We start from the raw sequence: 113645 nt of genomic DNA, 5'->3' as shown, positions 1-113645 counted from the left end.
CAGGGGACGAAAACGTTGGGCGGGCCGGAGCGCTGGACGACCTGCCGTTCGAAAGCAGTGTCGGCTACCAGCTGCGGATGGCGAACCGCGCAACACAGCGCTACCTGCAGAGTAAGATCGAGCCGCACGGCGTCACTACGGGCATGTGGTATTTCCTGCGGGCCCTCTGGCAGGAGGACGGATTGACGCAGCGCGAGCTGTCCCGCCGCATCGGCACGATGGAGCCGACGACGCTCGCTGCACTCACCGCCATGGAGAAGGCCGGGCTGATCAGCCGCGAACGCGACCTGCATGACAGGCGAAAGTTGCACGTGCTGCTGACGCCGAAGGGCCACGCTCTCAGGGCCGAACTCTTGCCGATGGCGCAGGAAGTGGTCCAGCAGGCGACCGCCGGTTTCACGCCAGAGGATCAGGCCCGTTTTCTCGGCTATCTCGCCGCAGTCCAGCGCAATCTCGCCGATGTGCCGGACGTCGCTGACCCTGCCGGAGCCGCCTGAACAGCCCTGGCGCTCAGTCCTTCGGCGTTTGCCCGGCATGGCGCGTCATGCCGGCCGCCATCGCCGGATTATAGCCGGGCAGGACGCGGGCATCGATCAGTACCGACGCGCCGGCCTTGGCTGCCTTCACGGCGTCGGCCACCGCGTCGCGAAGGGCAGCGACTGTCCGGACCGGGCCGAAGCCTAGCAGCCCCTGCGCCCTGGCGATGGCGGCGATATCGATATCGGGCTCGTCGATGCGCTGGCCGATCCACTTGTTCTCGACCGGACGCTGGCGCTGCTTTGCGACGCGCTCCTGATGGATCTCGTCATTGTAGAAGGAGCGGTTGTTCGAGACGATCGCGACGAAGGGCAGCTTGTAATGCGCCGCCGTCCATAGAGCGGAGGCCGCCATCATGGTGTCGCCATCTCCCAGAACCGCCACCGGGAGCCGGCTCGAGCCCTTGAGCGCCAGCGCCGCGCCGATCAGCATGCCCGGCCCCGAGCCGATGCCGGCGCCACCGTCGATGCCAAGATAGTCGAGCGGATGCCGGAAATGCCAGGCCTCGGTGGCCCAGCCGAGCGGCAGGCGAACCAGGCTGATCACCTCATCCTGCAAGGCCTCGCCCATAGCCGCGGCGAGCGAAACAACGTCCAGCGGGCGCTCGCCATCGAAGGCCAGCGCCGGCAAGGTCGGGCGGACGGCCGGGGCCGTGCCGGGGCCGGCCCCCAATGCGTCGGCGATCAGGTGCATGGCCGCATCGGGATCGGCGGCGAGATGCAGATCGGCCGGCGCGAGGGCCTGATGGTCCATGCTCCAGCCATTGTGCAGATGGTGATCCAGCGAGACGCTGATCACGCGGGCCGATGAGGCGCTATCGGCCTGGCGCAAGGTACCGCCGAGATCGACCCAGTCGAAGGCGAGGATGACGTCGGCGCCGCGGATGGCATCGACCGCCTGGGCATCGAGGAAGAAGGACGGCTTGGCTGCGTGCAGAGGATGGTCCGTCGGGAAGACGGCCGCGGTCTTGATGTCGGTGAGCACGGAAGCGCCGAGATGCTCGGCCAGCGCAACACGGCGGGCCCAATCGCCCTCCGAGCGCGACATCCGGCCGAACAGGATGAGCGGTGCCTTCGCGTCCCGCAGCAGCTCCGCCACTCGGCTGATCTCGGCGGCTGCCGGAACGCTCGGCGAAGCGACGGCGAAGCGTTTCGGGTCAGGGAGAGGCGGCATCTCCTCGAGCCGCTTCTCCTGCATCGAGACATCGAGGCAGACATAGGTCGGGGCCTGCGGCGCACTGCGCGTGAGGTTTGTCGCGCGGATCAGCGCGTCGACCGTGGCCGCCACCGAGACGGGCTGGTCGTCCCATTTCACATAAGGCCGGATCAGGGCGCCCTGGTCCTTGGCGGTGTGCAGCCAGTCGATCCACGGCCTGCGCTCGGCTGCGTCGACGGGGCCGGTCGCGCCGAGGATCAGCATCGGAACGCGATCGCACCAGGCATTGTAGATCGCCATCACACCGTGCATCAGGCCGACATTGCTGTGCAGGATCACGCCCATCGGCTTGCCCGTCACCTTGGCGTAGCCATGGGCGACCGCGACGGCGTGCTCCTCATGCAGGCACAGCAGCATCTGTGGCTGCTGGTTGCCGAGATGATTGACGAGGCTGTCGTGCAGGCCGCGGAAGCTGGAGCCGGGGTTCAGCGCGAGATAGGGGATGTCGAGCGCGCGCAGCATCTGCGCGACGACGTCGCTCCCCCAGATGCCATTGTCGCTCGACGCAACGGGCACATCGATACCGGACAGCGTCAGGTCGTTCATGGCGTTTCCCCGGTCGGTTTAAGAGCGACGATGCGACCGACTGCCTGGAAGCAGCGGTCCCGGCCGTCCCTGAAGCGTCAGCTCGGTAGTTTCAGGCTGACATGGATGTTCTTTTCCTGAGTGAAGGCGATGAGCTCGCCGAGGCACTCCTCGCGGCCGATGCCGGACTGCTTCCAGCCTCCGAAGGGCGTGCCCAGGAAATGTTTCGCGACTTCGTTGATCCAGACGAAGCCGGCCTCCGCCGCCAGCGCGGTGCGGTGCGCCTTGACGAGATCATTGGTCCAGATCGAGCAAGTCAGCCCGTATTCGACGCTGTTGACCGTCTCCAGCATCTGCGCCTCGTCGCTCCAGGGCATGACCGAGAGGACCGGGCCGAAGATCTCCTCGCGCGCGATCCGCATCTGCGGCGTCACATCGGCGAAGATCGTCGGCTCGATGTAGAAACCCCCGGCGAGTCTGGGATCGTCCGGCACGCGACCTCCGCAGACCAGCCTGGCGCCCTCGGCCTTGGCCGAGGCGATGAAATCGAGGATGCGGGCGTGCTGCGTCCCACTGACGATCGCGCCCATGGTCGTCGCCTCGTCCGTGGGAATGCCGGGCACGAAGCCGGACAGCTTCGCCGGCAGCCGGGCGAGAACCGCTTCATAGATGTCGCGGTGGATGAACGCCCGACTGGTCGAGCCGCAGGACTGGCCGCACCAGGTGAAGTTCATGCCGCCGACGACCGCGGCGGCGACGCGCTCTGGATCGGCGTCGGCGAAGGCGATCAGCGCGTTCTTGCCGCCGAGCTCCAGCAGCACGGGCTTGATCGTGTCGCTCGCCGCCTTCATCACGGCGCGGCCGGCCTGGACGCTGCCGATCAGCGCGACCTTGTCGATGCCGGGATGAGAGGCAAGCGCCGCTCCCGCCTCGCGCCCGCCGGGCACGACGCTGAGAACGCCCTCCGGCAGCAGGCCGCCGATGAGTTCGGCCAATCTGAGCGATGACAGCGGCGCCTGCTCCGGCGGCTTGATGATGACGGCGTTGCCGGCCGCCAGCGGCGCCGCCATCTTGCCGGCGCAGAACATGAACGGGTGGTTGAAGGCGAGGATGCGGGCGACCACCCCGAGCGGCTGGCGCACCGTCAGGTTGATCGCATCAGGCCCTATCGGAATGGTATCGCCCTTCATCTCGGTGACGAGGCCGCCGAAGAAGTCGAGCTGTGCCGCCGCTATACCGGCGTCGCCGATCATCTCGCGCACCGGATTGCCGCAATTGGCGGCGTCGAGTGCGGCGAGTTCGCGAGCATTCTCGCGTACGACCACGGCGATCGCCTTCAGGATGCGCCCGCGCTCGAGCGGCGGCACCTGGCGCCAGATCCTGAAACCCGCTCGCGCCGCTGCGACCGCAGCATCGACATCGGCTGCGGACGCCTCGGCGACATCGCAGATGGGCTCGTTCGTGCCGGGGTTCAGCGTCGCGGCATAGCGTCCGGACAGCGGATGACGCCAGCTTCCGCCGATATAGAGGCTGCGGCCGGTCGGCGCGGGCTTGTCGAGCATGGCTGGTCTCACGGCAGGGTGTGCACGTCGGCGCGAACACTCGCGCACGCACAGCCCGCGTTCAAAGACTTTCCCGCTTTGGCCGCGATGCCGAAAAACTACTTCGCAGTTGCGAGAGGTGCGGTGCCCCGGCGGGTCAGCCCCGTGCAGCCGCCATCTCGGCTTCGGTCTCGTCCTGCTCCATCCCGTCGAGCACCGCGACCTCCTCGCTCGACGCTCCGAGCTTGCGCCAGTCCTCGCTCTTGGGGACGATGCCCTGATAGGAGCGCAGCTTGGCCTGCGGGATATGCGGCTCGATCAGGCCGATGGCTTCGCTGCCGGCGGCGTGCTTGCGCGCCGCATCGATCATCACGCGGCGGAACTGGACGATGGCGATGTCGCTGGCGCCGAGGCGCTCGCTGGTGCGATCGGCGATCGGTCCCATCGATTCCCACATCATGATGTCCTGGTTCGGGATCCCCGGCACGCCGGTGAAATCCCCCAGCTTCATCGCTTTGCGGTCCTGCAGATAGTTGTTCGCCTTGTTGCGCAGCATCGGCTTGTAGGTCTTGTCGAGATCGATGCCGACCTGCGCCACGCAGAACTTGCGCCAGCTCTCCTGGTCGATGCAGTCGTCATTGCCCCAGGCGATGAAGTGGAAATAGCTGGATACGTCGTCCTTGGGCACGATCACCGTGGCGACGTTGTAGGAGGCATTGGGCGGGATCAATGCCGCGAAGGGCGCAACGAAGACCGTCAGCCGGATGTAGTCATGTGTCTGCGCGTTGACGATCGGCCGCCGGATCGCGGCGTAGCGGAAGCCGTAATTCGTCAGTTGAACCTGGATGCGCGGATTCTTGTCTGTCGACGGCCGCGTCCAGTGCGTCGCCGTCGTGCCCGCGGTGGTCACGCGGGCGGGCTTCATGTCCGATGAGTGCAGGCTGGAGGAATGGGCGGAATCGATCTGCCCTTCCATGATCTGCGCCCAGTTGCACGGCAGGTCGATCTTGACGATCGAGACCTTGGCCTCCGGCGTCGGGGCCCAGGGCGGTGCCTCGAATTCCGGCATCAGCTCCTTCGGCCCCATATAGACCCAGATGAAGCCGCCGGCTTCTTCAGTCGGATAGGCCTTGTGCTGGACCTTCTCGGCGAAGCCGCTTTCGGCCGGCTCGGAGACCATCTCCAGCACCTTGCCATCCACGTCGAACTTCCAGCCATGATAGAGGCAGCGCAAACCGCATTCCTCGTTGCGTCCGAAGAACAGCGAGGCCTTGCGATGCGGGCAGAACTCGCCGAGCACGCCGATGCGCCCGTCGGTGTCGCGGAAGGCGACCAGGTCCTCGCCGAAGAGCCGGACGCGAACCGGCGCGCCGTCGCTCTCGACGAGTTGCTCGGAGAGTAGCGCCGGCACCCAGTGCCGCCGCATCAGCCCACCCATCGGAGTGTCGCCTTCGACGCGACAGAGCAGTTCGTTCTCTTCACGGGTGAGCATGCGGACCCCTCCCAAAGTGCGGCACGGACTAGCCAACGGCAAATTACTTAGATATCTAAGTGTAAGATTAGTCCGGTTCGAAACGCTTGTCGAGAGCGGCTCGCGGAGGGGAACATGAGCGAGGAAGCAGCGACCATCCGGGTCACGATCGCGGACAAGCAGATGGTCGCCCAGGACATCTGCCTGTTCGAGTTGAGGTCGTCGGACGGGGAGCCGTTGGCGCCGTTCACGCCCGGCGCCCATCTCGGCGTCAGGGTCCCCACCGGCGAAATGCGGAAGTACTCGCTTTGCAACGATCCGGACGAGGCCAGTCACTACGTCATTGCCGTCAAGAAGGAGCTCGGCGGGCGTGGCGGCTCGATCAGCCTGATCGACAGGACCCATGTCGGCGACGAGATCGCGATCACGGCGCCCCGCAACGATTTCGCGCTGAAGCCCGGTCCATCCAGCTACATCTTCATCGCCGGCGGCATCGGCATCACGCCGATCCGGGCCATGATCAAGCATCTGTTGGCGACACGGGCGAAGCCGTTCAAGCTCTACTATTTCACGCGCAGCCCGGAGATGATGGCCTTCCGGGACGAGTTCCTGACGCCGGAGTTCCGCGGCAAGGTGGTGATCCACCATGACGGCGGCGACCCGGACAAGGCCTATGATCTCTGGCCGATCCTGGAGGAGCCGAAAGGGGCTCATCTCTATTGCTGCGGGCCGCGCGGATTGATGGAGGCGGTGCGCGACATGACCGGGCACTGGTCGTCGGCCGCCGTGCATTTCGAGGATTTCGGCGCGGCCCGGGTCCGGCCGGAAGACGATACGCCATTCACCGTCGTGCTGGCGAAAAGCGGAGAGCGCTTCGAAGTGCCGGCCGACAGGTCGATCCTGGAGCGGCTGCGGGAGGCCGGCAAGGTGCTGCCCTCCTCCTGCGAAAGCGGCACCTGCGGCACCTGCAGGACGCGGCTCGTATCAGGTGAGCCTGACCATCGCGATCTGGCGCTGGCCGAGCACGAGCGCGCCCGCAACATCATGATTTGCGTGTCGCGGGCAAAATCCGCCGAACTCGTGCTTGACCTTTAAGGTGCCTGCGATGACTGAGCCGCTACGTCTGGGCGTCGTCGGGTTGGGACGCGCCTTCATGCTGATGCTGCCGACCCTGGCGCATCACCCGCTCGTGCGGCTTGTCGCCGCCGCCGATCCGCGTGAGGAAGCGCGGCGGCAATTCGAGAGCGACTTTTCCCGGCCGGGTGCGCCGGCCCGCAGCTATGACAGTGTCGAGAGGCTGTGCGCCGACGACGCGGTCGAGGCGCTCTACATCGCTTCGCCGCATCAGTTCCACGTCGCCCATGTCCGTCTCGCGGCCGCCCATGGCAAGCATGTCCTCGTCGAGAAGCCGATGGCGCTGACCATCGCCGACTGCCAGGCGATGATCGAAGCGGCCGATGCCGCCGGAGTACATCTCCTCGTCGGGCACAGCCATTCCTACGATGCGCCGTATCTCAAGGCGGCAGAGCTGATCCGCTCGGGCCGCTTCGGCCGGGCCCGGATGATCACGGCCTCGAACCACACCGATTTCCTCTACCGGCCGCGCCGGCCGGAAGAGCTCGACACCGCGCAGGGCGGCGGTGTCGTCTTCAGCCAGGGCGCTCATCAGGTCGACATCGCCCGGCTGCTCGGTGGCGGGCTGGTCTCGACCGTGCGGGCCACGACCGGTCGGTTCGACCCGGCGCGCCCGACGGAAGGCGCTTATCAGGCCCTCCTCGTTTTCGCGGACGGAGCCAGCGCGACGCTGACCTATAGCGGCTATGGTCGTTATGACAGCGATGAGCAGCTCGGCTGGATCGGCGAGATGGGCCAGCGGCGCGATCCCGAGAGCTATGGCACGGCGCGTCGCGGGTTGGCGGAGGTTTCGACGCCGGAGGAGGAGGCCGCGCTCAAGAACACCCGCACCTATGGCGTGGCCAAGAGCTCGGTCGCGCCACTGTCGGCTGCCCTCGGGCACAATCATTTCGGGCCGATCACGGTCTGCTGCGAGCAGGCCGACCTTCGTCCACTGGCCGAGGGCGTGATGATCTACGTCGACGACCGCCGCTGGCTGGAGGCGCTGCCGGCGCCGACCGTGCCGCGTGCCGAGGTCGTCGACGAGCTTTATGCCGCCGTCCGGTCCGGCATTGCGCCCTTGCACACCGGCGCATGGGGCATGGCGACTCTCGAAATCTGTCTCGCGATCCTGGAATCGGCGCGAGCCGGCCGCGAGATCGCGCTCCAGCATCAGGTCGCGCCAGGCTGAGCCGGCGCGATAAGCCCGCTATCGCCGGTTGGCCGGCTCCTCCGGAGCGGGATTGTTGGCGTTCGAGGCCAGGATCGCGATCGTGTCCTGCTCGGCGGCCGCTGCGCTCTTGTAGCGGGGCGCGGTGGTGACGAGCGGGCGCTCGGCATCGGCCGGGTAATAGATCGCGATCGCGAAGCGGCCCGTAACCTGATCCTCGACAGGCTCGATGCGAATGAGCGGCATGGCGAATTCTCCGGCGGCACTGGCGGACATGTCTCTTGTCGAACTAGACCGCGCGGCGCCTATCCGGTCCAAGACAAAAAGACTTCTCCTGCCAAGCATTTTCATGCCGACACCATGCGAGCATGGGGGCTCCAGGCGAATTCTCACGACATTTGCAATGCCAGAAAGGGCAGGGGCCTCGTTGTGCCGAGGGCTTCAGCGATTTCAAGGGGATGGGCTGGTGCTGCGAGAGAGGATTGAACTCTCGACCTCTCCATTACCAATGGAGTGCTCTACCACTGAGCTACCGCAGCAGGACCGTGCTTATGCTGGCGTTTCGGGTCGATCGAAGACCCGGAGGACGCCGCGCCGTTCCGAAGCGGCGTCCTGATGCCACAAGCCCTGCGCCGACGCAACCTGTTACGCACATATCCCCGCATCTGAAAATGAAGGGCGCTGGAGCACTCCCTTCACACGGGAGGGGTCGCAGGTTCGATCCCCGTGCGCCGTCAGTCCGGAAGCAGCAGGCGCTGGTCGATGCGGAAGAGCCGGCCGTCGCCGAGGAGATGGGCGGAAAAGCCCAGGCCGAAGAGCGGCCGGAAGGCGGCATCGCGGACATTGAGCCCGCCGGCATAGGCGCCCATCGCCGGCATGACGCAGCGGCTCGCCGAGAGCGCAAAGCAGCGCCGGCGCAGCGCCCGGCCGCGCATGCGGACCTTGGCGGCGGGGTGCAGATGGCCGGCTATCTCGGGCAGCGCACCGGCAGGGCTCGGCTCATGCCGCAGCCTGGCGCCACGGATGTCGAGCTCATCGGCTACCGTGCCGCCCATCGCAGCCGAGATCGCGGGGTCGTGGTTGCCGTTGATCCAGAGCCAGTCGCGGCCGGCCTGGTAGGCGCGTAAGGTCACAAGGCAGCTCTCGTCGATCCGCGCCTCGGCGCCGCGATCATGGAAGGAATCGCCGAGCGCGATCACGCGCGCCGGCTGGTAGCGCAGGATCGCGGCGCCGAGCAGCTGCAGCGTAGCAGTGGAATCATAGGGCGGTAGCAGCACGCCGCGCGCCGCATAGGCCGAGCCCTTCTCCAGATGCAGGTCGGCGACGACGAGCGTGCGCTCATCCGGCAGATAGAGCGCGCCGGAAAGATCGGGCACAACCGCCAGCCGGCCGAGCATGAACGCCTCGACCGCCACCTCTCCCGTTTCCTTCGCCGCCAGATTCACGCCATCGCCTCTTCGAGCATCTGGGCTTCCGCCTCGGCCAGGATCTCGTCGGCCGCTTCGCCATGAACCGCCTCGCGCCCGATCTCGAGCATGACCGAGACCGAGAGCGGCGAGACGTGATCGAGCGGCTGATGCACGATTCGTCCGCTGATCCGTGTCAGCATCTGACCCAGGCGACCGATATCGAGCAAGCCGGTTGCTGCGTCGGCACGTGCGGCACGCAAGAGCACATGGTCGGGCTGGTGCCGGCGCAGCACATCGTAGACGAGGTCGGTCGAGATCGTCACCTGCCGGCCGCTCTTCTCCTGGCCGGGAAAACGGCGCTCGATCAGCCCGCCGATCACGGCGCAGGAGCGGAAGGTCCGCTTCATCAGCGCCGATTCGGCCAGCCACTCCTCGAGATCATCGCCGAGCATGTCCTGCGCGAAGAGCTCGTCGAGCGAGAGCGCTTCGCGCGCGATCGCCGCCGCCATGTCGCCGAGCGTCCAGACGCCAAGGCCATAATCATTGCAGACGAAGCCGAGTGGTTTCAGGCGCGCCCGCTCCAGCCGGCGTGTCAGCAGCATGCCGAGCGTCTGGTGGGCGAGGCGGCCTTCGAACGGGTAGGCGACGAGGAAGAAGCGGCCGGCCCGCGGAAAGGTCTCGACCAGGAGCTCGCCCGGCTTGGGCAGGCGCGATTTCAGGCGTTGCGCATGCAGCCAGGACGAGACCTCGTCCGGCAGCTTCGCCCATTCCTTCGGCGAGGCGAGGATGGCGCGCACACGCGCGGCGAGGAAGGTCGAGAGCGGGAACTTGCCGCCATTATAGGATGGGATCTTGGGATCGGTTCCGGCTGCGGTGCGCGAGCAGACCACCTCATTCTCGACGATACCCTCGAAGCGCAAGACCTCGCCGGCGAAGATGAAGGTGTCGCCGGGCGTCATCGTCTCGGCGAAATACTCCTCCAGTTCGCCGAGCATGCGCCCGCCGCGGCTGAGCATCTGCTGACCGCCGGGACGGGCCGGCCGCGAACGGCCGAGCCTGACCTTGAGCATGGTCGATTCGACGATGGTGCCGACATTCATCCGGTATTGCTGGATCACGCGGGCATTGCTGGCGCGATAGAGGCCGTCCTTGCTCTGCCGGAGCTTGGCGAAGCGCTCATAGCTCTTCAGCGCATAGCCGCCGGTCGCGACGAAATCGACGACAGCGTCGAAGTCGGCACGGGCGAGATCGGCATAGGGCGAGGCTGTCAGGACCTCCTCATAGAGCGCATCGGGCTCGAAACCGTCGGAGCAGGCGACCCCCAGCACATGCTGGGCGAGCACGTCGAGCGCCCCTAGCCGAGGCGGCGGAGTGTCCTGCGCCGCTTCCGCCACCGCATCGAGCGCGGCGCGGCATTCCAGCAGCTCGAACCGGTTCGACGGCACCAGCAGCGCCTGCGAAGGCTCGTCCATGCGGTGATTGGAGCGGCCGATGCGCTGCATCAGGCGGCTCGCGCCCTTGGGGGCGCCGACATTGATGACGAGGTCGACATCGCCCCAGTCGATGCCGAGATCGAGCGTCGCGGTGCAGACGACGGCCTTGAGTTTGCCCGCCGCCATCGCCGCTTCGACCTTGCGGCGCTGGCCGACATCGAGCGAGCCGTGATGCAGCGCGATCGGCAGGGTCTCCTCGTTCACGCTCCACAGCGCCTGGAACATGAATTCGGCCTGCATGCGGGTGTTGACGAAGACGAGGGTCAATTTGTGCGCTTGGATCGCGGCGTAGATGTCGTCGACGGCATGGGCGGTGATATGGCCCGCCAGCGGCAGCCGCCGCTTAGTGTGCATGATGCCGATCTGCGCCTGCGCGCCGCCCTTGACGGTGACGAGGCCGGACGGCGTGCCGGCACCGCCGAGATAGGCCTGCAGGTCGGCCGGCTCGCGCACCGTTGCCGAGAGGCCGACCGCGCTCATCTGCGGAGCGAGTTCACGCAGGCGGGCAAGGTCGAGCGAGAGCAGGTCGCCGCGCTTGGAGGTGACGAGCGCGTGCAATTCGTCGAGTACGACGCGGCGCAATCCAGCGAAGAACGGCTTGGCATCGCGGTGCGAGACCAGCAGCGCGAGCTGCTCGGGTGTCGTCAGCAGGATATCCGGCGGCCGCTCGATCTGGCGCGCGCGCTTGGCCGGCGAGGTGTCGCCGGTGCGGGTCTCGACCTTCACCGAGAGCCCCATTTCCCTGATCGGCGTCTCGAGATTGCGGGCGATGTCGACGGCGAGCGCCTTCAGCGGCGAGACATAGAGCGTGTGCAAGCCGTCGCGCTCGCCGCCGCGCTGGGTCAGTTCGACCAGCGAGGGCAGGAAGCCGGCGAGCGTCTTGCCGGCCCCGGTCGGCGCGACCAGCAAGGTCGAGCGGCCGGCGCGGGCCTCCTCCAGCAGAGCGAGCTGATGTGCCCGGACGCTCCAGCCGCGGCTGGCGAACCAGGCGGAGAAGGCGGGCGGGAGAGGCGAGGGCGCATCCATCGAGCGACAGAGATAGGCTCTGTCGAACGAAAAGGGAACGGCGCGCTTGCGTCATTCTCGGGCGAAGCGAAGCGCAGACCCGAGAATCCCAGGACAAAAGGGCGCTGGTGATGGCCTCATTCGGCCTGAGATGCTCGGGTCGAGCCCGAGCATGACGCTGGTCTCAGCGCTCCGCGATCACCAGCAGCCCCGGCACCGGCTGACCACGGTCGATCCGCGTGCTCTGCGCCTCGACCAATACGGGCCTCAGCCGGGCTTCGGCGAGCGCCTCCCTGATCCAGCTCTCGGCATGGGCGAAGCGCCGGTCCTGGCCGACGGCGATGCCCTCGCCGTCATGGCTTTGCACGGTGAAGGCGAAGAGCCCGCCTACTTTGAGCACCCGCGCGCTCTGATGGAAGCACGGGGCGAGGTCGCCGAGATAGACGAAGACGTCGGCGGCGATGACGAGGTCGGCCGAGGCGTCTGGCCGGCTCGCCAGAAAGGCCGTGAGGCCGGCGGTCGCGAGCTTGTCGTAGAGCGGCCCGCCATCCTCGCGCGTCTTGGCCTGTGCCTTGGCGATCATGCGCGGGGAGAGATCGCAGCCGGCGAGGAACTCCACCTCGGTGCGGATCGCCTCGCCCATCAGCCCGGTGCCGCAGCCGAGATCGAGGACCATCCCGAACTGGAAGGGCCGGCCGGCCTGTACGCAAAGGCGCGCGAGCGCATCCTTCAGCAGTGCCGGCGCCTGGTATTGCAAGGTGCCGACGAGGTGGCTGTCGAAGCGCTCGGCATAGCCGTCGAACAGGGCGCCTGAAAAATTCTCCGAGGTCGCCTGCTCGGCCGCGAGCGCGCCGATGCGAGCGAGGTCGAGCTTGGCGCCGACATGATCGTTCGGGTCTAGGTCGAGGCATTGCCGCCAGGCGGTCGCGGCCTCCTCATTGTGCCCGAGGGCCTCCTGGGCCAGCCCGTAAAGATGCCAGGCGGCGGTGAAACCGTAGTTCTCGGCGAGCGTTTGATCGAGGATGTCGATCGCCGCCTGCGGGTCGCCATCCTTCAGTGCCGCCTCGGCCCAGGCGTAGCGACGGTCGAGACGCTCATCCCCGGAACTGGCGGAGTACACGCTGCTGCCCTTTTCGATCATGCTGCGGGTTTAACCGAGCCAAATGACACTGGCCAGACGATGAAGCCTTCCGATCTGCTGACGCCGACGCCGGCCGGGCTCTATTGCCCACCGGCCGATATCTACATCGATCCGGTCCGCCCGGTGGCGCGGGCGCTGATCACCCACGGCCATTCCGACCATGCCCGCGCCGGCCATGGCGCCGTGCTGGCGACATCAGAGACGCTGGCGATCATGGCGCTGCGCTATGGCGAGGCTTTCACTGGCTTGCAGCAGGTGGCCGTGCCCGGTGAAACGACCACCATCGGCGAGGTGGCCTTCCGCTTCGTCTCGGCCGGCCATGTCCTCGGCTCCGCCCAGATCGTGGTCGAGCACAAGGGCCTGCGCATCGTCGTCTCCGGAGACTACAAGCGCGAGCGCGACCCGACCTGCGCACCCTTCGAGCCTGTTTCCTGCGACGTCTTCATCACCGAGGCGACCTTCGGCCTGCCGGTCTTCCGTCACCCGCCGGCCCATGCCGAGACCGCCAAGCTGCTCGATTCCGTCCGGCTCTTCCCCGATCGCACCCATATCGTCGGCGCCTATTCGCTGGGGAAGGCGCAGCGATTGATGGCGCTGATCCGCGAGGCCGGCTACGAGCGGCCGCTCTTCATCCACGGCGCGGTCGAGAAGATCACCGAGCTCTATCAGGCTGAAGGCATCCCGCTCGGCGAGATCCGCAAGGTCGAACCCGGCGAGCGCAGGGCCGAGGAACGCAAGGCATTTGCCGGCGAGATCGTCATCTGCCCGCCGAGTGCGATACAGGACCTGTGGTCGCGGCGTTTCCCCGATCCGGTCACTGCCTTCGCCTCGGGCTGGATGCGGGTCAGGGCACGAGCGCGCCAGAAGGGCGTCGAGCTGCCGCTGATCATCTCAGACCATGCCGATTGGGACGACCTCCAGGCGACGATCCGCGAGGTCCAGGCGAACGAGATCTGGATCACCCATGGCGAGGCCGAGGCGCTGGCGCATTGGTGCGGCACGGTCGGCCTCAAGGGCATGCCGCTGCATCTCGTCGGCTATGGCGACGAGGGCGAGGCCGAGCCCGAGGCCAAACCGGCCGAGGCAGTCCCATGAACCGCTTCGCCTGGCTGCTCGACCGTCTTGCCTATGAGCCGCGGCGTAACGGCAAGCTCGCGCTGATCGCCGACTACCTGCGCACCACGCCCGATCCCGATCGCGGCTATGCGCTCGCGGCGATGACCGGCGGGCTGGTGTTCCAGAACGCCAAGCCCGGCCTGATCCGCGCCCTGATCGCCGAGCGCACCGATCCGGTGCTGTTCGCGCTCTCCTATGACTATGTCGGCGATCTCTCTGAGACGGTCGCGCTGATGTGGCCGGCGCGGCATGGCGCCAATGACGTGCCGCATCTGCCGGATGTGGTCGCGGGCCTGCGCAACTCCGGCAAAACCGAGATGCCGCGCCTGATCGCCTCCTGGCTCGACGCGCTCGACGAGACCGGGCGCTGGGCGCTACTCAAGCTGATCACCGGGGCCCTGCGCATCGGCGTCTCCGCCCGCCTCGCCAAGACCGCCGCAGCGAGCCTCGGTGGCATTCCGGCTGATGAGGTCGAGCAGGTCTGGCATGGGCTGGAGCCGCCCTATACCGCGCTCTTCGCCTGGCTGGAGGGCAGGGCGCCGCGGCCGGAGGCGACCGATCCGGCGCCGTTCCGCCCGGTCATGCTCTCGCATGCGATAGAGGATGGCGATTTCGACAAGCTCAATGCCGGCGAGTTCGCAGCCGAGTGGAAATGGGACGGCATCCGCGTCCAGGCCGTCGCCGGCACCCGCGCCGACGGCAGCCGCACAGTCCGGCTCTATTCCCGCACCGGCGAGGAGATCGGCGGAGCTTTTCCCGATCTGACGGAGGCGCTGACCGAGGATGGTGCGATCGACGGCGAATTGCTGGTGATGCGCGATGGCGTCGTCCAGAGCTTCAACACGCTGCAGCAGCGGCTCAACCGCAAGCAGGTCACGGCGAAGATGCTGGCCGAGTTCCCGGCCCATATCCGCGCCTACGACCTCCTGGCCGAGGCCGACAATGACCTGCGCGCCCACCCGTACACGGAGCGGCGCGGCCGGCTCGAAGCCTTCCTCGGCAAGCTCGACAGCGCCCGCTTCGATCTCTCGCCGCGCATCGCCTTTTCAAGCTGGGTGGAGTTGACCGAGGCGCGCGCCGATCCGGCTAGTGCCGGGGCCGGGGCGGATGCCGAGGCGGTCGAGGGTTGCATGCTGAAGCGCCTCGACTCGCCCTATCTGCCCGGCCGCCCCAAAGGCTATTGGTACAAGTGGAAGCGCGATGCCCGGCTGGTCGATTGTGTGCTGATGTATGCCCAGCGCGGCCACGGCAAACGCTCCTCCTTCTATTCCGACTACACTTTTGGCGTCTGGCGGGTCGGCGAGACAGGCGCGGACGAGCTAGTCCCGGTGGGAAAAGCCTATTTCGGCTTCACCGACGAGGAGCTGATCGAGATCGACCGCTATGTCCGCAAGAACACGCTGAACCGCTTCGGCCCGGTCCGCGAGGTGACGCATACGTCCGCGAGCGGCCTGGTCTTTGAAGTGGCCTTCGAGGGCCTGCAGCGTTCGACAAGGCATAAATCCGGCATCGCCATGCGCTTTCCCCGCATCAGCCGCATCCGCTGGGACAAGCCGCCGGGCGAGGCCGATCGGATCGAGGCGCTGGAGGCGCTGCTGCCGGCGAACTGAAGCATTTTCGAGCGAAGTGGGTGCCGGTTCGCGTGAAGAAAATGCGTCGAACAAAAGCCTGGAGTATCTCCGCGCTTCGAAGATGCGCGGAGATACTCCAGCGATCGCCTGTGTCTGCCGGCGATTGGAGATTGACAGCGCAGGACGCCCGGCGCTTGAACTTTATGGGGGAATCGCGCGGCATCTTGCCGGGCTTTGGCGCGCGGAGGGCATGATGACACGGATCGTGATCGCGGACGATCATCCGCTCTTTCGCGGCGCGCTGCGCCAGGCGGTCTCGCATGCGCTGGCCGGCTCGGAGGTGAGCGAGGTCGGCTCGCTCGAGGCGCTCGGCCAAGCGCTGGCGGAGGCCGCCGATACCGACCTCATCCTGCTCGATCTCAGCATGCCGGGTGTGCAGGGCTTTTCCGGCCTGCTCTTCCTGCGCGCTGCCCATCCCGAGATCCCGGTGATCGTCGTCTCGGCCAATGACGATCCCGCCGTGATCCGCCGCTGCATCGAATTCGGCGCGCTTGGCTTCCTGCCCAAGACCGCCGAGGTCGGGCAGATGGGCGAGGCGATCCAGGCCGTGCTCGACGGCGGCGTCTGGACCCCGCCGGGCGTCGATCTCTCGGCCCCGGTCGACCACGAGACTGCCGACATGGTCCGCCGCCTCGCCACGCTGACGCCACAGCAGGTGCGCGTGCTGATGATGCTGTCGGAGGGGCTGCTCAACAAGCAGATCGCCTATGAGCTCGGCGTCTCCGAGGCGACGGTCAAGGCGCATGTCTCGGCGATCCTGACCAAGCTCAATGTCGACAGCCGCACGCAGGCCGTGATCGCTGCGGCCAAGATCGCCGGCGCCGGCTGGGCCGTGCAGGGTGCTTCGGCGACGAACTGAGACGCGTGGCGGTTGACGGCGGCGTTCAGCGCAGGTTCAACCGCGAGCGGGCTTTGTCCCGCTGTCGATCCATAAGGGGATTTCCATGGCCAATGGCGGTGGCACCGAGCGTTTTCTGGGCGGTTCAGTCCTCAGCGTCCTCGTGCGCCTGTTCTTCATCTCGCTGCTGGTCGGCGCGGCCATGGCCTTTCTCGGTCTGTCGCCGCGCGGTCTCTTCGATTCGGCGCTGCGCTTCGTCCGCTCGCTCACCGATATGGGCTTCGACGCGGTTCGCGAGGTCGGTGGCTGGGCGCTCGCCGGCGCGCTGGTCGTCGTGCCGCTCTGGCTGATCAGCCGGCTCTTCGCCTCGAAGCGATAGAGCCATTCGCACGAGCTCTGTCGTAGGACATTTCCGCCGGAACCCAAGCTGCCCCTCCGCTGTTGAGCCGCGAGAGGAGGGTTTCCGATGCCGAGCCGTTCCTATGCGATTATCGAGGCACCCTCGACGCTGGGCCTGAGATCGGGCGGCGTGGCGGGGCTGGCTGGCCGCCTCTTGGAACTGGGCTTGGCGGAACGGATCGGCGCGCGTCGCGCCGGACGGCTAGCTGTCCCGTTGAAGGACCCTGAGCCTGATCCCGAAACTTTGACGCTGAACGCCAAGGCTTTAGCGGGGTGGTCGCCGAAGCTGGCAGACGCGGTTGAGGCGGTGCTGGACACGGGCGAGTTCCCGGTGGTGCTCGGCGGCGATTGTACGATCCTCCTGGGGACGACACTGGCGCTCAGGCGGCGTGGCCGCTATGGCCTCTTCTTCGTCGACGGCCATGCCGACTTCTTCCAGCCGGAAGCCGAATCCAATGGTGAAGGCGCGTCCATGGACCTGGCCTTCGTCACCGGCTATGGCCCGGCGCTACTCACCGATCTGGAAGGCCGTGGTCCGCTGGTGCGGCCCGAGGATGCCGTTGCATTCGGCTATCGCGATCACGAAGATCAGGCTGAATATGGCAGTCAGCCCTTGCCCCCGAAGCTCAAGGCTTATGATCTTGCCGCAATACGCCGCTTGGGCCGCAAGAGCGCTGCCCGCGCGGCAATCGACCACCTCACGCGGGAAGAACTGGATGGCTTCTTCATCCATGTCGACGCCGACGTTCTCGATGACGCGATCATGCCGGCGGTCGACTTCCGGATTCCGGGCGGGATATCTTGGGCTGAACTTGGGGCGGTGCTCGACATAGCCTTGGCGAGCGGAAAAGCGATCGGCCTCGAGGTCACCATCTATAACCCGGAGCTCGACCAGGATGGTGGCGCCGGAAGCGGCCTGGCAGATGTTCTGGCCAAAGCTCTCGGCAGGTCCGCGCCCAGGTGAAGACCTGTTCGACGCACCGCCGAGTGGCAGTGCGCGCGACTCAGATCGTCTCCCCCCGTGCGATCGCTTCGGCATCGCGCCCGACCAGCACGTCGAGGCGCGGCAGCCCGGCCTTGCGCATCTGCATGTCGAGCCCGCGCTTGACCTCGCCGACCAGCCCCGGACCCTTGAACACCATCGCCGAGTAGAACTGCAGCAGGCTCGCTCCGGCCCGGATCTTGGCGAAGGCGGTCTCGGCGGAATCGATGCCGCCCACGCCGATCAGCGGGAACTGGCGTTCGACCCGCAGGAAGGCCTCGGCGAGAATGCGCGTCGAGGCGGCAAACAGAGGTTTGCCCGAGAGGCCGCCGGTCTCGGCCTTGTTCGCGCTGCGCAGGCTCTCGGGCCGGGCGATCGTCGTGTTCGAGACGATCATCCCGTCGACCTTGCGGCGGCGCGCGACCGCAACCATGCCGTCGAGCTCGGACAGGGAGAGGTCGGGCGCGATCTTGATCAGCACCGGCGTCGGCTTGCCCCCGACAGCAGCCTCGTCGCGGGCGGCGAGCGTGCGTGCGATCAGGTCGTCGAGCGCGTCCTCGGCCTGCAGATCGCGCAGGCCAGGCGTGTTCGGCGAGGAGACGTTGACGGTCAGGAAATCGGCGAGCGGGGCGAGCCTCCTCGCCAGCACCGCATAATCGGCGCTGCGATCGGCTGACTCCTTGTTGGCGCCGAGGTTGACGCCGACGATGCCGCCCTTCTTGCGGCGCGCCGCCAGCCTCGCCGCGACCGCCTCCATGCCCTCGCTGTTGAGGCCATAGCGGTTGATCACCGCCTCGTCCTCCGGCAGACGGAAGACGCGCGGGCGCGGATTGCCCGGCTGCGGCAGCGGCGTCACCCCGCCGATCTCGACGAAGCCGAAGCCGAGCCCGAGCGCGCCGTCGATCGCCTCGGCATTCTTGTCGAAGCCGGCGGCAAGGCCGACCGGATTGGCGAAGCGCAGGCCGAAGGCTTCCACGGCGAGCGATGGCTGATCGGCCGCTGGTCGCAGCGGCGGAGCCGCGGCCAGTGCCGCGATCGTCAGCCGGTGCGCTTGTTCGGCGTCGAGCTTGTGGATCAGCGGCCGCGCCAGGCCGAACAGGGCTCCGATCACGCGATATCCTCCGGGAAGACATGGCCACCGTCGCCGAGCCGCAGCGGCGCGATCCAGCGCGCCTGCTTCGGATCGAGTGGGGCGTAAAGATGCGGGAACAGCGCGCCACCGCGCGATGGCTCGTAGCGCAGGGCCGCGCCAAGCATGGTGTCGTCGATGGCGATCAGCAGCAAACCGTCCTGCCCAGCGAAATGCCTGGCTGCGGTCTCGCGCACCTGCGCGCCGGTCGAGAAATGGATGAAGCCGTCGGCGAGGTCGACCGGCGCTCCCTGGAAAAGGCCTGCGGTCTCGGCCTCGCGCCAGAGTGCTTCGGGACAGATCTTGTAGATGAGCGGCATGGCGCTGGGCATATCGCCTGCGGGCCGCCGACAAAAGCGGAAACCGCGTCGCACAGAGACCGCTCTCGGATTTCTTCGCCCGGATGTTGGCGCGCCCTTGCCGGAGCGCCGCTGGCGGTCGAAAAAACCGCTGTCTGTAGCCACTCGGTACAAGAAATCAGATTGAATTCTTATCAGATAGGGGATATTTCCTATATCTATCCCCGCTTAGAGTCCCGTAGGCACCATCAGGAAAGAGGCCTCTCCGCGATGCTGTCCCACGACCAGATCTGGAGCGCGATCGATACGCTCGCCCAGCGTTATGGCCTCACGCCCTCGGGCCTCGCCCGCAAGGCCGGGCTCGACGCGACCACCTTCAACCGCTCGAAGCGCGTCGGCACCGACGGACGCGAGCGCTGGCCCTCGACCGAATCGATCGCCAAGATCCTCGCCGCCACCGGCGCCTCCTTCGACGAGTTCATGAATGTGATCCGGCGGGGCGCGCCGCCGGCGCATACGATTCCGCTGATCGGTTTCGCCCAGGCGGGTTCCGGCGGCTTCTTCGACGATGGCGGCTTCCCGCTCGGTTCCGGCTGGGACGAGGTCGCCTTTCCGGGCCTGCAGGACGAGAAAGCTTATGCGCTCGAGATCGCCGGCGATTCCATGCTGCCACTCTATCGCGACGGCGACACCATCATCGTCTCGCCCGGTGCCGCGATCCGCCGCGGCGACCGGGTTGTGGTCAAGACCGTCGAGGGCGAGGTGCTGGCCAAGCAGCTCAGGCGTCAGACGGCGAAGACGGTCGAGCTCGCCTCGCTCAATCCAGAGCATTCCGACCGCGTGCTGGCGCTCGCCGAGATCGCCTTCATGGCGCGGGTGATCTGGGCGAGCCAGTAACGCATCGGCCCGAAAAGTGGGAACCGGTTTTGGGGTAAAGCCGATGCTCAGAAGGTCTCAGGCCAATACGCGCTGTGCCGGCAGCGACACCGTGAAGACCGCGCCGGTCTCGGATGGTTCGAGCGCGATCATGCCGCCATGCAACCGCACCAGTTCGGCGGCGATGGCGAGGCCGAGGCCGGTGCCACCGGGATTGACCGAGCCACGGAAGGCCTGAAACAGGTTGTCGCGGGCCCGCGCAGGCACACCCGGCCCATTGTCGGCGATGCGCAGGATGATCTCCTCATGACGCCGGCCGGCGCTGATCCTGAGCGCTGGCGTCCGCTCGCCTGCTTCGGCGACGCTGTCGAGCGCCTGGATCGCATTGCGCATCAGATTGGACAGGACCCGCGCCATCTGGTCGGGATCGCAGGGGGCGATCACCTCGGCTGGCACCTCGTTGGCGAAGATGATCGTGCCGTTCTCGCCGAGGCCGAGCAGCTCGGCCTGTTCGGCGACGAGCTGGCGCAGCGCCACGTCACGCAGCGTCGGGTTCGCCTCGGTCGCCCGGCCATAAGCGAGCGTTGCCTGGCAGAAGTCGATGGCGCGCCCGAGCGTCGCGATCAATCGCGGCGCGAAACGCCTTATCTTCGGATCGCGTGTCTCGGTCAGCCGGTCGGACATTAATTGCGCCGCGGCCAGCATGTTGCGCAGGTCGTGGTTGATCTTGCTGACCGCGAGCCCGAGCTCGGCGAGATGCTTCTTGGCGCGAAGATCGTCTGCAAGCGTCGCCTGCATGCGCGCCAGCGCCCGCTGCGCTTCGCCGATCTCGTCGGCGCGCAGCGTCGGCTCAATGATCCGGCGCGGATTCTCCGGGTCGTGCTCGAACTCCATCACATTGGCGGCGAGATGCCGGATCGGCTGCACGATCAGCCAGTTCAGCGAGAGATAGACCAGTCCTGCCGTGAGGATCGAGATGACCAGCGTGATCAGCGTCAGGTTGACCGAGAATTTCAGCATCGCGTGGCGCAGCGGCCGCTCGTCGATCACCATCTCGACGAAGTCGGCGGCGCCGACCGCCTGTCCGACCACCCGGATCGGCATCTCATGCGACGGGCTGACCAGTGTCGCCACCGATTGCACGATCGACTGCATCCAGCTCTGGTCGCGCAGATCGACGGTCTTGGCGACCTCGTGCGGCATTGAGTCGAGGCTGAGCAGGCGCCGCGCGCCGCCGACACGCGCGGCGATGGCGGAAGCACCGACACCAGCCAAGAGCCGCTCCTCGCTGCCTTCGGGCATGCCTTCGGCCGGAGCACCCTCGAGTACGAGCACGGCGATCTGTGCTGCCGCCAGCCGATCGTTCAGCCAGTTGCGCCTGAAGTTCGCGACCGAGGGCAGATAGATCAGCACCTCGGCCAACATCACGAACAGGATGGTCAGGACGAGCAGCTTGGCCGACAGGCCGAGCTGCGTCGGCCCGCGCGGCACGCTGATCGACAGAGCATTGGGATCGAACCGTCTCGGCGACATCAAAAGCCAATCTACCCGAAACGGCGCAGAAAGCCGATCAATCGGCGAATGCCAGGTTTCGCAGCGAGCGGCGCCTGGAAGGAGAGCGCCGCGCGCTGCGAAATCTCGGACAGGCTCTGGGATGGAGCGACGAGCCCGGCCATGTCGCGGACATTCATCCGCTTCTGCACGGCCAGGACCCAGGGCGCGATCAACTCGGCCGCCTGCGCCCCGGCGATGACGACGCCGAGGATGGTACCCTTGCGGTCGGTCATCAGCTTGATCAGCCCTTCCGCCTGCCGTTCGGCCTGGGCGAGCCCGCTCTCGGCATAAGGCCAGCGCAGCACCCGGAGCGCGCCCTGTGCGCGCGCCTGCGTCTCGCTCAGGCCGACGCTCGCCAGTTCAGGCCGGCCGTGAACGGTGCGCGGTACCTGTTCCGGTCTGAAACGGACCGGCAGACGAAACAGGGCATTGCGGAGCACGAGCCCGGCCTGATGCTGGGCTGCATGGCCGGGCGCCATCCCGGCAGCAGCGCCGCCGGCGCAAGCACCGATAGCATAGATGCGGCGATTGGCGGTACGCAGCGAGGCGTCGACGATGACGCCCGCATCGTCGCTGCGAGCGCCCGCGAGGTCGAGTTCTAGCCCGGCAATGTTCGGCGTGCGTCCGCTCGCGACCAGGAGGTGCGTGCCGTCGATGGTGCTATTGCCGCCGAGGACGAGGCGTGGCCGCTGCCGGTGGCTCTCGGCACGCAGGATCGGCCGGCTTTCATGCAAGGCGATCCCGTCGCCGAGCAAAGCGCGCCGGAGCACGCCGACCGCTTCTTGATCCTCGTCGGGCAGCAGGCCTTCCCGCGCGATCAGCGCGACCTCGCTGCCGAGTGCACGCATCGCCTGCGCCAGCTCGATGGCCGCTGCCGTTCCGCCGAGCACGAGCAGCCGGTCCGGCCGCTTCGCCAGATCGAAGACGCTGTCCTCGGTCAGACAGGGCAGGTCGGCGAGCCCCGGGATCGAAAGCTGTGCCGGCAGCGAGCCGGTGGCAATGACAAAGCGCCGTGCTCTGACTACCGACCCGCCGACGGCGAGTTGGTGACGATTCTGGAAGCGCGCCTCGCCCTTGAGCACGAGGACACCCAAGGCTGTGAGGCGCTCATCCGAGTCGTTCGTCGCAGATCTGGCTGCAACCTGGTCGAGATGAGCCCGGACGCGGGCATAGTCGATTTGGCCCGCATTCACCGCAATGCCGAAGGACGCGGCGCCTGCTACGGTTCGCGCTTGGCCTGCGGCGGCGCGCAGGGCCTGGCCGCGTGCGCCCTCGTTCGGGGGAAGCTCGCTCCCGCCATGCCGAACCAGGACGATCCGGACGCCAAACAGCGCTGCGGCTGTCGCGACCGCAAGCCCTCCAGGGCCATGGCCGATGACGCAGATATCCGGCGTCAGCGGCACCGTGCTGGCTGCTGGGCTGGCGATTTCGCTCACGCCGCGTCTCCCGGTCGCTATCTTGCTCGTGCAGATGCGTTGCCGTTGCGGCGGAATCAAGCGCGCTGCTGCGATAACCGGTTGGAAGCAGTCGATTCGGGCAGGACGATGGTCGAGTCCGCCCTCAGGCGATCTTGCGCGGTTCGTCGCCCTTGCCGAACTCCGATACCGGCTGCGGCCGGCCGAACAGATAGCCTTGCGCCCGCTGGGCGCCGAGCAACTGCACCGCCATGCGCTGCGCTTCCGTTTCGATGCCTTCGACAACCACATTCATCGACAGGCGCCGGGCCAGCTGACACACCGCCTCGATGACCGCCTTTGAGGCCTCGTCGCTGTTGACGTCGCGGCTGAAGCTCTGGTCGATCTTCACCTGCGAGAACGGGTAGGTCGACAGATAGGCGAGGGAGGAATAGCCCGTCCCGAAATCGTCGAGCGCGAACTTCACCCCGATCGCACGTAGCTCGTTGATGACCTCGAGCGTCGTCTTGTTGTCCTCGATCAGCAGCGATTCCGTCACTTCGAGCGTCAGGCGGCCGGGCGCGAGATGGGCGAGCAGCAGCGCAGTCTTGACGGTTTCAACGATGCGACGCGGCTCACGGAACTGCAGCGGCGAGATATTGACGGAAACGCCGATGCCATCGGGCCATTTTGCTGCATCGCGGCAGGCCTGGCGGATCGCCCAGTCGCCCATGCCGGCGATCAGGCCGGACTGCTCGGCGATTGGGATGAACACGCCGGGCGGCACCATGCCGCGCGTCGGGTGCCGCCAGCGCATCAGCGCCTCGCGCGTCACGATCTCCTGCGTGCGCAGGTCGATGATCGGCTGGTAGTACAGTTCGAGCGCGCCCTCGGCGCTGGCCAGGCGTAGATCGACCTCGATCTCGTGGCGCTCGAGCATCTCTTCCGCCATGGCCGGATCGAAGAAGGTCGCGGTGTTGCGGCCGGCTGCCTTGGCCTTGTAGAGCGCGGTATCGGCATGGCGCAGCAGGTCGGCGGGCGTCGTGCCGTCGGCAGGGGCGAGCGCAATGCCGATGCTGGCAGTGACGTAGACGGTCTTGGTTTCGAGCTCGAAGGCCCGATCCATCGCCTCGATCATGCGTTGCGCGATCATCCGGACCGTCGCGACATCGGTCGCCGGCAGGATCAGCACGAATTCGTCGCCGCCGAAGCGCGCCAGCAGGTCGTTGTGACGGATCGTGCTCTTCAGGCGCTCGGCAGTCTGGATCAGGACCCGGTCGCCGATGTCATGGCCGAGATTGTCGTTGACCTGCTTGAAGCCGTCGAGATCGATATAGAGCAGGGCGAAGGTCTCGCCGGTCCGCTCGTGCCGACGGAAAGCGTCGGCCAAGTGTGTGTTGAACTCGAAGCGGTTGGCGAGCCCGGTCAATTCGTCGAAGCGCGCCATCTGCTCGATCCGCGCCTCGGTCGCCTTCCGCTCCGTCGCATCCTCGGTCAGCATCAAAACGCCGCCCTCGGCCGCAGGCGCGATGGTGACGACGAGCATCCGGCCATTGCGCGACTGCAGCTCGTAGATGGCCGCCTGCTGTGTCGTCCGGACGCCGTCGAGTGCCGCCTTGATGTCGCGCACCTGCTCCGGCGTCATCACCTGCCGCTCGACCAGGAAACGGGCGATCGCGCTGATCGGCGTGCCTGGCAGCGCCAGCGTCTCTGGAACCCCGTAGAGAGCGGCATGCGGCGCGTTCGAGACCGCAAGATCGAGCTTGCGGTCGAACATCGCCAGGCCATGGATCATCGTGTTGAGCGCGGCGTCGAGCGTCAGGTTCTGCGAGCGCAGGGCGGTTGCCAGCGCCTTGGATTGCTTGGTCGCGTCACTCAGCGCCAGCAGGTTGCGATGCAGCGAGTTGGTGATCGCGATATTGGCGCCGACATAGAGGAAGGCGAAATAGCCGATATACTGGTAGTACGGGTTTTGTGCCTGGATCAGGCCGATCGCCATCGGGACGCAGAAGGTCAGGAGCTGGACGGCGACGAATTTCGGCCGCCCGGCATTGCGCGCCACGTAGCCGGAGGCGAGCGCGATCGTCGAGGATACCGAGGTGATGTGGGCGGCGGGATCGTCGGTCCAGGCCAGCGCCGCATAACAGCTGAAGCCGAGGACCGCACTGAACACGGTCGCGCCGAGGAAATACTCCCGGTCCCAGCGCCGGGTCAGCTCGAGCGTATCCTCGGAATGGTCGAGCCGACGATAGCGGACCACCGTGATGATCCGCATGACGACGACCAGCGCGACGCCAAGCGTCAACGCCATGAACAGCTCGGCTCTGGTCGAGATCCAGCACAGGAGTGGCGTGAGGATGCCGGCGATGCCGCCGGGAATGATCGAGCCCGGCGAAGAGAACAGTGAAGAGACGAGCAGGCGATAATCGACAAGGTCGACCGCGTTCCGGCCGTCGTGCTCGGCCGGCTGTTCCGCGATCGCCCTGTCTGCGCTGGCGCTGCGCAACCGGTTCGGCACTCCCGCCATCCGCTCCTGCCTTTTGACGGTCTCCGGCGAGGCGGCTTAACGACCTGTCCTATGCCGCGTCACCTAACGGCTTTAAGAGGGAAAGGTAAAAGTTTCATGAGAGTTACACGGTAGAGTCGCATAATCGCCGCGACAGCCGGCAACGCCGGCTTTTCACGGGCGGCTCAGGCTGCGCCGGCGCCCGCGAACTGTTCTTCCGGGGCTCGCTGATAGACGCGCGAGAGCATGCGGTCCTGCGTCTGGGCGATGCGCTGCAGCTTCGAGATCGCGCTCGGGTGCAGGCGCAGCATGCAGTCGGTCCAGAGCTGGCCGAGATATTCGAGCTCCTCGCGCAGATTGCCGGAACGGCGGTTGAAGGCCGAGAACAACGCCGTCCTGGCGGCGTGGATCGGCAGCGAATCCGCGGCGTATTTGCGGAGCCAGTCCTCGCCCGTGCCGGCCGGCACCACTGCTTCCAGCCCGCCCGCGGCCATGAACTCTGTGGCGCTCATCTCTTCGCCCGACTGCAGCATGTGCTCGGCTGCACGCTGCCCCATCCGGCGCGACAGGAGCCCGACAGCCGTGATCGGGAAATGGTTGAACTTGATCTCCGGGTAGACGAACGAGGCCTGCTCCTCGGCGATCATGACATTGCATGAGCGCGGCGCATCGATGCCGCCGCCGATCGCTTTGGCGTGGATCGTCGACAGGGTGACGACCATGCCGTTGAGACCACTGGCGTTGCGCAGCGCATCCTCGACCGAGAGCCGGGCGTATTCCGCCAGCGCGGGGCGGTCGTTCTTGGCGAGGCAGTCGAGATAGAAGTCGAGATCGCCGCCGAGGGTGAAAAACGGCCCCGTGCCGCGGAAGGCAAGGAAGCGCACCGGGGCGTTGTGATACTGCTCTGCTGCGCCCCACAGATCGATGATGGCCTGCTGCACTTTGCCGAGGCTCTCGAGCAACTGCAGCGTGAAGACCGGCTTCAGCTCCGGCTTGATGGTGACCCAGAGCAGGCGCAGCTCCGGCTCATAGGCGAGCTGAACCTCCGGCAGGAAGCCAGCGTGGTGGCGGATCGCCTCGATCACATCGCCGTTGGTGAGCTCGGCAGCGGTCTGCCCGCCAGCCGTGGGTGCATAGCTCTGAAACATCGTCTTGTCTCCGCCTCGCATCGCACCCCTCGACGCCGCCGAGGGTAGACAAAGTTAATGATCTGTAAACGCAAACCACCGGAAATGGTTAATTTACTTAAGTTTTATTGGTTACGCCTCAAGTCGGCTCACCAGTGAAAAGCGTCCCCTTCGGTTGTTTCCTAGGCGCCGCTATCGTGCTGGCGATGCACGCAATGGGCGTGCCACCCTACCACCATTCGGTCAGGGTTGCCGAGATAAGGAAAATTTTACCAAACGGGACAGAGCCTTGCGTCGCTTACCAGTGCTTTGGGCACTGGCATCTGGAACAGCGCGCGCACAGCCGCGGGAGATCGGCCGACAGCGGCGCGGAACAGGGCTGTCCCATCCCGAGACCCATGGCGCCGCAGTTGTGCCGCAATCGACCGTGCTAAGAAGAGACGTCCCGGTGGCCGGTCTTGTCCGGACCCGGCCGAGCCGCTAACCATGAAACAACGCCCAACGCCGCGTGGCTGCGGGCATTCCGACGAGCTGACGCCTTGAGCCGCCAGACCGAAGCCGATGATGAAAGAAGGGCGCGCCTCTCCGCCGCCCTTCGCGAGAATCTGAAGCGCCGCAAGGCGCAGGCCCGGGCTCGGCGCACCTCGGAAACGACGGCTGAGGACCAGATACCGCCCGCCCAGGCCGAAATCCCCCGGTCCTGATCCCTCCTTTTACGGCCGGCTCTTCTGCCGGCCGCCCCGCAGGACGAGCCCGATGGACCGTATCCGCATCACCGGCGGCCAGCGCCTCAATGGCGTGATCCCGATTTCCGGTGCGAAGAACGCGGCGCTGCCGCTGATGATCGCGAGCCTCCTCACCGACGAGACGCTGACGCTGACCAATGTGCCGCGGCTCTCCGACGTCAGCGCGCTGTCGCGCATCCTCTCCAATCACGGCGTCGATCGTTCGGTCGCCGGCAAGCGCATCGGCCAAAGCGCCGAGACCGGCCAGACCGTCGCTCTGACGGCGCGCCAGATCGTCGACACCTGTGCGCCCTATGACCTCGTCTCGACCATGCGGGCGAGCTTCTGGGTGATCGCGCCGATCCTGGCCCGCATGGGTGAGGCCAAGGTGTCGCTGCCTGGTGGCTGCGCCATCGGCACTCGCCCGGTCGACCTCCTGCTGATGGCGCTGGAGCGCCTCGGCGCGACGATCACCATCGAGGGTGGCTATGCGCTGGCTCGCGCTCCCAAGGGGCTCAAGGGTGCCGAGATCGTCTTCCCGAAAGTCACCGTCGGCGGCACCCATACCGCGCTGATGGCCGCGGTGCTGGCTGACGGCACCACCGTCATCGAGAACGCGGCACGTGAGCCCGAAGTGGTCGACCTTGCCGCCTGCCTCGAGAAGATGGGCGCCAAGATCGAGGGAGCGGGGACGTCGCGGATCACTATCCAGGGCGTCTCGCGCCTCGGTGGGGCGCACCATGCCGTCCTGCCGGACCGGATCGAGACCGGCACCTATGCGATGGCGGTAGCGATGACAGGCGGCGACGTCCTGCTCGAGGGCGCGCGCGCCGACCTGCTGCAGGCGGGGCTCGATGTCCTCAGCGAGGCCGGCGTCGATATCTCCGAGACCAATGAAGGCATTCGCGTTCGCCGCAATGGCGCGGCGCTCGAGCCGGTCGATGTCACCACGGATCCGTTCCCGGGCTTCCCGACCGATCTCCAGGCTCAATTGATGGCCTTGATGACTAAGGCCAAGGGGACCTCGCGCATCCGCGAGACGATCTTCGAGAACCGCTTTATGCATGTGCAGGAGCTCGCCCGGCTTGGCGCGAAGATCCGGCTCGACGGCGATGCCGCCTATGTCGACGGCGTTGAGAAGCTCACCGGCGCGCCGGTGATGGCGACCGATCTGCGCGCCTCGGTCTCGCTCGTCATCGGCGGCCTCGTCGCCGAGGGCGAGACGATGATCAACCGTGTCTATCATCTCGACCGCGGTTTCGAGGCGCTGGAGACCAAGCTCGGCCGCTGCGGCGCCCAGATCGAGCGCATCAGCGGTTGACGCAGGGCCACACCCCCGCCAGATAAGGCGCATGTCCGATCCAGTCGCCGAGCCGCTGAAACTGATCGCCCTGGATACCGACGATCTGTCGGTGATCTCGGCGCATCTGCAGGATGCGGTGCTGAAGCGCGGAGATATCGCCTATCTGCCGGCCGAGAAGCGTTTCGCCCTGGCGTTGCGCCGCTTCGACTGGGAAGGCGCGACCCAGGGCCAGAAGCGCCGCCGGCTTGCTGCCCTGCATTTCGAGCGCGTAACGGCGGCGCGCAGCACGAAGATCGCAGCGGGCGATGGCGCCGTGCTCAGCCTGCTCGCCGTCACCTTCGCCGAGAGCGATGGGCCGGCCGGCCAGGTCACCCTGCATTTCTCCGACGGTGCCGCCATCCAGCTCGATGTCGAGTGCATCGAGGCGCAGATGAAGGATCTCGGCCCGATCTGGGAAGCCGTCGCGACGCCTGCTCATCCGGACGCCGGCTGACCCTCCTTCGGACAGGATTTCCTATGCCGATCAGGCTTGACGCACGCGACGTTGGCTTCGAGCGGGAGTTCACCGCTCTGCTTGCGATGAAGCGCGAGGTTTCCGAGGATGTCGACCAGGTCGCAGCCGCGATCATCGCCGATGTCCGCACCCGCGGCGACGCGGCGCTGATCGAGTACACCGAGCGCTTCGACAAGCTGTCGCTGACGCCGCAGACCCTGCGCGTCACCGACAGCGAGGTCGAGGCGGCGGTGGCGGCCTGCACGCGCGAGCAACTCGATGCGCTGGAAACGGCCCGCTCCCGGATCGAGACCTTTCACCTGCGCCAGAAGCCGGCCGATTCCTGGTTGCGCGATACGCTCGGCGTCGAGAGCGGCTGGCGCTGGAGCGCGATCGAGGCCGTCGGCCTCTACGTTCCGGGCGGCACGGCGAGCTATCCATCGTCCGTTCTGATGAACGCGATTCCGGCCAAGGTCGCCGGGGTCGAGCGGCTCGTCATGGTCGCGCCGACGCCGCGTGGCGACGGCAATCCGCTGGTTCTCGCCGCCGCCAGGCTCGCCGGCATCGATGAGATCTATCGCATCGGCGGGGCCCAGGCGATCGCTGCGCTTGCCTACGGGACCGGGACGATCGCGCCCGTCGCCAAGATCGTCGGCCCCGGCAATGCCTATGTCGCCGCCGCCAAGCGCCGGGTCTTCGGCACGGTCGGCATCGACATGATCGCCGGCCCCTCCGAGGTGCTGGTCCTGGCCGACGCGAGCGCCAATCCCGACTGGATCGCCGCCGACCTTCTCGCGCAGGCCGAGCACGACACTGCCGCCCAGTCGATCCTGATCACCGACGATGCCGCACTCGCCGATGCGGTCGAGCGCGCGGTCGAAGGCCAGCTCAGGACCTTGCCGCGTGCCGAGATCGCCGGTGCGAGCTGGCGTGAGTTCGGCGCAATTGTCCTGGTCGGGGCGCTCGATACGGCGATCCCACTGGTCAACCGGCTGGCACCGGAGCATCTCGAAATCATCTCCGCCGAGCCGGAGCGCCTGGCGGGAGGCATCCGCAATGCCGGTGCGATCTTCCTTGGCGGGCATACGCCCGAGGCGATCGGCGACTATGTCGGCGGCTCGAACCATGTCTTGCCGACGGCGCGCTCCGCCCGTTTCTCCTCGGGGCTCGGCGTGCCCGATTTCATGAAGCGCACCTCGCTGCTGAAGTGCGATTCGACAGCGCTGCAGGCGCTCGCCGGCGCCGCAACCGCGCTCGCCGAGGCCGAGGGCTTGCAGGCTCATGCGCGTTCCGTGACGATCCGACTCAACGGCTGACGTCGGGCGCGGCGATTCTGCGCTCGCGACCGGCTGCGCGGAGGATACATGTCGGAACGCAACCATCTGGTCGCCGTTACGCTCGACGAGGCTTCGCTCGGCCGGGGCGGCGCCGACCAGGAGCATGAGCGTGCCGTCGCGATCTATGACCTGATCGAACGCAACCACTTCGCCGTGCCGGATTTCGACGGCGGCCCCTATGCCGTCCATCTTGCCTTGGTCGAGCGGCGCCTTGCCTTTGAGATCAAGAGCGCCGATGGCGCCCCGGTCGTCACCCATCTTCTCTCGCTGACGCCGTTCAGGCGCATCATCAAGGACTACGAGCTGGTCTGCGACAGCTACTATGCCGCCATCCGCACGGCGACGCCGTCGCAGATCGAGGCGATCGACATGGGGCGCCGCGGCCTGCACGACGAGGCGGCTCACCTGCTGGTCGAACGGCTGACCAACAAGGTCGAAATCGACAACGAGACCGCCCGCCGCCTCTTCACCCTGATCTACGCGCTGCACTGGAAGGGCTGAGCGCTTGGAGCCGTCCGCCCCGCGCAAGCTCCAGAGCGTGCTGTTCATGTGCGCCTACAACGCGGTGCGCTCGCCCATGGCCGAGGCGATGGCCAAGCACTTCTTCGGCAAGTCGGTCTACGTTCAGTCGGCAGGGGCACGCAAAGGCGATGTCGACCCCTTCGCCTTGGAGGTCCTCGACGAGATCGGCATCGACGCCCGCAAGCACAAGCCGAAATCGCTCGAAGAGCTGGAGGAATGGGAGGGGCTCAACTTCGATCTGATCGTCACGCTTTCGCCCGAGGCGCATCACAAGGCGCTCGACCTGACCCGCACCGTCGCGTCCGACGTCGAATACTGGCCGACGCCGGATCCGACCATCGTGCAAGGCTCGCGCGAGCAGGTCCTCGAAGCCTATCGCGCCGTCCGCGACGGGCTGATGCAGCGGATCAAGAACAGGCTGCGGCCCTGACGCTCTACAGGATCAAGACCGCCCCGCCGCAGCGCACGCCGCTGACCCAGCTGTCAGCCTGACCGAGTCCGATCCCGAGCGTATTGAGCAGGCTCGTCAGCACCTGGTCCAGCGGCGCCACCGCACCGGCGAGGACATTGGAGACGGCCCCGTCGATGCCGAGTCCGAGTCCGAGCGGCTCGACACGTACCTCGAGATCGGAAACCAGTCGCGACAGCAGGCTCGCAACGAAGTTCTGCGTCGAGGTTGTCTTCTTCTCGGCCCGCTGGATCTCGGCATAGCTGAAACTGACCGGGGTCTCGCTGGTGTTGCTGATCGTGACATGCGCCCGGCCCGTTACTCTAACGAGGCCGAGGTCGAGCAGCGTTGCGGCCGGAGGGTTCGGTCGCGTGCTGAAATTGCTGAACTCGGCATTGGAGACCTGTCCGATCCAGGCATCGGCCACGGCCGGTGTCACGCCGAGCGTCACCCGCGCGCTGGCAATGTCGCCGGCGCCGCAGGAGATCGAGGTCAGGCGGGCCGTAGCCGAGGCGAGTTCCAGATAGAGCGGCAGCTTGACCAGCGAAGCCTGGCCGCTGCCGACGAGGGAGAGCGTCAGCAGCAGGCGCGTCTGGGCTGTGTGGACGGTTGCGCCGGTGCGGCCGACGCGCACCAGGCTGGTGCCGACAGGCCGCTCGCCGATGCCGAGCTTCAGCGAGACCGAGGCGAGGCCGGGCACGTTGACCGCCAGGCCGAGATCGAGCTGGCGTGCGCCATTGGCGATCTGCGCCGTGGCCGAGACGAGGTCGAGTGCCGATAGCGAGGCCTTGATTGGCACCTCCTCGCTCAGTTGGCGGCTGCCATAGGTGCCGAACGAGACCAGGCTCTGCAGGTTGAGGCGCTGGCTCGAGCCGGCGAGTACTGTCGCCAGACGTCCCAGTGCCGCGACGGCGTCACTGCCCGCGCCTTGCGCGCGCGCTGCATCCTGGGCCGCCAAAATGACGTCCCCGATGCGAACCTGGGCGCGGATGACCTCGTCGAAGGTCAATGCGGAGATCGAGGCGCGCGTCGCCAATTGCCGCGCGAAGCCGAAAAGGTCGATCCGGGCCCGCGCCAGCCCCTCATAGTCCATGACCGACAGGGATAGGTTCGTCCCAAGCAGGCCACCTAGCAGGCCGTTGAGAGCGCCGCCCTCCAGCCGGACCAGGCGTGAGCCGATGGCGAAGGCGGCCTGCATGTCCTGTGCGGCGGTCGCCCGCGTCAGGATTGGGACGTCGCCGGCTTCGTTTCCGAGGCCGCTCGCGCCAATCACACGGCCAAGGATCATCGGGGTGGTCGCGCGCATCTCGATCCGGGCAGCATTCGCGACAGTCGCTGAACTCGGCTGGAAGCGCATCTCAGGCGCGAGCGTCGCGTCCGCCGTATAGGTGCCCAGCTGCACCCTTTCGACTGCGGCAGCGGTGTAACCGTTGCGTCCGGCGCTTGCCCGCGCGGCGGCGTCGGCCTTTCCGAGGTCCGCCGCGGCGGCGAGCGCGGCGAGATCTGTCGCGGTCTGTTGCCGGCGCTGCTGGTAGTAGAAGCTGCCGACGTCGACCGCCATCGTGCCGAAGCCGAACAGAACCATGGAGCTGCCGGCGAACACGATCGATGAGAGGCCACGTCGGTCCGCAAACAGTCTCCGCAAGAGATTGATCATGACGGCCTCCTTCGCTGCTCCATCTGCAAACGGGTTCAGTAGCCGCCGCGCTGCACGACGGCCCGGCGCTCGACCACCGGGGTGGGCAGTGCGACGATCGAGTTGAGGCGGTTGAAGATGCTGTCCGAGTAGTCGTAGGCGACTGCTACCTCGAAGCTCGGCGAGGGCGCGCCGGTCGCGGTCGTCCGTACCGTCAGCTTGCTTGGGTCGAGGAAGGCGTAAGAGCCGACACTGCGGGTGATGAAGCTACGTGCCAGCCGCTCGCGCTCAGCATCGTCGAGCCCGGCGACGGAAGCTCGGGCCGCTTCGGCCGCTAGTTGTTGCACGCCGTGATACACGCCAAAGGCGTGGCCGTAGCCAATGATCCCGAACAGCAGAAGCAGCAGGATCGGCGCGATGAAGGCGAATTCTACGGCAGTGGCAGCGGCGCAATCAGTCCGTAGGCGGCGGATGAACGAGCGCATGGCATGTTCACTCCACTGGGATTTACAACCATAGAGTGTATAGCCGGCGCCTTTACAAACCGTAAAACGTATATTCAGGACCGGGGGGTAATCATTGAAACGGAATTGGCTGATTAATCGAAATTTAAGGGGCAGGGCCCAGGAGCTTCACTGAGGGCAACGTTACGTTAGCCAAGCCGAGAATCGACCTGAGGAATGAGCACCGTCGCGATACCGATCGATGCCCGCTCTCGGCAGCTCCGACGGTGGCGCGATGTGGGTCTGATCGCAGGCTTGGCGCTCTGCTCCGGCCTCGTGACCCTCGCCAGCTTGCCCGGTCCTATCGCCGGCCCGGCCGCGCCGCTGGCAGTGATCTTTCCGCCCTGGGTCTCCGGTGAGGAGGCCGTGGCACGCAGCCTCGCGACCGGCGCCAGGCTCCTGCGGCAAGGCGCGATGCCTTTCGTCGTCGTCCTTGCGCCAGAGGCTGGGACAGCGCCGACGGCGAGGCCGGCCGGCGCCATGCTGATGCTGCGTCTCGACGGGCTTGCTGGATGCGTCATCTCATCGGAGGCCGAAGCGACCCGCCTATGATTTTGACTTTGTCTGGTCTTCGCGACCTCGTCGCGCGCTGCCTCATCGGCCTCGCCTTCCTTCATATCCCACTGCTTGCGATGGCGTCGCTGCTGCAATCCAGCGACGGGCTGGTGCCGGGGCTAAGCGCCTTGTTGCTCGCGCTCGCGGCGCTGCTCGCCTATCGCGGGGTCGGTGCGACGTTGCTGGCGCAATGCGCGATCGCTGTCGCCTTGATCGGCCAGGTCTCCATTTTGGTCGCGGTCTTCTCCGGGCATCCCTGGCAGCCCGACATGCACATGTACTACTTCGCCGTGCTCGCATTGCTCGCCGGTTTCTGCGACTGGCGGCCGATCATCCTGGGCGCCGCGCTTACGGCGGTGCACCATCTGGTGCTGCAGTTCGTCCTGCCCGCCGCCGTCTTCTACCAGGGCGGCAATCTGCTCCGGGTCCTGCTGCATGCCGTCATCGTGGTTGTCGAGACGGCCTTCCTCGCAGCGATCGCCGTGATGACCGCGCGCATCTTCGCGCAGACCGAGGCCAATCTGCGCCGAGCCGAAGAGGTCGCCGAGCGCGAACGCCTGGCGAGTGATCGCGAGCGAGCGCTCGCTGACGAGGCCGAGGCACGTGCCGAGCGCTTGCGGGCCATGGTCGAACACTTCCGCGACGAGATGGACGGCGCCATGGCCGTCCTCGACAAGGCGTCCGAGGCGATGCAGGTCGATGCCCGCGGCCTCACCGGCGCCTCCGACCGGGCGCGTCAGCAGATCTCGCTCGTCTCGCGCAGCTCGACCGAGGTGAGGACCAGCATCGAGCAGACCGCGGCGGCCAGCCAGGAGCTTGCGAGCTCGATCGCAGAGATCGGCCGCAACGTCACGCAGTCGGCCGGCAGCTCGCAATCGGCCGCCAGGCTTGCACGGGCTGCCAGCACCGAGATCGAGGCGTTGGCACGCACCGGCGAAAGCGTCGGCGCCGTGGCTGAGATCATTCGCGGTATCGCGGCGCAGACCAGCATGCTGGCGTTGAACGCGACCATCGAGGCGGCGCGTGCCGGGGCGATGGGGAAGGGCTTCGCCGTCGTCGCCAGCGAGGTCAAGACGCTCTCGGCGCAGACGGCGACAGCGACCGAGGAGGTGGCGCGCTCGATCGAGGCGATCCAGACCGCCTCGCAGCGCTCGCTCAAGTCGATCCGCGAGATGGTCATGGCGATCGGCGAGGTCGAGACCGTCTCGGTCGCGATCGCCTATGCGGTCGGCGAGCAGGATCGCGCCACCGCCGAGATCGCGCGCGAGGTCCAGGTTTCCTCTGATGGTGCCAACCGCAGCGCCCAGACCTTGCAGAGCTTCGAGGCGGTGACCGAGCGCACCTACGCCGCTGCCGGCAGCTTGCAGAGCTCGTCGTCGGACCTTGCGACGCAGGCGCAGCGCATCCGCCGCGAGGTGGCGGAGTTCTGTGAGCGCGTCGCCGCGGCCTAGAGCATTTTCGAGCGAAGTAGGTACCGGTTCGCGTGAAGAAAATGCGATAAAACCAAAAGCTTTAGCTACCAGGCACGTCCGGGACCGACCGTCCCGACACCCAGCCATTCGCCGAGTGTCGCCGCGATGTCGGCGAAGCTTGCCCTGCAGCCGATCTCTCGCGCCGGCACATTCGGCCCGAAGCCCAGGATCGGCACATGCTCGCGCGTATGGTCGGTTCCGGGCCAGCTCGGATCGTTGCCATGGTCGGCTGTGATGATGGCAAGATCGCCGGGGCGAAGCAGTGCCTCGAGCTTCGGCAGGTCGCGATCGAAGGCTTCCAGCGCTGCCGCATAGCCTGGAATGTCGCGGCGATGGCCGTATTCGGTGTCGAAGTCGACGAGATTGACGAAGCAGAAGCCGCCATCGGGCAGCCGCGCGAACGCCTCCAGCGCCGCGGCCCACATGGCGGCGTTGCCGAACGGCTTGATCTCCTCACCCGTGTTCCGATGAGCGAAGATGTCGCCGATCTTGCCGACGGTCACGATCGGCCGGCTTTTTGCCGCGAGCCGGTCGAGGATGGTCTCATCCGGCGGCGGGATCGCGAAGTCCTTGCGGTTCCCGGTGCGGGTGAAACCGGTCTCCGTCGTGCCGACGAAGGGGCGGGCGATGACACGGCCGATCCTCAGCGGGTCGACCAGCACCCGAACCTTCTTGCAGAGCGCATAGAGCCGTTCCAGGCCAAAATGCTCCTCATGCGCCGCGATCTGCAGCACCGAGTCGACCGAGGTGTAGCAGATCGGCTTGCCGGTCCGGATGTGCTCCTCAGCAAGCTCGTCGATTACCGCCGTGCCCGAGGCGTGCTTGTTGCCGAGGATGCCGGGCAGGGCGCCCTCACGGATGATGGCGGCGACGAGGTCAGGCGGGAACGTGTTCTCCAGCGCGGTGAAATAGCCCCATTTGAACGGCACCGGGCAGCCGGCGATCTCCCAATGGCCGGATGGCGTGTCCTTGCCCTGGCTGATCTCGACGCCGTAGCCGTATTGCCCCTGCGGCGCCTCTGGCCGCGTCACGCCGGCGAGAGGCTGTCCCGTCGAGGCTTCGCAGGCATGGCTCAAGCCTAGTCGGGCGAGGTTCGGGATATCGAGCGGCCCGCTGCGGAGGCCGTCGCGGTCGCCGCGCCCCTCGGCGCAGGCCTCAGCGATATGGCCGAGCGTGTCGGAGCCGGTATCGCCATAGGTGGCGGCATCCTCAGCGCCGCCGCAGCCGACAGAGTCGAGCACGATCAGGATGGCGCGCGCCATCGTCAGTCCCGCACCGCGGCGCTGTTCGCCGGCTCGAGGTTGAGCGCGGCGGCGAGCAGTGCCTGCGTATAGGCCTCGCGCGGGCGCTGGAAGATCTCCTCGGCCGGTCCTTCCTCGACCACCTTGCCGTTCTGCATCACCACCACCCGGTGCGACAGCGCCCTGACCACCTTGAGGTCGTGGCTGATGAAGAGATAGCCGAGCTTGCGCCTGGCCTGCAGTCCGCGCAGCAATTCGACGATCTGCGCCTGGACCGACATGTCGAGCGCCGAGGTCGGCTCGTCGAGCACGACGAATTTCGGATCGAGCGCCATGGCGCGGGCGATCGCGATGCGCTGGCGCTGGCCGCCAGAGAATTCGTGCGGATAGCGGTCCATCGTCGAAGGATCGAGCCCGACATCGGCGAGCGCCTGCGCCACGATCTCGCGCTGGCGCTGATAGCTCAGCCCCTTCTGCTGGACGGTCAGCCCCTCCGCGACGATGTCGGTGACCGACATGCGCGGCGAGAGCGAGCCGTAGGGGTCCTGGAAGACGACCTGGAGGTCCTTGCGCTTCGGCCGGACCGCCTTGCTCTTCAGCCCGTCGATGCGGTCGCCGAGGAAGACGATCGGCCCCTCCGACGAGATCAGCCGCAATATGGCGAGGCCGAGTGTCGTCTTGCCCGAGCCGGATTCGCCGACGATGCCGAGCGTCTCGCCCTCGCGCACTTTCACCGAGATGCCGTCCACCGCCTTCACATGGCTGGTGGTGCGGCGCAGCAACCCGGTCTTGATCGGGAACCAGACCTTGACCGGACCGGCTTCCAGCAGGATCGGGGCGCCTTCCGGCACAGGCTCCGGCCGACCCTTCGGCTCGGCGGCCAGCAGGCGCTGCGTATAGGCGTGCTGGGGATTGCCGAAAATCTCGGCGACGGGGCCCTGCTCGACGATTCTGCCCTTCAGCATCACGCAAACCCGGTCGGCGATGCGCCGGACGATGCCGAGATCATGGGTGATGAACAGGATCGCCATGCCGAGCCGCGCCTGCAGTTCCTTCAGCAGCGTCAGGATCTGCGCCTGCACGGTGACGTCGAGCGCGGTGGTCGGCTCGTCGGCGATCAGCAGGTCGGGTTCGTTGGCGAGCGCCATCGCGATCATCACGCGCTGGCGCTGGCCGCCCGAGAGCTGGTGCGGATAGGCATCGAGCCGGCTTTCCGCATCGCGAATGCCGACCAGGCTGAGCAGTTCGAGCGTTCTGGCTCGCGCCTTCTCGCCGCGCAGGCCCTTGTGCAGTTCAAGAATCTCGCCGATCTGCCGCGCAATCGGGTGCAGCGGGTTGAGCGAGGTCATCGGCTCCTGGAACACCATGGTGATGTCGTTGCCGCGGACCTTGCGCATCGCGTCCTCGTCGGCGGCGATCAGGTCCTGGCCGTTGAACAGCACTTTGCCCGACGGGTGATACGCCGCCGGGTAGTTCAGCAGCTTCAGGATCGACAGCGCCGAGACCGATTTGCCAGAGCCGGATTCGCCGACGATGGCGAGTGTCTCGCCCTTGGCGATCTCGAACGAGACCTTGTCGACGGCGAGTGTCTCCTGCCCGCCCTGGCGGAAGGCGACGGAGAGCTCCTGGACGGAGAGGAGGGGGGAGGAACTCACGAAGTCAGCTCGTTTCTCAAGGCGTCCAACGCATCGGCATTCAACGGGACGAAATTGAACTTCCGCGGAGAAATGGACCAAGCGGGATCGCGCTGGATACCGCGTATCAACTTCGCGTCGCCGGTTACAAAATGGGTGCAGTTGAACCGGAAAGCGGTAGCTGCGTGGATGGCGTCCGGAACCTTCAGAGACCGGACGCGCGCCCGCATGAGCGCTGCTTGCACAAGAATATCGCGATCGATTGCCTTTGTTTGAATAAGCAGACCATCGGCTACGAGGTTGCCAATGTACCAATCGTGATGAAATCGGCTCTCCGGATTCTCATCCGTCCCAGCGCGGTCGATGAGGCCTCGAATTGGGTCGACAAGAACTTCTGTGAGTGAAAGGTCACTGGTGATGAAAGGTGTCTCGGTACCAGCTCCCTCAGCGATCAGATTGATCAGGGCCTGGCCTTCTGCCGTCGGTTTTTCGATGGCGTCGATGATCGCGCAGGCGTCGAGATAAACCAGCCCAGCCACGATCGCTATCGGCTCCACTCGTCGCGGAGCTTTCGGACGCGCGCGACCGAGTCGTTGGCGCTGGGCTTCAGCTTTCGCCGATGTTCTAACAGCTCGGTGATCGCAGCTGCGCGCGCTGCGCTTTTCACATCAGCCTCATCCGCCTCGATGACGACCTTCACCGTCTTCGCAAGCCCGAGCTCCGCCCGCAAATCCTCAGGCAGGTTCTCGACCGGATAGTGCTCACGCACGATCTTGTTCATCGCCTCTCTCCTCGCGGCGATCATAGCACGGCCCTCATGCGAAGGTCTTCCGCGGGTCGAAGGCGTCACGGACCCCTTCGCCGATGAAGATCAGCAGCGACAGCATCAGCGCGATCACCATGAAGCCGGAGAGGCCGAGCCAGGGCGCCTGCAGGTTCGCCTTGCCCTGCGCCAGGAGTTCGCCGAGCGAGGGCGAACCGGGCGGCAGGCCAAAGCCGAGGAAGTCGAGCGAGGTCAGCGTCGTGATCGAGCCGTTGAGGATGAAGGGCAGGAAGGTCAACGTCGCGACCATGGCGTTGGGCAGCAGGTGCTTGACCATGATCGCCCGGTTGGAGAGGCCGAGCGCCCGCGCCGCCCGAACATACTCGAAATTCCGCGCCCGCAGGAATTCGGCGCGGACCACGCCGACGAGCGCGACCCAGGAGAACAGCAGGAGGATGCCGAGCAGGACGAAGAAGCTCGGCGTGATGATCGCCGCGACGATGATCAGGAGATAGAGCGCCGGGATCGAGGTCCAGATTTCGATGACGCGCTGGAAGATCAGGTCGGTCCAGCCGCCGAAATAGCCCTGGATCGCGCCGGCGGCGATGCCGATCACCGAGGAGATCGAGGCCAGGATCAGCCCGAACAGGATCGAGATGCGGAAACCGTAGATCAGCCGGGCTACGACGTCGCGGCCCTGGTCGTCGGTGCCGAGCCAGTTCCATTCGAGCTCGCGGCAAGTCATGCCGCCGGTTCGCTCGGCGATTCCGCGACACTGCTCGTCCTTGAGCAGCCAGGTCGGTGGGGCAGGGGCCGGCACCGGCAGGTCGAGATTATGGGTGCGATAAGAATAGCGGATTAGCGGCCATAAGGCCCAGCCATTCGCCGCGATCTCCCTGGCGATGGTCGGGTCGCGATAGTCGGTGGTGGCAAGGAAGCCGCCGAATTTCTCCTCGGGATAGTTGACCGCCACCGGAAACAGCGTCTCGCCCTTGTAGCGGACGATCAGCGGCCGGTCGTTGGCGATGAACTCGGCGAAGAGCGAGAGCACGAAGAGCGTCAGGAAGACCCAGAACGACCACCAGCCGCGCTTGTTGGCCTTGAAGCTGTCGAGACGGCGCCGGTTGATCGGCGAGAGCTTGAGCCAGCCTTGCTTGGCCGTGGCTGGAGCACGAGCAGGCTCGGCAGAGCGCAGGGCCGGTGGCGGAGCGTCCAGGAGCGTGTCGGACATTTCAGGCTTCCCGCGATTCGAAATCGATGCGCGGGTCGACCCAGGCATAGGTCAGGTCGGTGATCAGGTGCACGACGAGGCCGATCAGCGAGAAGATGAAGAGGTTGGCGAAGACCACCGGATAGTCGCGGTTGACGATCGCCTCGAAGGAGAGGAGCCCGAGCCCGTCGAGCGAGAAGATCGTCTCGATCAGGAGCGAGCCGGCAAAGAGCGCATGCACGAAGGCGCCGGGAAAGCCGGCGATGACGATCAGCATGGCGTTGCGGAAGACGTGGCCATAGAGCACGCCGCGTTCCGACAGGCCCTTCATCCGCGCCGTGAGCACGTATTGCTTGCGGATCTCGTCGAGGAAGGAGTTCTTGGTCAGCAGCGTCGAGGTCGCGAAGGCGCCGAGCGCCATCGCCAGCACCGGCAGAGCGATGTGCCAGAAATAGTCGCCGATCTTGCCGATGAGGCTGAGTTGCGCCCAGTTCTCCGAGGTCAGGCCCCTGAGCGGGAATATCTGCCAGAACGAGCCGCCGGCGAAGAGTACGATCAGCAGGATCGCGAACAGGAACCCGGGGATGGCGTAGCCGACGATGACCACCGCGCTGGTCCAGGTGTCGAAGCGCGAGCCGTCCTTGACCGCCTTGCGGATGCCGAGCGGGATCGAGATCGCATAGGAGAGCAGCGTCATCCACAGGCCGAGCGTGATCGAGACCGGCAGCTTCTCCTTGATCAATTGCAGCACCGGCGCATCGCGAAAATAGCTGCGGCCGAAATCGAAGGTGGCATAGTCCTTCAGCATCTTGAGGAAGCGCTCATGCGCCGGCTTGTCGAAGCCGAACTGCTTCTCCAGTTCCTTGATGAAGGCCGGATCGAGCCCCTGCGCGCCGCGATAGGCCGAGCCGGAATCCAGCGCCTGCGTACCGGCATCGCCGCCGGAGCCGCCGCCGACGCGCTCGGCCGCGCCGCTATTGGGATTATTGAGCTGTGAGATGATCCGCTCGACCGGGCCGCCGGGCGCGAACTGCACGATGACGAAGGAGATCAGCAGGATGCCGAACAGGGTCGGCACCATCAGCGCCAGACGCCGGGCGATGTAGTTCAGCATGCCCGCTTATGCCTTCCCGATCCGCTTGGCTTTTTCGGGATCGTACCACCATGTACCCGGCGCGCCGGAACTGAATTTCGGCTTGGTCTGAGGACGCTCATACATATCCCAATAGGCCAGCCATTCGCTGGCGTTCCACCACATCGGGATCCAGTAGCGCCCGGCCCGTAGCAATCGGTCGAGGCATTTGGCCGCCTCCACCACCTCGGCATAGCTGTCGGCTTGTCCGATCTTGTCGATCATCGCGTCGATCGCTGGATGGGCAATGCCGCCGACATTGCGCGAACCACGCGTCTTGGCCGCTTCCGAGCCGTAGACGACGCGCATCGTGTCGCTCGGGATCGAGCTGCCGCTCATCGCGCGGCTGATGACGTCGAAGTCGAACTCGTCGAGCCGGCGCTGGTATTGCGCTCCGTCGACGATGCGCGAGGTCGCATTGATGCCGAGCCGCTTGAGATTGGCCTGGAAGGGCTGGGTGTGCGGCTGCAGCGAGGGCGTCGAATCCAGGAATTCGATCTCGAAGGGCTGGCCGTTCGGCAGCTTCATCACATTGCCATCGCGCTTGCAGCCGGCGGCACGCAGCATCTCGTCGGCGCGGCGCAGCAAGGCACGGTCGCTGCCGGAGCCGTCGCTGACCGGCGGCAAATAGGGCTCGCCGAAGACCTCGTCGGGCACCTTGCCGCGGAACGGCTCCAGTAGTGCGAGTTCCTCCGGCGAGGGCTTGCCCACCGCCTTCGAATCCGAGTTCTCGAAATAGGAGGTCGCCCGCGAGAAGGACGAGAACATGATGTTCTTGTTGGTCCACTCGAAGTCGAAGGCGAAGCCGAGTGCCTCGCGAATGCGCGGATCAGTGAACTTCTCGCGGCGCAGATTGTAGATCCAGCCCTGCGAGCCGATCGGTTCGGTCTTCGGCAGGGCCTCCTTTTTGACCTTGCCTTCGTGGATGGCCGGGAAGTCGTAGCCCGTCGCCCAGATCCGTGAGGTGAACTCCTCCTGGAAGGTGATCACGCCGCTCTTGAAGGCCTCGAAGGCGACCTGCCGGTCGCGGAAATACTCCCAGCGCACGCGGTCGAAATTGTTCTGGCCGACATTCACTGGCAGATCCCTGGCCCAGTAATCCGGCACCCGGTCGAATTCGATGAAGCGGCCCTGCTCGAAGCGGCCGACCTTGTAGGCGCCCGAGCCGAGCGGTGGCTCCAGTGTCGAGGCCTCGAAATTGCGGGTCGACCAGTATTTCTCGGAGAACACCGGCAGCCCGGCGACGACGAGATGCATGTCGCGGCTGCGCTTTTGCGAGAGCTTGACGACGATGAGGTCGTCGCTCTCGGCGACGGCTGATTCCATTTCGGCGAGGATCAGCCGGTAGGTCGGATGGCCCTTGCTCTTGAGCAGGTTGAAGGAGAAGGCGGCATCGCCGGCGGTGACGCGCGAGCCGTCATGGAACTTCGCCTCCGGCCGCATGCGGAAGCGATAGGCCAGCTTGTCGGCGGACACAGCGACACTCTTCGCGAGCAGGCCGTAGAGCGAGCCTGGCTCGTCGCCCGAGCCAGCCATCAGGCTGTCGAAGCAGGCATCCATGCCGGCGGCGCCGTCGCCCTGCAGCACAAAAGTGTTGAGCGTGTTGAAGGTGTCGAAGCTCTGGTTGCCGCCGGCGCGCTTGATCTGGATGGTGATCGAGCCGCCCTTCGGCGCCTTCGGGTTGACATAGGCAAAATGCGGGAAGTCCGGCGGCAGCGCCAGCTCGCCGAAGGTCGAGAGGCCGTGGACCTCGTTCTCCTGCGCGAGCGCCGCCGTGAGCGAGGCTGGCAGCGCGGCCGCGCCTGCGAGCGCGCCACTGGCTTCGAGCAGCCTGCGGCGGGTGATGCGGATCGCCATGCAAAACCCCTTGCGATTCGTTGTCCGATTATGTCGTCACGCCGAGCTAACGCCAGCCTTGCGCGCATTCCCTGTCATGGTGACGGCAATTGCATGGCGCGGACAAGCAAAAGCCGGGCTTTGGGCCCGGCTCATATGGTCACATTGGCGCGAAAGGCGCGGCCAAATCAGGGCTTAGGCAGCGGCTTGGGCGCGTCGGCCAGCGTATTCAGATAGGCGATAACGTCGGCGCGCTGCTCGGGCTTGCTCAGGCCGGCAAAGGCCATGATGGTACCGGGAACGTAAGCCTTCGGGTTCTTCAGGAAGTGGTCGAGCGCATCGGCGTCCCAGCTCTTGTCGCCACGGCCCTTCATTGCGGCCGAGTAGCCGAACCCTGCGACTGAGCCTTCATTGCGGCCATAGACGTCGTAGAGATGCGGGCCGACCTTGTTGGCGCCGCCCTTTTCGAAGGTGTGGCAGGCCTTGCAGGCGCCGACAGCCTTTTCACCCTTGGCCGGATCGGCCTTGGCAAGGCGGACCGCAATCGGCTCCTCGGCAACTGCCGCGGCAGCGCCGGCGCCGCCAGCGGCGGCCGGCTCCAGGCTCGGCAAGTCGTAGCCGGGAACGGCCGGCTTCTTGGGGGCGAAGACGATGCCGGCGCCCATGTTCAGGGCCATCACGACGAGCAGGGTCGAAAGCCCCGCGCCAGCGATCTTGTTCAGTTCGATATTCATCGTCTCTCACAACCCTCGGCCCGCCCGTCGGCGAAGCAAGACAGCGCTGCGGCCGGGCCCTTGCGGAGCCGGCACGTCAGCGCTGCTTAACCGCTTTGCGCGCTGCATTGCAACTCGTATAAGCACGCTCCGCTTTGAGACCTTTTGCCGCCCCGCGAGCTTTCCTTAAGCCAATGCCCAATCCGCTGATCCTGATCCCCGCCCGCATGCAGGCGACGCGCCTGCCGGGCAAGCCGCTGGCCGATATTCTGGGCGAACCGATGATCGTTCGTGTCTGGCGCCGTGCCATCGAAGCGCGCGTCGGCGACGTCGTGGTCGCGACCGATGACGACCGCATCCTCGCGGCGATCGAGCAGGCCGGCGGCCGGGCCGTGATGACCAGCCCCGCGCACCAGACCGGCTCCGACCGGATCAAGGAGGCCGCCGACATCATCGATCCCAAGGGCGAGCACGACATCATCGTCAACGTCCAGGGCGACTTCCCGACGTTGGCGCCGGCCGCGATCGCGGCCGCGGTGGAGCCGCTCGCCGATCCGGCCGTCGATATCGCGACGCTTGCCGGCGAGATCACCGACGACGAGGAGAAGACCGCGCCGAGCGTGGTCAAGCTGATCGGCAGCGAGATTTCCCCCGGCCGGATGCGCGCGCTCTATTTCACCAGGGCGACGGCGCCTTATGGCGACGGCCCGCTCTACCACCATGTCGGCCTCTACGCTTATCGCCGCCGCGCGCTCGACCGCTTCGTCTCGCTGCCGCAATCGCCGCTCGAACTGCGCGAGAAGCTCGAGCAGCTGCGGGCGCTCGAGGACGGCATGCGCATCGACGCCATGATCATCGATCACGTCCCGCGCGGCGTCGACACGCCCCCCGATCTGGACCGCGCCCGCGCGTTCCTGACATCCCGCGCCTGAGCCTGAAAGTCTCCAATGTCAGTCGTCGTTTCCTATCAGGGTGAGCCCGGAGCCTTCTCTTCGCAGGCCGCCCTCCAGGTCTTCCCGGATTGCGAGCTGCTGCCTTGCCGGACCTTCGAGGACGCGCTCGCGGCGGTCTCGGACGGCGCCGCCCGCTACGGCATGATCCCGATCGACAACTCGATCGCCGGCCGCGTCGCCGACATCCATCACCTCCTGCCGCGCTCTGGCCTGCACATCATCGGCGAGCATTTCCTGCCGATCCGCTTCCATCTGATGGCGGTCGAGGGCGCGACGCTGGCGACGCTGCAGACAGTGCAGAGCCACATCCATGCGCTCGGCCAGTGCCGCAAGATCATCCGCAAGCTCGGCCTGAAGGCCGAGGTCGCTGCCGATACCGCCGGCTCTGCCCGTCAGGTCGCCGAGGCCGGCGACCCGACGCGCGCCGCGATCGCGCCGCACATCGCCGCCGAGGTCTACGGCCTCAAGATCCTGATGGAGGACATCGAAGACGAGAAGCACAACACCACGCGCTTCGTCGTGCTTTCGAAATATCCCGAATTCGCCCGCCAGGGCGCCGGCAAGACGGTGACGACCCTGATCTTCCAGGTCCGAAACCTGCCGGCGGCGCTCTACAAGGCGCTCGGCGGCTTCGCCACCAACGGCGTCAACATGACCAAGCTGGAAAGCTATATGGTCGACGGCCATTTCTCGGCGACGATGTTCTACAGCGACGTCGAGGGGCATCCTGACGATCCGGCGCTGCGTCGCGCGCTCGACGAACTCGCCTTCTTCTCGAAGGAGATGAAGATCCTCGGCGTCTATCCGGCCCACGAATTCCGCGACAGCTTCCCCGAGCCGGGGGAGTAAGCCGGCCCCGCGGGCGGTCGCCCCCTCACCAAGGACGCGGCCCTTCCATCGTCGAGACATGAGCCGAGACGACCTTCCAGCCGAGATCGGGGAAGCGCACCCAGCTCTGGCTCTGGCGGCCGATGATCTCGCGCCCGCGCACCTTGAATTCGAGGTTCACGGTGGCGAAGTCGCGGCCGAGCGTCAGGATTTCCAGGCGGATCCGCTTCTCCTTGATGCCCGGGCCCGGCGGCCGGGCGACGCGGTGGGCATGGATCTCGTCGAAGCCATAGCCGTTCTCGCCCAGCGCGTAGCGGATGGTGTGGGGGCTGTTCCAGAAGGAGGCGTCGAGCACGTCGACTTGCTTGTCGATTAGCGCCTGCTCATAGCGCTCGAACAGGGCGCTGATCTCGGCGACGACATCGGGCAGGTTTGGGGTCAGGTCGGTCACGAGAGGGCCTCCACGGCTTGGGCGACGGCAATCAGGCTGGCGTCGGTGCCGCGCCCGCCGATGATCGAGAGACCGACCGGCGCGCCGTTCACCATGGCGCCGGGCAGGTTGAGCTGGGGCGAGCCGGTGAGGCCGCCCTGCGCACAAAGACAGGTGATGCGATCGCGCAGTGGCTGCAGCTCCGGAGTCGGCAGGCCGCGCAGCGGCGCCTGGAAGGGCGTTGTCGGCAGGCAGAGGATCGTGCCCGCCGGCAAGAGGTGACGCAGCCGCGCCCGCGCCTCCTCGCGCATCAGCGCCGCCCAGTTGCGCTCGCTCGCGGAAACCTGCGAGCCGGCGATCAGCCCGGCGGCGACGCTGAAGGCCATGCGCGGATTGTGCTGCTCGATCCAGGGCCGGAAGGTCTGCCAGGCCTCGACCGGCTGCAGGCTGCGTTGCGCGCGTGCCCAGACCGAAAGCCCCTGTGGCGCCATGATCTCCTCGCGCGCCGGGCCGACGATCCGCTCCAGCTTCCGGACCATCGGTTGCAAGGCATCTGCGACCTCGGGGTCGGCGAAGCCGAAGGCATCGACCGCGATCAGCAGCTTGGTCGGCAGCGGGCCGGGCGCCTCGCCGAGCAGCACGGCGCCGACCTTCGCGAAGATCCCGGCATCGCGCGCGAACCAGCCCGCCGTGTCCGAGCTCGGCGCCTGCGGCAGCAGCCCGGTCAGGTCGAGCCGGCCGTGTGTCGGCCGGATGCCGTAGAGCCCGCAGAAGCTCGCTGGCACGCGCATCGAGCCGCCCGTATCGGTGCCCAGCGCGATGTCGCAGAGGCCGGCGGCGACGGCAGCCGCCGAGCCGGAGGAGGAGCCGCCGGGCACGCGCTCGGGCGCGGCGCTGTTGATCGGCGTGCCGTCGAAGGCGTTCTCGCCGAGAATGCCGAGCGAAACCTCGTCGGTGATGGTCTTGCCGACGCAATTCGCTCCGGCATCCAGCAGGGTCTGCACCGCCCAGGCATGGCGCGTCGGGGTGGGGTTTGCCTTGGCCCAGTCGTGATTGCCGCCGCCGGTCGGCAGGCCGGCGACATCGAACAGGTCCTTAACCGCAAAAGTCAGTCCGGAGAGCGGCCCGCCCTGCCGGCCGGCGAGATGGGCGCGCGGCCCGGGCACGAAGGCGTTGACCGGGTCCGTCATCCAGGGCTCCGCAAAGGCTGTTCGTTCGTCGGGTAGCGCGGGGTGCGTCAGGGCTCTTCGCCATCCACCGCCCACGCTTTCAGGATCGTGTTGGCGATCGCCATATGCGGCGGGCAGAACAGCTCGTCGGGATGCTTGCCCTCCAGCATCTGCAGTGCCTCTGCGCGGCTGAACCAGCGGCCGGCTTCGAGCTCGGTGCCGTCGAGCACGATGTCGTCGTTCAGCGCTTCGGCGATGCAGCCGATCATCAGCGATCCCGGGAAGGGCCAGGGCTGCGAGGCGATGTAGCGGACGGTACCGGTGCGCAGGCCTGCTTCCTCCCAGGTCTCGCGGCGGACCGCATCCTCGAAGGTCTCGCCCGGCTCGACGAAGCCGGCGATGCAGGAATACATGCCGGGCGCAAAGCGCGACTGGCGCGCCAGCAGGCAGTTGTCGCCCCGCACCGCCAGCATGATCACGACCGGATCGGTACGCGGGAAATGCTGCGCGCCGCAGGCCTCGCATTGCCGCTTCCAGCCGGCCGAGCCGAGCTTCGTCGGTGCACCGCACTGGGCGCAGCAACGATGGCGCGCATGCCAGTCGAGCAGGGCCTTGGCCTCGCCGAGCGGGCCGAGCTCCTCCTTCGGCACCAGCCGCTTCAGCGCGACGCTGCGTAGGTCGGTGACGACGAGCACCGCCTGCTCGCGCAACCCTTCCAGCAGCTCGCGGTCGATCAGCCGGCCAAAGCGTGGCGCTCCATCCGGATCGAGCCCGAGGAAGACCTCGTCCAGCGCCGGGCCGAGCCCATCGGCGCCGCTCTCGTCGAACCAGACGGTCTGGGTCTCGGCGCCGTTGCGCAGCAGGATCGGCGTCTCGCCCGCGACGATGGTGAAGCGTGTGTCGCTGCGAGCTCGCAATTCCGCGACCTCGTCCGCCCGGTCGCGCAGATCGGCGCGTCGGTCGAGCGGGCTGGTGGCGAAGCCGGTCTGGGCTGAGCGTTCTTTGCGGCGGGAGGCGTCGTTCATGCCTCCCGTCCTACTCCGCTTTCGTCCCGATCGGAACGGGGTCGAAAGCAGAATTATACGTATGCGAACGTTCGCCGGCGCTCAGGTGTTTCCGCGCCCGCGCAGCAGGTGGATGATGCCGGAGAAGTCGGTGCCGCCTTCGCCCCAGGCATTGTGCATTCCGTAGACCTGCGCCGCCGCGGCGCCGAGCGGGGTCGAGGCTCCGGCCGCCTGTGCCGCTTCCTGGGCGAGCTTCAGATCCTTCAGCATCAGCGCCGAGGCAAAGCCGGGCTTGTAGTCGTTGTTGGCCGGCGAGGTCGGCACCGGCCCCGGCACCGGGCAATAGGTCGTCAGCGACCAGCACTGGCCCGAGGAGGTCGAGGCGACGTCGAACAGCGCCTGATGCGACAGGCCGAGCTTCTCGGCCAGCACGAAGGCTTCCGAGACGCCGATCATCGAGATGCCCAGGATCATGTTGTTGCAGATCTTGGCCGCCTGGCCGTTGCCGGCGTCGCCGCAATGCACGACCTTCTTGCCCATCCCCGACAGGATCGGCTCGCCGCGCTTGAAAGCATCAGCGCTGCCGCCGACCATAAAGGTCAGGGTCGCGCCCTGGGCGCCGCCGACGCCGCCGGAGACCGGCGCATCGAGCGAGAGGCAGCCGCGCTCGGCGGCAAGCGCATGCGCCTTGCGGGCGCTCTCGACATCGATGGTCGAGGAATCGATCAGCAGCGTGCCCGGCTTCACCGCAGGGAGGATGTCGGCCCAGACCCCCAGCACATGCTTGCCCGCCGGCAGCATGGTGACGACGATCTCGGCCTCGGCGACGGCTTCCTTGGCCGAGCCGGAGATGCCGACGCCGAGCGCCGCAGCTGCATCCTTCGAGGCCTGCGACAGGTCGAAGGCGGAGACCTTGTGCCCGGCCTTGACCAGATTGCCGGCCATCGGCCCGCCCATATTGCCGAGCCCGATGAAGGCGATGGTGCTCATGGTCGTGTCCTTCCCGCTGTCATTGGCGTCATGCTCGGGCCTGACCCGAGCATCTCTTTGAGGAGATTATCGGGTCTGCGCTTCGCTTCGCCCGAGAATGACGATGCGTCTTCAATTCCCCTTGGCGCGACCAACCAGCGAGCGCGCCACGATCATCCGCATCACCTCGTTGGTCCCCTCGAGGATCTGGTGGACCCGGAGGTCGCGGACGATCTTCTCGATGCCGTAGTCGGCAAGATAGCCATAGCCGCCATGGATCTGCAGCGCCTGGTTGGCGACCTCGAAGCCGGTGTCGGTCGCGACCCTTTTGGCCATGGCGCAGAGCTTGGTCGCATCCGGCGTCTTCTCGTCGAGTGCCGCCGCCGCGCGCCAGAGGAAGGTCCGCGCCGCTTCCAACTCTGTCGCCATGTCGGCGAGCTTGAACTGCAGTGCCTGGAAATCGGCGATGCGATTGCCGAAGGCCTTGCGCTCCTGGGCATAGCCGAGCGCCTTGTCGAGCGCGCCCTGTGCCCCGCCGATCGAGCAGGCGCCGATATTGAGTCGCCCGCCGTCGAGCCCGGCCATGGCGATCTTGAAGCCGATACCTTCCGGGCCGATTCGGTTGGCGGCCGGCACGCGGCAGTTCTCGAAGATCACGGCGCGCGTCGGCTGGGCGTTCCAGCCCATCTTCTTCTCGTTGGCGCCGAAGGAGAGGCCGGGCGTGCCCTTCTCGACGACGATGGTCGAAATGCCCGACGGGCCGGCCTCGCCGGTGCGGACCATCACCACGTAGACGTCGGCGACGCCGGCGCCCGAAATGAACTGCTTCTGGCCGTCGAGCACGTAATGATCGCCGTCGAGCACTGCCTTGGTCTTCAGCGCGGCGGCGTCGGAGCCGGCGCCCGGCTCGGTCAGGCAATAGCTCGCGAGATGCTCCATGCTGCAGAGCTTCGGCAGAAACTTCTGTCGCTGCTCGTCCGCGCCGTAGCGGTCGATCATCCAGGCGCACATGTTGTGGATCGAGATATAGGCGGCGACCGTCGGGCAGGCGGTCGAGAGCGCCTCGAAGATCACTGCCGCGTCGAGGCGCGTCAGACCGGAGCCGCCGACATCGTCGCGGATATAGATGCCGCCCATGCCGAGCGCGGCGGCCTGGCGCATTTCCTCGACCGGGAAATGCTTTTCCTCGTCCCAGCGCACGGCATGGGGCGCCAGGGTTTCGGTTGCGAAACCCTGGGCCATGTCGCGGATGGCGATCTGGTCTTCGGTGAGGGAGAACATGCCCTGATCTCCTTCGCCGTCGGCCTCAACCCATCGTCGGGATGACGAAGCTGGCGCCGTCCTTGATGCCGGAGGGCCAGCGCGCCGTGACCGTCTTGGTCTTGGTGTAGAACCGGATCGAGTCCGGGCCGTGCTGGTTGAGATCGCCGAAGACCGAGCGCTTCCAGCCGCCGAAGGTGTAGTAGGCCAGCGGAACCGGGATCGGCACGTTGATGCCGACCATGCCGACCTGGACCTTCGAAGCGAAGTCGCGCGCCGCATCGCCGTCGCGGGTGTAGATCGCGGTCCCATTACCGTATTCGTGGTCGTTGGTCAGCTTCAGCGCCTCGTCATAGCTCTCGGTCCGCAGCACGGAGAGCACGGGCCCGAAGATCTCCTCCTTGTAGATGCGCATGTCCTTGGTGACGTTGTCGAACAGGCAGCCGCCGACATAGAAGCCGTTCTCGTAGCCCTGCATCTTGAAGTCGCGGCCGTCGACGACGAGCTTGGCGCCTTCGCCAATGCCGATATCGACATAGGACTTGATCTTCTCCATCGCCGCCTTGGTCACGACCGGACCGTAATCCGCGGCGGTGTCGGTCGAGGGGCCGATCTTCAGGCTCTCGACGCGGGGGATCAGCCGCTTGACCAGCTCGTCGGCGGTGGCCTTGCCGACCGGAACCGCGACCGAGATCGCCATGCAGCGCTCGCCGGCCGAGCCGTAGCCGGCGCCGATCAGCGCGTCGACCGCCTGGTCCATGTCGGCGTCGGGCATGATGATCATGTGGTTCTTGGCGCCGCCGAAGCACTGCACGCGCTTACCATTGGCGCAGCCGCGGGCGTAGATATACTCGGCGATCGGGGTCGAGCCGACGAAGCCGACCGCCTTGATGTCATGGTCGTCGAGGATGGCGTCGACCGCCTCCTTGTCGCCGTTGACGACGTTGAGGATGCCGGGAGGGCCGCCCGCTTCGATGAAGAGCTCGGCGAGGCGCATCGGCACGCCGGGATCGCGCTCGGACGGCTTCAGGATGAAGGCGTTGCCGCAGGCGATGGCGGGGCCGAGCTTCCAGAGCGGGATCATCGCGGGGAAGTTGAACGGGGTGATGCCAGCGACGACGCCGAGCGGCTGGCGCAGCGAATAGATGTCGATGCCAGGGCCGGCGCCGTCGGTGAACTCGCCCTTCATCAGGTTGGGCACACCGAGCGAGAATTCGACGACCTCGACGCCGCGCTGGATGTCGCCCTTGGCGTCGGGAATGGTCTTGCCGTGCTCGCGGGCGAGCAGCTCGGCGAGCTCGTCATTGTTCTGCGCGATCAGGTCGAGGAACTTCATCAGCACGCGGGCGCGGCGCTGCGGATTGACCGCCGCCCATTTCGGCTGGGCTTCGAGCGCGTTCTCGACCGCGGCGCGCAGTTCCTGCTGCGAGGCGAGCGCGACCTTGCCGATCACCGAGCCGTCCATCGGCTGGTAGACATCGGCCGTGCGGCCCGAGGTGCCTGCGACGTGCTTGCCGCCGATGAAGTGACCGATCTGACGCATGGCATCCTCCCCTAAAGTCGTGTGACGCTGATTGGAGCTACCCCTATCATTATCGTTTGCGCACGGCTATAGGCAGATATCGGCCAAAGTCGTGCAAAAACACAGATACGGGAGGAGCGCCATGGAACGGTTCGACTGGGACGACCTGCGTTTCTTTCTCGCCGTCGCCCGCTCCGGCCGGCTCACTGCGGCGGCGCGCCGGCTTGGCGCCGACCATGCCACCGTCTCGCGCCGCATCACCTCGCTGGAGGAATCGCTCAAGGCCAAGCTGTTCGAGCGGCGCCCGCAAGGTTACGCGCTGACCGGCCATGGCGAGCAGCTGTTGGCCAAGGCCGAGAGCATGGAAACCGAGGCACTGGCGATCCAGAGCGAGATCGGCGGCGCCGACATGGCGCTCTCCGGCACGGTCCGGATCGGCGCGCCCGATGGTTTTGGCTCGACCTTCCTGGCGCCGCGCTTCGCCGGCCTCGGCAAGGCTTATCCGGGGCTCGAGCTCCAGCTCATCGCCATGCCGCGCCTGCTCTCGCTGTCGAAGCGCGAGGCGGATGTCGCGATCACGCTCGCTCCGCCCAAAGAGGGCAAGGTTGTCGCCCGCAAGCTCTGCGATTACCGCCTCGGCCTCTACGCCTCGCAGGATTACCTCGATGCGATGCCGAAGGTCGCGGCGGCGGAAGATCTCTTCAGCCACCGCATCGTCGGCTATATCGACGACCTGATCTTCACGCCCGAGCTCGACTATCTCGACGAGGTCGCCAAGGGTCTGCGCGCGCAGATCCAGAGCTCCAGCGTGCTGGCGCAGATGAATGCCGTGGCCGCCGGCGCCGGCATCGGCGTGATCCATCACTTCATGGCGGTCGACGAGCCCCGGCTCGTCCCCGTTCTGCCGGATAGCGTCTCGATCACGCGCTCCTTCTGGCTGCTCGTCCACGCCGATCTCAAGGACGTCGCCCGGGTCCGGGCGGTCGTCGATTTCATCGTGCGCGAGTCGAAGGCCAATCGCGCGCTGCTGATGGGTGAGTTGGCGGCTGCAGGAGGTCCGCGCCTGGCTGCCGCCGGTTGAAGCTCCGCGCTTAGGCCGCGACGCGGACGCAGTTGCGCCCCTCGTGCTTGGCCGCATAGAGCGCGCGGTCGGCCGCGATGAGGTATTGGTCCAGGCTACCCTGCCCACTGATCTCGGCGACGCCGATCGAGACCGTCAGCGTGATCTGCTGATCGTCGACCAGCAATGTCTCGTGCGAGAGGTCGAGGCGGATGTGATCGCTGAGACGCAGCGCCGCCTTGGTGTTCAGGCCCGGGAATAGGATGGCGAACTCCTCGCCGCCGATCCGGGCGAGCAGATGGCCGGCGCCCTCGACCGATTGGGCGAGGTAGCGCGCCACCTTGGCCAGCGCCTGATCGCCGAAATCATGGCCGTGGCTGTCGTTCAGATGCTTGAAGTCGTCGATATCGAGGATGGCGATGGCGCTTGGCAGATTTTTCGCGCGCGCTTCGGCAATCAGCTTCTCGGCACTCTCGAAGAAATAACGGCGATTGAACAGGCCGGTCAGGGCATCGCGCGAGGCGAGGTTATGCAGCTGTTCGATCTGCTCCAGCGTCTCGACATTGCTCGCAATCCGGCATTGCAGCTCTTCGGGAATGAAGGGCATCGAGATGAAGTCATTGGCGCCCGCCTTGAGGAAACCAACGGACACCATGCGGTCGCTGGAGGACGAGACGCCGATTAGCCGCAGCCGGTCCGAGGCGAACTGGCGGCGGATGCGGCGCGTCAGTTCGTAGCCGTCCATCTCCGGCATGTAGTAGTCGCTCACGACCAGCCGGATGTCGGGATTGTCCTGGATCAGCGCCAGCGCCTCATCCCCGGACTCCGCCTCGATCACCTGGTACTGCTGCACCTTCAGCATATGGGTGAGCAACTTGCGGGTCGCTGCGGTGTCGTCGACGACGAGAATGCGGGTCTGCCGGTTGCTGAGCGCGCGCCTGGCAGTCGCGACCACGGTCTCGAGTGTGAAAGCGCTGTCCTTCGGGACATAGTCGATGACGTCGCGCTCCATGATCCGGTTGCGCGTCTCGAGGTCGAAGCTGGCAGTGTGGACGATCGTCGGGATGCGGCGCTGGACGGTGAAGTCGATCGCCTCTCCGCGTGGGGCGTCGGGCAGATTGAGATCGACCACGGCCAGAGTGAAGGCCGCGCGGTCTTCGGTGACGACCTCGTGCAGCTCGTTGAGCGACTGGCAGACGACGATGGGCAGCTGAAGCTCGGCCTCGAGGCGGCGCGACAGCGCCAGCGCATAGGTCCGCGAATCCTCGACGAGAAGGACCTTGAGCTCTTCGGCGATGGGTTCGCTCTGACGGCGTCCGGTGGCGCGATAGGCCATTGAGCTCACGAGTCCCTGGTCGGTGCCGGCAGGGTATGCGGCAGGTTTCGAGCTCTGCTTCGCGATGGAAAGGCGAACTCCATGCGGCAGACCATCCTGCCGCAACGTTAATTTGGGTTTAACTAAGCCCCTGCCGTCCACGGCCGATAAGGAGGGCTTATTGGCACGGCGGGAGGGGGGCCGCTCAGATCCGCCAGGGCAGGATGTTAGCCGGCAGCTTGCGGCCGAGTGCGTCGAGCCCGAGCATGACGGCGAGGATCACCACGCAGGCGCTGATCGCCACCGCCGCTGCCTCGCCGGCGAGGCCGGCTTCCTTCAGGCTGAACAGCACGACGCCAAGCGTCTCGGTGCCCGAGGACCAGAGCAGGGCCGAGACCGTGAGTTCGTTGAAGGCGACGAGGAAGACCATCAGCCCGCTGACGGCAGCTGCCGGCGCCAGGATCGGCGCGACGATGAAGCGCAGCATCTGCCAGAGCGTGACGCCGTCGAGCTTGGCGGCTTCCTCGTGATGCGCCTCGATCTGCGCCATCGCCGCTACCGGCGCCTTCAAGGCCAATGGCAGGAAGCGGGCGATATAGGCGAACAGGATGATGAATGGCGTTGCGTAGATGCTGACCCCGATGAGTGGCAATGGCTTCAGGAACATCAGGATGCAGGCGATCGCGAGGACGACGCCAGGCAGGGCATAGGGCAGCTCGATCACCACCTCGACCACGCGCCGGAGCTTGCCCATCCGCCGCTCCAGCCCATAGGCGAAGGCGATCGACAGCAGCGCCAGGATGATCGCGGCCGAGCCGGCGAAGAGGAGGGAGTTGCGGAAGGCACGCACCGTCACGTCCTGCCGCAGCAAGACCTCGGCGAACTTGTCGAAGGTCAGATTCTGCCAGGTGAGCGCGACGCCGAGCGCGGGCGTCAGCGCCTCGCCGATTAGTGCTAGCAGCGGCAGACCGAGCTTGAGCGCGATCAGGAGCCAGAGCCCGGCGGCGACGACAGGGCGGGCGCCGCCGAGATGCCAGAACGGCTGCAGCGGCCGCTCGATCTCGACCTTGCCGCCGGCACGCCGCGTCGCGAGCAGGCCGGCGGTGATGCCGAGGCCGGCGACGAGCGCGACCAGCAGCGAGAGCGCGGCAGCGTCGGGCAGGCCCGCCGGGCCGAAGCTCGACAGCCGGCGATAGATCAGCGTCGGCAGGGTGAGATAGTTCACCGGCAGGCCGAGCAGCGCCGGTATGCCGAAATTGCCGATGCCGGCGACGAAGGCGAGCAGCGCCGCGGCAATGATCTGCGGCCGCAGCACTGGCAGCAGGATGCGGCCGACGATGGTCGCAGGTGCCGCGCCTTCCATCTGCGCCGCCTCGACCAGCGCATGCGGCACGCTGCGCAGGCCGGTCCAGAGCGTGATCGCCACCAGCGGAGCATGATGCAGTGCCATCACCAGGATGATGCCGCCGCGCCCGAGCAGCGGGTTGGGCGTGCCGGGCGCTGGCGAAAGCCCGAGAAGGCCGAGCAGGAAAGAATTCGGTGCGAACAGGCTGAGGAAGGCGAGCGCTGCCACCTGCGGCGCGATCATCATCGAGAAGACCAGCGCGAAGGCGAGGGGCCGTTTGCCGCGGACATCGGTAACGGCGAGCAGGATCGCCGCAGCCCCGCCGATCACGAGCGCGCCGAGCGCCGAGAGCCCGGCCGTCTCAAAGGTGTGCAGGGTCGCGTTGACTGCGGCGCGGCTGCTGATCTCCGCCAGCGCGCCCTCTGGGGCGAACTGCCAGCCAGGCGCGAAGGCGGCCGCGAGCAGCCGCAGGAAGGGCAGGGCGCCGAACAGCGCCGCGCAGAGCAGCACCAGCGCCGGCAGACCAAGGCCCGACGGCAAGGCGAGCTTCAGCAGCGCCGGGCGGATGCCGGTCTGCCGAAATTCCGCGGGGGCTGCGAGCGTCATCGCGTCGATGCCGGAACCGGTTTGCTTCGATCAGCCTTCGAAGATGGCGCTGAAGCGCTTGCGGGCGGCCGGCTCGTCGGCCAGCGCCTTGGCGGCGTCGAACGGCATCAGCTTGATCGCGCCGCGCGCCGGATAGCCGGCCGGCAGGGCAACGTCGGGATGGGCCGAAACATAGCCCTGCTTCAGCGCGAGTTCCTGGCCTTCCTTCGAGATCAGGAAGTCGACCAGGGCCTTGGCTGCCTCCGGATTCTTGCTGCTCTTCAGGATGGCGACGGGCTCGCTCACCGCCGAGACGCCTTCCTTCGGGAAGACGAACTCGACCGGCGCGCCCTTGGCCTTCTCGCGGATCGGCATGAAGTCGACGATCATGCCGTAGAGCTTCTCGCCGGTGGCGACCTGGCGCAGGATGTCGCCATTGGCGCCGGCAGCGAGCGTGCCGTTCTTCTTCAGATCCTCGTAGAAGCTCCAGCCGCCCGGCAGATTGCCGGTCAGCGTGATTGTGTGGATCATCGCAGCGCCGGAGTTCAGCGGGCTCGGCATGGCGAGCTGGTTCTTGACCTCGGGCTTGGCGAGATCGAGCCAGCTCTCCGGCTTCAGCGTCGCCTTGGTGTTGTAGACGATGCCGGTGGTGATCAGCTTGGTCGCGAACCACATCTTCGCCGGGTCGTGCACGCCGGCCGGGAAGGCCGATACATCGGCCTTGTCATGGGCGAGCAGGCGGTCTTCCTTCTTGAGGCCTTCCACGGTCACGGCGTCGGCGATCAGCAGAACGTCGGCTTGCGGCGCGCCGGCCTCGATCTCCGCCCGCAGCTTGGCCATCACGCGCGGCGTGCCGTCGCGGACGAAGCTGACCTCGACCTTGGGATACTTCGCCTTGAAGGCGTCGATCGTCTGCTGGGCGTCGGTGTTGGGCTGGCTGGTGTAGAGCACGAGCTTGCCTTCGACCGCGCCGGCGGTGTCGATCGCCGGCAGGGCCAGGCCGAGCGCGAGGACGGCGGTGGCTGCGAGGGCGCGCATGGGAAACTCCGGTCAATTTGCCGCGATGCCGATGAGGCCGCGCGAAGGTCTGGATATGGATCGTGCGGCGGGGGGTAAGCCGTATCGATGACACATCCGTGACACCGTCCTCTTTGACGCGACCGGGCTGCGCCGTCAAAGCCGATTCGCAAGGCTCTGGCGGGGGAGGATGAGGAAGCCTTCTGTCGAGCTTCGCATGAAAATCGCGCAATCCAGCCGCTTGTTTCTTGCAGGGCTCTTCGACTAGTGTTTATGAGGAGATGTATAAAAAAGCTCAATCTAAACGTTTTAAATGGGAGGATACCATGAAATTCGTGCGCTCTCTGGCTGCCGGCGCAGCCTTGGCAGCCATCGCCGCCGGCTGGTCCGGAGCGGCGCTTGCCCAGGAGACGGTGACGGTTTGGTTCACCAAGGGCTTCTACAAGGGCGAGGACGATGCGCTGCTTGCCGTCGTCGACAAATTCCAGAAGGCGACCGGCGTCAAGGTCGATCTCTCCCTCTACGCGACCGAGGACTGCGTCACCAAGTCGGTCGGCGCCGTCCAGGCGGGCACGCCGCCGGATGTCGGCTTCTGCACCACCTATGACTTCCGCACCACCGGTCAGTGGGCCTTCGAGGGCAAGCTCGAGGACGTCAGCGACGTACTGGAGCCGATCAAGGCGCAGATCCAGCCGCAGGCGCTGGCGACCACTCTTCTGATGAACGACAAGACCAAGAAGAAGGCCTATTACGCCTTCCCGGTCCAGCAGCAGATGATGCACATCACCTACTGGAAGGACATGCTGGAAGAGGCCGGCTTCAAGGAAAGCGACATCCCGAAGGGCTGGGACGGCTACTGGGACTTCTGGTGCGACAAGGTCCAGGGCGCGCTGCGCGCCAAGGGCAAGCGCATCTATGCCGTCGGCCATCCGATGGGCGTCGCCGCCTCGGACACCTTCTACTCCTTCCTGACCTTCGCCAACGCCCACAACGCCAAGGTCGTCGACGAGGACGGCAAGATCGTGCTCGACCAGCCGGCCAACAAGGCGGCGATGGTCAAGGCGGTGAAGGACTATTCCAACATCTCCCAGCGCGGCTGCACTCCGCCGTCCTCGGTGAACTGGCTCGATCCTGACAACAACGTCGCCTTCCATAACCGCACGACGGTGCTGACCCACAACGCCACGATCTCCATCGCGGCCAAGCACCTCGACGACATGAACAACCAGGCTCTGACGCAGGAGCAGCGCGACCAGGCCAAGAAAAACTACTACGACAACATCCGCACGGCCGAGTTCCCGAACAAGCCGGACGGCTCGCCGATGACCAACCTCGCCGCGGTCAAGACCGCCGTCGTCTTCGCGGACGGCAAGAACAAGAAGCGCGGCAAGGAGTTCATGGCCTTCATGATGAAGGACGAGAACCTGCGTCCCTTCGTCGAGGGCTCCGTCGGCCGCTGGTTCCCGACCACGGTCGAGGCCGCCAAGGCCGAGTTCTGGACGGGCGCGGATCCGCACCGCAAGATCGTCTACAAGCAGTACACGGATGGCACCACGCCGTTCCAGTTCGTCTATAACTACAAGTTCACCACGGTGAACGCTGAGAACGTCTGGGCCAAGGCGGTCAATCGCGTGCTGGTCGACAAGGTTACGCCGGAGCAGGCTGTCGACGAGATGATCGCCCGCATCAAGCAGATCGCCGGCTGACACCGGCATAAGGCAAGCCGACAAACACGGCATCCCGCGGCGCGAACTCGCCGCGGGATGCCGACCCGTCTTCTGCGACGGGCGCGTATCGAGGGAGAACAACAAATGACCACGGCAGCGATGGCTCCCCCAGCAATTGCTTCGAGCGATGCAACCTCCGGACAGGCGCGCGACCGCGTGTTCTGGGGCGTGCTCATGCTCGCCCCCTACCTCCTCGTCTTCGCTGTGATGGTGGTCTACCCCGTCGCCTACGGCCTCTGGCTCGGCCTCAACTGGCAGTCCTACAAGGCGCTCTTCGCCGATCCGATCTTCGTCCGCACGCTGGTCAACACCGTCGTCTTCCTGTTCATCGCGGTGAACCTGAAGTTCCTGATGGCGCTGTTCCTCTCGGGTTTCTTCGTCCAGCAGCGCGCCTGGGTGCGCTTCATGCTGGTGCTGTTCATCCTGCCTTGGGCGGTGCCGTCGATCCCGACCATCCTGTCCTTCCGGGTCATGCTCAACCCCGAGAACGGCATGATCAACCAGCAGCTCTTCCACTGGTTCGGCATCGTCGAGGGGCCGGGCTGGCTGACCGATCCGACGCTCGCTTTCGCCTCTTCGATCCTCGTCCATATCTGGAAATCGCTGCCGTTCTGGACGCTGATCCTCGTCACCGGCCGGCTCGCCATAGCGCAGGACCTCTACGAGGCCGCCAGCGTCGACGGCGCCAACAAATGGCAGCAGTTCCGCTTCATCACCTGGCCCTCGCTGGCGACGCTCTATGTCACCTCGACGCTGCTTTCGATGATCTGGACGCTGGGTGACTTCAACAGCGTCTACCTGCTCACCGGCGGTGGCCCGGGCGACCTCAACCACGTGCTGGCGACACTCGGCATCCGCTATATGCGCAACAACAATCTCGACCTCGGCATCGCCTCGATCATCTGCGCGATGCCGCTGATCCTTCCCATGGTCTGGTTCATGGTGAAGCGTCTCTCGAAGGGAGCCGAATGATGAAAAAGGTTCTCGACGAGGGTAAGCTGATCCTGATCGCGATCCCGGTCCTGATCTGGACGCTGCTGCCGATCTACCACCTCTTCGTGCTGTCGATTTCGACGCAGGAATCGATGCTCGCCGGCAAACTCTGGCCGGAGAAGCCGACGCTGCAGAACTTCCAGATCGTCTTCAACCAGCAGCATTATTATCTGACGAACTTCTGGCTGCAGCTGTTCAACAGCTTCCTGATCGCAATTGCGACCGGGCTGCTCACCTTGTTCATCGCGACCTGCGCCGCCTTCGCCATCTCGCGGCTGAAGGCGCCGGGCGGCCGCTCGATCATGAATTTCGCGCTGGCGACCTATCTGATCCCGGCCGCCTTCCTCGCCATTCCCATGTACAAGGCGATGGGCACCTTCGGGCTGCTCAACACCCGCGTCGCGCTGATCCTCGCCATGGTCGCGCTCGCCTCGCCCTATGCGATCTGGGTGCTGAAGCAGGCCTCCGACAAGCTGCCCAAGGAGCTCGACGAAGCCGCGATCATGGACGGCGCCAACTCGCTGCAGCTCTTCCGGCTGGTCTACCTGCCGCTGATGAAGCCTTCCATGGTGGTGATCGGCATCTACGCGCTGCTCCTCGCCTGGAACGAGTATCTCTACGCCTTCCTGCTGCTCTCCAGCGAAAGGGCCGTGCCGCTCGCCGTCGGCCTCGGTCTCTTCCTTTCAGCTGACGATGCGCCCTGGAACCTCCTGATGACGGCCGGCCTGATCTACGCGATCCCGCCGGCGGTGATCTATTACGGCTTCCGCAAGAACATGGTCACCGGTCTGACTGCGGGCGCGGTGAAGAGCTGACGAAAGCATCGTCGAAGCGACCCGGCCGGAGCTGATGCAGGGCCGGGTTGCTTCGCTTTCGCTCGCAATGACGGGCGGCAGGCCGCATATTGACGGTGGACGCCGCAACAACCCTATGGATGACGTGATGACCGCCTCCAAGCTCGACCAGCTCCGCGCCATGACCACCGTCGTCGCCGACACCGGCGACATCGAGGCCGTGCGCCGGCTGAAGCCGGTCGACTGCACCACCAACCCAACGCTGCTGCTCAAGGCGGTGGAGACGCCCACCTATGCCGCCCTCGTCGAGGAGGCGATCGCCTGGGGCAAGCGCCAGGGTGGTGCGGGTGCGGTCGAGGCGGTCTGCGACCGGCTTGCCGTCACCTTCGGCACCGAGCTGACCAAGATCGTGCCCGGAAGGGTCTCGACCGAGGTCGATGCCGATCTCTCCTTCGACACGCAGGCGACCCTCGATAAGGCCCGCGCCATCATCGCCGCCTACAAGGAGCGCGGCGTCGGGCGCGAGCGCATCCTGATCAAGGTCGCCTCGACCTGGGAGGGCCTAGAGGCAGCTCGCGTGCTGCAGGGCGAAGGCATCGACTGCAACCTGACCCTGCTCTTCGCCATGCCGCAGGCCATCGCGGCGGCGGATGCCGGAGCCTTCCTGATCTCGCCCTTCGTTGGCCGTATTCTCGATTGGCACGTCAAGGCCGGCGGCGGCCCCTATACGGCCGAAACCGATCCCGGCGTCGTCTCGGTGAAGAGCATCTACGCCTATTACAAAGCGCTCGGGATCAAGACCGTGGTCATGGGGGCCTCCTTCCGCAACACCGGCGAGATCGAGGCGCTGGCCGGCTGCGACCGGTTGACGATCGGCCCCGGCCTGCTCGACGAGCTGGCGGCGGCCACCGGCGATTTGCCGCGCAGGCTCTCGCCGGCCTCCTCGCCGCAGGTCGCGTCGCCCGAGGGCGCAAAGAAGATCACGCTCGACGAGAAAGCCTTCCGCTTCGCCATGAATGAGGACGCGATGGCGACCGAGAAGCTCGCCGAGGGCATTCGCGGCTTCGTCAAGGACCTGCGCAGCCTGCGCAAGCTCGTCGCCGCCAAGCTCGACGAGGCCAAGGCGGCGTGAGCCCGGCCACCTCGGTGAAGGCCGCCGTCGTCACCGGCGGCGCCAAGGGCATTGGCCGCGCCGTCTGCGAACGACTGGCGCAGGATGGCTTCGTCCCTGTCGTCTGGGATCTCAGGGAAGGTGAGTGCGGGCACGCCTTCGTTGCCTGCGATGTCACGGACGAGGCGCAAGTCGCTGCCGCGCTCGAACAAACCGAGCGCGAGCACGGGCCGGTCGCGGTGCTCGTCAACAACGCCGGCCTGACCGGCCCCTCGACCACGGTCGCCGAGACCCCGCTGGCGCAATGGCAGAAGGTGCAGGCCGTCAACCTGACCGGCACCTTCCTCTGCTCGCGCGCGGTGGCGGCTACGATGGTGCCGCGCGGCCATGGCCGCATCGTCAACATCGCCTCGCTCGCCGGCAAGGAGGGCACGCCGACGCTCTCGGCCTACAGCGCCGCCAAGGCGGGTGTGATCGCCCTGACCAAGACCCATGGCAAGGAACTCGCCGGCTCGGGCGTGCTGGTCAATGCCGTGGCGCCGGCGGCGATCGAGACCGAATTGCTGCAGCAGATGAGCGCCGAGACGGTCTCAACCATGATCGGCAAGAGCCCGTTGAAGCGCCTCGGAACAGTCGAAGAACTGGCCGAATTGGTCGCCTGGCTCGCCAGCGAGAAATGCAGCTTCTCGACCGGCGCGGTCTTCGATCTCTCGGGCGGCCGCGCGACTTACTGAGCCTGCGCGGTTGTGTTGCTATCCGCCTTCGTTGCAAGCACAGCGGGCACGACGGGAGCAGTAGTGACGGGCGTGAAATAGGCCCGCCCGCGCGCGGCGGCGGCTTCGAGCGTCTGCTGCTGGGCCTTTGGTAGCCGCTTGGTGTCTTCGAGGGCGGTGAACGCGCTGCTCGCATGCTCCGAAGATTTCTGCCCGTCGAAGACCACGATACCACTACGGGTGACGATAATGTCGCCCTTCCGCAAGGTCGGGTCGCGCAGATACCAATAGGCATCGCTGGCGGGGTCGAGCTTGGCCGCGGGCTCTGCCGGCTTCGTGCTGGCCTGCCGCGGTTTGCTGGGCTTCGGCTTGATCGCCGGTGCGCCCGGAATGCCGATCATGGCCGGTGGCGTCGGGTTGCCAAAGATCGCTCGGGTGAGATCGTCGAGGAAGCCCGCAGCTTGCGCCTGCGGCGCCGTGGCGAGGCTGATGCCTCCGGCCACGCCGATCGCCAGGATCATCCGTCTCGTCATAGTCGAACCTCCTGGTTCTGCCTTTAGTCGGTCCCGCCACGCTTGTTCGTGTCAGCGCCGCAATCGACCAGATCGGGCGCCGGTTCCTCACAAACGAGGAACGGGCGGGAAAGTTCGATCGGTTCGTTGCATCATCATTGCGCCGGGCCGCGTTCGGGTTGCTGCGGTCGGTGCGAACACGATTGCGCGCGTGCTCTGGTGAGGGGCACGTCACGGGCCTAAACATGCGACTTCATCGTCCAAGCAGGCCGGGCCGGCTGTCATGGCGATCCGCTCTCTCCTTGCGCTGTTCCTGTCCACCGCTCTTGCGATAGCGGCTTCCGCACAATCGTCGGGCTCGCTTCGGCAGGGCGCCAGCGAAGTCTCCTTCGTCGCCAAGCGCTTCGGCGTGCCGACGGCCTCGGGCATCTTCGACCATGTCGACGGAGCCGTTTCCCTCGACTTCGATCGTCCCGAGCGCAGTCGCATCAGGATGACGATCGAGACCGCCTCGCTCCGCACCGGCACGCCGCTGGTCGATGGCTTCATCAAGGGCGAGAACATGCTCGATGTCGGTCGCTATCCGACGGCGACCTTCGTCTCCGAGCAGATCAACCGGGTCGATGGGCGCAGCCTCGTGATCCGTGGCCGGTTGACGATCCGCACCATCACGCAGCTGGTGAGTGTCAGCGCGATCGCGGAGCGCGACCCGGCGGCGATCCGGCCCGGCGAGCGGCTGCCCTTCCGCGCCACCACGGCTTTCTCCCGCAACGCCTTCGACATCGGGCGAGACGTCAATGTCGTGGACGATCAGGTCGACCTGGCGATCCGCGGCGAGGTCCTGCGCTGAACAGCTGATGTCATAACAGGCGAGGGCTCGGATTTGCGATGCGCCCGAGACGTTGGCATCCCCTGATCATCACCCTGCACTGGCTGACGCTGGCGCTGGTTCTTGTGCAGTTCGGGCTTGCGCAAGTGATGCGCGACGAGACGCGCGATCTGATCAGCCGCTTCACGCTCTACCAATGGCACAAATCGATCGGGCTCACTGTCGCTGCGCTCGTCTTCCTACGCCTCCTGTTGCGGCTGGCCTTGCCGGAGCCGCAGTCGCTCGCCATGCCGGCTTGGCAAGCGCACGCCGCGGCAAGCGTTCGGGCCGGGCTCTATCTTTGCCTGCTTGCGCTGCCGCTGACCGGCCTGCTGATGGTCTCGGCTGCGCCGATCCAGATCCCGACGCTGTTCTATGGCTGGATCGCCGTGCCGCATCCGATCGGTCCGGACAAAGCGATCTACGCGGCGATGCTACGCCTGCACGAGGCGCTCTTCGCCACGCTGGCCACGCTCGCAGCGATCCATGCCGGCGCCGCCCTCCTCCATCAGTTCGTGCTGAAGGACGGGCTGATGCGTCGGATCTGGTTCGGCCGCGATCAGCCCTTGCCCTGAGCCTCCAGCGCCTCGGCGCGGATGGTCGAGAGCGACTTGGCCGGCGTGATCGCCTCGGGATCGAGCAGGCAATGGATGATCGCCGGCTTGCCGCTGCTCAGCGCCCGCTCGAAGGCCGGCGCGAACTCCTCGGTGGTCTCGACCCGCTCGCCATGGCCGCCGAAAGCCTTGGCATAGGCGGCGAAGTCGGGGTTCTTCAGCGTCGTCGCCGAGACGCGGCCGGGATAGTGCTTCTCCTGGTGCATGCGGATGGTGCCGTACATGCCGTTGTCGACGACGACGACGATCACCGGCAGCTCGTACTGCACCGCCGTCGCGAAATCCTGGCCGTTCATCAGGAAGCAGCCATCGCCGGCAAAGGCGATCACCGTTCTGTCCGGAAAGAGACGCTTGGCGCCGATCGCCGCCGGCACGCCATAGCCCATCGAGCCGCAGGTCGGCGCGAGCTGTGTCGCGAATTTGGTGAAGCGGTGGAAGCGGTGCACCCAGGTCGCATAATTGCCGGCGCCGTTGCAGATGATCGCGTCGGCCGGGATGTTGCGGCGTAGCCAGGTCACCATCTCGCCGGGGTGGAACTTGCCCGGCACTGGCGCCGGCTGCTCACTCCAGCCGAGATAGGATTCGTGAGCCTCGGCCGCTGCGCCGGCCCAAGGGATCACCTGCGGCGGATGCACCGTCTCGAGCGCGGCGCAGAAGGCGGTCGGCGAGGCGTTGATCGCCAGCTCCGGCCGGTAGACGCGGCCGAGCTCTTCCGGATCGGGATGGACATGCACCAGCGGCCGGCCCGGATTGGGGATGCCGAACAGCGTGTAAGACTGGCTCGGCATCTCCGAAAGGCGCCCGCCGACCAGGAGAACGAGGTCGCTGTCCTGGATGCGCTTCAGCAGCTTCGGATTGGGGCCAATGCCGAGATCGCCGGCGAAATTCGGATGATCGGCCGGGAAGACCATCTGCCGGCGGAACGAGACCGCGACCGGCAGGTCGAAGCGTTCGGCGAAGCGCTGGAAGCGCGCGATCGCCTGCGGGTCCCAGCGCGAGCCGCCGAGAATGGCGATCGGTGCCTTCGCCGCCCAGAGCCGCTTCTGCAGGTCGATGGTCTGCAGCAGCGAGGGATGCGTCTCGGTGACCTGGTAGGGCGCTGCGTCCGGCACGTCCGCGAGATCGGTCAGCACGTCCTCGGGCAGCGCGATCACCACCGGGCCGGGCCGGCCGGCGGTCGCGACATGGAAGGCGCGGCTGATGATCTCGGGAATGCGCGCGGCATCGTCGATCTCGGTCGCCCATTTGGTCATCGTGCCGAACACGGCGCGGTAGTCGAGTTCCTGGAAGGCCTCGCGCTCGCGCATGCCGCGCTCGATCTGGCCGACGAACAGGATCATCGGGGTCGAGTCCTGGTCGGCGATATGGATGCCGGGCGAGGCATTGGTTGCTCCGGGGCCGCGCGTCACGAAGCAGATGCCGGGCTTGCCGGTGAGCTTGCCGGCGGCTTCGGCCATCATCGCCGCGCCGCCCTCGGCCCGGCAGATAGTGACCTTCATATCGGCGTCGTGCAGCGCGTCGAGCACGGCGAGATAGCTCTCGCCCGGCACGCAGAAGGCGTCGGTCGCGCCGTGGATCAGGAGTTGGTCGACGAGGATCTGCCCGCCAGTGCGCTCAGCCATTGTATGGCCCTCCCCAGGCCGGGTCGTTCAGGATCTCGTCGGCATGCTCGCCGAGGCGTGGGCTCGGCCGGCTCGCGACCTGCCTGACGCCGTCGAGCACGATCGGCGAGGCGACGGTCGGGGTCGAGCCGGCCTTTGCCGCCGGATTCTCGAGGTCGACGCGTACGCCGCGGGCCTTGACCTGCGGGTCGGCGAAGACCTCCTCGATCGTGTTGATCGGGCCGGCCGGCACGCCGACCGCCTCCAGCTTCGCCAGCAGGTCGAGCTTGGCAAAGCGGCCGGTCAGCGCGTTGAGGCGCGCCGTCAGGGCAACGCGGTTGGCGACGCGCGAGCGGTTGTCGATGTAGTCGGATTCGCTGGCAAAGCCGGTATCACCGACGGCTTCGCAGAGCTTGCGCCACTGCCCGTCATTGCCGGTGGCGATGATGATGTGCCCGTCCGCCACTGGGAAGACGTCATAGGGCACGATGTTGGGATGGGCATTGCCCAAACGCGAAGGCGCCTTGCCGGAGGTGAGATAGTTCATCGCCTGGTTGCCGAGCACGGCAACCTGCGCATCGAGCAGCGCCATGTCGAGGACAGCGCCTTCGCCGGTCGCATCGCGCCGGCGCAGTGCCGCGAGGATACCGGTGGTGGCATAGAGGCCGGTATAGATGTCAGCGACGGCATAGCCCGCCTTCATCGGCGCACCACCAGGCTCGCCGGTGACCGACATCGGTCCGCCCATGCCCTGGACCAGGAAGTCGTAGCCGGCGCGCGGCGCATAGGGCCCATCCTGGCCGAAGCCGGTGACCGAGCAGTAGATCAGGCGCGGATAGGCCTTGCGCATCGAGGCCGCGTCGAGCCCGTATTTGACGAGGCCGCCGACCTTGAAGTTCTCGATCACGACGTCGGCATGCGCGGCGAGACGGTGCACCAGCGCCTGGCCTTCCACCGTGCGGAAATCGGCCGTGATCGAGCGCTTGCCGCGATTGGCCGAGTGAAAATAGGCGGCCGAGAGAGGCTCCTCGCCCGCGCCCTCGACGAAGGGAGGTCCCCATTTGCGGGTGTCGTCGCCCTCCGGCGCCTCGACCTTGACGACATCGGCACCGAGATCGGCGAGGAGCTGCCCGATCCACGGGCCTGCAAGGATGCGCGCCAGTTCGAGGACGCGCAGGCCGGCGAGAGGAGGGGTCATGGGATCGTCAGGCTCAGTGGTGGAAATTTGGGAATAGGGCGGGGCTCGGAGCCATCGAACTGTTCGACATCCTTGATCGTCGCAAGGCCGTGATGTGTAACAGGCCCGAAACCGCTCCAGAAAGTCCCGGTATAGAACCAATCCGCCCGGCTCGGCCGCGTAATCCGTAGAGGCTGTTCAGCTGAAGGCGCGAACGGGTCGATCACGAACGGAACGCCTTTCCGATTGGGTACGTCCGCTGCCGTGGCCGAGGCGGCAAAGGCGATGAATAGGTAAGCCGCCAAGCTCGAAACGTGTCCGGGCTTGGCGCCTCTCATCGGCCGATCCGCTGCACCTTTCGAAGGATCAGAAGAACGCCTGCAGCCCGGTGACGGCCCGGCCCAAAATCAGCGCGTGGACGTCGTGCGTGCCCTCATAGGTGTTGACCGTCTCGAGGTTCGCCGCATGGCGCATGACATGGTACTCGATCGAGATGCCGTTGCCGCCGTGCATGTCGCGGGCCTGGCGGGCGATGTCGAGCGCCTTGCCGCAATTGTTGCGCTTCACAAGCGAGATCATCTCCGGCGCCATCTGGCCAGCGTCGAGCAGGCGGCCGACGCGGAGCGAGCCCTGCAGGCCGAGCGTGATCTCGGTCACCATGTCGGCGAGCTTCTTCTGGAAGAGCTGCGTCTGGGCCAGTGGCTTGTTGAACTGCTTGCGGTCGAGCCCGTATTGGCGGGCGCGGTGGAAGCAGTCCTCGGCAGCGCCCATCGCGCCCCAAGAGATGCCGTAGCGGGCGCGGTTGAGGCAGCCGAACGGGCCCTTGAGGCCCGAGACGTTCGGCAGCAGGTTCTCTTCCGGCACGATCACGCCGTCCATGACGACTTCGCCGGTGATCGAGGCGCGCAAGCTGAGCTTGCCGCCGATCTTCGGGGCGGACAGGCCCTTCATGCCCTTTTCGAGGATGAAGCCGCGGATCTGGTTGTCATGCGCGGCCGATTTCGCCCAGATGACGAAGACGTCGGCGATCGGCGAGTTCGAGATCCACATCTTCGAGCCGCTGAGCTTGTAGCCGTCGGCGACCTTCTCGGCCCGGGTCTTCATGCCGCCGGGATCGGAGCCGGCGTCCGGCTCGGTCAGGCCAAAGCAGCCGACCCATTCGCCCGAGGCGAGCTTGGGCAGGTACTTCTTGCGCTGGTTCTCGTCGCCATAGGCGTAGATCGGGTACATCACCAGCGAGGACTGCACCGACATCATCGAGCGGTAGCCGGAGTCGATGCGCTCGACCTCGCGGGCGACGAGGCCATAGGAGACGTAGTTGGCGCCGGCGCAGCCATACTCTTCGGGAACGGTGACGCCGAGCAGGCCGAGCTCGCCCATCTCGTTGAAGATGCCGCGCTCGGTCTTTTCCTCGAGATATGCGTCAGCCACGCGCGGCAGCAGCTTCTCCTGCGCATAGTCGCGCGCGGTGTCGCGGATCAGCCGCTCGTCCTCGTTGAGCTGGTCGTCGAGCAGGAAGGGGTCCTGCCAGTTGAACTCAGCCAGCTTGTGGCTATGGGCGGTCTTGCGCGCGGCTTCGGCCATGGTGCTCTCCCCTTGATCTCGATCAGGCGTCGACGTCGAAGCTGACGCCCTGCGCCAGCGGCAGCGTGGTGCCGTAGTTCAGCGTATTGGTGGCGCGGCGCATATAGGCCTTCCAGGCGTCCGAGCCGGCCTCGCGGCCGCCGCCGGTCTCCTTCTCGCCACCGAAGGCGCCGCCGATCTCGGCGCCGGAGGGGCCGATATTGACGTTGGCGATGCCGCAATCCGAGCCCTCATCGGAGACGAACAGCTCGGCCTCGCGCATGTTGAGGGTGAAGATCGAGGAGGACAGGCCGGCGCCGACAGCGTTCTGCAGCGAGATCGCTTCCTCGACCGACTTGTACTTCATCACATAGAGGATCGGCGCGAAGGTCTCGCGCTCGACCGGGCCACATTGCCTGGGCATCTCGACCAGGGCCGGCCGGACATAGAAGCCGCCCGCGCCGACATCGACCTTTTCGCCGCCATGGACCTTGCCGCCCTCGGCCTTGGCCTCGGACAGCGCCTTCTGCATGCCCTGATACGCGGCCTCGTCGACCAGCGGGCCGACCAGCACGCCGGCCTCACGGGGATCGCCGATCTTCACCGAGCCGTAGACCTTGGCGAGCTTCGGCACGAGCTGGTCGTAGACGCTCTCATGCACGATCAGGCGGCGCAGCGTGGTGCAGCGCTGGCCGGCGGTGCCCATTGCCGCAAAGGCGATGCCGCGCAGCGCGAGATCGAGATCGGCGGAGGGCGCGACGATCGCGGCGTTGTTGCCGCCGAGCTCGAGGATGGCGCGGGCGAAGCGGGCGGCGAGCTTCTGGCCGACTTCCTTGCCCATCCGGGTCGAGCCTGTCGCCGAGACGATCGGGACACGATGGTCCTGCACCAGGATGTCGCCGATCTCTCGGCCGCCGATCAGGATTTCCGACAGGCCGACCGGCGCCTCGGGGCCGAAGCGCTTCATCGCCTTCAGGGTGATCGCCTGCACGGCGAGCGCGGTCAGCGGGGTCTTCTCCGACGGCTTCCAGACGACGCTGTCGCCGCAGACGAAGGCGAGCGCCGCATTCCACGACCAGACCGCGACCGGGAAGTTGAAGGCCGAGATCACGCCGCAGACGCCGAGCGGGTGCCAGGTTTCCATCATGCGATGGTTCGGCCGCTCGGTCGCGATGGTCAGGCCGTAGAGCTGGCGCGACAGGCCGACGGCGAAGTCGCAGATATCGATCATTTCCTGGACCTCGCCGAGGCCCTCGGAGGTGACCTTGCCGGCTTCCAGCGTCACCAGCAGGCCAAGATCGGCCTTGTGCGTGCGCAGTTCCTCGCCGAGCAGGCGGACGAACTCGCCGCGCCGCGGCGCCGGCACCTTGCGCCAGGCGAGAAAGGCGGATTGGGCCCGGCCGATCGCGGCCTCGGCTTCCGCCGGCGAAGTTTCGCGCAGCGTCGCGACCGTCTCGCCGGTGATCGGCGAGCGGGCGGAAAGGCCGGCGCCGGCATAGGCGCTCTCCTGCACGCCGAGGCGCTTCAGCAGGGCAAGAGCATCTTTCGGAAGGGAGGTCGTCATCGTTCGCCTATGCTCCTGCCGCCATCGGGACATCGCGCAGCATCAGCAACGCAAATGAACCCGGATGCCGGTCCATCCAGGGATAGCGGCTTGCCGGAAGCCTGCCAGTTCGGCCGCACAATGCCCTCTTCCGGTCGCTCTCCGCAATCGATATGTTCTCACGACTTGATGAGATGAGATCATGAACTCGGAGATCGTTCCCGGCCGGCTTTCGGTGCCCTCGCTCTCGGCGCTCGCCGCCTTCGAGGCGGCGGCGCGTCATGGCAGCTTCACCCGCGCTGCCGAGGAACTCAACCTGACGCAAGGCGCTGTCAGCCGCCAGATCGCGCTGCTCGAGCAGAATCTCGGGCTCAAGTTGTTCGAGCGCGTGAAGAAGCGCGTCAGCCTGACGCCGGCCGGTGGTGCCTATGCCGCCGAGGTCCGCGACGGGCTCTCGCGGCTCGCCGCAGCGACGCTCTCGGCCATGGCCTTTCGCGGCGGCGCCGGTCTCCTCCACCTCGCCATCCTGCCGACCTTCGGCACGCGCTGGCTGATCCCGCGTCTGCCACGCTTCACCGAGGCGCATCCCGGCGTCACCATCAATTTCTCGACCAAGCTGGTGCCCTTCGACTTCGCCCATGACGAGGCCGACGCCGCCATCCATTTCGGCCATCCGGTCTGGCCGGGTGCCCGCCTGCATCGTTTGATGGGTGAGGAGGTCGTGCCGGTCGCGGCGCCGGCGCTGGTCACGCGGGTCGGCATCCGGGAGGCCGCCGATCTGCTCCGCCAGCCCTTGCTGCAACAATCGACCCGACCGCGCGCCTGGGCCAATTGGCTGGAGCAGCAGGGCCTGCCGCCGGAGCGGGCGTTGATGGGGCCGCGCTTCGAGCAGTTCGCCATGGTGGCGCAGGCGGCGGTGGCGGGGCTCGGCGTCGCGATCGTGCCCCGCTTCTTGATCGAGGAGGAATTGCGCTCGGGCGCGCTGGTCATTCCGGTCGATCGGCCGGTGCGCGGTCCCGAGGGCTATTACCTCGTCTACCCCGAAGCCAAGGCGAGTCTGCCGGCGGTGATCGCCTTTCGCGACTGGCTGCTCGGCGAATGCGGAGAGACGAGCTAGCCTCTCGACAAGCGCCGGTCGAGGCGTCATTCATGCGCTGAGATCACGAACCACCGCTTGCGCAGGTCACTCATGTCTTCCGCTACAGGCTCGGCCGACATCGTCATCGTGGGGGGCGCGGCGATCGGCTCCTCCGTCGCTTACCATCTTGCCAGCGATCCCGGCTTCAAGGGCAAGGTCATCGTCGTCGAGAAGGACCCGACCTATCGGCTCTCGGCCTCGGCGCTCTCGGCCGCTTCGATCCGCCAGCAGTTTTCCAGCGCGGTCAACATCCGCGTCTCGCTCTTCGGCATCGATTTTTTGCGCAACATCGGCCAGCACCTTGCAGTCAATGGCGAGGCGCCGTCGATCGACCTGCACGAGGGCGGCTATCTCTATGTCGCCAGCGATGAGGGGCGCAAGGTTCTCGAGCAAAATCAAAGTCTTCAGCAGAAGGAGGGCGCTGATGTCGCGCTTTATGCTGCAGAAATGCTGCGCAGCAAATTCAGCTGGCTAAATACTTCTGATCTCCTCTGCGGCACCTATGGCGTCAGCGGCGAAGGCTGGTTCGACGGTTGGGCTTTGCTGCAGGCCTTCCGCAAGAAGGCGCGTTCGCTCGGCGTCGAATATCGCCAGGGTGAGGTCACCGGTTATGTCGTCGAGGGTGGCCGTGTCACGGGTGTCGAATTAGCCGATGGCAGCCGCATCGCCTGCGCCGCCGCCGTCAACGCCTCCGGCACGCATGGCGCGAGGCTCGCCGCCACCGCCGGCGTCGACATCCCGGTCAAGTCGATGAAGCGCTATGTCTACAGCTTCACCTGCAAGGGCGAGGTCGACAATTGCCCGCTGCTGATCGACACGTCCGGCGCCTATGTCCGCCCCGAAGGCAAGCGCGGCAGTGAGGGGCAGCTGTTCATCTGCGGCTCCTCGCCGCCGGCCGAGCTCGACCGCGAATGGGTCGAGACCGACGCCGATATCGAGGATGTCGACTGGTCCTTCTTCGAGGAATATGTCTGGGCGCCGCTCGCCCATCGCGTCCCTGCCTTCGAGGCGATCAAGCCCGGCCGCGCCTGGGCCGGCCCCTACGACATGAACGGCCTCGACGGTAACGCCATCCTCGGCCCGGCGGTCGGCGTGCCCAATCTCTATCTCGCCAACGGCTTCTCGGGTCATGGTTTGCAGCAATCCCCGGCAGTTGGCCGTGGGCTTGCCGAGCATATCGTCAACGGTCGCTACCTAACGCTCGACCTTGCCGATCTCGGCCATGAGCGGATCATCGCCGGCCGTCCCTTGCGCGAGGCGAACATCATCTGAGGAGCGCGTCCCGATGATCGATCCAGCCTATGTCTCCGTCATGGCGCGCTACAACGCCTGGCAGAACGAGAATCTCTACGGCGCGGCCGCGAGCTTGAGCGATGAGGCGCGCCGGCAGGATCGCGGTGCCTTCTTCGGCTCGATCCACGGCACGTTCTGCCATCTGCTTTGGGCTGACAGGATGTGGCTCTCGCGCTTTGCCGGCACGCCGAAGCCGTCCGTCCCCGGCAGTGAATCCTCCCGGATGATCGAGGCCTGGGAGGAGCTCGTCGCCGAGCGGCAGGCGACCGATGCACTGATCGGCGATTGGGCCGCCGGGCTCACGCCGGAATGGCTCGGCGGCGATCTGACCTGGGTCTCCGGCATCTCCCGCCGCGAGCTGACCAAACCCAAGGCCCAGCTGGTCATGCACTTCTTCAACCACCAGACCCATCACCGTGGCCAGGTCCACGCCATGCTGACGGCGGCCGGCGTCAAGCCCGGTGACACCGACCTGATGCTGGTGGACCTCGGCAGCTGAGCGGCCCTAGCCGGCCGTTTTCGGCTTGCGCCGCGCGGTCGTCGGCGGCTTCGGCGCCTCTTCCGATACCTCGTCCTTGTTGTCGTCGACATTATCGGGGATCGCCGCCGTCGCATGCTGGCTCAGCTTCTGGAACAGGCCGAGGCCAACCAGCGCCGCGACCGCGACCAGCATCAGCAGGGACGGGAACAGGATATCGGCCGGCTTGTCGCGCGCCGCCTTGGTGATCAGCACCAGCGATTCCAGGCTGAGCGCGACGATGATGATCGTCATGAACTTGGTCAGCGACCCCCGTGCCTCGGCCGGGTGGCGCAGTTCGCGATCGGCGATGACCTCTTCTTCGAACAGGAACTTGCCGACATCGGCGACGGCGACCGCGATGATCACCAGGCCGATGCCGTCGAGCATGGTGTCGAGCGCTCCTTCCCCGGTCCGGAAGCCGGTGAAGGTGCGCGCGACCGCGACCGCCATCAGCAGGACCGCGGCGAGCAGCAAGACGCCGGCGATGGCGGAATAAAGCAGGCGACTGAACAAGGTCATGATGCAACTCCCCCCGGAGACCGTGCATCATCAAACCCGGGAGACGGCGACTCGTTCCCGCCAGCTCCTGTTAGGACCCGCCGGGCTTGGGATGGCGGCGATGCGGCGGCTGCATGAGCTGCGTCTTGCGGTCGTTTCGCCGGCAATGCCATGGTCGCGCACCTCGACGCCGGAGCGCGCCATGATCGACACGACCAATCTGATCGCCTTCATCCTGCTCGCGTTCGGCATGGTGCTGACGCCCGGGCCGAACATGATCTACCTGATCTCGCGTTCGATCTCGCAGGGGCCGGCCTCTGGCTTGATCTCGCTCGGCGGCATCGCGCTCGGCTTCGTCTTCTATGTCGTCTGCGCCGCCTTCGGCATCACTGCCCTGCTTTTCGCTGTCCCTTTCGCCTATGACGCGCTGCGGCTCGCCGGCGCCGCCTATCTGCTTTGGCTCGCCTGGCAGGCGGTTCGGCCGGGTGCGAGCTCGCCCTTCCATGTTCGCGAGCTCAAGCATGACGGGCCGCGCAAGCTGTTCGCGATGGGCTTCCTCACCAGCCTGCTCAACCCGAAGATCGCGATGTTTTACCTCGCGCTGCTGCCGCAGTTCATCGACCCCGCCGCCGGCAGCGTGCTGGCGCAGTCGATCATCCTCGGCTTCATCCAGATCATCGTCAGCGTCAGCGTCAACACGCTGATCACCTTTGCTGCGGGTGGCATCGCCATCTTCCTGCGCACGCGCCCGTTCTGGGCACTGGTGCAGCGCTGGCTGATGGCCACGATGCTTGCGGGGTTTGCCGTGCGCATGGCGGCCGAAGCCCGTCGTTGATCGAGCGGTGCCGCTGTATCGCGGCGCCGGTTTGCACCATCAGCAAGGATTGTGCATAGCGCCAGCCGGTTGCGGCGGGGCTGGTCACGTCGCAGCGCAAGGCAGGAGCTTTCCATGAGTGTCGCCAATGGCCGGGCCCTGCTCGCGATGCCGGGTCCGACCAATGTTCCCGATCGTGTGCTGCAGGCGATGATCCGGCCTGCCGAGGAGCTTTCCTCGACGACGATCGTCGACTTGACCGAAAGCCTGCTCGACGATCTCAAGGCGATCTTCCGTACGACCGGCGAGACCTTCCTCTATGCCGCCAACGGCCATGGCGGCTGGGAGGCGGCGCTCACCAATGTCCTCGCGCGCGGCGACAAGATCCTGGTGCTCGCGAGCGGCCGCTTCGCGGTCGGCTGGGGCGAGACGGCAAGGTTCATGGGCGCCGAGGTCGAGGTGCTCGCCGGTTCCTGGCGCGCGGCGGTCGATCCGGCTGCCGTCGAGGAGCGCCTGCGCCAGGACACGGGCCATGAGATCAAGGCAGTCCTGACCGTCCAGATCGACACCGCCTCGGGCGTGGTCAACGATATCCCGGCGATCCGCCGCGCCATCGATGCGGCCGGCCATCCGGCGCTCTACATGGTCGACGGCGTCGCCTCGATCGGCTGCATGCCGTTCGAGATGGACGCCTGGGGCGTCGATGTCGCGATGTCGGCCTCGCAGAAGGGCCTGATGACGCCGCCCGGCCTCGCCTTCGTCGCCGCGAACGGGAAGGCGCTGCATGCGCATCAGCGCGCGACGATGCGTACGCCCTATTGGGACTGGACCGCGCGCCTGAACCCGCTGCTCTACATGAAGCATTGCGGCACGCCGCCCGAGCACCTGATGTTCGGCCTGCGTGCCGCCCTCGACATGATCCTCACTGAGAGCCTCGACGCCGTCTGGGAGCGTCACGCCCTGTTGGCCTCGGCGACCCATGCCGCCATGTCGAAATGGGCTGAAGGCCAGGTGCTGAGCTACAATGTCGTCGAACCATCGCAGCGCGCCCTCTCGGTCACCACGATCCTCGTCGATGGCGACCCGGCTGCGATCACCGACTATGCACGGCAGGTCTGCGGTGTGACGCTCGGCATCGCTATCGGTGATCTCTCCGGCAGGGCCTTTCGTATCGCCCATATGGGTCATGTCAACGCGCCGATGGTGCTGGGCAGCCTGAGCGCGGTCGAGATGGCGCTGCAGGCGAAGGGCATCCCACATGGCAGTGGCGGTGTTGCGGCTGCCATCGCCTATCTCGGCGCACATGCGCGCGAGGTGGCTGCCTAGGCATCGCGCCTAGGCGGATTGGCGGGATACCGCCTCAGGCGGCCGAGACGCGCTGCAGGAATTGGTGCACTGCCGTCTCGAGTTCCTCGGCCTTGCCTTCCAGCGCCGTGGTCGAGGCGAGCACTGCGGTCGCGACCTCATGGGTCTGGTTCGCCGAGCCGCGGATATTGTTGGTGGTCTGCGCCAGATATTCGGTGCCGGTCGCGACCTCGGCGATGCTGCGGCTGATGACATGCGTCATCTGCCCCTGCTCTTCCAGCGCGCCCGCGATCGAGAGCGTCCGCTCATCCATGTCGGCCATGCCGGCGGTCAGCCTGGCGATGGTCTCGACCACACCGGCCGTGGCCTGCTTGATTTCGCCGATCTGCCCGGCAATGTCCTGCGTCGCGATCGCGGTCTGTTGCGACAGGCTCTTCACCTCGCCGGCGACGACGGCGAAGCCCTTGCCGGCATCCCCGGCGCGGGCGGCCTCGATCGTCGCGTTGAGCGCCAGGAGATTGGTCTGTCCGGCGATGCCACGGATCAGGGCGACGATGCCGTCGATGCGCTGGACCGCCTGATCGAGCAGATTGACCGAACCGGCGGTCGCCTGCGCACTGCCGTTCATGTCGGCGACCAGCGCCTGGGTGGTGGCGAGCTGACGGTCGATCGCCGTGATGGCGGTCGAGAGTTGCTCCGTCGCGGTGGCGACCTCCGAGACGTTGCGCGAGGATTCCTCCGAGGTCGAGGCCACGGCTGTGACCTCGCCATTGGCGATGTTGGCGATCTCGTTCAGGGAGGCGGCGCGCTCCTTCAGGTCGCGGATGTTCTCCAGCACCGTGTCGAGCGTGGCGAGGAACTGCGTGTTGAAGCCGGCGACGATGTCCTGCGTCGCCTTGCGGCGAGCCGCCTCGCGCTCCATGTCGCGCAATTGTGCCTGATGCAGTTCCTCGGCCTGGGCTGTGGCGTCGTCGCGCGCCTGTGAGGCCATGTCGCCTGCCGCCGCCAGCGTGCGGGCCTGCTGCCGCGTGATCCAGAGCAGCAAGCCCAATTGGACGACGATGCAGGCGAGGAACAATGCCTCGTCGCGCAGCGAGAGATTGGCACCGGACAGGAGCGTTCGGAGCAGAGGGGCATGGCCGAGTGCCAGGATGGTGGTGGCGACGAGCGGCTGCCAGGCGCACCAGCCGGCAGAGAGCGTCAGGATGATCAGCAGCACCGCATCGCTCGCCTCCTGCCAGCCCGAGCCCTTGAGCGCATAGGTGAAGGCGAGAGCACTGATGGTTGCGCTCAGCGACAGGATGATCTGCGTCGACACGCCGGTCGGGTCGCGCCGCCATGCCAGGGTCGCGAGCGCTGCCAGCCCGATCGCGAGCAGCAAAGGCGGCAACGGCTCGACGCCGCCGGTTGCGAACGAGGCCAGCATCGTCGCCGGCACGAAAAGCCAGAGCAGCAGGATCAAGGCTCCGCCGACGCGCAGACGCAGCTGCGTCAGATAGATTTCGGCGGAATCCGTGTGCATGCGGGCGATGGCCTGTGAGCGCGCGATCCGGAGATGGCTGCTGGCAAGCCTCTTCCCCTCGGATAGTCTGTCTTATTACGCTGAATTTTCGCTTAACCGGCCTCGCATACGCGGCCGCGCCCGAGGTCTGCCGGGTTTGCGTGCTCGTCCTATCGGCGCCGGAAGGGCTTGGCTAAGCTCGCGGCAGTCCTACCAGCCGGAAGCGCGATCATGACCGATACGACACAGGAAGAAGCCCGCATCCTCGCCTGGCTCGGCGAGCGCAAGCAGGGGATGATCGATCTGCTGCGCGAGATGGTCGACACCGATTCAGGCTCCTACGACAAGGCGGGCGTCGACCGGGCCGGGCAGGTGCTGGCCCGTTTCCACGAAGCGAACGGGCTTTCGGTCGAGATCGTGCCGGACGCTCGCTATGGCGATGCCGTCAAGGCGCGCCTGCCCAACCCGACCGCGAACGACCAGCGGCCGGTCCTGCTGCTCGGCCATCGCGATACCGTTTTCCCGGAGGGCGAGCCGACGCGCCGACCCTTCACCATCCAGGGTGGGCGCGCTTATGGGCCGGGTGTCGCCGACATGAAGGCCGGGCTCGTGATCGAGGCTTTTGTCGCCGCTGCCTTCGCGGCCAATGGCGGTCTGAAGGCGCCGCTGATGATGCTGACCACCAGCGACGAGGAGATCGCCTCGCCGTCCTCGCGTCCGGTGATCGAGGCCGCGGCGCGCGAGTCGCGCTGCGTCTTCAATGCCGAGCCGAGCCGCCTGCCGACGGGTACGGATTACGGCCGTGATCATAAGCAGTCGATCACGTCAGGCCGCAAGGGCGGCGTCTTCATGCGCGCCGAGTTCGTCGGCAAGGCGGCCCATTCCGGCGCGAACTACGAGAAGGGCGTTTCGGCCATCGTCGATCTCGGCCACAAGATCCCGAGTTTGCAGGGGCTGACCGACCTTGCAGCCGGCGTAACCGTCAATGTCGGGCTGATCGGCGGCGGCCAGACCGTCAACACGGTGGCGCCATCGGCCTGGTGCGAGATCGACCTGCGCTACAAGACGCCGACGCAGCGCGAGGAACTCGTCGAGGCGATCCGCGAAATCGTCGAGACGCCGGTGGTCGAGGGCACCTCGGCCAAGCTGATCATCAAGGGCGAGTTCTACCCGTTGGAGCAGACGCCGGATTCACTGCTGCTCTACGACACCTATCGCGAGGCGGCGGCCGGCCTCGGCATCGCGGTGACGGCGGAATACACCGGCGGCTGCGCCGACTCCGGCTTTACCGCGGCCCAGGGCTGCCCGACCCTGTGCAGCGTCGGCCCGGTCGGTGGCATGGCCCATACGCCCGACGAGTTCCTGGAGGTCGAGAGCATCGTGCCCGCCGCGCAGACGCTGGCGCTGGCGGTGATGCGAACCGCGGCCAGGATGGATTGAGGCGGGTCGTCATGCTCGCATCACTGTCCGGTGGCCGGCGGTGACGATCAAAGCGCGGGGAACCCTCTCCTGTAAGGAGAGGGTAGGGTGAGGTGTAGGCCGTTGGACCAGTGCCGCGAGCGCTCGCGGCGTGGTCGGGTTCAGGCTAATGCTCTCCCTCCCGCACACCTCACCCCTGCCCCTCTCCTTACAGGAGAGGGGTTCCCCGCGCCGGTCCCGTTTGTCATCGCCTGCTAGAGAGTGAAAAGGGCGCCGCTTGCACGGCGCCCTTCATCTTGAAGCTAGAGACGCTCAGTTCAACGCGACGCCCGCAGGCCGGCTCTCGCTCGCGGCGGGAAACTCGCCAAGCATCAGCCCAGCAGGGCCGACCGTGAGCGGCACGCTCTCGCCGTCGCGGATCGCGCCCGAGAGCAGCAGTTCCGCCAGCGGGTCCTGCACCGACTTCTGGATCACGCGCTTCAGCGGGCGTGCGCCATAGGCCGGGTCGTAGCCCTTCTCGGCCAGCCAGTCGCGCGCCTCCTCCGAGAGATCGAGCGCGATCTTGCGGTCGACCAGGAGCTTGGCGAGCCGCGCCATCTGGATGTCGACGATCGCACCCATGTCCGAGCGCCGCAGGCGATGGAACAGGATGATGTCGTCGATCCGGTTCAGGAACTCCGGCCGGAAGGCATGGCGCACCACGCCCATCACCTCATCGCGCACCGCGTCGCTGTCCTGGCCCTCGGGCTGGTTCACCAGATACTCCGAACCGAGATTCGAGGTCATGATGATCAGCACGTTGCGGAAGTCGACCGTGCGGCCCTGGCCGTCGGTCAGGCGCCCGTCGTCGAGCACCTGCAGCAGGACGTTGAACACGTCCGGATGCGCCTTCTCGACCTCGTCGAACAGCACGACCTGATACGGCCGGCGCCGGACGGCCTCGGTCAGCGCCCCGCCTTCCTCATAGCCGACATAGCCAGGAGGGGCGCCGATCAGCCGGCTGACCGAGTGCTTCTCCATGTATTCCGACATGTCGAGCCGAACCATCGCGGTGTCGTCGTCGAACAGGAACGACGCCAGCGCCTTGGTCAGCTCGGTCTTGCCGACGCCGGTGGGGCCGAGGAACATGAACGAGCCGATCGGCCGGTTCGGGTCCTGCAAGCCGGCACGCGCCCGCCTGACCGCCTTGGAGACGGCTTCGACCGCTTCGGCCTGGCCGACGACACGATGGCTGAGGCTCTGCTCCATGTGCAGGAGCTTCTCCTTCTCGCCTTCCAGCATCCTGTCGACCGGCACGCCGGTCCAGCGGCTGACGACCTGCGCGACATGGTCCGGCGTCACGGCTTCCTCGACCATGCCGGGCGCATCGCCTCTCGCCTCGATCTCAGAGAGCTGCTTCTCGAGCTGCGGGATCTCGCCATAGGCAAGCTCACCGGCGCGCTGGTACTCGCCCTTGCGCTGCGCCTGGGCGAGCTCGTTGCGGGCGTTGTCGAGCTTGGTCTTGATCTCGGCCGCCTGACCGAGCTTGTCCTTCTCAGCCTTCCAGGTCGCAGTTATTACCGCCGAGCGCGCCTCGAGCTCGGCAAGCTCGGATTCGAGCCGCCTCAGCCGTTCCTTCGAGCCGGCATCGCTTTCCTTCTTCAGCGCCTCCTGCTCGATCTTCAGCCTGACGATCTCGCGGTCGATCGAATCCAGTTCCTCGGGCTTGGAATCGACTTGCATGCGCAGCCGCGCCGAAGTCTCGTCGACGAGGTCGATCGCCTTGTCCGGCAGGAAGCGGTCGGTGATGTAGCGGTTCGACAGCGTCGCGGCTGAGACCAGCGCCGAGTCGGTGATGCGCACGCGGTGATGCTGCTCGTACTTCTCTTTCAGGCCGCGCAGGATAGAAATCGTGTCCTCGACCGTCGGCTCGTCGACGAAGACGGGCTGGAAGCGCCGCGCCAGCGCCGCGTCCTTCTCGACATATTTGCGGTACTCGTCGAGCGTTGTCGCGCCGACGCAGTGCAGCTCGCCGCGAGAGAGGGCGGGCTTCAGCAGATTGGACGCATCCATCGCACCGTCGGTCTTGCCGGCGCCGACCAGCGTATGCATCTCGTCGATGAACAGGATGACACCGCCCGCCGCGGCCGAGACCTCGGAGAGCACGGCCTTCAGCCGCTCCTCGAACTCGCCGCGATACTTCGCGCCGGCGATCAGCGAGCCCATGTCGAGGGCGAGCAATTCCTTGTCCTTCAGGCTCTCGGGCACGTCGCCATTGACGATGCGCAGCGCAAGGCCCTCGGCGATGGCGGTCTTGCCGACGCCGGGCTCGCCGATCAGCACGGGATTGTTCTTGGTGCGCCGGCTCAGCACCTGGATGGTGCGGCGGATTTCCTCGTCGCGGCCGATCACGGGGTCGAGCTTGCCGTCGCGCGCCGCGGCGGTGAGATCGCGCGCGTACTTCTTCAGGGCGTCATAGCCCTGCTCGGCAGAGGCCGAGTCGGCGGTGCGCCCCTTGCGGATCGCCTCGATCGCGGCATTCAGCCCCTGCGGCGTGACGCCGGCCTTAGCCAGGATCTTGCCGGCCTCGTTGTCCTTCTCGATCGCTAGCGCGAGCAGCAGCCGCTCGACCGTGACGAACGAGTCGCCGGCCTTGTCGGCAGCCTTCTCGCCCGTGTCGAAGACCCGCGCCAGCGCAGGCGTCAGGTGCAGGCTATTGGCGCCCGCGCCGCTCACCTTGGGAAGCTTGGCGAGGGCCGCGTCGACCTGCTGCTTGGCCTGCCGCGACTGTCCGCCGGCCCGATCGATCAGGCCGGAAGCCATGCCTTCGCTATCGTCGAGCAGTGCTTTCAGCAGATGCTCGGGCGTGAACTGCTGATGGCCCTCGCGCATCGCAATCGTCTGCGCGGCCTGCAGGAAACCCTTCGCCCGATCCGTATATTTCTCGATGTTCATTCAGTTACCTCCGCCCGCCGGTCACGCCCCGAAGCGGCGGAGCCGGCTGCCTTTCAAAGGGATAGGGCCCCCTGATGGGCAGCCCTTCGCTCCAGAAGATAGTGTTGCTTTCGCGCAACGGAAGGGGGAGGGCGCTGCTTTCGCATTGACCTTAACCGTCGGTCTCGCCCAGCCTGCAGCCATGGTCGGCACCAAGCGACAACAGGCGATTCGCAAGGCGCTGCGGGCGCTTGCACCAGGCATTCCATTGCTCGATGCCGAGGCGGTTCTGGCGCTCGCCGGCCGGGCTCAGATGAAGTCGCTGCCGCCATCGACCGCGCTCTGGCTCGCGCTCGGCAGCCATGTCCGGCACAGCCATACCGACTACGATCATCTGCTCGCCGAGGGCTATGAGCGCGATGCAGCGCGCTTCTTCGTCGTCGACGCGATCGACGATGTGCTCACGAGCTGGGGCTGCCAGCGCTCGATTGCCGAGGAGGAAGCGGAAGAGGGCGCAGAGCAGCCGCATTGATCGGATCGATGCAATCCTTTCATCGACCGTGATGGCTGTGGTGGTGGCGTCGTGGTGATCGGCATGGCATTTTCCGCCGCCGCAATCGGAAGGGCAGAGCCTATGCGTGTCGCTTCGCTGTATCGCTACCCGGTCAAGGGATTGTCGCCCGAACGTCTGAGCCGGGCCGAGTTGCCGACCGATGGCTATTTCCCTGGCGACCGGCTTTTCGCCATCGAGAATGGCCCGTCCGGCTTCGATCCGGCCGAGCCGGTGCATCAGCCGAAGATCAAATACCTGATGCTGATGCGCAATGAATCGCTGGCGCGCCTGCACACCCGCTATGACGATGGCAGTGGCGACCTCGTCATCGGCCATGACGGTGCGGAGACAAGGATCGCGACCGGCGCGCCAGAGGGGCAGGAGCGGCTCGGCAGCTTCTTCAAGACCTTCATGCCGGATGAACTGCGCGGCGAGCCGCGCCTGCTCATGGCGCCGGAAGGCTACCGTTTCACCGATTCGCGCTCGGGCTTCGTCTCGATCATCAACCTCGCCAGCGTCGCCGATCTGGAAGGCCGGCTCGGCGTGCCGGTCGATCCGCTGCGCTTCCGCGGCAACGTCATGGTCGAGGATCTGCCGGCCTGGACCGAGCTCGATCTGGTGGGGCGCGAGCTCACTGCGCCGTCAGGCCTGCGGTTGTCGGTGATCAAGCGGATCGAGCGCTGCGCCGCCACCAATGTCGACCCGGTGACAGGGGCGCGCGACCTGCAGATCCCGAAGGCGCTGATGAAGGGATATGGCCATGTCGATTGCGGCATCTACTGCCGGATCATTGCCGGCGGCGTGCTGGCCGAGGGCGAGCGATTGACCCTGGTCGAGGCCAGCGAGCCGGTGGCGCTCGGCGTCGCCTGAAAAGAAAGAGGGCCCTTTCGGGCCCTCTCTGAACGATCATGATGTCCCTGGCGGGATCACTCGGCCGGGGGCTCGCCACCATCGCCGCCGAGCGCGTCCATCACCTCGCGCGGCGAACGACGCCGAGGTGCCCGGCGCTTGGGCTTCTCGCCAGCCTCAGGCGCGCCCTCCACTGCTTCCGCCGGAGCGGCTGCTGCCGGTGACGCGACGACGGGAGCCTCGGGCTCCTCCGCGATTGCGATCGGCACGCGGGTCGGCGTGGTCAGGAAGGCCGGAAGCGCCGCGGCGACATCCTGCTCCTCGTTGGTATTGCTGGCGCGGGTCTCGTCACGGTCACGGCGCGAAGGGCGCTCGCCACGCGGCGGGCGGTCCTGGCGCTCCGGCCGCTCGAAGCGACGCTGCTCAATCGGCGGCTGGACCGGCGCGATGTCCGGCTGCTCGGCACCGGGCTGAGCCTCGGGGCGCGGAGCGTAGGATCCGTTCTGGCCTTCGGGGCGATCGAAGCGACGCTCGCCGCGGTCCTGGCGGTCGCCGCGGTCCGGACGGTCGCCACGATCCTGGCGGTCGTTCCGGTCGAAGCGGCGCTGGCCGTTCCGGTCGAAATTGCGCTCAGGGCGGTTATTATTATTGGGACGGTCGAAGCGTTGGCCGTTGTTCTGGCCGCCTTCGCCGTCTTCGCCATCCTGGCGTTGGCCACCATGGCCGTTCACGCCATTGCCGTTGTGCTGGCGCTCGCCCTGCTGCTGGCCGCCCTGGAAGTTGACGTCTTCCTCGCCCTCTTCCTCGCCATCATCCGCATCTTCGACGAAGGCGCGGTTCGGCTGGAAGCTGTGGCCGAACTGCTGCGTCATCTGCTCCTGAGCAGCGAGCAGGATGCGATAATAGTGTTCGGCGTGCTGGAAATAGTTCTCAGCCGCAACCGGATCGCCGGAGGATTGCGCATCGCGAGCGAGCTGGAGATACTTCTCCGCCACATTCTGCGCCGTGCCCCTGACCTTGACGTCCGGGCCGTTCGACTCGTAGCTGCGCTGCAGCGGGTTGGGTGACTTACGATTGCCGTTGTTGCTGTTGTTATTGTTATTATTGTTGCTACGGCCGCGCATGCGCCGGTTCTGACCTGGTCTCATTCGCGTCTGTCTCGCGTTCCGTTCATTCAAAGCAACCTTGAGGTCGTCATGCGCGTCGTGACACGCGGCGGGTTGCGACGCCGTGCGTAGGAAGTTCGACCTGAAAGGGCTCTGCGCCGATATGGGTCTTCACGCGCTCTTTCCAATGGAGCCTTACCGGCTCCCTCTCCGAACGGCTGTCTCGCGCATTCGAAGTCTCGGTCTCGCTATGTCAGTAACGTCGATTCTCGCAGTGATCCGAGGGCTTGGTCTGCTCAGCAGGGCCCAGCCAAAGGTCATGTGCTGTCGACACTGTCTTCAAGACCATGCGTGCATAGCTGGTTTTGCGGCTTGTTCCAAGCAAATTCGCGCAGCTTGCTGTGCACGGTTCAAGGACTATGCCCGAACACGAGGGCACGAATATGGCCCCCGAGATCGCGGCGCGAATCGAGATGGCGCAGGCCGGCCTGCTCCATCAACGTGACGACATCTGCCTCCTGGCCGACGCCGATCTCCAGGATGGCATGGCCGCCGGGGTTCAGATGGCCCGGCAGCGCGGCGGCGAGCGCACGATAGGCAACAAGACCGTCGGGGCCTCCGTCGAGGGCGAGACGCGGATCGTGCTCGCGCACGTTCCTGTCGAGCTCGGCGATCTCGGCGCTGGCGATGTAGGGCGGATTCGACAGGATGAGGTCGAAGCGCTCCTCGACCCCGTCGGTCCAGTCGCCGTGGCGAAAGGCCACGCGTTCGGCAACGCCATTGCGGGCGGCATTGCCGGTCGCGGTTGTAACTGCATCGAGTGAAAGGTCGATTCCAAGCCCGGTCGCCTGAGGAAATTCGCGCAGTGTCGCGATCAGCAAGCAGCCTGTGCCGGTCCCAAGATCGAGCATCCGCAAGGGCTCGTGCCGGCGTTCGGCGAGATGGAGGAGGGCAGCCTCGATCAGGCTCTCGCTATCAGGCCGCGGCTCCAATGTTCCAGGCGAAAGCGCGAAGCTCAGGCCCCAGAATTCACGCGCACCGAGGATACGCCATAGCGGTTCGCCGGTGAGGCGCCGCGCGAGCGCATCGGCGAGCCGCGCGGCGGCGGCCCCATCAAGTTCGTCCCCGCCGCCGGCGAGATCCTCCATGAGGATACGAGCTTCGTAAGTGAAGTCTGCGATACCGCTGCGCTTCAGCGTCAACGCAATCGCTTTCCGGGCAGCAGACATGCTTTCGCCCGCTGCCGGATGAGCAACGGGCGGAGCGGTGTCGTGCAAGCGGCTCGTGCCGGTCAAAGCAATCCTTCGTACCGGCTCTGGCCGGTCAGTTGCCCTGCATCCCCTCTCGGATGCATTCCCTCATCTTGATCCGTAGTCCGGACTTGCTCTCCTTAGCGCCGCGATACTGACGCTGACAATCGCGCCGCGCCTGCGACTCTGTCTTGGCATTGTGGAGCGTGGCCGGCTGGCCGCTGAGGATCTTCTTCGCGGTCCGCTCCTGTGCGCCTGCGGATGCCGGCACGAAGGCGACGGCAGCGGCAAGGGCAATCGCACTGAACAGAACTTTCATCTCTCTATCCTCCCCATGAGAACGGTCTGTGCGTCCAGAACGCGCGAGAGGGACGAAGGTTTCACACGCTACCCTGCTCGGCAAGCAGCTCGGCCTGGCGCTGCGCCGTCAGTGCGTCGATGACCTCGTCGAGCACCAGGCCCTGCATCATCTCGTCGAGCTTGTAGAGCGTCAGGTTGATGCGGTGGTCGGTGATCCGCCCTTGAGGAAAATTGTAGGTGCGGATGCGCTCGGAACGGTCGCCGGAGCCGATCTGCGAGCGCCTGTCGGCCGAGCGTTCAGCATCGGCGCGGCTGCGCTCCATGTCATAGAGCTTGGCCCGCATCAGGTCGTAGGCGCGTGCCTTGTTCTTGTGCTGAGAGCGCTCGTCCTGAACCAACACGACGATGCCGGTCGGAATATGGGTGAGACGCACGGCCGACTCGGTCTTGTTGACGTGCTGGCCGCCTGCGCCCTGGGCCCGCATCGTGTCGATGCGCAGATCCTTCTCGTCGAGCGTGACGTCGACCTCGCCGGCGAGCGGCAGCATCGCGACGGTTGCGGCCGAGGTATGAATCCGCCCGCTCGCCTCGGTGTCGGGTACGCGCTGGACCCGGTGCACGCCCGATTCGTATTTCAGCTTTGCATAGACGCCCTTGCCGGCGATCTCGGCAACGACTTCCTTGAAGCCACCCATCGTACCCTCGCTCTCCGTGAGGATATCGACGCTCCAGCCCTTGCTTGCCGCGTAGCGCTGATACATGCGCAGCAGGTCGCCGGCGAAAAGCGAGGCCTCGTCGCCACCAGTGCCGGCCCGGATTTCGAGGATGACGCCGCGCTCGTCGGCCGCGTCCTTGGGGAGGAGCGCGATCAGGATCTCGCGGGCCCTCGCCTCGATCTCGGCTCTGGAGGCATCGCGCTCCTCATAGGCGAGGTCGCGCATCTCGGCGTCGGTCGCAGGATCGTCGATCAGCGCGAGCGCATCCTCCAGCCCTGCTCGAGCCTTGCGCCAGGCTGCGATCGCCGTGACGACCGGGTCGAGCTCGGCGAGCTCCTTCGACAGTTCGACGACGCGCGTCGCCTCGGTCGCATGGTTGATGGCATCGCTCGCCGCGGCATGGCGGGCGACGATCGAGTCGAGGCGGTCTTGCGGAAGCTGGAGCGACATGGTGCGAAAACAATCTGAACGGAACGGAGGCGTGCGCGGGCGACGACGAAAGCGCCGCTAGACCGGCACTTTCATCTCGGCGGCGAGGGCTGCAAGTAAGGGACGCAGGCTGGCGGCACCGTCGGAAGAGCCGAGCCAGGCGTCGAGGCGCTGGCGGGCCTTGCCGGCATCGAGCGCGCGCAGCATCGCCTTGACCGGGCCGACCGAGGCCGCCGACATCGAGAACGAGCGGTAGCCGAGCGCGATCAGCGCCAGCGTCTCGATCGGCTTGCCACCCATCTCGCCGCAGACCGTGACAGGGCAATCCGCTTTCCCGGCCTCGTCGACGATGCTGCGCAGCGCCCGCAGGCCGGCCGCGCTCAGGGGGTCGAAGCGGTCGGAGACGCGCTTGTTCTCGCGGTCGGCCGCGAACAGGAACTGCATCAGGTCGTTGGTGCCGATCGACAGGAAATCCGCTTCGCGCGCGATCTCCGGCAGCTCGAACAGCAGCGATGGCACCTCGACCATGACGCCGAGCTTTAGGCTCGTCGGGCCCTGGCGGCCATCGCGCTCGAGCATGGCGAGCTCGCGCCGCACCAGCAGGCGCGCCCGCAGGAACTCGTTCACCGTCGCGATCATCGGCAGCATGATCTTCATGTCGCAGCCGGCGCCGGCGCGGAGCAGCGCCCGGACCTGACCGCGCAGCAGCCGTGGCCGGTCGAGGCCGATGCGGATGGCGCGCCAGCCCAGCGCCGGGTTCTCCTCCTCGAGCCGCTCCATGTAGGGCAGCACCTTGTCGCCGCCGATGTCGAGCGTGCGGAAAGTCACCGGCCTGCCATTCGCGGTCTTGAGGACCGCGTCGTAGAGCGCCTGCTGCTCGGCCGTGGTCGGCATGTGCTGCGCGACCATGAACTGCAGCTCGGTACGGAAGAGGCCGACGCCCGAGGCGTTGGTCTCGTCGAGATTGGCCATGTCGACGAGGAGGCCGGCATTGATCTGCAGCTGGATCTCGACGCCGTCCTTGGTCACCGAAGCCTGCGTCTTGAGCTTGCGGTACTGCTCCTGCTTGCGGGCGCGCAGGCGCGCCTTGTCCTTGTAAGCGTTCTCGACGTCGGGCTGCGGCCGGATCTGGACCTCGCCGGCCTGGCCGTCGACGATGACGGCGTCGCCGGCCTGAATCAGCGCCGTCGCATTGGCGATCTCGCCGACGGCGGGGATGCCCAGCGCCCGCGCAACGATGGCGATATGGCTGGTCGGGCCGCCCTCCTCGAGCACGACGCCGCGCAGGTGCCGGCGATCATAGTCGAGCAGCGCTGCCGGCCCCATCGAGCGCGCGATCAGGATCGCGTTCTCGGGCAGGTCCTCACGGATGACGCCGTTGGACTTGCCGACCAGCGTGCGCAGCAGCCGGTTGGCGAGATCGTCGAGGTCGTGCAGCCGCTCGCGCAGATAAGGATCGGTCTGGCGCAGCATCTTGGCGCGGGTGTCCGACTGCACGCGCTCGACGGCGGCCTCGGCGGTGAGGCCGGTCATCACCACCTCGCGCATGCGCCGGAGCCAGCCCTGGTCGTGCGCGAACATGCGGAAGGTTTCGAGCACGTCGCGGTGCTCGCCGGTATGGGCGACGTCGCCGCGCTCGATCAGTTCGTCGATGGCGAGCCGCATCGTCGCGATCGCCGCTTCCAGCCGCTGCACCTCGCGGCCCGGATCCTCGGCGATCAGATTGGTGATCGCGACGCGCGGCTCGTGCAGCACGGCATGGCCGAGGCCGACGCCGTCGGCGAGCGTGGTGCCGATGCTGTGGATCGGCCGTTCGAGGCCGATGGTCGCGCCGGGCTTCGACAGCGCCTTGAGGCCGCCGGCGGCGATCATCTCGGCCATGATCATGGCCGTGGTCTGCAGCGATTCGACCTCGTCCTCGCTGTAGAGACGCGAGGCGCGGTTCTGCACGACGAGCACGCCCATCACCGCGCCGCCGCGCAGGATCGGCACGCCGAGGAAGGAGCGGTAGATTTCTTCGCCTGTCTCCGGCCGGTAGGAGAAGGCCGGGTGCGATTGTGCGTCCGAGAGCGCGAGCGGCTCGGCCTCGCTGGCGATCAGGCCGACCAGGCCCTCGCCGGCACGCATGGTGGTGAGGTGGACCGCCTCGCGATTAAGGCCTTCGGTGGCGTAGAGTTCGAGCGAGGAGTCTTCGCGCAGGACATAGACCGAGCAGACCTCGGCCACGAGGTTGCCGGCGATCACGACGACGAGGCGGTCGAGCCGCTCCTGCGGACTGACCCGCGCCGCCATCACCTCGCGGAGACGGCGCAGCAGTACGCCCGATCCCCCGAGTGCGCCTCGCATCAAAAAAGCCCTCCGCCCGCCTCCTCGGCCGCGTTGGCCGAATTACCCTCAGCAGACCTGACATCGCAACAGCTGAGTCGCAAGCGAAAGCCGGGTTCTGCCACCCCTAGCGAGCCGCTTCTATCCAGCAGAGGGAGCGTTGGGCAAGGCCTTCGCTTGCACCCAGGCGAACTTGCCAGGTGCCGGCCGGGAGGCGTGGGGGCGCGTATTGAGGCGTGTAGATTTTCCGTCGACGCCCGATTTGCGTGTGCTGCGCAGCGGTTTTGGCTGTCCCGGCGGCACGATGTCGCCGCTCGGGATATCGAGGCCGGAGAGTGCGGCGAGATAGCGCGATGTCCACCATTCGATGTCGGTCGAGGAGATCGTCGCGTAGAGTCGCTCGAAGCGGCGTACCCGCTCCGACTTCGGCATGGCGAGCGCGGTCCGAATCGCTTCGGCCACCTCGTGCGTGTCGAACGGGTTGACGATCAGCGCCTCGCCGAGTTGCTGTGCCGCACCGGCAAAGCGCGACAGGACCAATACGCCGGGATCGTCGGGATTCTGCGCGGCGATATATTCCTTGGCGACGAGGTTCATGCCATCGCGCATCGGCGTCACCAGCCCGACCTGCGCACGCCGGTAGAGGCCGGCGAGGGCGCTGCGCGAATAGGCCTTCTTCACCACGCGGATCGGCGTCCAGTCGAATTCGCCGAGCGCGGCGTTGAGCCGGCCCGCGACCTCGTCGGACATCCGGTCGAGCTCGGCATATTCAGGCACATCGGTGCGCGAGGGTGGCGCGATCTGCAGCAGGCCGACCTTGCTGCGGTGTTCCGGGTGGCTGCGCAGGAAGGTACCGAAGGCCTCCAGCCGCTGGACGATGCCCTTGGAGTAGTCGAGCCGGTCGACGCCGATCACCAGCTTGCGGTCGCCGAGCGGTGCGGTCGTGGCGCGGACCGGCTGCGTCACCGCACGCACGGAAGCCACGGATAGCTTGCGGAACCCCTCGACATCGATGCCGATCGGGAAGGCCTGCACCACGGCCTCACGCTGACCCGCCTTGACCCGATTGCCCTCGCGGCGCGCGCCACAGAGTGCCACCAGCCCGCCGATCAGGTTCGTCACGTCGTTCTGGGTCTGCATGCCGATCAGGTCATAGGCCGTCATCGTGCTGATCAGCGTGGACGAGAAGGGCAGGGCGCTGAAGACATCGGCCGGCGGCCAGGGAATATGGTGGAAATAGCCGATCCGGTTGGTGACGCCGCGCCGGCGCAGCTCGGCCGCGAGCGGGATCAGATGGTAATCATGGATCCAGATGATGTCGTCGGGCTTGAGCAGCGGGATCAGAAGCCTGGCGAAGCGGCGGTTGACGCCGAGATAGCCGGCATAGTCGGCGCGGCTGAACTCGGTCAGGCCGAGCCGATAATGCATCAATGGCCAGAGCGCCCGGTTGGCGAAGCCGAGATAATAGCTCTGGCGTTCGGCCTCGGTCAGGTCGGTGACGGCGTAGGTGACCTTGCCGTGTCGTATCGGCTCCACGTTGCTCGCCGGCTCCGCCTTGGTCGCTCCGCTCCAGCCGAACCAGAGGCCACCGTGCTCTTCAAGTGCGGAACGCAGGGCGACCGCCAATCCACCTGCCGCCACCTTTTCGCCTCGCTCGGGCATGGTGACGCGGTTGGACACGACGACAAGACGCATGATGCCTCACTTTTTTGCTGACGCTGCCGCGAGGGCGCGGGAACAGAACGCGCGGGCAGGCGTAATGTTTCGTGTGCACGCCGGCATCCCGGCTGGTTCGCGTCGCCGCCGTGACCGGATCATGGCGACCGTGCGCCAAACTGAACCTCGAATGTGGCGATGAGGGGACCATCTCCCGATTGTCGTCCTTTCGCCCGTTTCGCCTTCTAACCAGGCCGCCATGTCACAGATGCTGAGTCCCGAAATCGCCGAGCCTCCCGCAAAAGCCGCTGCCCGGACCGGCCAGATCGCGCTTTTCCTGGACTTCGACGGAACCCTGGTCGAGATCGCGCCCTCGCCTGAGGATGTCCGGATCGACCGGCGCCTGCCTGGAGCCCTGGACGCATTGCGCCAGCGGCTCGGCGGGGCGCTGGCATTGGTCTCCGGGCGCCCCGTGGGGCTGCTCGACGAGATGATGGCGCCCTATCGCTTCGACGCCGCCGGCCTGCACGGCGCCCAAATCCGTCTCGGCTCCGAGGACGCTCCGCTCGCTGCGTCGTCGGAGGCACTGCATACCGCGCTTCGTGCCATGGTCCGCTTCGCCAACGCCAATGTCGGCGTCATCATCGAGGACAAGCGCCAATCGATCGCGCTGCATTGGCGGCTTGCGCCTGCGCTCGCCGACGAGGCGCTGGCGTTGATGGAAAAGATCGCCGCCGAGATCGGCCCATCCATGCGCCTGCAGCGCGGCAAGGCGGTGGCCGAGCTGGTCCCGGCGAGCGCGAGCAAGGGCGGTGCCATCACCTGGCTGATGCAGCAGGACGCCTATGCCGGCCGCACGCCGGTCTTCATCGGTGACGACATCACCGACGAGGACGGCTTCGCCACGGTGAATGCCGCCGAAGGGCTGTCCATACGGATCGGCGGCGGAGAGACCTGTGCCCGCCATCGTCTGGCCTCGCCGACGGCGTTGCATCATGTTCTGCTGGCAGCCGCCGATGGTGGCGACCTCACGCTCGAAACCTTTCTCCAGAACTGACTTCAGGAACAGGCATGACTGTGACGACCACCGCCTCGCCGCGCGTCGCTTCGCTCGATCTCGGCGTCATCGGCAATTGCTCGATCGCGGCGCTGATCGATCGGCGCGCTCATATCGTCTGGGGCTGCTTTCCGCGCTTCGACCGCGATCCCGTGTTCTGCTCGCTGATCGACAACCAGATCGACGATGGCGACGCCATACCGAAGAAGGGCGTCTTCGCCATCGAGATGGTCGGCATGACCCGCTGCGAGCAGAGCTATCTCGATAACACGGCGATCCTCTCCTCGGTACTCTCTGACGACCAGGGCAACGCGCTCGAGATTCTCGACTTCGCGCCGCGCTTCGTCCGCTATGAGCGCTTCTTCCGGCCGCCGCAGCTGGTGCGCCGCGTCCGCCGCATCTCCGGCCGCCCGCGCATCCGCGTCGTGGTCAAGCCTTGCCTCGGCCTCGGCGAGGAGCCGGACGAGATCACCCGGGGCTCCAACCATGTCCGTTTCGTCGGCGCCGACCAGACGATCCGCCTGACCACCGACGCACCGATCTCCTATGTGCTGGAGAGCATCCCCTTCGCGGTCGAGAAGCCGTTCTCCTTCTTCATCGGCTCGGACGAGGCGCTGCGCGCCGAGATCGAGACGACCTCGCGCGAATTCCTCGACAAGACCACCGACTATTGGCGCGATTGGGTCCGTTCGCTCTCGATACCCTTTGAATGGCAGCGCGAGGTCATCCGCGCCGCGATCACGCTGAAGCTCTGCTCCTTCGAGGAGAGCGGCGCCATCGTCGCCGCGCTGACCACCTCGATCCCCGAGGCACCGGGTACGCAGCGCAACTGGGACTATCGCTTCTGCTGGCTGCGCGATGCCTATTTCGTCGTCCACGCCCTTAACCGTCTCGGCACGACGCGGACGATGGAGGACTATCTCGGCTTCATCACCAACATCGTCGACACCTATTCGGAGAGTGGCGCCGAGCATCTGCCGCCGCTCTATCCGATCACCCGCGGTGGGGAATTGCGCGAGTTCGAGGTGCCGAACCTCGCCGGCTATCGCGGCCATCAGCCGGTGCGCGTCGGCAACGGCGCGGCGACGCAGATCCAGAACGACGGCTATGGCGCGGTCGTGCTCGCCGCGACCCAGTCCTTCTTCGACCGCCGCCTGATCCAGCCCGGCAAGGAGGCGCTCTTCGCCCAGCTCGAGCGCCTGGGCGAGCGCGCCATCGCGGTCTTCGACAAGCCTGATGCCGGCCCCTGGGAGCTGCGTGAGAAGCAGGTCGTGCACTCCTTCTCCAGCGTGATGTGCTGGGCGGCCTGCGACCGGCTCGCCCGCATCGCCGGCACGCTCGGCCGTGCCGACCGCAAGGAGTACTGGCGAGCTGAGGCCAGGCGCCTGAAGGGCATCATCTCCGACCGGATCTGGAACCAGGAGAAGGGCCATTTCGTCTCGACCTTCGACGGGGCCGATCTCGACGCCAGCCTACTGCTCATCGCCGAGCTCGGTTTCGTCAAGCCCGAGGACCCGCGCTACATCTCAACCGTCGAGGCGATCGGCCGCGATCTCGGCCGGGGCGATTTCATCCTGCGCTACGGCACCGAAGACGATTTCGGCTTCATGCACACCGGCTTCCTGATCTGCGCTTTCTGGTATGTCGATGCGCTGCATGCGATCGGCCGCAAGGACGAGGCCAAGGAGCTGTTCGGCCGCATCCTGACTCGCCGCAACAGCTTCGGCCTGCTCTCGGAGGATGCCGATTTCGAGACCGGCGAGCTCTGGGGCAACTTCCCGCAGACCTATTCGATGGTCGGGCTGATCAACTCGGCGATGCGGCTCAGCCGCGACTGGGAAGAGGCGTTCTGAGGGGACGCCTCGGCGTCATTCTGGGGCGCTGCGCAGCAGCGAACTCGGAACCCATGACCACGCGGCCGCTCCAGTTCGTCATGCTCGCCCTTGTGGCGAGCATCCACGTCTCGAACACCGCCTTGGATGAAGGAAGACGTGGATGGCCGGGACAAGCCCGACCATGACGGCAAAGATCGTGTTCATGGGTTCCGGGCTCGAGCCTTGAGGCCCGCCCCGGAATGACGGCTTCGTCTACCCCCGCTTCAACAAAAACACCGCCTGCGCGCCAAAGAGGTTCCAGAACCACCAGGGCGCGCTGACGCCGACCTTGCCGCCGGCGACGTCGAGCGCGACGGCGCGCTCCTTTTCCGCGCCCACCGTATCGCAGAGCGCAACGAAATCGCGGATCGTGCAGAAATGGATGTTGGGCGTATCCCACCAGGCGTAAGGCAGGGAGCCGGTCACCGGCATGCGGCCGAGGAAGAAGACCTGGGTGCGCATCCGCCAATGCCCGAAATTCGGGAATGAGACGATGGCGCGCCGCCCGATCCGCAGCATGTGCTCGAGGACAAGGCGCGGATTGCGCGTCGCCTGGATCGTCTGCGAGAGGATGACGTAGTCGAACGAGTCGTCGGGGTAGTCGGCGAGGTCGGTGTCGGCATCGCCCTGGATCACCGAGAGCCCACGCGCCACGCAGCCGGCGACGCCCTCGCGCGACAATTCGATGCCGCGGCCGTCGACGCCGCGGGTCTCGGCGAGCAGCGACAGCAATTCGCCGTCGCCGCAGCCGACATCGAGCACGCGCGAGCCCGGCGTCACCATCTCGGCGACGAGGCGCAGGTCGATGCGGTTGGTCTGGGTCTCCGCCAGCGCCATGCTCAGATTCCCCTGGCCCGCGCCGCGGCGCCGATGAAGCCGCGCGTCGTTGCGAACAGGTTGGGCTCCTCCAGCAGGAAGGCGTCGTGGCCCTTGTCGCTCTCCAGCTCGACGAAGGAGACCGAGGCGCCCGCTGCATTGAGCGCGTGCACGATGGCGCGCGAGTCGCTGGTCGGGAACAGCCAGTCGGAGGTGAAGGACGCGACGCAGAAACGTGTCCGCGTTCCGGCGAAGGCCTTGGCCAGCACGCCGTCATGATCGGCGGCGAGGTCGAAATAATCCATCGCGCGCGTCACATAGAGATAGGAATTGGCGTCGAAGCGCTCGACGAAGCTGATACCCTGGTAGCGGAGGTAACTCTCGACCTGGAAATCCGCGTCGAAGGTGAAGGTCGGCGCGCTGCGCTCCTGCAGCTTGCGGCCGAATTTGCGATGCAGCGCCGGCTCCGAGAGATAGGTGATGTGCGCGCCCATGCGCGCGACCGATAGCCCTTTCGAAGGCCGCGTGCCCTCGTCGAGATAACGCCCCTGGCGCCAGTCCGGATCGGCCATCACCGCCTGGCGGCCGACCTCATGGAAGGCGATGTTCTGGGCCGAATGCTTGGCGGCGGTGGCGAGCGGCAGCGCCGAGAACACCCGTGTCGGATAGCTCGCCGCCCATTGCAGCACCTGCATCCCGCCCATCGAGCCGCCGGCGACGCAGAACAGGCTGTCGATTCCGAGCGAGTCGATCAGGTGCGCCTGCGCCCGCACCATGTCGCGGATCGTCACCATCGGGAAGGACAGGCCCCAGGGCTTGCCCGTGGCAGGGTCGGTCGAGGCCGGGCCGGTCGTGCCCATGCAGCCGCCGAGCACATTGGCGCAGATCACGAAGAAGCGGTCGGTGTCGATCGGCTTGCTCGGTCCGATCATCGCCGTCCACCAGCCGCCCTTGCCGGTCACCGGGTTGCGGCTCGCGACATATTGGTCGCCGGTCAGGGCGTGGCAGACCAGAACGGCGTTCGAGCGCGCCGCATTGAGCTCACCATAAGTCTGGTAGGCGATCTGCCACTCGTTCAGCACTGCGCCGGAATCGAGCTGCAGCGCCTTGTCCGGCCCGAACCGGGCGAGCAGGCTCGACGGCTGGTTGGCTTCGGCCAGCGGGTCGGCGAGGAGTTCGGTAGCTTGCGTCCGGTTCGGCATTCGGATTTGTCTTGTCGCCCGGTCCGTTCGTAATAGCGGACATTACCGATGGCGCGGCTCTTCCCGCCTGTCAACGCGGCGATGCGTTGCGAGCGCTTTGCCAAGCCCTTCGACGACCGCTAAGAGACCGGCACGATTAAAGAAGTCTGGCCATCATGACGCAAGCCGCACCGACCACGCTCGCCGACCTGCGCAGCGAGATCGACCGCATCGATTCAGCGATGCACGGCCTCCTGATGGAGCGCTCGCAGATCATCGAGACGCTGATCGCGATCAAGAAGACGCAAGTCTCCGGCTCGGCCTTCCGCCCCGGCCGCGAGGCCGACATGATGAAGCGGCTCGCCTTGCGCCATCAGGGCCTCCTGCCGCTCGACACGGTCGAGAGCATCTGGCGCATCATCATCGCGACCTTCACCTTCGTGCAGGCGAATTATTCGGTCCATGCCGACATCTCCGGCGGCGATGCGCCGATGCGCGACAGCGCCCGCTTCCATTTCGGCTTCACCGTGCCTTACGTTCCGCATGAGGACGCCCGCGCCGTGATCACGGCGGTGGCGGAATCGGCCGGCGACCTCGGTATCTTCCGCATGGATCTTGGCGCCAGCGCCGGCGTCTGGTGGCGCGACCTGATCGGTCCCGCCCAACCGAAGATCATTGCGCGCCTGCCCTTCATCGAGCGGCCCGACCACCCCGCCGGCACACCGGTCTACTGCATCGCCAAGCCGCTGACCGACGCCGCCGTGCGCGAGATCGTGCTCTACGCCGCACGGGTCGAGCGCTGGTCGGAGCAATTGCGCGCCGGCCTCGCCCACCATCTCGCCGAGGTCTCGGCCAGTGCCGCCGACGGCTCGCATCTGGCGCTGCTGGTGGCCGCCTCCGGCGAAACCCCGGTCGAGGCCATTCGCGGCGCGCTTGAGCCCGCCGGCCTCAAGGAGCTCACCGAGATCGGCAGCCACGCCGCCCGCTTCGCCTTCAAGTCCGTTCGCTGATCGAACCTCATCTCCCTTCAAGGTCCAGCCCCATGGCTCTGCCCGCCCCCCGCCCCGTCCCGCGTCCCGGCGTCCTCGACATCGAGGCCTATGTCCCCGGCAAGTCCTCGGCTCCGGCCGGCGTCAAGCTGCACAAGCTCTCCTCCAACGAGACCCCGCTCGGCCCGAGCCCCAAGGCGATCGCGGCCTATGGCAACCTTGCCGGCAAGCTTGAACTCTATCCCGACGGCTCTGCGACGAAGCTGCGCGAGGCGATCGCCGGCCGCTACGGCCTCGACGCCAACCGCATCGTCTGCGGCACCGGCTCTGACGAATTGCTGCAACTGATCACCAAGGTCTATCTCGGCGATGGCGACGAGGGCGTGTTCACTGAGCACGGCTTCCTCGTCTACAAGATCGCGATCCTCGCCGCCGGCGGCAAGCCGGTGGTCGTGCCCGAGACGAACCTCACCGCCGATATCGACGCGATCCTCGCCGCGGTGACGCCGCGCACCAAGATCGTCTTCCTCGCCAACCCCAACAACCCGACCGGCACCTATCTGCCCTTCGACGAGGTCAAGCGTCTGCAGGCCGGCCTGCCGCCGCATGTTCTGCTCGTGCTCGACGCGGCCTATGCCGAGTACGTCCGGCGCAACGACTATGCCTCGGGCCTCGAACTGGTCGCGACCAGCGAGAACGTCGTGATGACCCGCACCTTCTCGAAGATCTATGGCCTCGCCAACTTGCGCCTCGGCTGGGCCTATGGTCCCGCCCACATCATCGATGCGCTGAACCGCACCCGCGGGCCCTTCAACGTCAACGGCGCCGCGATCGAGGCCGGCGTTGCCGCGATCGCCGACGAGGCGCACATTGCCGCCGCGATCGAGCACAATGACAAATGGCTGGCCTGGACGACCGCCGAGCTGGAGAAGCTCAGCCTCACCGTGACGCCCTCTGTCGGCAATTTCATCCTGATCCATTTCCCGGCGGGCGCCGGCAAGAGCGCGAAGGAGGCCGACGCCTTCCTCAGCGAGCGCGGGCTGATCCTGCGCTCCGTCGCGTCCTATGGCCTGCCCGGCGCGCTGCGCATGACCATCGGCAGCGAGGAGGCCAATCGCCTCGTCGTCGCTGCCCTGGCCGAGTTCCTGGGCAAGGCCGCGTGAGCGCTCCCGAAAGCTTCGCGCCGCGCCGCGACGAGCCGCTGTTCGGGCGGCTCGCCATCATCGGCATCGGCCTGATCGGCTCCTCGATCGCGCATGCGGCGAAGGAACTCAACCTCGCCCGTCACATCGTGCTGAGCGACGCAGACGGCGATGTCCGCCGCCGTGCCCGCGAGCTCGATCTCGGCCATGAGATCGCCGAAAGTGCCGTCGACGCAGCCCGCGACGCCGACCATATCGTGCTCTGCGTGCCGGTCGGCGCCTGCGGCGCCGTTGCCGCCGAGATCGCCGCGGCGCTGAAGCCGGGTGCGATTCTCTCCGATGTCGGCTCGGTCAAGCATGCGGTGGTCGAGGCGGTGATGCCGCATCTGCCCGAGGGCGTGCATTTCGTCCCGGCCCATCCGGTCGCCGGCACCGAGAATTCCGGCCCCGATGCCGGCTTCCCCAGCCTCTTCCTCAATCGCTGGTGCATCCTGACGCCGCCGCCTGGCACCGACGAGGCCGCGATCGCCCGCACCCGCCAGTTCTGGGAGGGCATGGCGGCGATCGTCGAGGTGATGGGCTCGCAGCACCACGATCTCGTGCTCGCCATCACCAGCCACCTGCCGCATCTCATCGCCTACAACATCGTCGGCACCGCCGAGGACTTGGCGGCGGTGACGCAGTCGGAGGTGATCAAGTTCTCGGCCGGCGGCTTCCGCGACTTCACCCGCATCGCGGCGTCGGACCCGACCATGTGGCGCGACGTCTTCCTCGCCAACAAGGAGGCGGTGCTGGAGATGCTCGGCCGCTTCAACGAGGATCTCGCTCTGCTCACCCGCGCCATCCGCTATGGCGACGGCGAGACCCTGCACAAGCACTTCACCCGCACACGCACCATCCGCCGCGGCATCGTCGCTCTCGGCCAGGAGAAGGCCGAGACGGAGAAGCTGAAGAAGGGGTGAAGCGCGGCGCCTTCATGGTCCTGGGGATCGCCCTCGGCCCGGAGTGGATTCGTGTGCCTTGTGACGCCTGCCTGCCTTGTCAAAATGGGGTCGGGCTGATACAGCCCCACCCGTCGCCGCAATAGCTCAGCTGGTAGAGCACCTCATTCGTAATGAGGGGGTCGGGGGTTCGAATCCCTCTTGCGGCACCACTTATCCTTCCAGGCATCGCTGTGTCGGCTCGCGCTTCCGCAGGTAGCGATTATTCGGCTGGCTCTAGCTGCAGTTCGCGCGGCAGCGGACGGCGTGGACCTTGTTTATCCCTTCGCCGATCATGGTGATCTCGATCAGCATGTCGCGCTTCGAGCGCCAAGTGAAGTTGCAATAGGCGAGGCCCGTCCCGGAGCAGGACGACATTTCGGGGCGCCCTTGGCAGCGTTCATCCCCGGCATAGCACTTGTCGGCGCCGGGCAGCGTGACCGGGGTGTAGCCGAGCCCGATCAGGCTCTGGCGCGCCTCGTGATAGCTCGTGTTTTTCGGGAAGGAGGGTAGCCGCTCCGCCGCGGTTGCGGCCGTGGTCATGGCGGCGATGATGGCGGCAAGGACTGCAAGGCGCATTTGCGTCACTCTCGGACAGGGTCGATCAAGCCGGCTTGTGCCGGTTTCCGCCGTCTTCGCCGATCGGGCATCAATACCGGTTGCGCTGGGTGATGTCCCGGATCGCGGTCAGGCCGGACATCGCCTGCGGTGAGCCATTGGCCCGGTAGAGCGCCTGGAAGACCTGCGCGGCGTCGTCGAAACGGCCCAGATTGAAATAGGACCAGCCCCGCATCAGCATCAGGTCGGTGCTTTCGGAGGCATGGCGCGACCGCTCGCCCAGCGTGATCAGCGCCCCGTTGAAGTCCTTGGCGTCGTACTGGGCGTAGAAGCGCTCGGACAGAAGCAGGGTCTGGAGCTCCCTGCGGCGTGCCGGGGGCAGGTTGGCACTGGCGGCTGCGGCGCTGGCTTCGCCCGTCAGGCCCTGCTGCAGCTTCGCATAGGCTTTGCCGGCCGCAGCGTCGGCGGCGATCTGGGCGTTGCCGCTGCGCTGCGCCGCATCGAACGCCTCCGCCGCAGCGGCAGGCCGCTTCAGGTTGAGCAGGCACCAGCCGCGCTGGAGCGCGCCAGCTCCGCCGGCGCCGGCGCCGCAGGAAACGTTGCGCGGGCGCTCCGGTGCGGCGCGGCGTGTCACAACGACGGCGGGGATGTCGTCTTCGTAGCTCGAGGGCGGCGCAGGTTCGGTTCGGATGGTACGGCGCGGCGCGCGCTCGACAGGCTCAGGCGCTGGAACCATCCGGGCCACCGGGCTCGTCTCGGGCAGAGGCCGGGTTTCTCGCATGGCGGTCGGGGCGCGTCCGCGCGCCGGATTGAGCAGGTCCGCGATGCGGGGCGAACGGTTGCGCCATTCGGCGATGATGGTGCGCAGGCCGCCCTGATCGCGCAGGCGCTGATGCACCAGAGCGAGCCCGTAGGCGGCGGGCTCATAGCCGCGATCCCAGGCGAGCGCGGTCTCGAACCAGGTATCGGCCGGCGCGATCTGCCCGGAATTATAGGCGTACCAGCCGAGCGCGGCGCCGCCGGGGGCATAGCGGTCGACGCCAACCGTTTTGGCGATGCGCTCGATCACGGCGCGTTCGAGGCGCGGTGCGGGTTCCTGTGCAATCAGCGCGGTCGCAACGTCGAGATAGGCTTTCCGGTTCGCTGGGCCGGCTTCGAGCCATTGCGCGCCGAGGGTTTCAGCCTCCTGGTATTTCTGCAACGCGCCGAGCGCGAGCACGGCGCCTTCCGCCGCCTTGGCGCCGCCATTGCGCGCCAGCGCCATCTGGAACCAGCTCACGGCCTTGGCGGGCTCGTTATGGCGGAAGGTGTAGAAGCCGAGCAGGATCGGATCGTCCGGCGTCGTCGCGGCGTTGGCGAGCGCCTCGATGCGCCGGAGTTCCTCGGGCGTCGCGGTCAGGGTCGGGTCTTCGGCGGCCTTGCCGACATGTCGTCGCGCGATCTCGTCGCGAATGCCTGAGAATTCACTCTGCCGCTCCTGGGCCAGCAACGGGATGACCAGCGCCTCGGGCAGGCTGGCGAGCGCCTTCTGAAGGGTGCCGACCCGCTCGGCCGGGTTCGTGCAGTTGGTCAGCACATAGGCATAGGCGTCGCGGGCGCGCTCCGGCGCGCCGGTCTGGACGAAGGCCTCGGCCACGCGCCAGAGCGCGTCGACATTTGCGCAGGTCAGCAGTGCCGGCGTCTCGGTGCCGATGCGGATGACCTGCTCCCATTGCCTGGCATTGGAGGCATTGGCCAGGCGCTGGCCGGCCTCGGCCCGGTCGAGCTGGGCGATCAGATCGGCCGGCGCCTGCCAATTCGGATCGGCGCTGCTGCGCTGCCCGATCGCGGCGCGCGCTTCGCCATACTTGCCTTCGGCGAACAGCCTCCAGATCCGTTCCAGTTCGGGATCGCCAGTCGGCTGCGGCGAGGTCAGATCGGTCGGAGGCTTCCACTCGGGATAGAGGGCGCGCAGCCGGGCGAGTTCCGCCTCGTAGCGGCGGGTGTCGCCCTGCGTCGCGAAATAGCGCAGGGCGGTCGCGTCGACCCTCTGCCCCTGCGGTGCTGCCGGCGAGCCCGGCCGTCCCGCCGGGGCCTGGGCCAATTCGGTCTCTGCCGACCCCGGCACGGTTCCGGTCGATTGAGCGGGATCCGGCTTGGTCTCCGCCTGGGCCAGCGCCTGCTGGACAGCTGGCGATGGTGCGTCGGGCCACGTCAGGTCATGGCCGTAGCGGCCCAGCCCGTAGAAGGCGGCGCTCGAGGCCGCGACCGCGATCAGCACGGATTTCACATGCATTGCGGATACCTCTCGCTCAGCATCGAGAGGGCGAGCAGATGCAGCGTCGACGGATAATAGGCCGTCGGCTGGAAGGTCTTCAGCTCGGCTGGAACGGGAGTGCGGTCGACCGCGCAGGCCATTGCCGCGGCCAGGATGCGATAGCCGGCATCGGGCAGCGGCTCGGCGGGTTTGCCGGTCAGCACGTCGATCACGGCGGTGCCATTGGCCCAGGCCTGGCGGAACGGTTCGAGGCGCTGCTTGTCGGCAAGGCCCGCCCGCAGGAGATAGAGCGGAATGCGCAGCGCGTTGTAGCCGAACTGGGGTGGGAAGCCGTCGGCCGGCTTCGGCTCGCCCTTGAGCGAGAGCCAGTCGGCCGCCGGCGTCTTTCGCCTGGCGAGGTCGTCGAGAAGCTTCAGCCCGCTGGCCTGCACCTGCATCCAGGCCTGATCGCCGGTGAGCTTGGCGAGGAGAGGGAAGCTCTCGAACACCCAATAGGACGGGTTGATCACCGGGCCGTCCGCCCGGTCCTGCTCGGAAAAGCCCTTCGCAGCCGGCATCAGCCAGGTCTCGCCGCCGCGTTTCAGGAGTGCCACCTTGGCCAGTGACCGGGCGATCTGGCGGGCCGCAGTGGTGTAGGCCGGCATCGACCAGCGCGTGCCGGCGCAGGCGAGGGCCTCGACGATCAGGAGGTCGCCGTCGCTGGCATTGTTGATGTCGGTGACGCGCGGGCTGGCCTTCGGGTCCCAGCGCCAGGCGGCGAGACCGTCATCGCGGATCAGGAGTTCGGTCCGGGTAAAGGAGAGGATGCTGGCGAAGCTGCCGCGATCACCGGCGAGGCAGGCCAGCAGCAGGCCATAGCCCTGGCTCTCGCTATGGCTGATGCCGCCATTGGCGTCGTCGACGACGCGACCCTCGGCGGTGACGAATTTCTGGCGGTAGAGCTCCCAGGCGCCGGCCGGCAGCGCGGCCTGTGCACCGGGAGCCAGGCAAAGCAAAGTCGCTGCCAGGGCTGCGCGAAACCGTCTCATGAGCGCCTCCCCAACCGGCCGAGCATCAGGAAGGTCCCGATGCCGAGGCCGATGCAGGCTGCGAGCAATGCCAGCGCATAGATGCCGATATTGCTCGACATCCAGTTGGCGAAGACCAGGCGCATATTGGTCAGGCTGAATGGCCGGGTCATGACGAAGGACGTGCTGTCCGCCGAGATGACGTGATTGTCCTGGCCGCTGCGGAAGGCCGTGACCTGACCGGCCATGCCGGCCCAGTTGCCAGGGGTGACGAGCCTGTCGGCCGCCCGCTCCAGCGCTTCCTCCTGGCGCACGACGAAGGCGGTCCAGACCTGCCTTGTGTCGGGATCGGTCGCCTGCGCGGCGATCAATTCTGCCCCTTCCGCCGGCTCGTAGAGCGAAGGCGCGCGCGAAGGCGTGCGCAGCTGCGCGAAGGAGAGATCGAAGGTTCGCTGCAGCCACTGGTCGAACCCGATGAAGTAGCGGGCAAGCGGCCCGCCGAGCGAGCCGCGCCAGCGGTCGCGAACCGCCTCCGTCGTCGGCGCGCCGCCGCCCGAATCCTCCGGTGTCGTCTGCCGGCCCTGGAAGCGGTTGATCACCGCGTCGAATACGGCGGTGCCTTCGGTTTCCGGCACGACGACAACCGCGTCCGCGCGTTGCGGCCAGGTGTTGCGGACATTGTCGGCGATGCCGACGCGCGGCAGCAGTCCGGCCGGTAGCTGGCCGGCGGCGCCGACGATCAAGGCGGGGCGGTTGCCGACGGTCGCGGCGCTGCCGAGGATGTCCACCGGCAGTGGCCTGTCGGCGCGTTGGGCCAGCCGGGCGAGCAGCGTGGCGGCGGCGCCGAGATTGGGCAGGTCCTGCCGGCCGATGACCAGCGCCACGTGCGAAGCGATCGAATAGGGGAAGCCGGTGCCCGCCACAGCCGCGAGATTGGGGCTGACGCCGATCTTGGCGAAATCCGGAAATGTCAGCGCCGTGGTGTCGAACAAGGCGAAGCGCTGCTTTCCGGGCAAGGTCGCCCCCGGCCCGCAGGCGAGGTCGGACCGCGTCGGCGTGACCGCCTCGAACCAGATCTCATTGATCCCGGGCCGGAAGTGCCGAAGCGGCACGGTGATCGGCGATTGCTGGAAGAGCCCGCCACTTGTCGCATTGAGCGGCACCGTCGCCGCGACGTTGCCGTTGACGAAGATCTCGATGTGGCTGTCGCCGGGAAGGACGTCTTCCGAATAGGCGCCGTCAAGATAGAGCGTCGCCTCGCCATAGGCATTGGCGTAAAAATCTCCGGGCATGGCGACGATGGCGCGCACGCGCAGGCGCCGGCCCGAGGATTCCTGGGTGGGAACGCCGAGCTCGGAGAAGCGCAGCGCCTGCTGGCCCGAGATGAACGGCGCGTCCGGCACATGCCAGCTCGCCGTGCCCATCGTCTTGCGGCTGATGTTGGTCGGCCTGGATACGGGCCCGGTCAGGAGCCTGGCGATGATCGCCTCGAGATCCGGCCAGGTCTCGCCGGTGACGAGCAGCGTGGCAGGTCCGAGCTTCGGATTGGCGACGAAGCCGAAGAAGCTGCCGGCCCCCGCCTCGGCCGGCAGCGCTCCGATGAGGTCACGCAATTCCTTGCCCGTTCCAAGCAAGACGGTGAGTACGCCGGGACGGATGCGCTCCGGCAGCTGCTCGGAGACCCGCACCGCAGCCTGGCTGTAGCGGCCACGCAGCGCGACGCCCTGTGCGACGGCGAGGATGCTGCTCGCGGCAATGGCGCGCGTGGCACCCGGCGCGACGATATGGATCGTCGTCTGCCCGCTCTCGTCGGCGCCGACGGCCGGCAGGTCGTCGATGCTGCGCAGCCGCGATTGCTGCGTCGCCGGGTTCCTGAAGGACAGCCTGGTCCCCGCACCGTCGATGCGTGTCCACAATTCATAGGTTGAGGCGATCGTGCAGTCGGTGCGGTGGCGCTGCACGGCCTCGAAGCGGATGGTGTTCTGGCCGGGTCTGAGCAGCCCCTTGCGGATCGCGGTCGAGGTTCGCTTCAGGCGATCGGAGGAGGCGATCGGCGCTTCCATGATGCGCTCGCCATTGATGCGGACCGTCAGCCGCGAGGCCTCGGGCATCACCACCAGCGCGTTCTGGAAGGCGATGTCGAGATTGAGATCGGCGCCCGCCTCGTCCTGCGTCAGGTAGAAGGCCCAGCTGCGCGTGTCGTTCTCGCCTTCGAGCGTGACGCGGGCGGCCGGCAGCAGCGGCTTGAAGGCGAAGCTGGCCGGAATGGCTGGCGTGGCCGGCACGGGCACGGCGGCTCGTGGCGGCTCCGGTGGGCGAGGGGCGGCCGGTTGCTGGGCCGGCGGCGCGATCATGAACGGCGCCGGCTCCTGCGGCGGCTGGGCATCCTGAGCGCGCGGTCCGGAGCTCCCGATCGGAAGGACCGCGGCCGCGGCGAGGATGGGCAGGAGACGCGCTCTCATTCCGCCGCTCTCCGCGCAGGATTGGAGCGGGAAAAGCGGGCGAGGCCGAAGAAATAGGAGAGGCCGCGGCTGGTCTGGAAGATGGCCAGGCGCAGGAAGCGCAAGGTGCCGTAGATGACACCCATGTTCTGGCGCCGCGCCTTCTGGAAACTGCTCCAGATCCCGGCGTCCGAGAAGGCGAGGTCGGCGATGATGCGGCTGTGCAGCGGCTCGCTCGGCTCGTAGCGGCAGCCGAGCACCAGGCCCTTCTCGTCCGGAGCGAGGCGGACGACGCGCACGGGCAGGGCGCCCGCTGGCATTGCGATCGAGGTCTCGAAGGCAATCTCGCCCGTACTGCCCACCGCCAGCTTGTCGAAGCCCTTGGACAGGATCCGGATGGCGACGCCGTCGACGGAGACGTTCTCGGTGACGATCGGCGCTGTCCGGCCATCGATGCTGATCTCGCCGCGGCGCTTCACCGGAAAACGTCGGGCGCCGCGCCCTTCCGGCCGCTCCGAGACCACGCCGAGGGCGCAACCCGCCATCAGCAGGTTGAGGATGTTCCACAAGCCGACCACGAGGGTGGTGTCGGCATTGTAGGGCTGGGCGATGGTGCGCCAATAGGTGGCGACGACGCCGAGCGCCAGCACGGCGAAGATGATGAAGAAGGGCAGGCCGAGCTCGGAGACGCGCCGCGTCCCCAGCTCTTCGCTCTTGGCTGTGACCTTGAAGGTCGGCTTGCCGGGGTTGACGAGGACCGAGATCACCGCCGGCAACAGATAGACCGACTGGATGAATTCGTAGAGCTCGGAGATCCATGGCCAGCGATAGCGGCCATAGAGATAGTTCTGCATCATCAGGTTCACGGCCATGTAGCTGAACACATAGGCGATGAACTCGGCGCCCGAGGCGGTGAAGATCTCCAGGCCGAAGAAGAGATAGCAGAGCGGCGCGACCAGGAAGGTCAGGCGCACGAATGGGAACAGCCAGAACAGGGCCGAGGACGAGTAGCACAGGCGCTGCGGCCAGGAGAGGCCGCGCTTGAGCATCGGGCGATGGTAGATCAGGATCTGCATCATGCCCTGGGCCCAGCGCGAGCGCTGGCCGATGAAGCTGGCGAAGGTCGCCGGCTGCAGCCCCGCGATCAGCGGCTTGTCGACATAGACGCTGTTCCAGCCGGTCGCGTGCAGCGTGATCGCAGTCTCGGCATCCTCAGTGATGCTGCGGCCCGAGAAGCCGCTGGTCGTCTGCAGCGCCGTGCGGCGCAAAACGGCGGCCGAGCCGCAGAAGAACGAGGCGTTCCACTTGTCGAGGCCGCGCTGGATGATGCCGTAGAACATCTCGTTCTCGGACGGCATCGCCTTGAAGGTCTTGAGGTTGCGCTCCAGCGGGTCGGGATTGATGAAGAAATGCGGTGTCTGGACCAGGAAGAGCTTCGGGTCCTGGTCGAAATAGCCGATCGTCTCGGTCAGGAAGCTGCGCGCCGGCGCATGATCGGCGTCGAAGACGACGATGAGCTCGCCGCTCGAATGGGCAAGGCCGTTATTGAGGTTGCCAGCCTTGGCGCTGATGTTGCGCTCGCGCGTCAGATAGGTGACGCCGAGCCCCTCGCAGAGCTTCTGCAGCGCCGTACGGCGCTCACGCGCAGCGCTGGCGGCGACGAAATTGTCGGCGTTGCATTTCTCGTCGGTGCCGCCGTCGTCGAGCAGGTAGACCGTGAGGCGGCCGGCCGGGTAGTCCATGGCGAGCGCCGCCGAGAGCGTCGTCGCCAGGAGCTCCGGCTCCTCGTTGTAGGTGGGTACGAAGACATCGACGGCGGGGGCGTCCGCAGGAAGCGGCGGCGGCGTCTTGCGCCGCGGCAGCGGCATCGCCACGACGAACAGGCTGAGGAACAGCATGCCGATATTGTAGAGCTCGGCCAGATAGAGGATCAGGCCGGGAATGAAGTCCTCGAGCTGGTTGATCGGTGGCAGCGTGCTGGTCGTGCGCCAGTAGACATAGCGCAGCACCATCGCCGTCCCGAGGCCGAGCGCGATCAGACGCCAGACCCCGTAGGGACGCAGGAATTTAAGCAGGATCATCGCCCCGACGACGATCGTCCCGGCGATCAGATGCGCCTGCAGGCTGATCGGCAGCGTGATGAGCGCCACGACCACGGCGGTCGCGATGGCCCAGAAGATGACGTAGCTCGCAGTTCGCATCGATTCGTCTGACGCTTCGTTGCTTCAGGGCGCAGGTGGCGGCGGAACGGTCGGGTATCCCTCCAGCGGCCTGTCCGGGATTGGCTGAGAATCATGGGGGCGGTCGACTTCGGACTGCGGAGCCCGCGCCGGCCGCGGTCGCGCAACGCGTCGGGGCGCCGCTGGTTCCGGATCTGAAGCCTGCGGCAGCGGGTAGATCGGCGCCCCGGCCTTGCCGAGCCCCGGTGCTGGCGCCGGTGCGTCCCCGATCGGTCCCCAACCGCTCCGTCGCAGTGAGGCGTTGAGCGAATAGTCATAAGCGAGACGCAGCAGCGCGGCTTCGCTCGCCTTGGGATCGCACACGCGCATGCGGATCGAGACGGCGCCCGATCTCGGCCGGAAGACGCTGTCGCCCTCGGCGATGCGCTGCCAGGCATAGAGGCAGGCCTCGCCGCCGGCGCCGCGGCCGAAGGCATAGCCGAACGGGCCGTATTTGTTCTGGACGAAGACGGCCGAGGGCGCCATGGCGACGCCGGGCAGGCGCTCCTCCATGTCCTGCGCGACGGAAAAATCGTCGATTCCCGGCAGCTTCAGCAGGTTGCCCTCGACGCCGGTGCTGTCCGGCAGGTCGGCCGCGGTGAAGAAGGCGACCTGGATCGTGTTCTCGCCGGGTGTCCGGCCGCGCGTCGCCAGCGAGATCGTCTGCGAAACCGCGTTCTCGTAGCTGCGCTGCGTGACCCCGATCGCGGGCGGGCCGCCGGGCGGCAAGACGATCAGCGCCCGGCTGGGATCGACGGCGATGGCGCGGGTCGAGAAGGTCAGTTCGGCGTCGGACAACCGCTGCTCGCCACAACCCGCCACAAGCAGAGCCGTGGCGGCGACCCACAGGAGTGCTGCCTTGCGCGCTGACGGGATCGCAGAACCCGCGATCGTCACTCGCCGATGAATCATCATTGTCGCCGGAAGCGGTTGTTGCGCGCCGTCATGAATTGACCATCGATTAACATTGGTTAACGAGTCGTTACTCCCGTGCGCAGGCGGTCTGGGGAGCGCATCGGCCGAGTACCTTGTCGCCAATACAGATGATTCGCGCCGGCCTTCCAACCGATTGTGCGCGGCAATGGCCATTTTGGGAGTGGATTTGGCTGGGCTGAGCCGTGTCCGATCGATCGACAAGCCTCGGAACGTGGCGGCTATTGTCGCGCATCTTTCAGGGGAGATTGAATTCGCTCTCAATACCAGGCGGTTGCGAAGGCTGTCCGGACGAGGCGAGAGCCTGATGCCCGCGCCGAAATCCCCGCCGGCGGTCACCGCGAGGGTTTGAAGGCGAGCGCAAGCCCAAGGGGTGCGCGGGGTCCGGATGCGGCAGCGTTCCGCCGCTGTGTCGAATGTCGATGTCGAAATGTCGAAGCGGCCAAATGCTCGCCGCTCCCGAACCCCGCGCGCGGTTCTCTTTAAGGTGCCTCGCCGCGCCTTCAGGTCGGGCAAGACCCGGCTTCGCCCGGACGAGACCCCTCCGCCATTCCAGCCCGCAACGGCTGTTCAAAGCGGACACCGCTCTCCCGCCCGGCCGCACGATGCCTCGCGACAGCCCCCTTGGTCGGACAGGACGGGGGGAGAATACGCCAGGTTTCGGGGGCGGGGATTGATTGGCGAGTTATCCCCGCTGCCTCCATCGTCATGCTCGCCCTTGTGGCGAGCATCCACGCCTTGAACACTGTGCTTCACGAAGGGAGACATGGATGGTCGGGGCAAGCCCGACCATGGCGGTAGGGCGCGGACAGGGCAGGGGGATGACCTTGTGACCAGTTGTCCGAGCGCTAACCGCGCGGCCAGGTTCAGGCTCACGGGCCCCTCCTGCCACCTTCCTCTAGGAGGGGAGGTGGCAGGCCGCCGGCCAAACTGTGCCCTCCTTGCCACATGTCGACGCGTTAATCGAATGTGAACAGCGGTTCATTGCGCCGGCTGCGCCCTAACGTAAAGTACCGCCACGGCCGGGGTGGGACAGTGTCAGCCAGACGAAGAATGCAGGCGAGCCCGATGCGGCCGACGGCGGAGTGCGTCTCGCCGGCGCAAGGGGCGTGGCCTGCGCTTGTCCATGCGCTGATGCGGCCTATGGCGGTCTCGCTCGACGGCGCGTGTTCGCTAGGCCCGCGACCCGTCGTCAGGCCTCTTCGCGCCCGGCTCGCGGCTACCTCGATTCTCGTCTTGCTCGCTCTGGCGCTGGCCCCGCCGGCGGCCGCCAATGGCGGAAGCGGCGGCAATGGGGGCGGCGGAGACGGCACGGGCGGCGCAGGCGGGATCGACGACCCGATCGGCGCTGGCGGCGCCGGAAGCAACGGTACCGCCACTTTCGGCGGCGGCGGCGGCGGCGGCGCTGGTGCCGTCACAGGTGGCGCCGGGGGCTTTAACGTTAGCGGAAACCCCGGTCCCGGCCAGGGCGGCACGGGCGGCGTTCACGGCTCGGTCGGCACCGGTCTGCCGGCTGGCGTCAGCACCGGCAGCATTGGCGGCGCGGGGAACAATGGCGCCGGCGCCAGCGGCGGCGGCGGCGGCGGCGCCGGCGGCTATGGCGCGGTCGTCACCGGCGCCGGGACGGCGGGTACGATCACAGGCGCCGTCACCGGCGGCAATGGCGGGGCTGGCGGAAGCACCGTTTTCGACCACGGCGGCTCCGGCGGCTCCGGCGGCATCGGCCTGCTCTTCACCAGCGGCACCTCGCCGACCACGCTCGTCGTTAACGGCACGGTCCAGGGCGGCACTGGCGGCGCGGCGGGCGCGGGCAGCGCGGGCGCGGGCGCGGGCGTTCACGGCCTCGGCGGCTTCGGCATTGTCGGCTCCAATCTGCACATCACCAATAACGGCACGATTGCCGGCGGGCTCGACGGCAGCGGCGGGTTCCGCAGCTCTGCGATTGCGTTCGCCGGTGGCGACAACTCGCTCAGCTTCGGCAACGCCACCTCCGGCATCACCGGAGGGATCACGATCGGGGGCGGCACGCTGACTTTTGCCCAGCCGACCGACGTCACCGTCGCCAATGTGATCGGCGGCGCCGGCGCCGTCATCAAGGCCGGGGCCGGCACGGTCGTGCTCTCCGGCGTCAACACCTATACCGGCGGCACCACGATCAACGCCGGCAAGCTCTCGATCGCGGCCGACAACAATCTCGGCGCCGCTTCGGGCGGGCTGACGCTGGATGGCGGCACGCTGCGCGTCGCCGGCAACGTCACCACGGCCCGCACGGTGACGCTGAACGCCGGCGGCGGCACGGTCGAGATCGATGCCGGCCGCTCGCTGTTCGTAACCAGCGCCGGCACCATCACCGGCGATGGCGGTCTGACCAAGACCGGCGCCGGCACGCTCGCGATCCAGGGCACCAGCGACTACAGGGGGGCCACCCTGGTCCAGGCCGGCCGGCTGGTCGCGAGCTCCGATACGGCGTTCTCGGCCAATTCCGACTATACCATCGCTGCCGGCGCCGTGCTCGAGGTCAGCGACGTGCCCGGCATCTTCGCCACGGTCGGCTCGCTCTCGGGCGCCGGCGCCGTCGAGATTGGCAATGGCGCGACGCTGGTCACCGGCGCGACCAGCAGGACCGCGACCTTTGCCGGCAGCTTCTCTGGCAATGGCTCGCTCGCTTTCACCGGCGCGGGCACGCAGATTTATACCGGCACTGGCACACTCGGCGGCGGCTTCTCGATCTGCGCCTGCGACACCGGCCAGTTCATCATCCGCGGCGGCTCGCTGACCTTCGGCGACAATATCGACATCAGCGGCGGAACGGTCGTCGTCGACCAGGGCGGAACGCTCACCACCACCAATCCCGGCTCGGGCCTCGTCGTCTTCTCCAATCTGCGCATCGATGGGGTCGGTTCCTCGGTCACGACCGACATATTCCTGCTGCAGGGTCTGGCGAGCAACGCTTCGCTGATCATCTCGGGCGGAGCAACGCTGACCGTCACCCTCGGCGCCGCGGTCCAAGCCGATTTCGGCGGCAGCGCCAGCGCGCTGGTGACTGGCGCGGGCTCGCTTTGGACCATCCCCAACACCTTCGCCATCGGTCCCGGCTCGGCGGATCCGACGTCCGTCACCCTCGCCGAGGGCGGCGAGCTCCGGATCACCGCGGGCGACCTTCAGATCGACACGCTCGGCACGCTCAATCTCGGCAATGGCGGCACGGCCGGTCTGCTGACCATCACGGCGGGAGCGATCGTCAACGACGGCGCCATCGTCGCCGACTTCACCGATACTTCGACGCTGACCTACGATATCTCCGGCGTGGGAACGCTGACCAAGCGCGGTTCCGGCGTGCTGACCCTGACCGGTACCAATAGCTATACCGGCGGCACGACGCTGGCGGGCGGCACGGTCAGCATCGCTGCCGATACCAATCTCGGCGACGTCTCGGGTGCGCTGACCTTGAACGGCGGCGTGCTGCGGGTGACGGGGACGGCTCTGACGCAGCTCGCCCGCAACATCGTCTTCGGCGCGGCCGGCGGCGGCTTCGACATCGCGGCGGCGGCCAATACCTTCACGGTGACGCAGTCCTTCTCGGGCACCGGCTCGCTCTCGAAGGCTGGGTCCGGCACGCTCCTGCTGACCAACACCCACAGCTACTCCGGCGCGACGACGGTTTCGGGCGGCACGCTGCGGGCCGGTGTCGCCGGCGCCTTCTCGGGCGCTTCGGCTTTCACGGTGGCGAGTGGCGCGCGGCTCGATCTCGACGGCATCAACCAGAGCATCGGCTCGCTTGCGGGAGGCGGCACGGTTACCCTGGGCGCAGGCCGACTGACCACCGGATCCGCCAACAGCTCGACGAGCTTCTCGGGCTCGATCACCGGCACTGGCGGCCTGACCAAGACCGGCACCGGGACCTTTACGCTGACGGGGACGAGCAGCTATAGCGGCGCGACCACGGTCAACGCCGGCAAGCTCGTGGTCAACGGCTCGGTCGCGAATTCCGTGATGACGGTCAATAGCGGCGCGGAACTTGGCGGCACGGGCACGGTCGGCGGCATCGTCGCGAACGCCAGTGGCACGGTCGCCCCGGGCAATTCGATCGGGACGCTAACCGTCTCCGGCAATGTCGCCTTCGCTTCGGGCTCGACCTATCAGGTCGAGGTCAACGCCGCCGGCCAGAGCGACAGGATCGTCGCCTCCGGGATTGCGACGCTGTCAGGCGGCACGGTCGCGGTGCTGGCCGAGAACGGCAATTACGCGGCGAGCACGAGCTACACCATCCTGACCGCGAACGGCGGGGTCAGTGGCCGGTTCGCGAGCGTCAGCTCGAACCTCGCCTTCCTGACGCCTGCGCTCGGCTATGATGCGACCAATGTCACCTTGACCATGACCCGCAATGATACCGGCTTCGGTCCGGATGGCGGCGGAGGAGGCGGCGGCGGTGGCGGTGGAGATGGAAGGTCTGGCGGCCACTACATCGCTTCGACCCGCAATCAGGGCTTCATCGCAGTGGCGGCCGAGCGGCTCGGCGTCGGCAATCCGGTCTACGACGCGCTGCTCTCTAGCACGGTGGCCGAGGCCCGCGCCGGCTTTGATCTGCTCTCGGGCGAAGCGCATGCGCAGGCCGTCAGCGTCATGATCGACGAGAGCCGGCTGGTGCGCGACACCATCCTCAGCCGCCTGCGCGGGCCGCTGCTGACGCAACAGGGCGGCCAGGTCGCGGCCGCCTTCAGCGCCGACCTGCCCGGCCGCAAGGGCGCGGTGCTGATGGCCGCTCCGGTCCCGCAGCCGCGCTATGCCCTCTGGGGCGAGGCCTTTGGCAGCGCCGGCAACAGCGACGCCGACGGCAATGCCGCGAGCCTGTCCCGCCGCAGCGGTGGGGCGCTGCTCGGCGCCGATGTGATGCTCTACGACACTCCCGGCTCGTCGCTCAGGGTCGGCGTCGCCGGT

Annotated in this window: 95 protein-coding genes and 3 tRNA genes (2 of these 98 only partly in view); 42 read left to right on the top strand and 56 right to left on the bottom strand. The window is 66.8% G+C overall.

Annotated elements, in window-relative coordinates:
* A protein-coding gene (locus tag BLM15_RS16325) for a MarR family winged helix-turn-helix transcriptional regulator (protein ID WP_206438527.1) crosses the window boundary here: on the top strand, nt 1-497 show its 3' portion. Its footprint begins 10 nt before the window's first position; only the last 497 of its 507 coding nucleotides appear in the window; its start codon lies beyond the left edge, outside the window; the stop codon is at nt 495-497.
* 13 nt (nt 498-510) lie between these two features.
* On the opposite strand, the gene BLM15_RS16320 is transcribed toward BLM15_RS16325, so the two are convergent.
* From BLM15_RS16320 to BLM15_RS16310, 3 genes are all read right to left on the bottom strand, one after another.
* Nucleotides 511-2298: a thiamine pyrophosphate-binding protein gene (locus tag BLM15_RS16320; protein WP_126113744.1), complete on the bottom strand. Its 1788-nt coding sequence runs from the start codon at nt 2296-2298 to the stop codon at nt 511-513.
* A gap of 77 nt (nt 2299-2375) precedes the next feature.
* Nucleotides 2376-3839, bottom strand: coding sequence for an aldehyde dehydrogenase family protein (locus BLM15_RS16315; protein ID WP_126113743.1), 1464 nt, complete (start codon nt 3837-3839; stop codon nt 2376-2378).
* Nucleotides 3840-3975: 136 nt separating this feature from the next.
* A complete protein-coding gene (locus BLM15_RS16310; protein WP_126113742.1) occupies nt 3976-5310 on the bottom strand; it encodes a Rieske 2Fe-2S domain-containing protein in 1335 nt (444 codons plus the stop codon).
* Nucleotides 5311-5424: 114 nt separating this feature from the next.
* Between BLM15_RS16310 and BLM15_RS16305 the strand changes: the two genes are divergently transcribed.
* Both BLM15_RS16305 and BLM15_RS16300 read left to right on the top strand, forming a co-directional pair.
* The gene (locus tag BLM15_RS16305; RefSeq protein WP_126113741.1) at nt 5425-6384 is read left to right on the top strand and encodes a PDR/VanB family oxidoreductase; all 960 of its coding nucleotides are present in this window, start codon (nt 5425-5427) and stop codon (nt 6382-6384) included.
* A gap of 10 nt (nt 6385-6394) precedes the next feature.
* Nucleotides 6395-7594 carry a Gfo/Idh/MocA family oxidoreductase gene (locus tag BLM15_RS16300; RefSeq protein ID WP_126113740.1) on the top strand — a complete coding sequence of 400 codons (1200 nt, stop codon included), beginning with the start codon at nt 6395-6397 and terminating at the stop codon, nt 7592-7594.
* A gap of 18 nt (nt 7595-7612) precedes the next feature.
* Here the strand turns inward: BLM15_RS16300 and BLM15_RS16295 are convergent, their stop codons facing one another.
* Both BLM15_RS16295 and BLM15_RS16290 read right to left on the bottom strand, forming a co-directional pair.
* Nucleotides 7613-7819, bottom strand: a complete 207-nt coding sequence (locus BLM15_RS16295; RefSeq protein WP_126113739.1) for a hypothetical protein — start codon at nt 7817-7819, stop codon at nt 7613-7615.
* Nucleotides 7820-8037: 218 nt separating this feature from the next.
* Nucleotides 8038-8112: transfer RNA gene (locus BLM15_RS16290), tRNA-Thr, on the bottom strand.
* Between the two features lie 136 nt (nt 8113-8248).
* On the opposite strand from BLM15_RS16290, the gene BLM15_RS31405 reads away from it, so the two are divergent.
* Nucleotides 8249-8309 (top strand) — tRNA-Val (locus BLM15_RS31405).
* Here the strand turns inward: BLM15_RS31405 and pdeM are convergent.
* The 3 genes from pdeM to BLM15_RS16275 form a co-directional block, all read right to left on the bottom strand.
* Nucleotides 8308-8970 carry a ligase-associated DNA damage response endonuclease PdeM gene (gene pdeM / locus BLM15_RS16285; RefSeq protein WP_126116213.1) on the bottom strand — a complete coding sequence of 221 codons (663 nt, stop codon included), beginning with the start codon at nt 8968-8970 and terminating at the stop codon, nt 8308-8310. The genes BLM15_RS31405 and pdeM overlap by 2 nt on opposite strands.
* Nucleotides 8971-9014: 44 nt before the next feature.
* Nucleotides 9015-11501: a ligase-associated DNA damage response DEXH box helicase gene (locus BLM15_RS16280; RefSeq protein WP_126113738.1), complete on the bottom strand. Its 2487-nt coding sequence runs from the start codon at nt 11499-11501 to the stop codon at nt 9015-9017.
* A 163-nt stretch (nt 11502-11664) separates the two neighbouring features.
* Nucleotides 11665-12600 carry a methyltransferase domain-containing protein gene (locus BLM15_RS16275; RefSeq protein ID WP_164547539.1) on the bottom strand — a complete coding sequence of 312 codons (936 nt, stop codon included), beginning with the start codon at nt 12598-12600 and terminating at the stop codon, nt 11665-11667.
* 60 nt (nt 12601-12660) lie between these two features.
* Here BLM15_RS16275 and BLM15_RS16270 point away from each other — a divergent pair, with 60 nt between their 5' ends.
* The 5 genes from BLM15_RS16270 (at nt 12661) to BLM15_RS16250 (ending at nt 17569) form a co-directional block, all read left to right on the top strand.
* Entirely contained in the window at nt 12661-13716 is a 1056-nt protein-coding gene (locus BLM15_RS16270; RefSeq protein ID WP_126113736.1) for a ligase-associated DNA damage response exonuclease, read from the top strand.
* Nucleotides 13713-15347 (top strand): cisplatin damage response ATP-dependent DNA ligase, encoded by a 1635-nt coding sequence (locus BLM15_RS16265; RefSeq protein ID WP_126113735.1) that lies wholly within the window; start codon nt 13713-13715, stop codon nt 15345-15347. The genes BLM15_RS16270 and BLM15_RS16265 overlap by 4 nt, the downstream gene beginning before the upstream one ends.
* A gap of 214 nt (nt 15348-15561) precedes the next feature.
* Nucleotides 15562-16227: a response regulator gene (locus BLM15_RS16260; protein ID WP_442859380.1), complete on the top strand. Its 666-nt coding sequence runs from the start codon at nt 15562-15564 to the stop codon at nt 16225-16227.
* Between the two features lie 85 nt (nt 16228-16312).
* Nucleotides 16313-16585, top strand: a complete 273-nt coding sequence (locus BLM15_RS16255) for a DUF6460 domain-containing protein (RefSeq protein ID WP_100961135.1) — start codon at nt 16313-16315, stop codon at nt 16583-16585.
* Nucleotides 16586-16672: 87 nt separating this feature from the next.
* Complete coding sequence (locus BLM15_RS16250) at nt 16673-17569, top strand: arginase family protein (RefSeq protein ID WP_126113733.1); 897 nt, start codon at nt 16673-16675, stop codon at nt 17567-17569.
* Between the two features lie 40 nt (nt 17570-17609).
* Here the strand turns inward: BLM15_RS16250 and BLM15_RS16245 are convergent, their stop codons facing one another.
* Both BLM15_RS16245 and BLM15_RS16240 read right to left on the bottom strand, forming a co-directional pair.
* Nucleotides 17610-18698, bottom strand: coding sequence for a quinone-dependent dihydroorotate dehydrogenase (locus tag BLM15_RS16245; protein ID WP_126113732.1), 1089 nt, complete (start codon nt 18696-18698; stop codon nt 17610-17612).
* A complete protein-coding gene (locus BLM15_RS16240) occupies nt 18695-19036 on the bottom strand; it encodes a DUF952 domain-containing protein (RefSeq protein ID WP_126113731.1) in 342 nt (113 codons plus the stop codon). The genes BLM15_RS16245 and BLM15_RS16240 overlap by 4 nt, the downstream gene beginning before the upstream one ends.
* A 249-nt stretch (nt 19037-19285) precedes the next feature.
* On the opposite strand from BLM15_RS16240, the gene BLM15_RS16235 reads away from it, so the two are divergent.
* Nucleotides 19286-19912 (top strand): S24 family peptidase, encoded by a 627-nt coding sequence (locus tag BLM15_RS16235; protein ID WP_126113730.1) that lies wholly within the window; start codon nt 19286-19288, stop codon nt 19910-19912.
* A 57-nt stretch (nt 19913-19969) separates the two neighbouring features.
* Here BLM15_RS16235 and BLM15_RS16230 read toward each other — a convergent pair whose 3' ends face one another.
* From BLM15_RS16230 to BLM15_RS16215, 4 genes are all read right to left on the bottom strand, one after another.
* Complete coding sequence (locus BLM15_RS16230; RefSeq protein ID WP_126113729.1) at nt 19970-21424, bottom strand: sensor histidine kinase; 1455 nt, start codon at nt 21422-21424, stop codon at nt 19970-19972.
* 11 nt (nt 21425-21435) lie between these two features.
* On the bottom strand, nt 21436-22881 hold the full coding sequence (locus BLM15_RS16225; protein WP_164547538.1) for a dihydrolipoyl dehydrogenase family protein: 1446 nt from the start codon (nt 22879-22881) through the stop codon (nt 21436-21438).
* A gap of 124 nt (nt 22882-23005) precedes the next feature.
* A complete protein-coding gene (locus BLM15_RS16220) occupies nt 23006-25366 on the bottom strand; it encodes a putative bifunctional diguanylate cyclase/phosphodiesterase (protein ID WP_126113727.1) in 2361 nt (786 codons plus the stop codon).
* 164 nt (nt 25367-25530) lie between these two features.
* Complete coding sequence (locus BLM15_RS16215; protein ID WP_164547537.1) at nt 25531-26493, bottom strand: enoyl-CoA hydratase-related protein; 963 nt, start codon at nt 26491-26493, stop codon at nt 25531-25533.
* Nucleotides 26494-27228: 735 nt separating this feature from the next.
* On the opposite strand from BLM15_RS16215, the gene murA reads away from it, so the two are divergent.
* Genes murA through BLM15_RS16190 form a run of 5 tightly spaced genes read left to right on the top strand, consistent with a single transcriptional unit; the run spans nt 27229 to nt 31282 of the window.
* Complete coding sequence (gene murA, locus BLM15_RS16210) at nt 27229-28518, top strand: UDP-N-acetylglucosamine 1-carboxyvinyltransferase (RefSeq protein ID WP_126113725.1); 1290 nt, start codon at nt 27229-27231, stop codon at nt 28516-28518.
* Between the two features lie 31 nt (nt 28519-28549).
* Entirely contained in the window at nt 28550-28993 is a 444-nt protein-coding gene (locus tag BLM15_RS16205; RefSeq protein ID WP_126113724.1) for a DUF2948 family protein, read from the top strand.
* Between the two features lie 23 nt (nt 28994-29016).
* Nucleotides 29017-30309 (top strand): histidinol dehydrogenase, encoded by a 1293-nt coding sequence (gene hisD / locus BLM15_RS16200; protein ID WP_126113723.1) that lies wholly within the window; start codon nt 29017-29019, stop codon nt 30307-30309.
* 48 nt (nt 30310-30357) lie between these two features.
* Nucleotides 30358-30831 (top strand): UPF0262 family protein, encoded by a 474-nt coding sequence (locus BLM15_RS16195; protein WP_126113722.1) that lies wholly within the window; start codon nt 30358-30360, stop codon nt 30829-30831.
* A gap of 46 nt (nt 30832-30877) precedes the next feature.
* Nucleotides 30878-31282, top strand: coding sequence for an arsenate reductase/protein-tyrosine-phosphatase family protein (locus BLM15_RS16190; protein ID WP_126116212.1), 405 nt, complete (start codon nt 30878-30880; stop codon nt 31280-31282).
* Nucleotides 31283-31286: 4 nt separating this feature from the next.
* Here the strand turns inward: BLM15_RS16190 and BLM15_RS16185 are convergent, their stop codons facing one another.
* Nucleotides 31287-32957, bottom strand: a complete 1671-nt coding sequence (locus tag BLM15_RS16185) for a pilus assembly protein TadG-related protein (RefSeq protein WP_126113721.1) — start codon at nt 32955-32957, stop codon at nt 31287-31289.
* A 35-nt stretch (nt 32958-32992) separates the two neighbouring features.
* Nucleotides 32993-33421 carry a TadE/TadG family type IV pilus assembly protein gene (locus BLM15_RS16180; protein ID WP_126113720.1) on the bottom strand — a complete coding sequence of 143 codons (429 nt, stop codon included), beginning with the start codon at nt 33419-33421 and terminating at the stop codon, nt 32993-32995.
* Nucleotides 33422-33676: 255 nt separating this feature from the next.
* Here BLM15_RS16180 and BLM15_RS16175 point away from each other — a divergent pair, with 255 nt between their 5' ends.
* Both BLM15_RS16175 and BLM15_RS16170 read left to right on the top strand, forming a co-directional pair.
* Complete coding sequence (locus BLM15_RS16175) at nt 33677-33991, top strand: hypothetical protein (RefSeq protein ID WP_126113719.1); 315 nt, start codon at nt 33677-33679, stop codon at nt 33989-33991.
* 8 nt (nt 33992-33999) lie between these two features.
* Nucleotides 34000-35445: a methyl-accepting chemotaxis protein gene (locus tag BLM15_RS16170; RefSeq protein WP_164547536.1), complete on the top strand. Its 1446-nt coding sequence runs from the start codon at nt 34000-34002 to the stop codon at nt 35443-35445.
* A gap of 65 nt (nt 35446-35510) precedes the next feature.
* Here the strand turns inward: BLM15_RS16170 and BLM15_RS16165 are convergent, their stop codons facing one another.
* The 8 genes from BLM15_RS16165 to BLM15_RS16130 all read right to left on the bottom strand — a co-directional run bounded on the left by BLM15_RS16165 (nt 35511) and on the right by BLM15_RS16130 (nt 44016).
* Complete coding sequence (locus tag BLM15_RS16165; RefSeq protein WP_126113717.1) at nt 35511-36728, bottom strand: phosphopentomutase; 1218 nt, start codon at nt 36726-36728, stop codon at nt 35511-35513.
* Nucleotides 36729-36730: 2 nt separating this feature from the next.
* Entirely contained in the window at nt 36731-38362 is a 1632-nt protein-coding gene (locus BLM15_RS16160) for an ABC transporter ATP-binding protein (protein WP_126113716.1), read from the bottom strand.
* Nucleotides 38359-38880, bottom strand: a complete 522-nt coding sequence (locus tag BLM15_RS16155; protein WP_164547535.1) for a type II toxin-antitoxin system VapC family toxin — start codon at nt 38878-38880, stop codon at nt 38359-38361. The genes BLM15_RS16160 and BLM15_RS16155 overlap by 4 nt, the downstream gene beginning before the upstream one ends.
* Nucleotides 38881-38885: 5 nt before the next feature.
* Nucleotides 38886-39146: a hypothetical protein gene (locus BLM15_RS16150; protein WP_126113714.1), complete on the bottom strand. Its 261-nt coding sequence runs from the start codon at nt 39144-39146 to the stop codon at nt 38886-38888.
* Nucleotides 39147-39156: 10 nt separating this feature from the next.
* Complete coding sequence (locus BLM15_RS16145; protein WP_126113713.1) at nt 39157-40335, bottom strand: ABC transporter permease; 1179 nt, start codon at nt 40333-40335, stop codon at nt 39157-39159.
* Nucleotide 40336: 1 nt separating this feature from the next.
* Nucleotides 40337-41428, bottom strand: coding sequence for a microcin C ABC transporter permease YejB (locus tag BLM15_RS16140; RefSeq protein ID WP_126113712.1), 1092 nt, complete (start codon nt 41426-41428; stop codon nt 40337-40339).
* Nucleotides 41429-41434: 6 nt separating this feature from the next.
* On the bottom strand, nt 41435-43303 hold the full coding sequence (locus tag BLM15_RS16135; RefSeq protein ID WP_126113711.1) for an extracellular solute-binding protein: 1869 nt from the start codon (nt 43301-43303) through the stop codon (nt 41435-41437).
* 167 nt (nt 43304-43470) lie between these two features.
* Nucleotides 43471-44016: a c-type cytochrome gene (locus BLM15_RS16130; RefSeq protein ID WP_126113710.1), complete on the bottom strand. Its 546-nt coding sequence runs from the start codon at nt 44014-44016 to the stop codon at nt 43471-43473.
* Between the two features lie 173 nt (nt 44017-44189).
* Here BLM15_RS16130 and BLM15_RS16125 point away from each other — a divergent pair, with 173 nt between their 5' ends.
* Together BLM15_RS16125 and BLM15_RS16120 are read left to right on the top strand one after the other, a co-directional pair.
* On the top strand, nt 44190-44927 hold the full coding sequence (locus tag BLM15_RS16125; RefSeq protein WP_126113709.1) for a 3-deoxy-manno-octulosonate cytidylyltransferase: 738 nt from the start codon (nt 44190-44192) through the stop codon (nt 44925-44927).
* 15 nt (nt 44928-44942) lie between these two features.
* Nucleotides 44943-45797, top strand: a complete 855-nt coding sequence (locus tag BLM15_RS16120; RefSeq protein ID WP_126113708.1) for a prephenate dehydratase — start codon at nt 44943-44945, stop codon at nt 45795-45797.
* Between the two features lie 25 nt (nt 45798-45822).
* Here the strand turns inward: BLM15_RS16120 and hpxZ are convergent, their stop codons facing one another.
* The 6 genes from hpxZ to BLM15_RS16090 form a co-directional block, all read right to left on the bottom strand.
* Nucleotides 45823-46227, bottom strand: a complete 405-nt coding sequence (gene hpxZ / locus BLM15_RS16115; RefSeq protein WP_236846325.1) for an oxalurate catabolism protein HpxZ — start codon at nt 46225-46227, stop codon at nt 45823-45825.
* Nucleotides 46224-47396, bottom strand: coding sequence for an amidase (locus tag BLM15_RS16110; protein WP_126113707.1), 1173 nt, complete (start codon nt 47394-47396; stop codon nt 46224-46226). Before BLM15_RS16110 ends, hpxZ begins: the two co-directional genes overlap by 4 nt.
* Before the next feature lie 47 nt (nt 47397-47443).
* Nucleotides 47444-48400, bottom strand: a complete 957-nt coding sequence (nudC, locus tag BLM15_RS16105) for an NAD(+) diphosphatase (RefSeq protein WP_126113706.1) — start codon at nt 48398-48400, stop codon at nt 47444-47446.
* A gap of 81 nt (nt 48401-48481) precedes the next feature.
* Nucleotides 48482-49369: a 3-hydroxyisobutyrate dehydrogenase gene (gene mmsB, locus BLM15_RS16100; RefSeq protein WP_126113705.1), complete on the bottom strand. Its 888-nt coding sequence runs from the start codon at nt 49367-49369 to the stop codon at nt 48482-48484.
* 111 nt (nt 49370-49480) lie between these two features.
* On the bottom strand, nt 49481-50629 hold the full coding sequence (locus BLM15_RS16095) for an isobutyryl-CoA dehydrogenase (RefSeq protein ID WP_126113704.1): 1149 nt from the start codon (nt 50627-50629) through the stop codon (nt 49481-49483).
* 25 nt (nt 50630-50654) lie between these two features.
* Nucleotides 50655-52151: a CoA-acylating methylmalonate-semialdehyde dehydrogenase gene (locus BLM15_RS16090; RefSeq protein WP_126113703.1), complete on the bottom strand. Its 1497-nt coding sequence runs from the start codon at nt 52149-52151 to the stop codon at nt 50655-50657.
* 121 nt (nt 52152-52272) lie between these two features.
* Here BLM15_RS16090 and BLM15_RS16085 point away from each other — a divergent pair, with 121 nt between their 5' ends.
* Entirely contained in the window at nt 52273-53211 is a 939-nt protein-coding gene (locus BLM15_RS16085; RefSeq protein ID WP_126113702.1) for a LysR family transcriptional regulator, read from the top strand.
* Between the two features lie 10 nt (nt 53212-53221).
* On the opposite strand, the gene BLM15_RS16080 is transcribed toward BLM15_RS16085, so the two are convergent.
* The 3 genes from BLM15_RS16080 to BLM15_RS16070 form a co-directional block, all read right to left on the bottom strand.
* Nucleotides 53222-54526: a diguanylate cyclase gene (locus tag BLM15_RS16080; RefSeq protein ID WP_126113701.1), complete on the bottom strand. Its 1305-nt coding sequence runs from the start codon at nt 54524-54526 to the stop codon at nt 53222-53224.
* A 184-nt stretch (nt 54527-54710) separates the two neighbouring features.
* Nucleotides 54711-56456, bottom strand: coding sequence for an ABC transporter permease (locus tag BLM15_RS16075; RefSeq protein ID WP_126113700.1), 1746 nt, complete (start codon nt 56454-56456; stop codon nt 54711-54713).
* 30 nt (nt 56457-56486) lie between these two features.
* Nucleotides 56487-57473 (bottom strand): ABC transporter substrate-binding protein, encoded by a 987-nt coding sequence (locus BLM15_RS16070; protein ID WP_126113699.1) that lies wholly within the window; start codon nt 57471-57473, stop codon nt 56487-56489.
* A 314-nt stretch (nt 57474-57787) separates the two neighbouring features.
* On the opposite strand from BLM15_RS16070, the gene BLM15_RS16065 reads away from it, so the two are divergent.
* From BLM15_RS16065 to BLM15_RS16045, 5 genes are all read left to right on the top strand, one after another.
* Nucleotides 57788-59158, top strand: a complete 1371-nt coding sequence (locus tag BLM15_RS16065; RefSeq protein ID WP_442859461.1) for an ABC transporter substrate-binding protein — start codon at nt 57788-57790, stop codon at nt 59156-59158.
* 105 nt (nt 59159-59263) lie between these two features.
* A complete protein-coding gene (locus tag BLM15_RS16060) occupies nt 59264-60151 on the top strand; it encodes a carbohydrate ABC transporter permease (RefSeq protein ID WP_126113697.1) in 888 nt (295 codons plus the stop codon).
* The gene (locus BLM15_RS16055; protein WP_236846324.1) at nt 60151-60987 is read left to right on the top strand and encodes a carbohydrate ABC transporter permease; all 837 of its coding nucleotides are present in this window, start codon (nt 60151-60153) and stop codon (nt 60985-60987) included. The genes BLM15_RS16060 and BLM15_RS16055 overlap by 1 nt, the downstream gene beginning before the upstream one ends.
* 127 nt (nt 60988-61114) lie before the next feature.
* Nucleotides 61115-62098: a transaldolase gene (gene tal / locus BLM15_RS16050; RefSeq protein ID WP_126113695.1), complete on the top strand. Its 984-nt coding sequence runs from the start codon at nt 61115-61117 to the stop codon at nt 62096-62098.
* Nucleotides 62095-62811, top strand: coding sequence for an SDR family NAD(P)-dependent oxidoreductase (locus BLM15_RS16045; RefSeq protein WP_126113694.1), 717 nt, complete (start codon nt 62095-62097; stop codon nt 62809-62811). The genes tal and BLM15_RS16045 overlap by 4 nt, the downstream gene beginning before the upstream one ends.
* On the opposite strand, the gene BLM15_RS16040 is transcribed toward BLM15_RS16045, so the two are convergent.
* A complete protein-coding gene (locus BLM15_RS16040) occupies nt 62805-63311 on the bottom strand; it encodes a hypothetical protein (protein WP_126113693.1) in 507 nt (168 codons plus the stop codon). The two genes, BLM15_RS16045 and BLM15_RS16040, sit on opposite strands and share 7 nt — an antisense overlap.
* Before the next feature lie 274 nt (nt 63312-63585).
* Between BLM15_RS16040 and BLM15_RS16035 the strand changes: the two genes are divergently transcribed.
* Nucleotides 63586-64152, top strand: a complete 567-nt coding sequence (locus tag BLM15_RS16035) for a YceI family protein (protein WP_126113692.1) — start codon at nt 63586-63588, stop codon at nt 64150-64152.
* Nucleotides 64153-64190: 38 nt separating this feature from the next.
* Nucleotides 64191-64745: a cytochrome b gene (locus BLM15_RS16030; RefSeq protein ID WP_126113691.1), complete on the top strand. Its 555-nt coding sequence runs from the start codon at nt 64191-64193 to the stop codon at nt 64743-64745.
* Here BLM15_RS16030 and BLM15_RS16025 read toward each other — a convergent pair.
* From BLM15_RS16025 to amaB, 5 genes are read right to left on the bottom strand one after another with little or no spacing between them, the layout of a single operon-like run.
* Nucleotides 64730-66406, bottom strand: coding sequence for a thiamine pyrophosphate-binding protein (locus tag BLM15_RS16025; RefSeq protein WP_126113690.1), 1677 nt, complete (start codon nt 66404-66406; stop codon nt 64730-64732). The genes BLM15_RS16030 and BLM15_RS16025 overlap by 16 nt on opposite strands.
* Nucleotides 66399-67583, bottom strand: coding sequence for a CaiB/BaiF CoA transferase family protein (locus BLM15_RS16020; RefSeq protein ID WP_126113689.1), 1185 nt, complete (start codon nt 67581-67583; stop codon nt 66399-66401). The genes BLM15_RS16025 and BLM15_RS16020 overlap by 8 nt, the downstream gene beginning before the upstream one ends.
* The gene (locus BLM15_RS16015; protein ID WP_126113688.1) at nt 67580-67900 is read right to left on the bottom strand and encodes a hypothetical protein; all 321 of its coding nucleotides are present in this window, start codon (nt 67898-67900) and stop codon (nt 67580-67582) included. Before BLM15_RS16015 ends, BLM15_RS16020 begins: the two co-directional genes overlap by 4 nt.
* A gap of 28 nt (nt 67901-67928) precedes the next feature.
* Nucleotides 67929-69146: an acyl-CoA dehydrogenase gene (locus BLM15_RS16010; RefSeq protein ID WP_126113687.1), complete on the bottom strand. Its 1218-nt coding sequence runs from the start codon at nt 69144-69146 to the stop codon at nt 67929-67931.
* Nucleotides 69147-69168: 22 nt separating this feature from the next.
* Nucleotides 69169-70689, bottom strand: a complete 1521-nt coding sequence (amaB, locus tag BLM15_RS16005) for an L-piperidine-6-carboxylate dehydrogenase (protein ID WP_126113686.1) — start codon at nt 70687-70689, stop codon at nt 69169-69171.
* A 181-nt stretch (nt 70690-70870) separates the two neighbouring features.
* Between amaB and BLM15_RS16000 the strand changes: the two genes are divergently transcribed.
* The 3 genes from BLM15_RS16000 to BLM15_RS15990 all read left to right on the top strand — a co-directional run bounded on the left by BLM15_RS16000 (nt 70871) and on the right by BLM15_RS15990 (nt 73598).
* Nucleotides 70871-71785, top strand: coding sequence for a LysR family transcriptional regulator (locus BLM15_RS16000; RefSeq protein WP_126113685.1), 915 nt, complete (start codon nt 70871-70873; stop codon nt 71783-71785).
* 72 nt (nt 71786-71857) lie between these two features.
* A complete protein-coding gene (locus BLM15_RS15995; protein WP_126113684.1) occupies nt 71858-73078 on the top strand; it encodes an NAD(P)/FAD-dependent oxidoreductase in 1221 nt (406 codons plus the stop codon).
* 13 nt (nt 73079-73091) lie between these two features.
* Complete coding sequence (locus tag BLM15_RS15990; protein ID WP_126113683.1) at nt 73092-73598, top strand: DinB family protein; 507 nt, start codon at nt 73092-73094, stop codon at nt 73596-73598.
* A gap of 6 nt (nt 73599-73604) precedes the next feature.
* Here the strand turns inward: BLM15_RS15990 and BLM15_RS15985 are convergent, their stop codons facing one another.
* The gene (locus tag BLM15_RS15985; protein WP_126113682.1) at nt 73605-74138 is read right to left on the bottom strand and encodes a GNAT family acetyltransferase; all 534 of its coding nucleotides are present in this window, start codon (nt 74136-74138) and stop codon (nt 73605-73607) included.
* Between the two features lie 181 nt (nt 74139-74319).
* Here BLM15_RS15985 and BLM15_RS15980 point away from each other — a divergent pair, with 181 nt between their 5' ends.
* A complete protein-coding gene (locus BLM15_RS15980) occupies nt 74320-74952 on the top strand; it encodes a LysE family translocator (RefSeq protein ID WP_126116210.1) in 633 nt (210 codons plus the stop codon).
* Between the two features lie 114 nt (nt 74953-75066).
* Nucleotides 75067-76257: a pyridoxal-phosphate-dependent aminotransferase family protein gene (locus BLM15_RS15975; protein WP_126113681.1), complete on the top strand. Its 1191-nt coding sequence runs from the start codon at nt 75067-75069 to the stop codon at nt 76255-76257.
* 34 nt (nt 76258-76291) lie between these two features.
* On the opposite strand, the gene BLM15_RS15970 is transcribed toward BLM15_RS15975, so the two are convergent.
* Entirely contained in the window at nt 76292-77758 is a 1467-nt protein-coding gene (locus BLM15_RS15970; protein WP_126113680.1) for a methyl-accepting chemotaxis protein, read from the bottom strand.
* A 210-nt stretch (nt 77759-77968) separates the two neighbouring features.
* On the opposite strand from BLM15_RS15970, the gene BLM15_RS15965 reads away from it, so the two are divergent.
* Nucleotides 77969-79177 (top strand): M20 family metallopeptidase, encoded by a 1209-nt coding sequence (locus BLM15_RS15965; RefSeq protein ID WP_126113679.1) that lies wholly within the window; start codon nt 77969-77971, stop codon nt 79175-79177.
* A gap of 291 nt (nt 79178-79468) precedes the next feature.
* On the opposite strand, the gene clpB is transcribed toward BLM15_RS15965, so the two are convergent.
* Complete coding sequence (clpB, locus tag BLM15_RS15960) at nt 79469-82090, bottom strand: ATP-dependent chaperone ClpB (protein WP_126113678.1); 2622 nt, start codon at nt 82088-82090, stop codon at nt 79469-79471.
* Nucleotides 82091-82235: 145 nt separating this feature from the next.
* Here clpB and BLM15_RS15955 point away from each other — a divergent pair, with 145 nt between their 5' ends.
* Together BLM15_RS15955 and BLM15_RS15950 are read left to right on the top strand one after the other, a co-directional pair.
* Entirely contained in the window at nt 82236-82601 is a 366-nt protein-coding gene (locus BLM15_RS15955) for a DUF2293 domain-containing protein (RefSeq protein ID WP_335904802.1), read from the top strand.
* A gap of 102 nt (nt 82602-82703) precedes the next feature.
* Entirely contained in the window at nt 82704-83492 is a 789-nt protein-coding gene (locus tag BLM15_RS15950; RefSeq protein ID WP_236846323.1) for an MOSC domain-containing protein, read from the top strand.
* 56 nt (nt 83493-83548) lie between these two features.
* Here BLM15_RS15950 and BLM15_RS15945 read toward each other — a convergent pair whose 3' ends face one another.
* The 6 genes from BLM15_RS15945 to BLM15_RS15920 all read right to left on the bottom strand — a co-directional run bounded on the left by BLM15_RS15945 (nt 83549) and on the right by BLM15_RS15920 (nt 91295).
* Nucleotides 83549-84595: a DUF4167 domain-containing protein gene (locus BLM15_RS15945; RefSeq protein ID WP_164547534.1), complete on the bottom strand. Its 1047-nt coding sequence runs from the start codon at nt 84593-84595 to the stop codon at nt 83549-83551.
* A 392-nt stretch (nt 84596-84987) separates the two neighbouring features.
* Nucleotides 84988-85806, bottom strand: a complete 819-nt coding sequence (gene prmC, locus BLM15_RS15940; RefSeq protein WP_126113676.1) for a peptide chain release factor N(5)-glutamine methyltransferase — start codon at nt 85804-85806, stop codon at nt 84988-84990.
* Between the two features lie 94 nt (nt 85807-85900).
* A complete protein-coding gene (locus BLM15_RS15935) occupies nt 85901-86146 on the bottom strand; it encodes a hypothetical protein (protein WP_126113675.1) in 246 nt (81 codons plus the stop codon).
* A gap of 61 nt (nt 86147-86207) precedes the next feature.
* Nucleotides 86208-87293: a peptide chain release factor 1 gene (gene prfA / locus BLM15_RS15930; RefSeq protein ID WP_126113674.1), complete on the bottom strand. Its 1086-nt coding sequence runs from the start codon at nt 87291-87293 to the stop codon at nt 86208-86210.
* 57 nt (nt 87294-87350) lie between these two features.
* Nucleotides 87351-89618: a phosphoenolpyruvate--protein phosphotransferase gene (ptsP, locus tag BLM15_RS15925; RefSeq protein ID WP_206438525.1), complete on the bottom strand. Its 2268-nt coding sequence runs from the start codon at nt 89616-89618 to the stop codon at nt 87351-87353.
* Between the two features lie 120 nt (nt 89619-89738).
* The gene (locus tag BLM15_RS15920; RefSeq protein WP_126113673.1) at nt 89739-91295 is read right to left on the bottom strand and encodes an alpha,alpha-trehalose-phosphate synthase (UDP-forming); all 1557 of its coding nucleotides are present in this window, start codon (nt 91293-91295) and stop codon (nt 89739-89741) included.
* A gap of 217 nt (nt 91296-91512) precedes the next feature.
* Between BLM15_RS15920 and otsB the strand changes: the two genes are divergently transcribed.
* On the top strand, nt 91513-92310 hold the full coding sequence (otsB, locus tag BLM15_RS15915) for a trehalose-phosphatase (RefSeq protein WP_442859379.1): 798 nt from the start codon (nt 91513-91515) through the stop codon (nt 92308-92310).
* Between the two features lie 14 nt (nt 92311-92324).
* Entirely contained in the window at nt 92325-94163 is a 1839-nt protein-coding gene (locus tag BLM15_RS15910) for a glycoside hydrolase family 15 protein (RefSeq protein ID WP_126113672.1), read from the top strand.
* A 234-nt stretch (nt 94164-94397) separates the two neighbouring features.
* Here the strand turns inward: BLM15_RS15910 and metW are convergent, their stop codons facing one another.
* Both metW and metX read right to left on the bottom strand, forming a co-directional pair.
* A complete protein-coding gene (gene metW / locus BLM15_RS15905; protein ID WP_126113671.1) occupies nt 94398-95021 on the bottom strand; it encodes a methionine biosynthesis protein MetW in 624 nt (207 codons plus the stop codon).
* Nucleotides 95022-95023: 2 nt separating this feature from the next.
* Entirely contained in the window at nt 95024-96202 is a 1179-nt protein-coding gene (gene metX, locus BLM15_RS15900) for a homoserine O-acetyltransferase MetX (RefSeq protein ID WP_126113670.1), read from the bottom strand.
* A gap of 155 nt (nt 96203-96357) precedes the next feature.
* Here metX and BLM15_RS15895 point away from each other — a divergent pair, with 155 nt between their 5' ends.
* The 4 genes from BLM15_RS15895 (at nt 96358) to BLM15_RS15880 (ending at nt 99465) form a co-directional block, all read left to right on the top strand.
* Nucleotides 96358-97191 carry a chorismate mutase gene (locus tag BLM15_RS15895; RefSeq protein ID WP_126113669.1) on the top strand — a complete coding sequence of 278 codons (834 nt, stop codon included), beginning with the start codon at nt 96358-96360 and terminating at the stop codon, nt 97189-97191.
* A 32-nt stretch (nt 97192-97223) separates the two neighbouring features.
* On the top strand, nt 97224-98333 hold the full coding sequence (gene hisC / locus BLM15_RS15890) for a histidinol-phosphate transaminase (protein ID WP_126113668.1): 1110 nt from the start codon (nt 97224-97226) through the stop codon (nt 98331-98333).
* On the top strand, nt 98330-99274 hold the full coding sequence (locus BLM15_RS15885; RefSeq protein ID WP_126113667.1) for a prephenate/arogenate dehydrogenase family protein: 945 nt from the start codon (nt 98330-98332) through the stop codon (nt 99272-99274). The genes hisC and BLM15_RS15885 overlap by 4 nt, the downstream gene beginning before the upstream one ends.
* A 115-nt stretch (nt 99275-99389) precedes the next feature.
* Nucleotides 99390-99465, top strand: a tRNA-Thr gene (locus BLM15_RS15880).
* A gap of 64 nt (nt 99466-99529) precedes the next feature.
* On the opposite strand, the gene BLM15_RS15875 is transcribed toward BLM15_RS15880, so the two are convergent.
* From BLM15_RS15875 to bcsN, 6 genes are all read right to left on the bottom strand, one after another.
* On the bottom strand, nt 99530-99871 hold the full coding sequence (locus BLM15_RS15875) for a hypothetical protein (RefSeq protein WP_126113666.1): 342 nt from the start codon (nt 99869-99871) through the stop codon (nt 99530-99532).
* 70 nt (nt 99872-99941) lie between these two features.
* On the bottom strand, nt 99942-102125 hold the full coding sequence (locus BLM15_RS15870) for a hypothetical protein (RefSeq protein ID WP_126113665.1): 2184 nt from the start codon (nt 102123-102125) through the stop codon (nt 99942-99944).
* Nucleotides 102116-103135 carry a family 8 glycosyl hydrolase gene (locus tag BLM15_RS15865; protein WP_126113664.1) on the bottom strand — a complete coding sequence of 340 codons (1020 nt, stop codon included), beginning with the start codon at nt 103133-103135 and terminating at the stop codon, nt 102116-102118. Before BLM15_RS15865 ends, BLM15_RS15870 begins: the two co-directional genes overlap by 10 nt.
* Nucleotides 103132-105576, bottom strand: a complete 2445-nt coding sequence (locus tag BLM15_RS15860; protein ID WP_126113663.1) for a cellulose biosynthesis cyclic di-GMP-binding regulatory protein BcsB — start codon at nt 105574-105576, stop codon at nt 103132-103134. Before BLM15_RS15860 ends, BLM15_RS15865 begins: the two co-directional genes overlap by 4 nt.
* A complete protein-coding gene (bcsA, locus tag BLM15_RS15855; protein WP_126113662.1) occupies nt 105573-107756 on the bottom strand; it encodes a UDP-forming cellulose synthase catalytic subunit in 2184 nt (727 codons plus the stop codon). The genes BLM15_RS15860 and bcsA overlap by 4 nt, the downstream gene beginning before the upstream one ends.
* 24 nt (nt 107757-107780) lie before the next feature.
* Nucleotides 107781-108572 (bottom strand): cellulose biosynthesis protein BcsN, encoded by a 792-nt coding sequence (gene bcsN / locus BLM15_RS31400; protein ID WP_164547533.1) that lies wholly within the window; start codon nt 108570-108572, stop codon nt 107781-107783.
* 1371 nt (nt 108573-109943) lie between these two features.
* Between bcsN and BLM15_RS15845 the strand changes: the two genes are divergently transcribed.
* Nucleotides 109944-113645, top strand: the 5' portion of a protein-coding gene (locus BLM15_RS15845; RefSeq protein WP_126113660.1) for an autotransporter domain-containing protein. It continues 672 nt past the right edge of the window; only the first 3702 of its 4374 coding nucleotides appear in the window; it begins with the start codon at nt 109944-109946; its stop codon lies off the right edge, out of view.

The sequence above is a fragment of the Bosea sp. Tri-49 genome (assembly GCF_003952665.1).
Lineage (GTDB): Bacteria > Pseudomonadota > Alphaproteobacteria > Rhizobiales > Beijerinckiaceae > Allobosea.
The sequence above is the reverse complement of the archived record's forward strand: the minus strand, read 5'-3'. Positions and strand labels throughout refer to the sequence as shown.

Excerpts from the sequence above, each read along its gene's own strand:
- BLM15_RS16320 (WP_126113744.1), bottom strand. The coding sequence starts at position 2,298 with ATGAACGACCTGACGCTGTCCGGTATCGATGTGCCCGTTGCGTCGAGC.
- BLM15_RS16315 (WP_126113743.1), bottom strand. The coding sequence starts at position 3,839 with ATGCTCGACAAGCCCGCGCCGACCGGCCGCAGCCTCTATATCGGCGGA.
- BLM15_RS16310 (WP_126113742.1), bottom strand. The coding sequence starts at position 5,310 with ATGCTCACCCGTGAAGAGAACGAACTGCTCTGTCGCGTCGAAGGCGAC.
- BLM15_RS16305 (WP_126113741.1), top strand. The coding sequence starts at position 5,425 with ATGAGCGAGGAAGCAGCGACCATCCGGGTCACGATCGCGGACAAGCAG.
- BLM15_RS16300 (WP_126113740.1), top strand. The coding sequence starts at position 6,395 with ATGACTGAGCCGCTACGTCTGGGCGTCGTCGGGTTGGGACGCGCCTTC.
- BLM15_RS16295 (WP_126113739.1), bottom strand. The coding sequence starts at position 7,819 with ATGCCGCTCATTCGCATCGAGCCTGTCGAGGATCAGGTTACGGGCCGC.
- pdeM (WP_126116213.1), bottom strand. The coding sequence starts at position 8,970 with ATGCTCGGCCGGCTGGCGGTTGTGCCCGATCTTTCCGGCGCGCTCTAT.
- BLM15_RS16280 (WP_126113738.1), bottom strand. The coding sequence starts at position 11,501 with ATGGATGCGCCCTCGCCTCTCCCGCCCGCCTTCTCCGCCTGGTTCGCC.
- BLM15_RS16270 (WP_126113736.1), top strand. The coding sequence starts at position 12,661 with ATGAAGCCTTCCGATCTGCTGACGCCGACGCCGGCCGGGCTCTATTGC.
- BLM15_RS16265 (WP_126113735.1), top strand. The coding sequence starts at position 13,713 with ATGAACCGCTTCGCCTGGCTGCTCGACCGTCTTGCCTATGAGCCGCGG.
- BLM15_RS16260 (WP_442859380.1), top strand. The coding sequence starts at position 15,562 with ATGACACGGATCGTGATCGCGGACGATCATCCGCTCTTTCGCGGCGCG.
- BLM15_RS16255 (WP_100961135.1), top strand. The coding sequence starts at position 16,313 with ATGGCCAATGGCGGTGGCACCGAGCGTTTTCTGGGCGGTTCAGTCCTC.
- BLM15_RS16250 (WP_126113733.1), top strand. The coding sequence starts at position 16,673 with ATGCCGAGCCGTTCCTATGCGATTATCGAGGCACCCTCGACGCTGGGC.
- BLM15_RS16240 (WP_126113731.1), bottom strand. The coding sequence starts at position 19,036 with ATGCCGCTCATCTACAAGATCTGTCCCGAAGCACTCTGGCGCGAGGCC.
- BLM15_RS16235 (WP_126113730.1), top strand. The coding sequence starts at position 19,286 with ATGCTGTCCCACGACCAGATCTGGAGCGCGATCGATACGCTCGCCCAG.
- BLM15_RS16230 (WP_126113729.1), bottom strand. The coding sequence starts at position 21,424 with ATGTCGCCGAGACGGTTCGATCCCAATGCTCTGTCGATCAGCGTGCCG.
- BLM15_RS16220 (WP_126113727.1), bottom strand. The coding sequence starts at position 25,366 with ATGGCGGGAGTGCCGAACCGGTTGCGCAGCGCCAGCGCAGACAGGGCG.
- BLM15_RS16215 (WP_164547537.1), bottom strand. The coding sequence starts at position 26,493 with ATGTTTCAGAGCTATGCACCCACGGCTGGCGGGCAGACCGCTGCCGAG.
- murA (WP_126113725.1), top strand. The coding sequence starts at position 27,229 with ATGGACCGTATCCGCATCACCGGCGGCCAGCGCCTCAATGGCGTGATC.
- BLM15_RS16205 (WP_126113724.1), top strand. The coding sequence starts at position 28,550 with ATGTCCGATCCAGTCGCCGAGCCGCTGAAACTGATCGCCCTGGATACC.
- hisD (WP_126113723.1), top strand. The coding sequence starts at position 29,017 with ATGCCGATCAGGCTTGACGCACGCGACGTTGGCTTCGAGCGGGAGTTC.
- BLM15_RS16195 (WP_126113722.1), top strand. The coding sequence starts at position 30,358 with ATGTCGGAACGCAACCATCTGGTCGCCGTTACGCTCGACGAGGCTTCG.
- BLM15_RS16190 (WP_126116212.1), top strand. The coding sequence starts at position 30,878 with ATGTGCGCCTACAACGCGGTGCGCTCGCCCATGGCCGAGGCGATGGCC.
- BLM15_RS16185 (WP_126113721.1), bottom strand. The coding sequence starts at position 32,957 with ATGATCAATCTCTTGCGGAGACTGTTTGCGGACCGACGTGGCCTCTCA.
- BLM15_RS16180 (WP_126113720.1), bottom strand. The coding sequence starts at position 33,421 with ATGCGCTCGTTCATCCGCCGCCTACGGACTGATTGCGCCGCTGCCACT.
- BLM15_RS16165 (WP_126113717.1), bottom strand. The coding sequence starts at position 36,728 with ATGGCGCGCGCCATCCTGATCGTGCTCGACTCTGTCGGCTGCGGCGGC.
- BLM15_RS16150 (WP_126113714.1), bottom strand. The coding sequence starts at position 39,146 with ATGATCGCCGCGAGGAGAGAGGCGATGAACAAGATCGTGCGTGAGCAC.
- BLM15_RS16145 (WP_126113713.1), bottom strand. The coding sequence starts at position 40,335 with ATGTCCGACACGCTCCTGGACGCTCCGCCACCGGCCCTGCGCTCTGCC.
- BLM15_RS16140 (WP_126113712.1), bottom strand. The coding sequence starts at position 41,428 with ATGCTGAACTACATCGCCCGGCGTCTGGCGCTGATGGTGCCGACCCTG.
- BLM15_RS16135 (WP_126113711.1), bottom strand. The coding sequence starts at position 43,303 with ATGGCGATCCGCATCACCCGCCGCAGGCTGCTCGAAGCCAGTGGCGCG.
- BLM15_RS16130 (WP_126113710.1), bottom strand. The coding sequence starts at position 44,016 with ATGAATATCGAACTGAACAAGATCGCTGGCGCGGGGCTTTCGACCCTG.
- BLM15_RS16125 (WP_126113709.1), top strand. The coding sequence starts at position 44,190 with ATGCCCAATCCGCTGATCCTGATCCCCGCCCGCATGCAGGCGACGCGC.
- BLM15_RS16120 (WP_126113708.1), top strand. The coding sequence starts at position 44,943 with ATGTCAGTCGTCGTTTCCTATCAGGGTGAGCCCGGAGCCTTCTCTTCG.
- BLM15_RS16110 (WP_126113707.1), bottom strand. The coding sequence starts at position 47,396 with ATGACGGACCCGGTCAACGCCTTCGTGCCCGGGCCGCGCGCCCATCTC.
- nudC (WP_126113706.1), bottom strand. The coding sequence starts at position 48,400 with ATGAACGACGCCTCCCGCCGCAAAGAACGCTCAGCCCAGACCGGCTTC.
- mmsB (WP_126113705.1), bottom strand. The coding sequence starts at position 49,369 with ATGAGCACCATCGCCTTCATCGGGCTCGGCAATATGGGCGGGCCGATG.
- BLM15_RS16095 (WP_126113704.1), bottom strand. The coding sequence starts at position 50,629 with ATGTTCTCCCTCACCGAAGACCAGATCGCCATCCGCGACATGGCCCAG.
- BLM15_RS16090 (WP_126113703.1), bottom strand. The coding sequence starts at position 52,151 with ATGCGTCAGATCGGTCACTTCATCGGCGGCAAGCACGTCGCAGGCACC.
- BLM15_RS16085 (WP_126113702.1), top strand. The coding sequence starts at position 52,273 with ATGGAACGGTTCGACTGGGACGACCTGCGTTTCTTTCTCGCCGTCGCC.
- BLM15_RS16080 (WP_126113701.1), bottom strand. The coding sequence starts at position 54,526 with ATGGCCTATCGCGCCACCGGACGCCGTCAGAGCGAACCCATCGCCGAA.
- BLM15_RS16075 (WP_126113700.1), bottom strand. The coding sequence starts at position 56,456 with ATGACGCTCGCAGCCCCCGCGGAATTTCGGCAGACCGGCATCCGCCCG.
- BLM15_RS16070 (WP_126113699.1), bottom strand. The coding sequence starts at position 57,473 with ATGCGCGCCCTCGCAGCCACCGCCGTCCTCGCGCTCGGCCTGGCCCTG.
- BLM15_RS16060 (WP_126113697.1), top strand. The coding sequence starts at position 59,264 with ATGACCACGGCAGCGATGGCTCCCCCAGCAATTGCTTCGAGCGATGCA.
- BLM15_RS16055 (WP_236846324.1), top strand. The coding sequence starts at position 60,151 with ATGAAAAAGGTTCTCGACGAGGGTAAGCTGATCCTGATCGCGATCCCG.
- tal (WP_126113695.1), top strand. The coding sequence starts at position 61,115 with ATGACCGCCTCCAAGCTCGACCAGCTCCGCGCCATGACCACCGTCGTC.
- BLM15_RS16040 (WP_126113693.1), bottom strand. The coding sequence starts at position 63,311 with ATGATCCTGGCGATCGGCGTGGCCGGAGGCATCAGCCTCGCCACGGCG.
- BLM15_RS16035 (WP_126113692.1), top strand. The coding sequence starts at position 63,586 with ATGGCGATCCGCTCTCTCCTTGCGCTGTTCCTGTCCACCGCTCTTGCG.
- BLM15_RS16030 (WP_126113691.1), top strand. The coding sequence starts at position 64,191 with ATGCGCCCGAGACGTTGGCATCCCCTGATCATCACCCTGCACTGGCTG.
- BLM15_RS16025 (WP_126113690.1), bottom strand. The coding sequence starts at position 66,406 with ATGGCTGAGCGCACTGGCGGGCAGATCCTCGTCGACCAACTCCTGATC.
- BLM15_RS16020 (WP_126113689.1), bottom strand. The coding sequence starts at position 67,583 with ATGACCCCTCCTCTCGCCGGCCTGCGCGTCCTCGAACTGGCGCGCATC.
- BLM15_RS16015 (WP_126113688.1), bottom strand. The coding sequence starts at position 67,900 with ATGAGAGGCGCCAAGCCCGGACACGTTTCGAGCTTGGCGGCTTACCTA.
- BLM15_RS16010 (WP_126113687.1), bottom strand. The coding sequence starts at position 69,146 with ATGGCCGAAGCCGCGCGCAAGACCGCCCATAGCCACAAGCTGGCTGAG.
- amaB (WP_126113686.1), bottom strand. The coding sequence starts at position 70,689 with ATGACGACCTCCCTTCCGAAAGATGCTCTTGCCCTGCTGAAGCGCCTC.
- BLM15_RS16000 (WP_126113685.1), top strand. The coding sequence starts at position 70,871 with ATGAACTCGGAGATCGTTCCCGGCCGGCTTTCGGTGCCCTCGCTCTCG.
- BLM15_RS15995 (WP_126113684.1), top strand. The coding sequence starts at position 71,858 with ATGTCTTCCGCTACAGGCTCGGCCGACATCGTCATCGTGGGGGGCGCG.
- BLM15_RS15990 (WP_126113683.1), top strand. The coding sequence starts at position 73,092 with ATGATCGATCCAGCCTATGTCTCCGTCATGGCGCGCTACAACGCCTGG.
- BLM15_RS15985 (WP_126113682.1), bottom strand. The coding sequence starts at position 74,138 with ATGACCTTGTTCAGTCGCCTGCTTTATTCCGCCATCGCCGGCGTCTTG.
- BLM15_RS15980 (WP_126116210.1), top strand. The coding sequence starts at position 74,320 with ATGATCGACACGACCAATCTGATCGCCTTCATCCTGCTCGCGTTCGGC.
- BLM15_RS15975 (WP_126113681.1), top strand. The coding sequence starts at position 75,067 with ATGAGTGTCGCCAATGGCCGGGCCCTGCTCGCGATGCCGGGTCCGACC.
- BLM15_RS15970 (WP_126113680.1), bottom strand. The coding sequence starts at position 77,758 with ATGCACACGGATTCCGCCGAAATCTATCTGACGCAGCTGCGTCTGCGC.
- BLM15_RS15965 (WP_126113679.1), top strand. The coding sequence starts at position 77,969 with ATGACCGATACGACACAGGAAGAAGCCCGCATCCTCGCCTGGCTCGGC.
- clpB (WP_126113678.1), bottom strand. The coding sequence starts at position 82,090 with ATGAACATCGAGAAATATACGGATCGGGCGAAGGGTTTCCTGCAGGCC.
- BLM15_RS15950 (WP_236846323.1), top strand. The coding sequence starts at position 82,704 with ATGCGTGTCGCTTCGCTGTATCGCTACCCGGTCAAGGGATTGTCGCCC.
- BLM15_RS15945 (WP_164547534.1), bottom strand. The coding sequence starts at position 84,595 with ATGCGCGGCCGTAGCAACAATAATAACAATAACAACAGCAACAACGGC.
- prmC (WP_126113676.1), bottom strand. The coding sequence starts at position 85,806 with ATGTCTGCTGCCCGGAAAGCGATTGCGTTGACGCTGAAGCGCAGCGGT.
- BLM15_RS15935 (WP_126113675.1), bottom strand. The coding sequence starts at position 86,146 with ATGAAAGTTCTGTTCAGTGCGATTGCCCTTGCCGCTGCCGTCGCCTTC.
- prfA (WP_126113674.1), bottom strand. The coding sequence starts at position 87,293 with ATGTCGCTCCAGCTTCCGCAAGACCGCCTCGACTCGATCGTCGCCCGC.
- ptsP (WP_206438525.1), bottom strand. The coding sequence starts at position 89,618 with ATGCGAGGCGCACTCGGGGGATCGGGCGTACTGCTGCGCCGTCTCCGC.
- otsB (WP_442859379.1), top strand. The coding sequence starts at position 91,513 with ATGTCACAGATGCTGAGTCCCGAAATCGCCGAGCCTCCCGCAAAAGCC.
- BLM15_RS15910 (WP_126113672.1), top strand. The coding sequence starts at position 92,325 with ATGACTGTGACGACCACCGCCTCGCCGCGCGTCGCTTCGCTCGATCTC.
- metW (WP_126113671.1), bottom strand. The coding sequence starts at position 95,021 with ATGGCGCTGGCGGAGACCCAGACCAACCGCATCGACCTGCGCCTCGTC.
- metX (WP_126113670.1), bottom strand. The coding sequence starts at position 96,202 with ATGCCGAACCGGACGCAAGCTACCGAACTCCTCGCCGACCCGCTGGCC.
- BLM15_RS15895 (WP_126113669.1), top strand. The coding sequence starts at position 96,358 with ATGACGCAAGCCGCACCGACCACGCTCGCCGACCTGCGCAGCGAGATC.
- hisC (WP_126113668.1), top strand. The coding sequence starts at position 97,224 with ATGGCTCTGCCCGCCCCCCGCCCCGTCCCGCGTCCCGGCGTCCTCGAC.
- BLM15_RS15875 (WP_126113666.1), bottom strand. The coding sequence starts at position 99,871 with ATGCGCCTTGCAGTCCTTGCCGCCATCATCGCCGCCATGACCACGGCC.
- BLM15_RS15870 (WP_126113665.1), bottom strand. The coding sequence starts at position 102,125 with ATGCATGTGAAATCCGTGCTGATCGCGGTCGCGGCCTCGAGCGCCGCC.
- BLM15_RS15865 (WP_126113664.1), bottom strand. The coding sequence starts at position 103,135 with ATGAGACGGTTTCGCGCAGCCCTGGCAGCGACTTTGCTTTGCCTGGCT.
- BLM15_RS15860 (WP_126113663.1), bottom strand. The coding sequence starts at position 105,576 with ATGAGAGCGCGTCTCCTGCCCATCCTCGCCGCGGCCGCGGTCCTTCCG.
- bcsA (WP_126113662.1), bottom strand. The coding sequence starts at position 107,756 with ATGCGAACTGCGAGCTACGTCATCTTCTGGGCCATCGCGACCGCCGTG.